Below are 110,467 nucleotides of genomic sequence, written 5' to 3' on the forward strand. Positions count from 1 at the left end.
ATGTCCCAATGAATCGCAAACCCCCAGCACAGGCCAGGGGTTTGTCAGCAGTCTGAAGTCGGCGCAAGCCGGCTTTTTTCTTGTCCAGCCTGTTCTCGGGCTGACTCAGCTACCTGATATTTGCGGTTAACTTCTGTGAACCGTAGATGAACCCCCGTCTCATCGGCAGTTCAGGGCCGAAGAGCTACACGTGCACCCACAAGGTCCGGGGAGATGCACATGTCAGTTCTGGTTCGCCGTTTGCTCATCATCAGTCTCGTTGGCGCCAACTTCGCCATCCTCTTTTCGGCGCTTGTTCTGCAGGCTGCATCGCGAGCCTCAGCATCACGATTGGCCGCATTCGCACACTGTGCGCCTGCCTCATGCGGGGGCGCGTCATGAGCCGAAGTCAAACATCCCGACGCCGCCGTCCTGCCCTTGTGGCTCTCCTTCGTGTTGCGCTGGCGACACTTACACTGGTTGGACCGCTTGCGCTTGTGACCGTCAGCAGCGCCGATCACGGCCTCCTGCCCAAGCAAGGCGCAGGCTTCGTGCTGTTCGTGAGCCTGCAGCGGCAGTCCATGAGCTGAGACCGCCAGCGGTCCGGGTGTCTTCCGCTTGCCAGCGACTTCATCTTATAATGCCGCATGAGCACACGAATCTTTTCCCTTTCACCCCTCTCCTACGCCAGCCCCAGTCGCTACGAGCCGCGCGTATTCGATGATGCGACGGCCGCCGTTGACGCGTTGACTGCGCTTTACGAGCGCAATACGAGCTTCCTCATGGACGCCTTTGGCGGGCTGGCAAAGGGGGCGCCTGTCACCGGCCGCTACCGCGCCTGCTATCCGCAGGTCAGCATCGAGACGACGTCGTTTGGGCATGCGGATTCGCGCCTGTCCTACGGACACGTCACCTCCCCCGGCCTCTACACGACGACGGTTACCCGCCCGACGCTCTTCCGACACTATCTGAAAGAGCAGCTGGAACTGCTGATGCGCAATCACAATGTTCCGGTGACCGTTTCGGAATCGACGACGCCGATCCCGCTGCACTTCGCTTTCGGCGAAGGCGCCCATGTGGAAGCTAGCGCGACTGCGAGCCTTGCCGATCTCAGCCTTCGCGATCTCTTCGACACGCCGGATCTCACCAACACCGACGACCTGATCGCCAACGGCGAGTATGAGGAAGTGCCAGGTGAGCCGTCGCCTCTGGCACCTTTTACGGCGCAGCGGATCGATTACTCGCTTGCACGCCTCAGCCACTATACGGCCACCAGTGCTGAGCATTTCCAGAACTTCGTCCTGTTCACCAACTACCAGTTCTACATAGACGAGTTCGCTCAATGGGCGCGGGGAATGATGGCTCGTGGTGGCGAGGGCTACGACGCCTTCGTCGAACCCGGCAACGTCATCACGCCCTCAGGCTCTGCGAAGGACGATGCAGGCGCGGTGGGGCGCATGCCGCAGATGCCGGCGTATCACCTGAAGAAGAAGGGCCATGCGGGTATCACTCTCGTCAACATTGGGGTCGGCCCCTCGAACGCGAAGACGATCACCGACCACATCGCCGTGCTTCGCCCGCATGCTTGGCTGATGGTGGGCCACTGTGCGGGCCTGCGCAACAGCCAGCGGCTTGGCGACTACGTGCTGGCGCATGCCTATGTGCGCGAGGATCACGTTCTTGACGACGACCTGCCGGTCTGGGTGCCCATCCCCGCTCTTGCCGAAGTGCAGCAGGCGCTCGAGGATGCTGTCGAGGAGATCACAGGTTACGAAGGCTTCGAGCTGAAGCGCATCATGCGCACCGGCACCGTCGCGACGATCGATAACCGCAACTGGGAACTGCGCGACCAGCGTGGCCCGGTGAAGCGGCTGTCGCAGTCCCGGGCGATCGCGCTCGACATGGAATCGGCGACTATCGCCGCCAACGGCTTCCGCTTCCGCGTGCCCTATGGCACTCTGCTCTGCGTCTCTGACAAGCCGCTGCATGGCGAGTTGAAGCTGCCCGGCATGGCAACCGCCTTCTACCGAACTCAGGTCAGCCAGCACCTGCAGATCGGCATCCGCGCAGTGCAGAAGCTGGCAGCCATGCCGGTCGAGCGGCTGCATTCGCGCAAGCTCAGAAGCTTCTACGAGACGGCCTTTCAGTAGAAAGAGGAAGAGCGGGGGTCCAAGCCGCCGGCTTTCCTTCAGGCGCCATCCTTCGAGGGTGCAATGAGAATTGCCATCCCGGTTCCGAGCAAGGCCGAGATCAGGATCAGCAGGTGCGCGTTCACAGCCGCCTTGCTGATCACCTCAAGCGCGCCGGGGCTCGCCGCAGCGCCAAAGGACAGAGTTCCCGCGACAATACCGGCAGCATAGGTCCCCACTCCACCCGGCGCGTGGACAGGCAGGACAGAAGAGAGCTCCCCGCCCAGTGCACCGCCAAAGCTTGCGGAAAGTGGAGCGACATCCATCAATCGCAGCACCCAGGCCAGGACGGCGACCTTGACCCCCCAATTCATTAAGGTCGCGCCCCAGGCCCGGAGGAACGCCATCGCGTTCACCGGCATCCCTCGTCCCATCTCGTCCACCAGAACCCGCGGCCGCTCCGGAAGGCGCCCCGCCATTTTCAGGATGGCGTCCTTCAGCGCAAACAGCGGCACAGGCGCGAGCAGGAAGGCAAGCCATGCGACAACGGTCCACCACTCGCCCCCCTTCCCGATCACGAGGCCGATGCCAGCGGCCGCCAGCAAGGCGTGGAGATCGAGGAGACGCATGAACAGCAATGCAGCCGTGGCACGAGCGAGCGGCATGCCGAATTCCGAGCGCATCAGGAGGGGAAAGCTCGCCTCGCCCGAGCGTAGAGGCAGCATGATGTTAAGGAGATTGTGGACGAGCGTCAGACGAAGAAGCCGGCGAAACCGTCCTCGCGTCTCCCGGGGGAAATAGTCTGCTACGCGCCAGCAGCGTACGACATACGTCATGACGAGAAGCGCCAAAGCAGCCGCCAGTGGCAAGATGCCTGTAGCCGCCAGTTCCCTAACGAGCGTGGGAATACCGAAGGCAACCTGGAGGAACAGGACGTAGGCGACCAGCGTGCCGGCTGTGGCAAGCCACATGCGATTGCGCCGGGGCCACCGCTCTTGGCTGGCATCCTGATTGGATTTCATATAGTCGTGCACCCACAGATGGTTCGGCCGCCCTTAGCACGAAAGTGGGCTCGCAGACCATCGGATCTATATGGAGCCTGCGCGTGAGTGCGATGATCGAAACGAGCCTGGAGAGCCCGCAGCCGGCGGGTGCTCCCGAGCTGTCTTTGGTGGTGCCTATCTTCAACGAGGAAGAGAGCGTCCGCCCCCTTGTCGAGCGGATCATCGAGGCAATGGCGGCCTTCCCTGGTGCCTGGGAACTGGTGCTGGTTGATGACGGCAGCGCCGATCGAACGCTCCCCACCGCGCGCAACTTTCTCTCGCGTCCTGGGCTCGACCTGACGATCGTCGAACTCCAACGCAATTTCGGGCAGACGGCCGCGATGCAGGCTGGTATCGACACGGCCCGCGGACGTCTGATTGCCACGCTCGACGGCGACCTGCAGAACGACCCGAACGACATTCCCTTGATGGTTCGAGCGCTCGAAGAGCGGGAGCTCGACCTGCTTGTAGGCTGGCGCAAGAACCGCAAGGACGGGCTCGTTGTTCGCAAGATACCGTCGTGGTGCGCCAATTACTTGATCGGCCGCATTACCGGCGTCAAGCTGCACGACTATGGGTGCAGCCTGAAGATCTACCGCGCCACGGTGATCAAGCAGGTCAAGCTGATGGGCGAGATGCACCGTTTTATTCCTGCGTGGGTCGCGAGCGTCGTGCCGAGCTCACGCATCGGCGAAATCGAGGTGACGCATCATGCGCGCCAGCATGGCACCTCGAAATACGGCATCTCCCGTACCTTCCGCGTGATCCTGGACCTCCTCTCGGTAATGTTCTTCATGCGCTACAAGGCGCGTCCCGGACATTTCTTCGGTTCGCTCGGGCTCGGCACCGGCTTCCTCAGCGTCCTCATCCTGTTCTGGCTGTTCATCCAGAAGGTCGTCTTTGGAGAGGATATCGGCGGCCGGCCGCTGCTGATTCTGGGCTTTATGCTCTTCCTATCCTCGGTCCAGCTGATCACGACCGGTATCCTGGCCGAGATGATCGCTCGGGTTCATCACCGCGATGATACGTCGCCAAGCTACATCGTGCGGACAGTGTTTCAGAAGGGCGACTGATGCTGTCCGGTTGGAACGAGCGGATATGGCGCCTGGCACCCTCGGTCCTCTGGATCTTTGCAATCTATTACGCCTGTCAGGTGTTCGTCCGGCTCGCGCTACCGGACGGGCTGCGCATTGATGAGGCACAGCAGGTTTTCCTCTCGCAATGGTTGGCTGCCGGTTATGACGCGCAGCCGCCACTCTACAACTGGCTCCAGCAGCTGACCTTCCAGATCGTCGGCGATTACCTGGTCGGACTTGCGGTTCTGAAATCGATGGTCCTGTTTGCGATCATCTGCTCCTATTATGTGCTGGCGCGGATGCTCGTTAACAACGCATCCTATGCGGTTATGGCGGCGCTCGGACTGTTTCTCATTCCGCAAATGTTCTGGCAGGCGCAGCGCGATCTTACGCATACGACGGCAACCATGCTGCTGCTCAACCTGCTGATGATTTCGGCCGTCGTGGTGCTCAGATGGCCGAGCCTGCGAAACTACCTGCTGCTGGGTGCAGCCGTCGGCTTGGGCATGCTGACAAAGTACAACTTCGCGCTCTTCCTGCCCGCCCTCGCTGTCGCCGTCTACCTCCACCCAAACGGTCGGGCCCGTATTCTCGACTGGCGGATCGTCGCTGCAGCAGCGATCGCCGTCCTCATCGTGTTGCCGCATGCCTTCTGGTTCATCGAAAACCTGAAGGTCGCATCTTCCGTGACAGTCGCCCGCATGGGTGAAGACGCGGGCGACACAGGAAGGTTCGGCGAGATTGCGTCGGGCCTCGGCAGTCTTCTGGCGATCACCCTGGTAATTTCCGCGCCGGCCCTAGCTGCCGTGGGCCTGCCCTTCGGCAACTCTGCCCCCACGGCGCGCACTGCCAGCTCGGTTGGCAGCCGGTTCATTGGCACGTTTCTGGTGTGCATTCTGCTGATCCTCGTACTGCTCATCTTTGCCGTCACCCTCACAACGATCCGGGATCGATGGATGTTGCCCCTCCTCCAGATGTTGCCGCTTTATGGCGTTCTGAAGCTCGAGGCACAGGGGCTAGATCCCGATGTGCCGCTGCGACGGTTGATGCCGGCTGCACTTGGGATCATCGTGCTGCTGCCGATAGCTACCTTCATCGCCGGTTCGCGTTCAACCTCGCATTATCAGCAGCCCTACGATGCCTTCCGAACCGCCTTTACGGATCAGGTACAGGTTAGCCCGGCAGTTATCGCAACGACCGACTGGACGGTGGCGGGGAACCTCAAGATGCGCTGGCCCCAGGCCTCCGTCATTTCGACACAGTTCCCCAACCTGCAGCTGGCGTACGATCGGTCAACCGGAGGACCAGTTGCGCTGATGTGGCGGGGTACGTCCGCGGTGCCGCCGGAGGCATTGGTCAACTGGGCGAGGTCAAGGCTCGGCGATGGCCTGTCGCTGCCGCAGCCTCAGGAGATCGTCCTGCCCTTCACAGGGCACCCGGACAAGCCGGCACCGCCCTTTCACTATATCCTGATCAGGCCTTGAACGGCTTCCTAAAGCCCCCATGAATGCGGATCGCATGTAGCCGCAAAAAGGCAGGCTTTCGCACGTTTGCCCTCCCGCGCAACTTTGGCCGGCCCGGCGACGACTACGCTTCGGCTATGCCTGGGTATGTGCCGGTGGCGAACGAAGGCGCCGCCGCTACTCCCCGACGGCATCACGCAGGTGGTCGAGGCCCTTGCGCAGCGTCTCAACCATTTCGTCCAGTTGCGAATGCGTGATGGTGAATGCCGGGGAGGCTAGCATCCGATCGCCGGTCGCGCGCATGATGAGCCCGTTCTCGAGGCAGTGGTTGCGGACGAGCGTGCCGACGTCGTCGGGCTTGGCGTAGCGGCGGCGGGTTGCCTTGTCGACTGCCATCTGCAGGCCGCCCATCAGGCCGACGCTCACTGCCTCGCCCACCACCTCGTGGTCCTCCAGACTCTTCCAGGCCTCGGCGAAATAGGGGCCGATGTCGTCACGAACCCTTTCCACCAGCCCCTCCTCCTCGATGATGCGCAGGTTTTTCAGCGCTGCGGCGGCACAGACCGGATGGCCGGAATAGGTGAAGCCGTGGTAGAAATCCCCAAGTTCCTCGACCATCACATCCGCCACCCGATCGCTCACCAGGACGCCGCCGATCGGCAGGTAGCCGGAGGACAGACCCTTGGCGATCGGAGCCAAATCCGGTTCGACGCCGTAATGCTGATGGCCGAACCACGTGCCGAGACGGCCGAAGCCGCAGATCACTTCATCGCAGACGAGCAGGATGTTGCGCTCGCGGCAGATGCGGGCGATCTCGGGCCAGTAGGTATCCGGCGGAACGATGACGCCGCCGGCACCCTGGATCGGCTCGGCGACAAAGGCCGCGACATTGTCTTGGCCGAGCTCCTCGATCTTCTCATCCAGCTCGCGTGCCACCTTTAGGCCAAACTCCGCTGGCGTCAGGTCGCCACCCTCGGCATACCAGTAGGGTTGGTTGATGTGCGAGATCCCGGGGATCGGCAGGTTGCCCTGTTCGTGCATCCACCTCATGCCGCCTAGTGAGGCGCCAGCGATGGTCGAGCCGTGATAGGCGTTCTTGCGCGCAATCACCTGGGTCTTGTTCGGTTTGCCGAGCGCCTTCCAGTAGACGCGGGCCATGCGGAACCAGGTGTCGTTGGCTTCCGAGCCAGAGTTGGTGAAGAACACGCGGTTCAGTGTATCGCCCGTATGGGAGGCGATTTTCTGGGCAAGAAGGGTCGCCGGCGGCGTCGTCGTGCCAAAGAAGGTGTTGTAGTAGGGCAATTCCTGCATCTGCTGATGCGTCGCGTCCGCAATTTCGGTGCGGCCGTAGCCTACGTTGACGCACCAGAGACCGGCAAAGGCGTCGAGATACCTCTTTCCCGTATTGTCGAAGATGTGGACGCCCTCGGCCCTTTCGATGATCCGCGTACCCGCTGCATTCAGCTTCTTCATGTCGGAGAAGGGGTGCAGGTGGTGGGCAGCGTCTATGGCATCGAGGTTGGACAGGAGCGGCATGTCGGTCATGAAACGGTCTCGGCCTCCAGATTGTATGGGCGATTCTTATCGGCTACGAACGGGGCCATGCAACCTCCTCCGGAAGACAATCCATGGCCAACGAAACTGCACTGCCCCGCATCGAGATCCTGCTCGTCGGCATGAACGGCGACCTGCGCGGCAAGCAGATCCCGCTGGAGGCGGAAAAGAAGGTCTGGGAGGGTTCGGTGCGACTGCCCTCTTCCACCCAGTCACTCGACATCTGGGGCGACGACAATGACGACATCACGGGCCTGTCGCTTTCGATCGGCGATCCGGATGGCGTGTGCATTCCCGATCGACGTAGTCTAGCGCCCATGCCCTGGGCGCCGGCGGGATCGCAGCAGGTGCTGGCGACGATGCACGAGCTCGATGGCAGCCCGAGCTTCATGGATCCGCGTGCCATTCTTGCCGCGATGCTCAAGCGGTACGAGGAGCGTGGCCTGACCCCGGTGGTTGCCACCGAGCTTGAGTTCTATGTGGTGGAGGATGACTGGCGGGAGACTGGCGTTCCGCGGCCGCCGGAGCGGCTGACCTATCGCGGCAATCCGAACGGCTTCCAGCTCTACGACATGAGCGCCGTCGATGCGCTCGACGACTATCTGCAGACGTTGCGAGCTTGGGCAAAGGCTCAAGGTCTGCCGGCCGACGCGACCACGGCGGAGTTCGGGCCCGGGCAGTACGAGATCAACCTGCTCCATCGCGCCGATGCGCTCGCTGCCGCGGACGATTGCATCTACCTGAAGCGGCTGGCCGAACAGGCGGCGCGCAAGCACGGCCTGAAATCCACCTGCATGGCCAAGCCTTATGCCGAACATGCCGGGTCCGGGCTGCACGTGCATGCCAGCGTGGTCGACCGTGACGGCAACAACATCTTCGACGCGAAGGGTGGCGAGCCGGTGCTGCTCAGGTCCGTCTGCGCCGGCATGCTAGACACGATGCTCGATGCGCAGCTGATCTTCGCGCCTTTCGCCAATTCCTACCGCCGCTTCCAGCCGGGCTCTTTTGCGCCGGTCGACATCGACTGGGGCCCCGGCCATCGCGGTACCGCGATCCGTATTCCGGACACGGACGGACCGGCGGCGCGTATTGAGCACCGTGTCGCCGGTGCCGACGCCAATCCGTATTTGCTGCTGTCGGCGATCCTGGGGGGCATGCTGCTCGGCCTGGAAAAGACGCTGGATCCGGGACCTGCAACAGAACCCGGTAAGGCTCCGAGCAGCAGTCGGCGCCTCACCCATGATTTCCTCACAGCCGTCGAGGATTTCGCTGCCTCACCCTTCATCCGTGACGTATTCGGCGAACGCTACCAGAGGCTCTACGGCGATACGAAGCGGAAAGAAGCGGTCACCCATCTCAGGACCGTCTCCGACTTCGATCACCGGACCTATCTGCCGCGCATCTGACCCGTCAGATGCCGCTGCCGGCTTCCTCCTGTGACTCGTCCTGCGGCACCAGAACCTTCAGCTCGCCAGCATGGATGCGGATTGTCACGTCGCGCCCCAGCGGCAGCAACTCGCCGTCGATGACGCAACGGGTGTCCTTGCGTTCGCGGGGGAAGTGAAGCTCCACTTCGGTCGCCGTCATTCCCTTGACCGCCTCGTTCTCCTTGAAACGCCCGCGCAGGATGTCGAAGGCGAGATGGGCGACGCCGCCGGGGGTCAACGGATCTGCGGTATAGAAGCCAAGATGGCCGCGCGTCACGTCGTCTGCGTAAAGCAGCGGATCAGAACCGAACTCGTTGTTTGAAACTGAAATTGCGGACACCTTGCGCAGGCCCTTCTGCCCCTCGGCATTGAACTCTACCTCAAAGACCGGCGGATTGAACATCACACCGAACACCGCACGCGTGCTGGCGCGGATCTTGCCAAGGCGGGAGCCGAAGGTCATCGAGTTGCGATAGCGGACCATGCGGGCGTGAAGCCCCGCCGAGAACTGGTGGACGAAGCTCCGACCATTGGCGCTAGCGATGTCCACATGCTGCACCCGGCCCTCCGCAAGGATGTCGAGGACTTCCCAGATATCGAGCGGCAGCTTCAGGGAGCGCGCAAAGAGGTTCATGGTTCCAGCCGGAACGATGCCGAGCGTCAGGCCGTTGCGCCAGGCGATGTCGGCAGCTGCGGAGATGGTGCCGTCGCCGCCACCGGCAATCAGGCCCTCGACCTCCGGCGTTGCGGCCACTCGCTGCATCGTCTCGACCACATCCGCGCCGGCAACGACGTGGCATTGGATCTTGTGGCCGGCCTCGGTGAAGGTCCGGGCGGAATGGGCGCAATAGGCATCCATATCCGTAGTCCTGAAGGTCCCGCCATCGCGGTTGAAGACGCCAACGAGATTCATGATGTGCGGTCACTGTTCCCCGAAACTTGACGGCTGACAACGATTGATGCCGCCAAAGGTTGCCGGCCTGGAACAAATGACGAGCCGATCTCAGCTCCAGCTGCAGGCACCTGCCTTGCAAGATCGGCTCTACCGCGGCGCATCATCGCATGCTACCTCCCCATCGCTATTTGCAGCCGCCGTTCGGCGATCGCACTCCTCCTTTTCATGTACTGCGGCTTTTTCCATGACAGAAACGATTGCTTCAGCTTCCTCCGCAGAACGCACTGCCGGCTTGGTATCCGCACAACCGCCCGCTCTTACACCGATGGCAATCCTCCTGATCGAGATCGCGCTGGCGATCGGCGGCTTCGGCATCGGCACCGGCGAGTTCGTAATCATGGGACTGCTGCCGGACGTCGCCTCGACCTATGGCGTCAGCATCCCGACGGCCGGCTATGTCATCAGCGCCTATGCGCTCGGCGTAGTGGTTGGTGCGCCAATCATTGCGATCCTGTCGGCGCGGATGTCGCGACGCAAACTCCTGCTCTGCCTGATGAGCCTGTTTGCGCTCAGCAACATCCTGAGCGCCGCCGCGCCCGATTTCTGGAGCTTTACCACGCTTCGGTTTATCACCGGACTTCCGCACGGCGCCTATTTCGGTGTCGCCTCGCTCGTCGCCGCCTCCATGGTGCCGCCGACCAAGAGGGCCCGGGCGGTGGGACGCGTCATGCTGGGACTGACGATCGCCACACTTGCCGGAACACCGCTTGCCACCTTCCTCGGCCAGGCGCTCAGCTGGCGCGCCGCCTTCCTGCTTGTGGGCGCGATTGCCGCGTTGACGGCGCTGCTGCTGTGGATCTTCCAACCGCAAGACAAGGTGCGGGATGGGGCGAGCATTCGCAGCGAGCTCACTGCCTTTGGCAAGGCGCAAGTCTGGCTGACGCTTGGTATCGCGGCCATTGGCTTCGGCGGCATGTTCTCCGTGTTCAGCTACATTGCTTCCACGACAACGGAAACGGCCGGGCTTCCGGTTGCCATGGTCTCGGTGGTGCTGGCGCTCTTCGGCCTCGGCATGAATGTCGGCAATATCGTCGGATCGCGGCTCGCAGACCTTTCGCTGCGCGGCACGATCGGCGGCTCGATGGTCTTCTATGTCGTGGTGATGATCGGCTTCGCCCTCTTCGCCCACCATCCCATCGCGCTCTACATCACCGTTTTCCTCGTCGGATGCGGGTTTGCTCCGGGACCTGCGCTGCAGACGCGCCTGATGGATGTCGCAGCCGATGCGCAAACGCTTGCCGCCGCCTCCAACCATTCCGCCTTCAACATTGCCAACGCCCTCGGTGCCTGGCTCGGCGGGCTCGTCATCTCCTGGGGCTGGGGATTTTCCGCCACCGGTTATGTCGGTGCCCTGCTGTCGCTGCTCGGCCTCGGCGTCTTCCTGGTCTCGGTGGCGCTCGAGAGGAAAGGCGTTCGCTGAGGCTCACGCCGTGGCAGAGACACCCCTGCCGCGGTTGATTTTCATTCTCAGCACAACCTTAACAGCGAAAATGAATTGGTTTAAAATGCTCCCGTTGAGCCATAGGGGGACAACATGGCGACTTCGCAGACGCATGCCTTCGGCAATCCGGTTGCCGCACTGACCGGCACCACCTGGTTTGGCTATCTTGCCAGAACCGTGCTCACCTTCATGTTCTGGGGGAGCGGGCTTTCGAAGCTGATGGATTTCGATGCTGGCGTGGCGGAAATGGCCCATTTCGGGCTCGAACCGGCCACGCTCTTCAACATCGCCGTGATCATCACGCAGCTTGGTGGCTCCGCGCTCATCATCCTCAACCGGTGGACCTGGCTAGGCGCCGGGGCGCTCGCCGTCTTCACCGCGCTGACAATCCCGATCGCCCATAATTTCTGGACGATGGAAGAACCCTTCAAGACGATCGAGTTCTACGTCGTGATGGAGCACATCACGGTCATTGGCGCCTTGATGGTGGTTGCCTGGAAGGCCCGTTAATCTTTCCAGCTAAACATCAGGCCTGCAGGACCACGACGCGGTCCCCGACGTTGACGCGTTCGTAGAGGTCGATCACGTCGTGGTTCATCATGCGCACGCAGCCGCTCGACATCGCGTAGCCGATCGTCTGCGGCTGATTGGTGCCGTGGATCCGGAAATGCGTGTCGTTGCCGTTGCGGTAGAGATACATTGCACGGGCGCCAAGTGGATTGTTCGGGCCGCCGGGAACGCCGGCTGCGTACTTCAAGTTCTTTTCCGGCTCGCGCCGGATCATGTTTGCCGTTGGCGTCCAGCTAGGCCATTCCGCCTTGCGACCGACGTAGGCGTTACCGCGGAAGGCGAGCCCTTCCTTGCCGACACCGACGCCGTAGCGCATCGCCTTGCCGCCTTCCATGATGTGGTACAGGCGACGGGCTGGCGTATCCACCACGATCGTGCCCGGCTTGTGCGTCGTCTCATAAGCCACCACCTGACGGCGGAGCTCCGGTTTGATCTTTTCCAGCGGCACGCGCTTCAGCGGAAAAGGCTCGTCCGGCAGGGCAGCATAGTTGGCGCGGTCGTCCATGCCGCTCGAGGCACATCCGGTAACGAGAAGCGGCAGCCCGATCAGGAATCCGCGGCGGGAAAGCGACATGAATTGTGTCCTCAAGGTGTCGGTTTAGAGGCGGCAACTTAAGGACACTATGGTTAATGCAAAGATAACGACAGAACCAGCCTTATCACGAAAACGTGGGATTGCCGCTCCTCAGGTGCGGAGCTTGATCGTCCCGTAGATGATGTTGCGGTTGGCTCCGAACTTCACCTCGGTTTCCACATCCCGACCCGCAACACTCTCGTTGATGATGTTCCACATCTCCGACTGCGAGCGTAGCAGCAAGGTCCAGTTCATGATCGTCTCCATGTAGCCGTCGTCCGGCACTTCTGTGGAGAAGTTGGCGAACAGGAACATGCCACCCGGCTTCAGCCGGTCGAGGCAGGTCTGCGTGAGCTTGATTGCCACCTTATCAGCCAGATAGTCATAGAGCCCGGCGGCGTAGATGAAGTCAAACGTGCCAAGGTCCTGTGATCTCGTCAGCATGCTGCGGACCGAGCCGTCGATCGCCTCCACGCAGGTGCCCTGGAAGTCGCGTGCGGTTGCGCCGACGCTCATCGGATCCTGGTCCAGAGCCACCCAGCGCTTGATGGCGCCCTGCTTCAGGGCTACCGAGCGATCTGCTTCGCGCAAGTGACCGGCGGCGATCGTCAGGATCTCGGCCTCCGGCCCTTTCTCGGCGGCGACCTGGTCCACGTAGCGCGTCAGCAGATCGCGCCGTTCGCGAACGGCAACCGCCGAAGGTGCGTTATACGTGTATCTGTGCAATGTCTGTCCCAGCAGTGAGGATGACCGGATCTCGTCTGCGACGGAAGGATGCCCGTAGATGAAATCGATAAGGTGGGCATCGCCGGAATAGCCACGGGGCTTCTCGAACGACCACCGGGTGAAGGGATCTTCGTGGAAGTAGGCGCTGACTGGGTGGTTCTGCACGATCGGCACGAGTTCCGGCCAGACAGCGTAGTAGCGGGCGCGGGTCTCGTGGAGCGATTTTATGAGGCGATCGATGATGACGGCGGGTTCCTGGCCCGCGGCAACCTGCTGAACTGCCACCGAAAGGGTCAGCGCCACCTGCGCCTTGGCTTCAACCAGATCATGTTCACCAGAGGATTCTTGAGGAGAGAAGATTTCCCGATGGACGGCTTCGGGCGTAATTAGGCTCTGCCCGTCGAAAGCAAATTCGCGTCTGTTCACACCAATCTCGCTCGTTAATGGAAGGTTAACACCGTCCCAAGATGACCCAGGATCAAAAAAAAATCTTGCAGGTTTCGGTAACATGGTTAACGCGGGCCCACGGCCAGGGCCCACTCCTGCTTTTATTTAGAGATACTTAAGCTACTTCCAGTATTCCATTTCTGCGGGACGGCATATTCTGGTAGGAGCCAGGCTGGTCCGAAGAGACCGGTCAGGAGGACGGCGCATGCGAGCATGGGTCCGGGCCCCGACCGAGACGGACGACGCTCGACACCACAGCAATCAACGCAGTGGAAGGTGCATGACGCACAGATTGGCCGATGTGTTAGAGATTGACGTTCCGCGCGATCCGCTGCAGCAGCCGGATGCTGTTCTACACGCTCTATATAGGGAACACGGCGAGAAAATCCGGCAGCAGGCTACACGACAGGGGCTATGGATCGCCGTCCTCGTCTACCTGCTCTTTTCGCTCAGCGACTTTTTGCTCATTCCGGATGCGGCGCCACTGACGGTCGCGACGCGTTTCGTCATCTCGGCCTTGATGCTGGCCGCGCTGGAACTGCAGATCTGGCGGAAAGCAAGCGCCGACGGAATCGACCGGCTTTCGGCAACCGCCCTGGTGGTTGCCTATGCCGGCTGGCTGGGCACTGCGCTGCAGACATCCCACGTCGAAGTGATGTCCTACTACATGGTCTTCGGCGCCATCTTCATGATGAGCGTCAACCTGTTCTTCAGCTTCGCCTTCAAGCTTTCGATTATCGCTTCAGCCGTCATCGTTCTCATATTCCTGTCCGGCCTCTACCAGATCCCCGCAGCTGACATAGGCTACAAGCTAACGTTCGGCAGTTTCTGCGTCTCCTGCTTCATCTTCACCTCTTACGTGAACTGGAAGCTGAACCAGGAGCGCTACAACGTCTTCCTCAATGCCTTGGAAGCAAAGGCTCAACAGAAGGAAGCAATGGAGCGCGGCCAGCAGTTGCTGCGGCTTTCGAGGACCGATCCCCTCACCGGGGTGGACAATCGCAGGGCGATTGACCAGAGACTGCGCGACCTCTGGAATAGGTGGCAGACATCCCAGGAGGCGTTCGCGGCGATACTGGTCGATGTCGACTTCTTCAAGAGATACAATGATTGCTATGGCCATCAGCAAGGCGACCGCTGCCTCATCATCGTAGCAGATGCGCTTCGCGCCTTCGCCGATGATCACAATGCGACGATCGGGCGATATGGCGGCGAGGAGTTCATCATACTTGCCAATGTGCGTAGTGCCCCGGAAGTCGCTGCCTTGGCCGAAGGCATTCGAGAAACCATCGAAAATCTGCGTCTTCAGCACGATCAGCGACGTGACGGCATGTCAACCGTCACGGTCAGCGTCGGTGCGGCGTACGCAAGTCTCCACTCGGCAAAACTGGAAAAAGTCATCTACGATGCTGATCGGGCGCTTTATTGCGCCAAGGCCGCGGGCCGCAACTGCGTCCGGCTCTTCGATCCATTCGATCCGCAGACCAGCGACGACCGCGAGCATGTGGCAGCGCTTCTCAAGATCGCCGTAGCGGAACAACTGGTCTCGATGGTCTATCAGCCTCTGCAGGACGTGGCTTCCGGCGAAGTATCGGCAGTAGAGTCACTTATGCGCCTGCGAATGCCGGACGGTGGCAGCGTCTCGCCCAACCTCTTCATCCCGATCGCGGAACGCACGGGGACGATCTTCGAGCTCGGCCAGTGGGCCATCCGGACGGTGTGTCACGAGGTTTTGGCACCGAACCTGATGAAGGTTGCAAGTGTGAACGTCTCTCCGCTTCAACTCCGCAGTCCAGGTTTTGCAGCGTTCGTGGCACTGACACTGGATGAGGCGGGAATCACGGGTGACAGGTTGGCTCTGGAGATAACCGAAGGCCAGGACATGGAGATGCATTCCAACGCCATCCGCTGCATCAGCGATCTCAAAAGCCTCGGCATAAAGATCTGGCTCGACGACTTTGGAACCGGCTTCGCTGGCCTCTCTTGGCTTCGGATCATCGATTTCGACTGCGTAAAGATCGACAAGTCCTTCGTTCAGGACTCCCAAACGCCGCGAGGTAGGGCCATGTTGGAAGACATCATTCGGCTGGTGCGGAACCGACAGGCGACGATCCTTGCGGAAGGTGTCGAGACGCTGGAGCAGGCCAAGCTGATGAAGTCCTTGGGGATTGATCTGGTGCAGGGCTACCATCTGGGCCGGCCTTCGTCAGTAAGCACTCTCTTGGCGGCCAAGGACGCCCCTTCGCGAGCATCGTTGGCACGCTAAAAAAGGGCTCAGCCTCCATCACCGCCTTGGTACGCGAGGTTCGCCTTAGCTTACATGCTCGGATAGACCGGCCCCTCGCCGCCCTGCGGCGGAACCCAGTTGATGTTCTGGTTGGGGTCCTTGATGTCGCAGGTCTTGCAGTGGACGCAGTTCTGCGCGTTGATCACATAGACCTCCTCGCCGTCCTTCTCGACCCATTCGTAGACGCCAGCGGGACAGTAGCGGGTCGAAGGACCGGCATAAACGCCAAGTTCGGAGCGCTTCTGCAGCTCCATGTCATTTACCTGTAGGTGAACCGGCTGGTCTTCCTCGTGGTTGGTGTTGGAGAGGAAGACGGACGACAGGCGATCGAAGGTCAGCACCCCGTCCGGTCGCGGATAGGCGATCGGCTTGTGCTTGGCCGCCGGCTCCAGCGCCTCGGCATCCGTCTTGCCGTGTTTGAGCGTGCCGAGGAAGGAGAAGCCGAAGAGCTGGTTCGTCCACATGTCGATGCCGCCCAGCGCGATGCCGAGGCCGGTGCCGAGCTTGGACCACAGCGGCTTGACGTTGCGCACGCGCTTCAGGTCCTTGCCGATGTCGCTGTCGCGCCAGTCGTTCTCGATCTCGACCACCTCGTCGCTGGCACGACCAGCGGCAAGCGCTTCGGCGATCCGTTCGGCCGCCATCATTCCGGAAAGGACGGCGTTGTGGCTGCCCTTGATGCGCGGCACGTTGACGAAGCCCGCCGAGCAGCCGATCAGCGCACCGCCGGGGAAGGAGAGCTTAGGCACGGACTGGTAGCCGCCCTCGGTGATGGCGCGGGCGCCATACGAGATGCGCTTGGCACCTTCGAAGGTGCCGCGGATCGCCTCGTGCGTCTTGAAGCGCTGGAATTCCTCGAAGGGGTAGAGATAGGGGTTCTTGTAGTTCAGGTGGACGACGAAGCCGACCGCCACTAGGTTGTCGTGCAGATGGTAGAGGAAGGAGCCGCCGCCGGTGCTCATACCGAGCGGCCAGCCGAAGGAATGCTGCACGAGACCCGGCTTGTGGTTCTCCGGCCTCACCTCCCAGAGCTCCTTCAGGCCGATCCCATATTTCTGTGGCTCGCGGTCCTTCTGCAGATTGAACTTCGCGATCAACTGTTTGGCGAGCGAACCACGTACGCCCTCCCCGATCAGCACATACTTGCCGTGCAGCTCCATGCCGCGGGTGAAGTTCGGGCCCGGCTCGCCGTTGCGCCCCACGCCCATGTCGCCGGTCGCGACGCCACGCACCGCGCCGTCTTCGTCATAAAGCAGTTCCGTTGCCGCGAAACCCGGATAGATCTCGACGCCCAACCGTTCTGCCTTTTCCGCGAGCCAGCGACAGACGAGGCCGAGCGAGACGATGTAGTTGCCGTGGTTGTTCATCAGCGGCGGCATCAACGCGTTCGGCAGGCGCACCGAGCCGGCGGGGCCTAAAAACAGGAACTGGTCGTCCGTCACCGGCGTGGTGAAGGGATGTCCCTCCTCCTTGCGCCAGTCCGGAAGCAAGCGGTCGATGCCGATCGGGTCGACGACGGCGCCGGACAACACATGGGCACCCACTTCCGCGCCCTTTTCGAGCACGACGACGGAAAGCTCCGGATTGACCTGCTTCAGGCGGATTGCGGCCGACAATCCGGCCGGCCCGGCACCGACGATCACAACGTCGAATTCCATGCTTTCGCGTTCGGGAAATTCCATCTCTTCGCTCATAACCTGCTCCGCTTGCCGGCTCCACTCCGGCGCATAACTTGTCTGACAACCTCATTGGCAAATGCCGCCTTGCTTGTCGACCTCGAAAACGACAGCATCTTCCGCCTCCGCGGCGGGCGCCGGCCGTATTACCTTTACGTGAACGTAAGATACCGGCTAAAACATGAAGATCAAGTTATGCCATGGAGAGGACAGCGGGTCGTTGGAAAATGGTGGCCGGCATCTTGCAAAGATACCGCCCTTCCTGCATCCCCGGCCGATCTGATCGGGGCAGAATCCATGACGACCTCCTCCACCAACCCTTTTCTTTCTCCAGAGCAACTCGTGGAGCGACTGCGTAGGCTCCATGCCGGCCTCGCCATCCTGGGGCCATCCGATCTGGCCGGCCGGCATACGGGCGAGCATCCCAGCAACTTCGACGCCGGCGTAATGGCACAGCCGAACTCGGTCGATGCGGTATCAGCCCTCGTCCGCTGGTGCCACAAGAACGAGGTCCGGATCGTGCCTCAGGGCGGGCTTACCGGTCTCGTCGGCGGAAACATCAGCAGGCAGGGCCAGGTGACCCTGTCCACGTCGCGCCTCAACCGCATCCTGTCGATCGAGCCGGAGGAGATGACGGCGACGGTGGAGGCTGGCGTCACGCTGGAGGCCCTGCAACATGCAGCGGCCGAACACGGTCTCACCACCGGCATCGATCTCGGCTCGCGCGGCACGGCAACGATCGGCGGCATGGTCTCCACGAATGCGGGCGGCATCCTCGCTTTCCGCAATGGCGTTATGCGCCACCAGGTGCTGGGTCTGGAGGCGGTGCTGCCGTCCGGCGACGTCTTTTCCGATCTGACGCGGGTGGTGAAGGTATCAGCCGGACCCGACATGAAGCAGATGTTCATCGGCGGCGAAGGCGCCTTCGGCTTTGTCACCAAGGTCGTGCTCAAGCTCGAGCCGCAGCGCCCGCACAGGGCGACAGCGTTGGTGGGCGTATCGGATGCACGGGCCGCCCTTGCCCTCGTCCGTCAGCTGCGCAGCCTGCCGGCGGTTACCCTTGAGGCTGCCGAGATGATGTGGCCTCGCTACATCCGCGACCATGCGCGGTTGAAGGGGCTCGACCTTTCCTGGCTCGAAGATGATGCCGCGGCCCTGCTGGTCGAGATATCGGCGGAGAGCGTCGATGCTGCGATGGGCATGCTGGAGGAACAGCTTGCGGCGCTTTGGGAGCCGCTTACCCTCAGGGGTGGAGTGGTCGCCCACTCGCTCGACCAGGCGAGGCGGTTGTGGGACATCCGCGAAGATTCCGGCTTCTACTATGCCGAAATTCCGGAGGCCGCCTCGTTCGACGTGTCAGTGCCGCCCCTCTTCCTCGACACCTATGTCGCGGAACTGGAGCGGCGCCTTAAAGCGATTGACTTGACCTACTCGGCCTATGTCTATGGTCACATCGCCGATGGCAACCTGCACCTGACGCTGATCAAGCGTGGGCCGCTGCCGGAAGAGGAACTGCGTGCGGTGGAAGACGCCGTCTACACCGGGATCCGCAACGCGGGCGGCAGCTTTTCCGCTGAGCACGGTGTCGGTCTGGAAAAGCGCTATGGCTACCAGACCTATACGTCATCGCAAAAGCAGGCCCTAGCGAAGGCCTTGAAGCAAGCGCTCGATCCGAAGGGCATGTTTAATCCCGGCAAGGTGCCGTTCTGAGGGCGGCTGCGGCGATTTATCTGGCGCGTTCGCCGCCCTTGCCGAACTTCTTAGGCCCGCCAGCTGCCCTGCCCTTGGCGCTGTAGGGCTTGCTGCCGCTATCCTTGCCTGCAGCCTTGCCCTTGAACGGCTTGTCGCCGAACGACTTGCCGGCGCCCTTCTTGGATGGCGTGTCGTAACCACCATCGGCCCGGCCAGGCTTGGCCTTCGCAGTACCGCCCTTCGGCTTTGGATCGCCCCAGACCTCGTCGTCGAGGCTGCGGACATCGCGGTCCGCGTTGGCGGACTTGGTCTTCGGCTTCCAGTCCTTGCGTGGCGAATCACCAGCGACCTTCTCGCGAGACGGCATATCGAGGCTGGCGCGCTCGGCGCCGTCGCCATCGTTGAACTTCTTGCCCTTCCACGGCTTGTCCATGCGCGGCCCGTCGCGACGCGGGGCTTCCTCGTCCAAACTGCGGGTGAACTTGCTGAAGTCCGGCGCCCTGTCCAGACGCGTCACACGGATGCCGCGATCCATCATCCGGTCCTTGCCGAGCTTGGCCATGAAACGGTCGGCATGGTCGGCGGCGATTTCCACATAGGTCTCGTCTGCCTGCATCTTGATCGCGCCGATTTCGTTCTTTGAAAGATCACCGTTGCGGCAAAGGGTCGGGATCAGCCAGCGCGGCTCCGCGCGCTGCTTGCGGCCGACGGAAAGCGAGAACCACACCGCGGGGCCGAAATCGCCGCGCGGGGTGAGCGGCCGCGATGCAGGATCGCCCTGCTTGCCGTCGCGGGGCTTGCGAGTACCCGGATCGAGGGAAACAGGGATCAGGTCTTCCGGCGCTGCATTCTTCGCCCGGTGCAGGTTGACGAAAGCGGCAGCGAGCTTCTCCGCGCCATATGTCCCGACCAAGCGTGCGATCAGTTCCTGCTCTTCCTCGCGCGGCGCCTCCTCGAACACCGGATCGGCGAGCAGGCGCTCCTGGTCGCGCGCAATCACTTCGTCGGCGGTCGGCGGATGCGCCCAGGTCGGCGTCACATCGGCGCCGGCGAGCAGGCGCTCTGCCTTGCGGCGCTGGTTGACCGGCACGATCAGCGCGCTCACGCCCTTGTTGCCGGCGCGGCCCGTTCTGCCCGAGCGGTGCAGCAGAGTTTCGGAATTGGTCGGCAGATCCGCGTGAACGACGAGGTCGAGACCCGGGAGGTCGATCCCGCGCGCGGCGACATCGGTTGCGATGCAGACGCGGGCGCGACCGTCGCGCATGGCCTGCAGCGCATGCGTGCGCTCGTTCTGCGTCAGTTCGCCCGACAGCGCCACGACGTCGAAATTGCGGTTGTTGAAGCGGGCCGTCAGATGGTTCACGGCCGCACGCGTCGAGCAGAAGACTATGGCGTTCTTCGCATCATAAAAGCGCAGCGCATTGATGATGGCGTTCTCGCGATCGGAGGGAGCGACGACCAGCGCCCGGTACTCGATGTCGGCATGCTGCTTTTCTTCCGTTGTGGTCGAGATGCGTACCGCATCACGCTGGTAGCGCTTGGCAAGCTTGGCAATGCCGGCCGGCACTGTTGCCGAAAACATCAGCGTGCGCCGATCGTCGGGGGCCGAATCCAGAATGAATTCCAGATCCTCGCGGAAGCCGAGGTCAAGCATCTCGTCCGCTTCGTCCAGGACGGCAACCCGCAGTTCGGACATGTCAAGCGCGTTGCGGCGGATGTGGTCGCAGATGCGGCCCGGCGTTCCGACAATGATGTGGGCGCCCCGTTCAAGCGCTCGCCGCTCGTTGCGGATGTCCATGCCGCCCACGCAGCTTGCGATCACCGCACCGGTCAACTCATAGAGCCATGTCAGTTCGCGGTTCACCTGCATGGCAAGTTCGCGGGTCGGGGCAATCACCAGCGCCAGCGGTGCGCCGGCGCGCTCGAAGCGTTCGCCGTCATCCAGAAGCGTCGGCGCCATGGCGATACCGAAGGCGACCGTCTTGCCCGAGCCCGTCTGCGCGGAGACCAACGCATCGGAGGCGGCAAGCGCTGGATCGAGCATGGCCTGCTGGACGGGTGTCAGCGTCTCATAGCCGCGCTTCGCCAATGCGTTGGCGATCGCCGGAACGGCGCCTTGGTAGTCGGTCATCTATCTGTCTTTCGGAATTTCTGCGCGTACTCGCGCATGGCTGCAACGCTCGCAGCTCTACATGGCGCGGTTCCTACTGCCGAAAAGCCGAAAAGTCAAAGAGATCGCGCTGAATTCGCCAAAGCAAGCCTTGCAATCACCCGCCGCCTTGCTAGCGTCCCCCACCACTTCATTTGCAGGATTGAAAGGACCTAACCCATGGATCTCGGAATTGCCCGCAAGCGCGCCCTCGTGCTCGCCTCATCGCGCGGCCTCGGCCTCGGCATTGCAACCGCTCTGACACGTGAAGGCGCGAACGTGCTTTTGGTCGGCCGCTCCGGAGACCGGCTGGCGGAGAACTGCAAGGCGATCAATGCCGAAGGCAAGGGCAAGGCCGACTGGATCTGGGGCGACCTGTCGGAGGAAGTTTTCGTTCAGTCGATGGTGACGGGCGTGAAGGAAAAGCTCGGCGGCATCGACATCCTCGTCAACAACACCGGGGGCCCGACACCCGGAACGGCGGAGGAAATGACGGCGGAAAAGCTGGAAACCTATTTCCAGTCCATGGTGCTGCGCGTCATCACGCTGACCAACGCACTGTTGCCGCAGATGAAGGAGCAGGGTTTTGGCCGCATCCTGACCGTCGCCTCCTCCGGCGTTTTCGAGCCGATCCCGAATCTGGCGCTCTCCAACACGCTGCGCGGCGCGCTCGTCGGCTGGAACAAGACGCTATCCGCAGAAGTCGCGGGGCATGGGATCACGGCGAACATGATCCTGCCCGGCCGCATCCACACCGACCGCATCGACGAGCTCGACGGCGCCAATGCCAAGCGGCAGGGCAAGTCGCTTGACGAGATCCGCACCGCGTCGGTGAAGTCGATTCCCGCCGGCCGGCTCGGCAAGGTCGAGGAATTTGCCGCCGCCGCTGCCTTCCTCTGCTCCGCCCCGGCGAGCTACGTGACCGGCACGATGCTGCGCGTCGACGGCGGCGCGTCGAAGTCGATCTGATTTCGACCTCGCCCGCCTCGCACTTCCATCGGTGCGGGCGGGCAGTTTCGGCGCCTCCGCAAATTTGCTGGCGTGCAAACCTCCTCGTTGTAATGTGGATCCGGCAGAATGTTCCACGGGAGGGAAATATGGATCGCCTGCGCATCTGGATGGCCGCCGCCGGTGGACTCATCATCGACACGGGCCTCGCCTGGATCGCGCACGGCACTAGCGTGATCGTCTGCCGGCGACCGACTTCATGAGCGAACTCAACGTTTGGGCCGTCAACGGCTGTCTCGTGGTCGCCCTCCGCCTTATCGTACTTGCCGGTGCCCTTACGCTTCTGCATTGCAGGCCACAGGCGGATGCCGACTGGAACGATGCCGAGGACGGCCATGTTTCCGGTTGAGCCACCTCAATCTCCGACAAAGGGAAGCATGGATGAAACGCTTGCTGATCGTCATCGGCGTCATCGCCACACTGATGGGCCTGCTCTGGATGGCGCAAGGCTCGGGCCTCTTCCCCTACCCCGTCTCCAGTTTCATGATCGACCAGTCCCCATGGATCGCCTATGGTGCCGTGCTTGCACTGGCGGGGCTGGCGCTGATCTGGACGGCAGGGCGACGATAGGCGCAGCTCCGGTTGAGCACCTCAATTCCCGGCTACGATTCCTGGTAGATCCCTGATCAGCGAGTCTCGCACCTCCGGGCTGAGCGGCTTGTCCGACGCCTGGTTAGCCACGTAGAGGCGCGCGAAGACCACCCGCCTGCCCTCCTTTTCCGCCCAGCCGACGAACCAGCCGAGTGGCCGATCCTTGGCGGGCTTTCCTGCAACATCGCGCAACCGCCCCGCACCGGTTTTGCCGTGCGCCACCCAGCCGTCCGCCGCCTCGAAGCGCGGCGTGATCGCCTTGGTCATCATCATCGCCCGATCGGAGACCGGCAGCTCGCCGTTCAGGAAGCGGCGCAGGAAGTCCACCTGTTCGTCCGGCGAGATTTTCAGCGACGACATCAGCCAGGCTTCCGTCAGGCCGTCGGTGCCGCCGGGACCGCCGGAGACGTCTGCATTGCCGTAAGCGAAGGCTGCGACGTAGTCGCCGAAGCGGGTTTTGCCGAGGCGTCGCGTCAGTTCCTGCGAATACCAGACAACGGATTCCGCTTCCCAGCTCATCGGGTCCGTCGCCTTCTGTACCCGCTTCGGCGCATTGAACCTCTGCTGATACTCCCAGCGTGGGTTCGTCTCATCCGTCAGGACGCCAGCGTCATAGCCCATTATGGCCAAAGGCAGCTTGAAGGTCGACATCGGATAGACGCGCTCGCTGCAGCTCCCCTCACGGTGGATGACCTCGCCGCTTGCCGCATCGAGAACGACCGTGCAGCGGGTCGGCTCGGCGGCAGAGGCCGACACGGCTGTGCCGACAATGGCAAGAAACCCGACAGTGGCGGCAAAGAGGCCGCTTCCTACAAAGCTCATTGGATGTTGCTCCCTCGCTTTCCACGTGCCTATCTTAGGCAGCATTGCCGGAGCGGCGCAAACCATGATAACTGGCGAGAGCCATAAGAAAATCTAGGGCAATCGATGGTTCGGCCGCATCTTCCGCTGAACGCACTGCGCGCCTTCGAGGCCGCCGCACGCCACCTCTCCTTTACCCGTGCTGCGATCGAGCTCTGCGTCACCCAGGCCGCCGTCAGCCAACAGGTGAAGCTTCTGGAACAGCGGCTCGGCGTGACGCTCTTCCGACGGCTGCCACGCGGACTGATGATCACAGAGGAAGGGCTCGCACTCCTGCCGACGCTCAAGGACAGCTTCGACCGCATGGCCGACATGCTGGAGCGTTTCGAGGCTGGCCACATGCGCGAGGTGCTGGCGCTTGGCGCCGTCGGCACCTTCGCCGTCGGCTGGCTCCTGCCCCGCCTTGGCGACTTCCGAACCCGCCACCCCTTCATCGACGTCCGGCTGTCCACCAACAACAACCGCGTTGATATCGCCGCCGAGGGCCTGGACTTCGCAATCCGTTTCGGCAATGGCGCCTGGCACGACACCGAAGCGGAGGCCCTGTTTGAGGCACCGCTTTCTGCTCTCTGTGTGCCGGCAATCGCCGCGCGGCTGAAAAGTCTAGAGGACGTCGGGCGCGAGACGTTGCTGCGCTCCTATCGTGTCGACGAATGGCCCGGCTGGTTCGAAGCGGCCGGCACCGCCGCGCCGCCCATCACGGGGCCGGTTTTCGATTCCTCTGTGCTGATGGTCGAGACGGCACTGCAAGGCGCCGGCGTGGCACTCGCCCCGCCGCTGATGTTTTCCCGCCATCTCGCCTCCGGCGCGCTGGAGCAGCCTTTCCCAATTTACGTCTCCAAGGGCAGCTACTGGCTGACGCGCCTGAAGTCCCACACGCCGACGCCGGCGATGACGGCGTTCGGGGAATGGATGACGGAGATGGCGGCGGAGACGCGGCACGCTCCGAACTAAGCTCCCTTGCCATCCCGCCCGCCTTGTGCCATCAGGCGCGCTCTCAAGCTTCACTGGCGCGGCAGGCGCCCTCTTGCATTCCGGGCTCGGCTCCCGGTTCAACAATCACGACGGGACGAGGAGCACCGCCATGGCACGGGCGCTGGGGCTGGATTTCGGCACGACCAATACCGTCATCGCACTTGCGGAGGGCGGTGGCGCCACGCAGTCCATGCCGTTCACCAACAGTACAGGCACGACAGATTCGATGCGCACAGCGCTGTCCTTCATGAAGGACAGGCAGCTCGGTGCGCAGGCGCTGAAGGTCGAGGCGGGCCAGGCGGCGATCCGCCAGTTCATCAACAATCCTGGTGATTGCCGTTTCCTGCAGTCGATCAAGACCTTTGCGGCGAGCGCGCTTTTTCAGGGCACGCTGATCTTTGCCCGGCGCCACCAGTTCGAGGATCTGATGGAGATCTTCCTGCGTAGGCTTTCCACCTATGCCGGCGATGCATGGCCGGCGGAGACTTCCCGCATTGTCGTGGGTCGTCCGGTGCATTTTGCCGGAGCGAGCGCCGACGAAAAGCTGGCGATGGAGCGCTACAATGCGGCGCTGACCCGACTCGGTTTTCCCGAGATCCACTACGTCTACGAGCCGGTCGCGGCGGCGCATTACTTCGCGCAGAACCTGAAGCGCGACGCGTACGTGCTGGTGGCCGACTTCGGCGGCGGCACCACCGACTATTCGCTGATCCGCTTCGAGCGCGAGGCAGGCCGACTGGGCGCAACGCCGGTTGGCCATTCCGGCGTCGGCATTGCCGGCGACCAGTTCGATGCGCGCATGATCGAGCATCTGGTGGCTCCGGAAATCGGCAAGGGAAGCAAGTTCAAGAGCTTCGACAAGGTGCTCGACGTGCCGACCAATTATTACACCAGCTTCTCGCGCTGGAACCAGCTGTCGATTTTCAAGGGCTCGAAGGAGTTCGCGGACCTGCAGTCGCTGGTGCGTTCGGCGCTGGAGCCGGAGAAGCTGGAGCTCTTCATCGACCTGGTCGAGCACGACGAGGGCTACCCGCTCTATCAGGCGGTATCGGCGACGAAGATGGCGCTCTCGACTGCCGAAGAGGCAGAGTTTCGGTTCTCCCCGCTCGGCGCCGCCGGTCGTAAGCTGGTGCGCCGGAATGACTTCGAGGCATGGATCACCGAAGACCTATTGCGCATGGAGGGGGCACTCGATGAGCTGCTGACGAAGACGCAAACGAGCGCCTCCGCCATCGACAAGGTCTTCCTCACCGGCGGCACCTCTTTCGTGCCCGCCGTGCGCGACATCTTCATCCGGCGCTTCGGAGCGGGGAAGATCGAGAGCGGCGGCGAGCTTCTGTCGATCGCGCACGGCCTCGCCCTGATCGGGGAAAGCGAGGAAATCGGGCAATGGGCGGCTTGATGCTTTTCCCGCACCCGGCGCTCCGCTAGAGTAGGGTGATGATCCAGGCGAAAGATCTCGAGGCGGGCGAGCTTGCAGCACTTCTGCATTTCTATGCAGATGCGGGCGTCGACTGGCTGCTCGAGGACCAGCCGATCGACCGGTTCGAGGAGTTTGCCGTTCAGCAGGCGGCGCGAGAGCAGGTCCGCCGGGTGCAGGCGCCCTCGCCTGCCGGACAGGAAGAGCGCAAGAGGCGAACTGTCCCCGTACCCTCCGCGCAACTCAACCCGCCGCCCGTCGCCATGCCGAACGACCAGGCGGTTGCGGCCGCGCAACTGGCTGCGGAGGGCGCCCGTTCGCTTGCTGAACTCAAGACTGCGCTTGAAGCCTTCGGCGGCTGCAATCTGAAGAACAGCGCCCGCTCCACCGTCTTCCTCAGCGGCAATCCGGCCTCCCGGATCATGGTGATCGGTCCGATGCCGAATGCCGATGACGACCGCGACGGCATCCCCTTTTCCGGCCGGCAAGGACAACTTCTGGACCGGATGCTGGCCGCGATCGGGCTATCGCGCGAGGCGGTTGTGCTGACGAACATCATTCCATGGCGCCCGCCGGGTAACCGCATGCCCTCGCCGGCGGAAACGGCCATCTGCCGCCCCTTCATCGAAAGACAGATCGCACTTGCCGAACCCGGACACCTGCTGCTGCTCGGCAACTTCCCGGCGCGCTTCTTCTTCGGCGAAAGCGGCACGATCCACAGCCTGCGCGGAGAATGGCGCGAACTGACCGTCAGCGGTCGGGCAGTTCGGGCAATCGCAACGCTGCACCCGCAGGAGTTGCTGACTGCGCCGGCCAACAAGGCGCTTGCCTGGCAGGACCTTCTGCGCTTCGCGGAAGCTGCACAAGCTTTTGGCCGCCACGCCTGAATTTTGATCGATGTGAAGGAAATATGAAGCGAGCCATGCGGTGTGCGCATGGCAGCGCCGCTTGAGGCTGCATTGCCGAATCAATGCTGCGCCGCAATATATCAGCTGTGTCTTGGGAGGAATTCTCGGTCAAGGAACCAAGGCTATGACGACCCGCTCACGCCCCATTCATTCCGGCTTCGAAAGCCTTCGCGTCACAGGTCTGTCGCCCCGCTCCACGCAGGGCTATCACCGCTTTGCTTCGGCAACGAACGAGCAGTTGTCCGCCCGCGCGATCGCAGGTCTCGGCCGGATCACGCGCCCGGCAGCAGTGTTCGCCGACTTTCGCGAACGCTGAGATCAATTCCCCTCAGGAGACGAAGCCATCACCCGTTTTCATCCGTTGCTTGCGCTGCGCCGCACATGGGCCGATGTCGAACTTGCCGTCAGCGCCGCGCGTGAATATCGCCAGGCAGGCGCGATCCGCAATGATGTGACGCTGCGCGCAAACACGGCGACGTCCGCCATCCCTCTGTAAAACGTCAGTTCGGCGGCGCGGAGGCCTTTCGCGCAGCCTTGCGCTCGATCCCGAGCCGGTGCTCGCGATAGACGATGAAGATGCCAGCAGCCATGGTGATCGCCGTACCAATGATCATCGGCAGTGTCGGCACGTCGTTGAACAGCACGAAGGCGATCACGATCCCCAGGAGGAACGAGGTATATTCGAACGGCGCCACCGTCGATACATCGGCGTGCCGGTAGCTTTCCGTCAGAAAGATCTGCGCGACGCCACCGAAAATGCCAGCCGAAATCAGCAGGAGCGCCTGTTCCCCCGTCAGCGTCGCCCAGCCGAAGGGCAAGCTCACCAGCGAGAAGAGTGCCCCGGTCAACGAAAAGTAGAAGACGATCGTCGGCGTCTTTTCCGTCCGCACCAACTGGCGCACCTGAACCATGGCAAGGCCGCTCAGGATCGCCGCCATGAGCACTGCCGCCGCGCCCAACGCCTGGGACGATTCCATGCCGCCGTCGCGAAACAGCGTCAGCTTCGGCCATGAAACGATCAGCACACCGACCATGCCGGCAACTACGGCGCTCCAGCGATAGACCCGCACCTGTTCTCCGAGGATGAGCGCTGCGAACACCACGGCCATCAGCGGCGAGGCGTAGCCGATGGCGATCGCCTCCGGCAGCGGCAGATGCACCAGCCCGTAGAAGCCGAAGGCCATCGAGAGAATGCCGAAGAAGCCGCGCTTGAGGTGGCCGAAGGGGCGGTCGGTCTGCGCGGCGGTGCGCAGGTCACGGCGCCAGGCGAGATAGGCGATGATGGGGATAAGGGCAAAGGCCGAGCGGTAGAAGGTAATCTGGCCCGCCGGCACATCCGCGCCCGCCGCCTTTATGCAGGTCTGCATCATGACGAAGATGACGACGGAGGAGATCTTGAACATGATCCCCCGCAGGGGATTGCCCGCTTCACTTGTCATTCGAAACTCTTGGATATCTGACCCGGCGGAGGGTCATCGGCGGAAGGTTTAAGGCTGGCGGGAGACGGACAGGATGAAGTGCAAAGACTAAAGCAATTCTTGCCGCCCCAGCATCAAAACTGATGATAGGTCGATCAATAACGGTGACTGGAGTCTGCTTTCTATTACCGGCGAACCCAACTTTGAATGCAATCTCTGTTAGCATCGTGTTAGCATCCCTTTGGTAGCGTTGTGTTTATCCCCGCCAAGGAAAGGATTGCCGCCGTGACTTCTTCTGCTGGACGCCCGATTTGCAAACCGGTGCGCTCACCCAGACAGAATCCGGCCACACAGGCAGCCTCCGGACCGAACCTCCGCAGCTGACGCCGCCAGACCGCCCTTTCAAAGCACCTTTTCATTTACGAACAGGAAGTCGTGTACTTATGAGTACATCCGAAAACAAAGTCGTCGAACTGGCCAATTACCATCCTACGGATTTCGTTCTCGAACGGGTGGATCTCACCTTTGAACTCGACCCCACCAATTCCAAGGTCGACGCACGGCTCATCTTCCATCGCCGCGAGGGCGCCGACGCGACTGCTCCGCTGGTGCTAGACGGTGACGAGCTGACGCTGTCGGGCCTGTTGCTCGACCAGAACGAGCTACCCGCCGAGCAATATGACGCGACGCCGCAATCGCTGACGATTCGCGATCTGCCAGGGGCGTCGCCCTTCGAAATTACCGTCACGACCTTCATCAATCCCGAAGCCAACAGCCAGTTGATGGGTCTCTACCGGACCAATGGCGTCTACTGCACGCAGTGCGAGGCGGAAGGCTTTCGCCGCATCACCTATTTCCCTGACCGGCCGGACGTTCTTGCGCCCTACACGATCACCATCATCGCAGACAAGGCAGCCAATCCGCTGCTGCTGTCGAACGGCAACTATCTCGGCGGTGGCAATTACGATGAAGGCCGGCACTTCGCCGCCTGGTTCGACCCGCATCCGAAGCCGAGCTATCTCTTTGCGCTGGTCGCCGGCGATCTTGGCGTCGTGGAAGATACGTTCACCACCATGTCCGGCCGCGAGGTGGCGCTGAAGATCTATGTCGAGCGCGGCAAGGAGCCGCGCGCGACCTATGCCATGGATGCGTTGAAGCGCTCGATGAAGTGGGACGAGGACCGCTTCGGCCGCGAATACGACCTCGACATCTTCATGGTCGTTGCGGTTTCCGACTTCAACATGGGGGCGATGGAGAACAAGGGCCTCAACGTCTTCAACGACAAGTATGTGCTCGCCGATCCCGAGACCGCGACGGACCAGGACTACGCAAACATCGAGGCGATCATCGCGCATGAATATTTCCACAACTGGACCGGCAACCGCATCACCTGCCGAGACTGGTTCCAGCTGAGCCTCAAGGAAGGCCTTACCGTCTTCCGCGATCACGAATTCTCCGCCGACATGCGGTCTCGGCCCGTCAAGCGCATTGCCGAAGTACGCCACCTGAAATCCGAGCAGTTCCCGGAGGACGCCGGCCCGCTTGCCCACCCGGTACGCCCGACGAAATACCGCGAGATCAACAACTTCTACACGACCACGGTCTACGAGAAGGGGTCGGAGGTGATCCGCATGATCGCCACGCTACTCGGCCCGGAAGGCTTTAAGAAGGGCATGGACCTTTACTTTGACCGGCATGATGGCGACGCGGCAACGGTTGAGGACTTCGTGAAATGCTTTGAAGATGCGACCGGCCGAGACCTCAACCAGTTCTCGCTCTGGTACCATCAGGCGGGCACGCCACTCGTGACCGCGTCCGGCGCTTATGATGCCGCCGCATCGACCTTTACCCTATCCCTGGAGCAGCGCGTGCCGGCGACGCCCGGTCAGCCGACCAAGGAGCCGATGCACATCCCCCTCTCCTTCGCGCTGATCCTCGACAACGGCTCCGTCGCAACGCCCACGGCCGTCTCGGGCGGCGAGGTCACAGGTGACGTGCTGCATCTGACGGAGCAGAAGCAGACTTTCACCTTCTCCGGCGTCTCATCGCGGCCGGTGCTGTCGCTCAACCGAAGCTTCTCGGCGCCGATCAACCTGCATCTCGACCAGAGCGCCGACGACCTCGGCCACATCGCCCGCCATGACAGCGACCTCTTCGCCCGCTGGCAAGCTTTGACAGACCTTGCTCTGCCCAACCTCATGCAGGCCTCCCGCGATGCCCGCGAAGGCAAGGAGGTCGAGGCCTCGCCGGCCTTGATCTCCGCTCTCCTGGAGACGGCAGGCAACCATGCTCTTGAACCTGCCTTCCGAGCCCAGGTGCTCGCGCTTCCGGGCGAAAGCGATATCGCCCGCGAACTCGGCAGCAACAACGATCCCGACGCGATCCATGCCGGCCGAACGGCGGTTCTCAAGGCAATTGCGGGGGCAGGCCGCGACCTCTTCCAGCACCTCCTTTCCGAAACGCGCACTGACGGCGAATTCAGCCCCGATGCGGAAAGTGCCGGCAGACGTGCGCTTCGCAACAGTGCGCTGAGCTACCTCACCTATGCCGAGCAGTCGCCGTCGATCGCCGCCAAGGCCTTCGATGACGCCAACAACATGACCGATATGTTGCAGGCGATGACCCTCCTTGCCCACCGCTTCCCTGACGCCGAGGAGACCAGCGCGGCCCTTCAGGCATTTCTGAAGCGGTTCGACAACAACCCGCTCGTCATCGACAAGTGGTTCGCCGTTCAGGCGACAATTCCGGGCGCGGCCACGCTCGGGCGCGTTAGGGCGCTCATGGAGAACCCGCATTTCGTCCGCGGCAACCCGAACCGCGTTCGTTCCCTCGTCGGCAGCTTCACCTTCTCCAATCCGACCGGCTTCAACCGTGCGGATGGCGAAGGGTATCGATTCCTCGCCGAGCAGATCCTGGAGATCGATCCGAAGAACCCACAGCTTGCGGCGCGAATCCTGACGTCGATGCGGTCATGGCGGTCTCTGGAGCCGCAGCGTGCGGATCAGGCGCGCTCCGCTCTCTTGTCCATCGACCGGAGCAGCAGCCTGTCCAACGACGTCCGCGACATCGTGGAGCGGATGCTGAAGGGCTGATGCTTACTGAGCACAACCTGTGATTCCATTTGGATCGCAACGGATTCAATAGCTTTAAAAAGTATTAGCGCTCCTCTGGACACGGCGAATCGCTCGTGATTCATTAGGTTAGATTCGGGCGAGCGGCGCGCCGGATTTCCATGAGGGGTCAGATGAAAACGATGGCGGACGCGCGACGGGCACCCGTCGGCGAGGGGTTCTTGCGTCTCAAATTTCCGGTGATGAAGCGGGCATCCGGTCTTTTCGGCACCAAGGCCGATCTCACCGTAACACCGATCTCACGGCAGATGCCGCGTGTCGAGCTCGTGCTGAAGCGGTCAATCCCGCTCCTCATCCTCGCCTTCCTCGCAGTCGTCGCCACCTCCCGCAGCGTCGGCATGCTGTCGGAACACGACAGGATGCAGGAAGGTGCGCGCCAGGCGACCGCCCTTGTCGCCGCCACAGCAGTCGCGGCCTTCTCCGGCCAGGACGCCGTGATCGGCAGCGCTGACCGCAAGGCCGCCGAAGCGCGGCTTGCGACCTTTCTTCCCGCCGACCGCCTGGGACCGGACTCTTTCCTGCTTCTTGTCTCCCCCTCCGGCAAGATCTTCGGCGGGGTCGGTGCTTCTGGCTATGTCGGCCTGCAACTGACGGCGCTTCTGCCCGAAACCGCGGCGCTGCGCCGCTTCGGCGGCTCTGGCCTGATAGAGACCTCGATCGGCGGCGAGTCCCATTATGCCGCCATCCAGCCGGTTGGCAATGACGGCGGACTGATCGTCGCTGCCCGCTCGCTCGCCACCATCCATTATTTCTGGCGCCACGAGGTCTCGCTGAACGTCACGCTGTTTGCCTGCATCTCCGCCATCCTGCTGGTGATCCTCTATGCCTATTACATGCAGGTGAAGCGGGCGCGAGAAGCCGACGAGACATTTCTGGAAAGCAACCTGCGCATCGAGACGGCACTGGCGCGCGGTCGCTGTGGCCTCTGGGACTTCGACGTCGCCAACCGCCGCCTCTTCTGGTCAGGCTCAATGTACGAGATGCTCGGCCTGCCGCCGGCGGGCAGTGTGCTGTCCTTTGCCGATGCCGCCCGGATGATGCACCCGACCGACGGCAACCTCTATGCCTTGGCGCGGGCCATCAGCCGCGGCAATGCCAAGCAAGTCGACCAGGTCTTCCGCATGCGCCACGCCGCCGGCCATTATGTCTGGATGCGTGCTCGCGCCCAGGTGGTTCGCAACGCCAGCGGCCGCACCCATGTCATCGGCATCGCGATGGACGTTACCGAGCAGCACCGGCTGGCACAGCGCTATGCGGAAGCCGACCAGCGTCTGGCCGACGCGATCGAATGTACGTCCGAGGCCTTCGTGCTGTGGGACAAGAACGACCGCCTCGTGATGTGCAACGCGCATTTCCAGCAGGCTTACGGCCTTCCGGACAACGTCCTCGTCCCCGGCACCGAAAAGGCCGTCGTCAAGGCCGCCGCAGCCCGTCCCGTCATCGAACGCCGCATCGCCGATCCGGATCAGAACTGCCTGTCGCGCACGAGCGAAGTGCAGCTCGCCGACGAGCGCTGGCTGCAGATCAACGAGCGCCGGACGCGCGATGGCGGCATGGTATCGGTCGGCACCGATATCACCGCGATGAAGCGCCATCAGGACCGGCTGCGCGAATCCGAACGCCGCCTGATGGCAACCATCAGCGACCTATCGGCCTCGCAAAAGAAGCTGGAGCGGCAGAAAGAAGAGCTTTCGGTCGCCAACGCCAATTATCAGGCGGAAAAGGAACGCGCCCAGGCAGCCAACAAGGCGAAGTCTGAATTCCTTGCCAATATGAGCCACGAGCTGCGCACGCCGCTCAACGCCATCCTCGGCTTCTCGGAAATCCTCGTCAACGAGATGTTCGGACCTGTCGGTTCGCCGAAATATGGGGAATATGCCCGCGACATCCACGATAGCGGCAAGCACCTGCTCAACGTCATCAATGACATCCTCGACATGTCGAAGATCGAGGCCGGGCACATGAAGATCCAGTGCGAGACGATCGACCTTGCACCGCTCATTGAAGAAAGCCTGCGCCTCACCTCCATCGCCGCCGAGGAGAAGAGCATCTCGATCGAACAGTACGTCTCGGCCGACCTCGGCCTCGTCGGCGATCGCCGCGCCATGAAGCAGGTCATGCTGAACCTCCTGTCGAATGCGGTGAAGTTCACCAACGAAGGCGGCCGCATCATCGTGCGCGCCCGGCGCACCGAGACCGGCGTCCTGCTCACCATTGCCGATACCGGGATCGGCATCCCGAAGGCTGCCATGGGCAAGATCGGTCAGCCCTTCGAGCAGGTTCAGAGCCAGTATGCAAAGAGCAAGGGCGGCTCCGGGCTTGGCCTCGCCATCTCCCGCTCGCTGGTCGCACTCCACGGCGGCACGATGCGCATCCGCTCCTGCATGGGCAAAGGCACGGTCGTATCGCTCAGCGTTCCCACGAATCCAAGCTTCGCCCTCCCTCGCCCGGCTACGAGCTGACCACCTTCCGGAAAATCGCCCGCACCGCCTTCGACAGGCGCTTCACCTCTCCCTCAAGGCCGCGGATATCGGGGCAGTCTCCAGCGCGGCTCAGCCGCTCGACGAGGCCCGCCGGCGCTTCCTTGCGCGAGAACGGCCCGTCGATGCATAGCCGGATGATCTGCGAAAGCTCCGTGAACAGCGCCAGCGCCTCGCGCAACGTCGCAAGATCGTCCTGCGGCATCATCTCCTGGCCATGTGCGGTCAGCGCATCGCCGGTGCTCATGCCGTTGGTGTCGATCGAAAGCCCCCTCGCCGGCGCCACCAGCCGCATATACTGGGCGATGAACTCGATGTCGATCAGGCCGCCCGGGATCAGCTTCAGATCCCAGATGTCGCGCGGCGGCTTCTCCTTCTCGATCAGCTCTCGCATCTCGCGCACGTCCGAAGCGATCTTCTCCTCATCACGCGGCTGGGAGAGCGCATCGGCAACGACGGCGCAGGCCTCTTCCGCTAGGCTTTCATCACCACAGACCATGCGGGCACGGGTCAGCGCCATGTGCTCCCAGGTCCAGGCCTCCTCCTGCTGATACTTGCGGAAGGCCTTGATCCGGGTCGCAACCGGACCCTTGTTCCCCGAAGGCCGAAGCCGCATATCGACCTCAAACAACACCCCTTCGGCGGTCGGCGCCGAAAGCGCCGCGATCAGCCGTTGTGTGAGGCGCGTATAGTAGCGCGTGGTGTCGAGCGGCTTCTCGCCGTCGGACTCGTAGGCGTCGTCTTGGTGGTCGTAGAGCAGGATGAGGTCGACGTCGGAGGCCGCCGTCAGCTCGAAGCTGCCGAGCTTACCCATCCCCATGATGGCGACGCGGCCACCGGCGAAGCGGCCATGCGCCGCCTCGATTTCCCGTTGGACGGCGGCCAGCGACTGCTCGATCAGTAGGTCCGCCAGATCGGTAAAGGCGCGGCCGGCAACGGCGCCGTCGATTGCGCCGGTCAGCAGCCGGATGCCGATCAGGAAGCGCTGCTCGGCGGCAAAGATGCGCAGCCGGTCGAGCACGTCCTCATAGTGGCGCGCTGGCGCCAGAAACGTCTTCAGCCGCTCAGCGAGATAGTCGCGCGTCGGCAGTTCCGCCATCAGCGCCGGGTCCAGCATGCCGTCGAAGACATGCGGACGCGACGCGATGATGTCGGCCAGGCGCGGTGCCGACGACATGATCCGCACGATCAGGGACAGGAGGTTGGGGTTGTTGCCGATCAGCGAGAAGAGCTGGATGCCGGCCGGGAGGCCTGACAGGAAGCTGTCGAAGCGGAGCATGGCCTCGTCCGCGCGGCTGCTCTGGCCGAAAGCCTTCAGGAGCTCCGGCATCAGCTCGGTCAGCCGCTCGCGCGCCTCGACCGATTGGGTGGCGCGGTAGCGTCCGTAGTGCCAGGTGCGGATCACCCGCGCGATATCGGAGGGCCGTTCGAAGCCGAGCGAGGTAAGCGTCTTCAGCGTCCCCGGGTCGTCCTGCTCACCGGTGAAGACGAGATTGCCCTCCACGCCAGAAAGCTTCGCCTCCTGTTCGAACAGGCGGGCGTAGCGCCTTTCAACGATGCGGAAGGTCCGCTCCAGCATCTCGGAGAAGGATGCGGTCTCGGCGAAGCCCAGCATGAAGGCGACGCGCTTTAGCTCCGCTTCGGTCTCCGGAAGGATGTGCGTCTGCTCGTCGCGCACCATCTGGATGCGGTGCTCTACATCGCGCAGGAACCAGTAGGCGTCGGTCAGCTCGTCGGCGATCTCCGGCGTGATCCAGTTTGCCTCCGCCAGCGCCTTCAGCGCCTCTTCCGTCCGGCGGGTGCGCAGCGGCGGCATCCGTCCACCGGCAATCAGCTGCTGCGTCTGCGCGAAGAACTCGATCTCCCGAATGCCGCCGCGGCCGAGCTTGACGTCGTGGCCCTTGACGGCAATTGCCCCGTGGCCCTTGTGGACGTGGATCTGCCGCTTGATCGAGTGGATGTCGGCGATCGATGCATAATCGAGGTACTTGCGGAAGACGAAGGGCACCAGCTGGCGCAGGAACTCCTCGCCGGCCGCCAGGTCCCCGGCGATCGCGCGGCCCTTGATGAAGGCTGCCCGTTCCCAGTTCTGGCCGCGGCTCTCGTAATAGAGAAGGCCGGCTTCCATCGGTACGGCCAGCGGGGTCGAGCCTGGATCCGGACGAAGCCTCAAGTCGGTGCGAAAGACGTAGCCGTCTGCCGTGCGCTCCTGCAGGATGCGCACGAGGCGCCGCATCATGCGGCCGTAGATCTCCGTGCCGTCGATCGGGTCGGGCACGATGCCGCTGTCGGGATCGAAAAAGACGACGATGTCGATGTCGGAAGAGTAGTTGAGCTCCTGCCCGCCGAGCTTGCCCATGCCGATCACGACGAGGCCCGAACCTTCGCTCGGCTGCGCTGGATCCTTCAGGCGCAGCTTGCCGCTTTCATGGGCCGCCAGCAGCAGATGATCGATGGCTGCCGAGACAGCCGCATCCGCAAAAGCGCTCAGGTAGCGCGCCGTTTCCCGTGCAGAAAATATCCGGCCGAGATCGGCGAGCGCCAGGAGAAAGGCCAGGCTGCGCTTGGCTGTTCGAAGGGAGGTCATAACCTCCGTCTCGGAAGGAATTCGGTTGTCGATCGGTCGCCAGCAGTCCCGTGCGCTGGCAGTCCACCCCTCCAGTGCCACCTCCAACGGCTCGGTGATCGCACTTTCAACGAGATGCGGCGCAATTGTCGCGGTTTCCCGCAGGTATGGCGAAAGCGTCAGCGCCGCGACAAGAAAGCGCTTCAGAGGCGCATCTGCGGCCATCAACTCGGCCACCATTGGTTCGCTCTTGCCGATGTCCTTCAGCACCGCCGTCGCCGCCTTGATCTCGGTCTGGCTGAGCGGCCGGATCACATCGGCGGCAACGTCTTTCAGGTATCTTGCAGTCTCTGCCACGGCATCCTCCCCATGCCGTCCCTTCTTAGGACGTCAGCGGCGGAAACACCATGGTCGCGGTGAGGCCCGGCGCCTGCGCATTCTCCTGATTGGTCGCAGACAGGCGCAGCGCGCCCCCATGCAGCTCCATCACGGCTTCCACCAGCGACAGGCCAAGACCCGTTCCGGGCTTGGAACGGCTTGCATCGAGGCGGACGAAGCGCTTCACGACTTCCTCGCGCTTCTCCTCCGGCACGCCGGGACCGTTGTCGCAGACGGAAAGTCGTATGCCCGTGGCGTCGGCAATCAGCACGACATGCACCAAAGGCTCGCCCGCGCTCCCGGCGGAATACTTGATCGCATTGTCGAGCAGGTTGAACATCGCCTGCCCGATCAGTTCGCGATTGCCCTTGACCCTCAGCCCCGGCGCGATCGAGGTTTCCAGCCGCAGCCCCGCCTCCTCGGCCACCGGTTCGTAGAGTTCGCAGCTGTCGGCGGTGATGGCGGAAAGGTCCACCTCGCTAATCTCGGCGGCAATCGAGCCGGCTTCGACACGGGAAATCATCAGCAGTGCGTTGAAGGTACGGATCAGCTGGTCGGATTCGGCGATGATGCCTTCGAGTGCTGCACGGCGCTGGCCGGCATCCTCCTCGTCCAGCGCATCGGCCGCCTTGTTGCGCAGGCGCGTCAGCGGCGTCTTCAGGTCATGCGCGATGTTGTCCGAGACCTGCCGCAGGCCCTCGTTCAGGCGCTCGATGCGGCCCAGCATGGCGTTCAGCGATTCCGACAGGCGGTCGAATTCGTCGCCCGAGCGGCCGACCGGCAGGCGCTGTGAAAGGTCGCCTGCCATGATCTTCTGGCTAGCGCCTGACATGCGGTCGATCCGTTTCAACGCATTTCGGCCGATGCCGAACCAGATGAACAGAGCGCCGATACCCATGATCGTCAACGCCACCATCAGCGCCCGTCTGACGATGCCGCGGAAGCGCCCGGGCTCACCCAGGTCTCGCCCGATCATCACGCGCAGGCCGTTCTCCATGAAGACCACATTGGCAATCGCCATGTGCTCCCGCTCCGGCCCCGACTCCGAGAACGGACGGTAGGAGAAGGGAAAGCGCGTCCAGCCCTGCTCGTCGAGCACACCCGGCTGCAGCGATGCCACGTTACCGGCGAGGATCTCTCCGGTCGGTCCGGCCACCACGTAGAGGTTGGCGCCCGGCTGGCGGGCCCGCCGCTCCATGATCCGCAGCATGCCGTTCAGCCCGCCGCGATCATAGGCGCGCTGGATATCACCGATTTCTTGAACGAGGTTCTCCCGCGTCTGCTGTGCGAGGATCCGCTCCGACATCGCCGTGACGTAGACGACGAGGAAGGCCGCGCAGATAGCGAACAGCAGAATGTAAAGCGCCGACAGGCGGACGGCGGTCGAGCGGAACATCAGGCGAAGGCGCGACGTCACCTCAACCCTCGTCCTTGATCATGTAGCCGGCACCGCGAATGGTCTTCAAAAGCGGCTTGTCGAAATCCTTCTCGATCTTGGAGCGCAGCCGCGACACATGCACGTCGATGACATTGGTCTGCGGATCGAAGTGATAGTCCCAGACATGCTCCAGCAGCATTGTGCGGGTCACCACCTGGCCGGCATTCTTCATGAGATATTCGAGCAGACGGAACTCGCGCGGCTGCAGCAGGATTTCCCTCCCCGCCCGCCGCACTTCGTGCGAAAGCCGGTCGAGCTCCAGGTCGCCTACGCGGTAGACCATGTCCTGCTCGGGCGCCCCCTTGCGCCGGCCAAGCACCTCGACGCGGGCCAGGAGTTCACTGAAGGCGTAAGGCTTGGGCAGATAGTCATCGCCCCCTGCCCTCAGGCCCGCCACGCGGTCGTCTACCTGACCCAGAGCGGACAGGATCAGCACAGGCGTGTTAATGCCGCGCTTGCGCAGCTCGCTGATCACTGCAATCCCATCGCGTCGCGGCAGCATGCGGTCCACGACCATGACGTCGTAGCTGTTTTCGCTCCCCATGAAGAGGCCGCTTTCACCATCGCTTGCATGGTCGGCCACGATACCAGCCTCGCGAAAGGCCTTGGTCATGTAGGCGGCCGCTTCGAGATCGTCTTCAATCACGAGAATCTTCATATGCGGAACAATAGCGTCCGCTGGCCCTTTTGCACCCCCGGATTCGTCGGCAGGGGCATGGCGGGTGGAGGTTTCCATCTTGTCGCTCCTTCAACTCAGACGCGCGGAAGAAAAGAAAAAGGGCACCGACGTGACCGGCGGTGCCCCTTGATGATGCTGCTTGGGAGGATCAGCCTTCGTTGATCGGCAGGGCGATGAAGCGGCTGCCGCGGTCGGACTCGACCTGGAAGAGCGCCCGGGTGCGGCCGTCCTTGCGGGCCTGTTCGATGACCTTCTCGATGTCGCCGGCTTCGGACACCGACTGGTTGTTCACCGAGACGATCTTTTCGCCGGCCCGCAGGCCGCGAGATGCAGCTTCGGATTCAGGATCGACGTCGGTGACGGCCAGGCCGGTACCATTGTCAGCTGGGGCAACGGTGATGCCGAGGCTGGACAGCGCCTTTTCCGACGACGGAACCGGGGCATCCGGCTCGACCGGTTCGGCCGCAGCGGCGTCTTCGCTGGCAAGGTTGCCGAGCGTCACGTCGATGTTCTGCGACTTGCCGTCACGCCAGACCGCAACTTCCACCTTCGTGTCGGGACCGAAAGCTGCAACCTTGCGGGCGAGATCGCGGGCATCCTTGATCGGCTCGCCGTTGATCGCGGTGATGACGTCGCCTTGCTGGATGCCGGCCTTCTGCCCGGGCGAGCCTTCCTGCGGAGCAACGACCAGTGCCCCCTGTGTTTCGGACAGGCCGAGCGATTCGGCGATGTCCTTGGTCACCGGCTGGATCTGCACACCAAGCCAACCGCGCTCGACCTTGCCGTCGTCGATCAGGTCCTGGACGACGTCCTTGGCGACCGATGCCGGGATGGCGAAGGCGATGCCGACATTGCCGCCCGAGGGCGAGAAGATCGCGGTGTTGATGCCGATCACTTCACCTTCGAGGTTGAAGGCCGGGCCACCGGAGTTACCGCGGTTCACGGCCGCATCGATCTGGATGTAGTCGTCATATGGACCGGAGCCGATATCGCGGCCGCGAGCCGACACGATACCTGCGGTCACCGAACCGCCGAGGCCGAAGGGGTTACCGACGGCGACAACCCAGTCGCCCACACGAACCTTCGTGTCGTCGGCGAGGTTGACATAGGTGAACTTGCGGTTCGCATCGACCTTAAGAACGGCCAGATCGGTACGGCTATCCTTGCCGATCAGCTTGGCATCGAGTTCGGTGCCATCATCCATAACGACGGTGAAGGCTGCGCCATCATCTACAACGTGGTTGTTGGTGACAAGGTAGCCGTCTTCAGAGATGAAGAAGCCGGAACCCTGGGAGGTCGGGCGCAGGCGGTGCGGCGCGTTATCATCGCCACGTGGTGCGCGCTGGGCGCGGTCGCCATCACGGCTGCCCGGCATCTGGCCGCCGAACTCGCGGAAGAAGCGCTTCAGCGGGTGGTCGTCCGGCAGGTCATCAAAGCCCTGGCCGTTGAAGTTGAAGCTGAAATTGCTGTTGTCGGAAACCGGCTGCGCTTCGGACTGAACGCGCACGGAGACGACTGCCGGTGAAACGGCGGAAACGACGTCCGCAAAGCTCGGGGCCTGCGGTGCCTGAACCTTGACCGGGTCGGCGAAGGAGTCCACGACCTGTGCCGGAATGCCGGTGGACAGCATGACTGCGGCAAGACCGGCAACCGTGGAGGTCTGCAGGACCGTCTTCAGGCTGGGACGGCGGCGTTTGCTGTTTTGCATGTTTGACTACCCTTCTCTCTTCACTCTTGCTTGCACCGGGTGTTCCGGCGGGCGGTGGATGACGAGAGATATAGGGAGCCGGACCTTACCTGCAGGTGTCAGGGGGATGAATTGTTTGTAATGTTCTTGTGGCCGGAGTTCGGCTCCCGCCCGACCAGTTCATCCAGTCTGGCCTGCTCCTCCGGCGTCAGCACCTGCGGATCCCGCGCCTGCAGGCGCCCCCGCGCCATCAGCACGAGAACAACACCCCCGATCAGGAGCAGCACCACCGGCGCCGTCCACAGTACAATGGTGCGCGCGGAAAGCCGCGGTTTCAACAAAACGAATTCGCCGTAACGGGAGACGACGTAGTCGATCACTTCCTCGTCGCTGTCGCCATCCACCAGCCGCTCGCGCACCAGCACGCGCAGGTCGCGCGCCAGTTCCGCATTGGAATCGTCGATCGACTGGTTCTGGCAGACCATGCAGCGCAACTGGCTGGAAAGATTGCGCGCACGCGCCTCCAGCACCGGATCCGCCAGGATCTCGTCCGGATTGACCGCCAGAGCCGGTGCGGCTGCACTGAATGCCAGAATCAGCGCGAGAAGCAGCGTCCGCATCATTCCGCCGGCTCCATCGCGACTTTGGCCGCCCTTGCCTTGCGGCTTGGGGCGCCCACCCGCAGGCGGCGGTCGGAAAGCGAAACGAAGCCGCCCAGCATCATGATCAGACCGCCGCCCCAGATGCACAAGATGAAGGGCTTCCACCAGATGCGCACGACGATGCCGCCGTCGGCCATTGGATCACCGAGGGAAACGTAGAGCTGGCTGAAGCCGAACGTCAAAATTCCGGCCTCCGTTGTCGGCATGCGTCGCGCCGTATAGATCCGCTTGGAGGACCAGACGTCGGCAACTGTCGCGCCGGCGCGGCTGACGGTGAAGTGGCCGCGCTCTTCGGTGAAGTTCGGTCCCACCGCCTCGCGCATGCCGTCGAAGACGAGGCTGTAGCCGCCGGCCTCGGCCGTCTGGCCCTGCTTCATCTCGACCACCGTTTCGGTCTGATAGGTAGTCACCATGACGATGCCGAGCACGGCCACGCCGAGGCCGAAATGGGCGAGCGCTGTCCCGAAGGCAGAGCGCGGCAGGCCCACCAGGCGGCGCCAGGCGACATTGAAGGGAAGCTTGCCGAAGTTGGCCCGGTACCAGATATCGGCCAACGCACCGAACATGCCCCAGAAGGCGAGCGCGATTCCGAACACGGCCATCACCGGCCCGCCATTCTCCACGTAGTAGAGGATCAGACCGACCACCAGCGCAAGGCCCGCCGCCACGTAGAGGCGCTGCATCGCACCGAGAAGGTCGCCGCGCTTCCAGGCGAGCATCGGCCCGAACGGTACGGCCGCGAGCAGCGGCAGCATCAACAAGCCGAAGGTCATGTTGAAGAAGGGCGCGCCGACGGAGATCTTCTCGTCCGTCAGCGTTTCCAGAACCAGCGGATAGAGCGTGCCGATCAAGATGGTCGCGGTCGATACCGTCAGGATCAGGTTGTTGAGCACCAGCGAACCTTCGCGCGAGACCGGAGCAAACAGCCCGCCCGACTTCAGCATCGGCGCCCGCCAGGCAAAGAGTGCAAAGGCGCCGCCGATGAAGAGCATCAGGATCGCGAGGATGAAGATCCCGCGCGTCGGATCGGTTGCAAACGCGTGCACGGAGGTCAAGACGCCGGAGCGCACGAGGAAGGTGCCGAGCAGCGACAGCGAGAAGGTCATGATGGCGAGCAACACTGTCCAGATCTTCAGCGCCTCGCGCTTTTCCATCACCAGCGCCGAATGCAAGAGTGCTGTACCCGCAAGCCAGGGCATGAAGGAAGCGTTCTCGACCGGGTCCCAGAACCACCAGCCGCCCCAGCCCAGCTCATAATATGCCCAGTACGACCCCATCGCAATGCCGGCGGTGAGGAAGGTCCAGGCGGCCAGCGTCCAGGGCCGCACCCACCGCGCCCAAGCGGCATCGATGCGCCCCTCGATCAGGGCGGCAACCGCGAATGAAAAGCAGACGGAAAAGCCGACATAGCCGAGATAAAGCAGCGGTGGATGAATTGCGAGCCCAGGGTCCTGCAGCACGGGGTTCAGGTCCTGCCCCTCGGCCGGCGCCGGATTCAGGCGCAGGAACGGGTTGGAGGTCAGCAGGATGAACAGCATGAAGGCGGTGGAGATCCAACCCTGTACGGCCAGCACATCGGCGCGCAGCGTTTCCGGCAGGTTCCGGCCAAAGATTGCCACCAGGCCGCTGAAGAACACCAGGATCAGCAACCACAGCATCATGGAGCCTTCGTGATTGCCCCAGACGCCGGAGACCTTGTAGACCACCGGCATCAGCGAGTGGGAATTTTCCCAGACGTTCCTGAGCGAGAAGTCGGAGACCACATAGGCCCAGGTCAGGGCCGCAAACGCGATCAGCACGAGGACGAACATCGTCAGCGACGCCACCGGCGCCAGCGCCATCATCGTGGCGTCGCGGCGGCGTGCGCCAATCAGCGGCACAGTCGAAACGATCAGGGCCGTCGCCAGCGCCAAGACGAGCGCGTAATGGCCGATCTCGATGATCATTGCTCGAGCACTCCCGGGATAGCTGCGTCCGTGTCACCCTGTGCTATGCCGCTGGCGTTCTTTTCGACCGCAGGTTTCCCCATGCCGCTGCCGGTACCGTCTTCCCAGACGCCTTCCTTCTTCAGCCGGTCGGCGACTTCCTTCGGCATGTAGTTCTCGTCATGCTTGGCAAGCACACTATCGGCGACGAATGAATGTGACGCGGCGTCAAAGGCGCCTTCGGTCACCACGCCCTGCCCTTCGCGGAAGAGATCCGGCAGGATCCCGGTGTAGCTGACCGGCACCGTCTCCGATCCGTCGGTCACCGCAAATGTGACCGTCGAGCCCTCGCCTCGCTTCACAGATCCCTCGGCCACCAGCCCGCCGAGGCGGATTCGCGTGCCGGGCGCGACTTCCGTCGTCGCCAGATCGGACGGCATGAAGAAATAGGCGACGGACTGGCTAAAGGCGAACATCACCAAAAGCACGGCGGCGATGATGAAGCTCATGCCACCGGCGATGATCGTCAGCCGCTTCTGTTTGCGTGTCATTGCGTCACTCCATCGACGGGAAGGCCCACCTCGCGCGCCAGCGCAATCAGCTGCCGTCCTTCGTCGCTCTCTGCCGGGAAGCTTTTCAGACCCGTGTTGAGCGCTTCTGTGGCCTTTTCTGTCTCGCCCAGCACGGAATAGGAGCGGATCAGCCGCAGCCAACCGTCCAGATTGTTGGGATCTTCTTCGAGGCGTGCGGCCAGGCTTTCCACCATCCCGCGGATCATCTCCTGCCGATCGGCGCCCGACATCGCTCCCGCAGCGGCAACGCCTTCCGTCGTCGGACCGCGAGGCACTGCTGCAACCGACGGCGGCGTCGCCTCGCCGCCGGTTGCGGCGATGTGCTGCTGCACAAGCTCCATCCACGGTGCATCCGCCGGAGAATCCTTCGCCAGCGCCTCGAAAGCCTGACGCGCTTCGTCCTTCCGCCCGGCCTGTTCCAGCGCCAGCGCCAGATAGAACCGCGCCCGCGGATCCTCCGGCCGAAGCCGCAGGCTCCCCTCGAAGGCCAAACGGGCGTCCTCCGTCACGATGCCGTCGTTGGCGGCAATCAGCGTCTCACCAAGCCCCGCCAACCGTTCGGGGCTAGTGCCGAGGAGCCGGATGGCATTGCGATAGGCGATTTCCGCATCTTCCAGCCTCATGGCCTTGAAGTATATCGGCGCCAGCAGATCCCAGCCGGCGCCATCGTCCGGGTTCTGCGCCAGATGACGCTCCGCCTTGGCGATCAGGATATCCATGTTGTTGCCGGGATTTTCCAGCCGTGCGGCAAGCGGCTGATCCGGCAGGTTCGGGCTCCCAAGCGCCAGATAGACCGAAAGCCCGACGACCGGCACGAGCAGCGTCACGGCGACCGCCGTGACGCTGCTCGTGCCCGAGCGTTGGCGGGTGGCGGCATACGTGTCGGCGTTGCCAGCTGCGGCAAGCAGCCGCCGGCCGATCTCGGCCTTTGCGTATTCGGCTTCCTGCGCGCCGATCAGTCTCTGGTCACGGTCGCGCTCCAGTTCGGCCAGTTGGTCGCGATAGACCGCCACCTCGCCGGCACGGTTGGGTGCCGACGGCTTCTGGCCGCGTGCAAGCGCAACAAGCATGACCGCCGCCACGGCAGCCGTCAGACAGGCGAGGATGATCCACAGAAACATAGGGGTCCAATTACTTGAACCATCCGGCCATTCCAACTGCCGAACGGGTCATGAAGCGGATTTGAGGCGTTTCGCCGCAAGCGTTTCCAGTTCTCTCTGGCCCCTCGCCCGCGACAGAACCATGATGCATGTCAAATCGGTCAGCTGAGCGGCGTCCAGGTGCCGTTGTCGTTCCGGCATGCCGCGCCGCGGGCCTTCACCTCTCGGCCGTTGCTCGAGACGGTATGAGTGTACTGCCGGCAATTTTGCGAACCCACCTGATAGGGCGCCGCCGCGACCACCTCGCCGCTGACGTCACGCCCCTTCCAGACCACCGGCTGCCCCCCGGGTGCGGCTTCGAGCGCCCGATACTCTGCCTCCAGCGCACGCGAACGGTCGCTCTCGCTCACCGCCACGCCGCTGCGGCCGACGATCCCGCCCTGCAGCGCGGCGATATACTGCGAGGATGACGAGCCACGGGGCGACAGAAGGCTTCCGTCGCCGCTGCCCGAGGTTGAGCATCCGGCGAGCAAGCAGGCCATCAGGATCGGCGGGACGGCAAGATGAAGACGTGTAGAGCGCATCTGTTGAAACACCGGTTGGCAGAAAATTGTCCTGTTGTGCGATGCCCGGCACTTACGATGTTCCAGCGTGGCATCATTATGGCGATATGGCGCGTTTGCCGCCGTCAGGCAACATCCCTGCTGACCGAAGGCAGAACAAGCACAGCGCGAAGCCCGCCCCGGATGCCGCGCACCAGCCGGAAGCCGCCCTGATATTCTCCTGCAATCTCCCGGACGATGGAAAGGCCAAGACCTGCGCCCGGCCTACTTTCGTCGAGCCTCCGGCCGCGTTTCATCGCTTCGTCCGCCTGTCCGGGATCGAGGCCCGGACCGTCATCCTCCACGGCAATCTCAAGCCAGGTCCGACGGGCGCCGTCGCCCGTTTCTCCCGTTGGGGCTTCCGCCGTCGCAACGGCACTGAGCCAGACGCCGGTGCGGCAGAAGCGGGCGGCATTTTCCAGAAGGTTTCCAACAGTCTCCTCGACGTCCTGCTGTTCCATGGCAAGTACCGCTCCGGGCTCCACCTGAAGGTTAAAATCCTTGTCTGGATTGAGCCTGCGCATCACCCGGATCAGACGTTCCAGAACCGGCTCCACGTCACTGCGAACGAGCACCGACTCCCGTTGGGCTGCAATGCGGGCACGGTTGAGATAGGACTGCACCTGAGCCTGCATCGCTTCGGCCTGGGAGCGCACCAGATCCTGATGCGCAGGCTCCAGCGTGCGCGCCTCGTTGATCAGCACGGCAAGTGGCGTCTTCAGGGAATGGGCGAGATTGCCGACCTGCATGCGCGCGCGGTCGACGATGCGGCGATTGCTCTCGATCAGCGCATTGACCTCGTTGACCAGCGGCATGATCTCGCGCGGGAAGTCACCCTCCAGCCTTTCCGCCTCGCCCTGCCGGATCTTGCCGAGCGCCCTGCGCGCCCGGTCGAGCGGCCGAAGCCCGAACAGGATGGCCCCGCCGTTGACGATCAGACTGCCGACGCCAAAGATGACGAGGGCAACATAGAGGCTGCGGTCGAAGGCGCGGATATCCTCCTCCATCGCATCGAGATTGCCGGCAACGCGAAAACGGGCAGCGCGACCTTCTGAATCGAGAACCACCTCCGTCTCCGCCACCAGCACGTTGTTCCCGAACGCATCCGTCAGCGGATAAAAGCGCTCGTAGCGGTTGTTGAAGGGGACGTTGAGAATGGATGGCACGGCGATCTTGGAAACGCCGAGCGAGGAGGAGGAAAGCGGGGCTGCGGCAAAGGTGCCGAGCGGCTCAATGATCCAGTACCAACCGGTTTCTGGTTGCGAATAACGCAGGTCGCCCAGCTGCGGATTGCCGACGAGACTGTTGTTCTCGCCGATCGAGACCGAATTGATGACGTTGTAGAGCTGCGCCCGCAAAAGATCGGTGAAGGCTCGCTCGGCGGACTGCCGGTAAAGCGCCGAGATCACCAGCGCGATCACCACCAGCGCCAGTCCCGACCAGAGCGTGGCTAGCAACAGCACTCGCGCGGTGAGCGACCTGGGGCCAACCATCGGCGTCAGGCGGCGTCGGCGGGGGCTTGCATCCTGTAGCCCAGGCCACGGACGGTCTCGATCAGGTCGACACCGAGCTTCTTGCGCAGCCGTCCGACAAAGACCTCGATCGTATTGGAATCCCGGTCGAAGTCCTGGTCATACATGTGCTCCACCAGTTCCGTACGCGACACCACCTCGCCCATGTGGTGCATCAGGTAGGACAGCAGCCGGAATTCGTGCGAGGTGAGCTTCAGCGGCGTGCCATCAACGGTCGCCTTGGATGCCTTGGTGTCGAGCCGGACCGGCCCGCAGACGATCTCGGATGAGGAATGCCCCGCCGCGCGGCGGATCAGGGCCCGCACCCGCGCCAGAACCTCCTCCACATGGAAGGGCTTGGCGACATAGTCGTCGGCGCCGGCATCGATGCCGGCCACCTTGTCGCTCCAGCGGTCGCGCGCCGTCAGCATCAAGACCGGCATGCCCTTGCCTTCCGCCCGCCACTTCTCCACGACGGTGATGCCATCGATCACCGGCAGACCGATATCGAGGATCACCGCGTCATAGGGTTCGGTCTCGCCGAGGTAATGCCCCTCTTCGCCGTCGAACGCCTGATCGACGACGTAGCCAGCCTCTTTCAGGGCATCGGCAAGCTGGCGATTGAGATTGGCGTCGTCTTCGACCACGAGAATGCGCATGATCCGTCCCACCCTTGCGGCGGTCGCAAGACCGCCGTCCTTCCTACATCGGCACCCGCACCGTTACCTTGCGCGGCCGCTCATTGCCACTGCCTTGTACGAGGACGGTGACGACGCAGGTCTGGCCATCGGCGGACGGTTGTGCGGAAAGCAGCTGCCCGCCCGTCTCGCTGACGACGCGGGACGCAGCGGAGCCGCAATCGGCCGCGGCCAGGATGAGGTAGTTCTCCGCTACCGCCGGTTCGGCGGCAGCCAGACCGGCAAAACCGGCGATGATCATCGCTGTGAGCGGCAGTCTCGCCATGTGCAACTTCGTCCATCTTCCGAGCGGATCGAACAGATCCAAATCATGTGATGGAGTATGTAATCAGCAACGCCTGAATGGCAAATGAATGGGGGCGGTGCTTTTCGACCCCCGCTTCTTGCAGGTTCAACGTGCAATTGGGCTGCTCGCCGAGATGCGTCCATAGATCGACACGGCACCGCCCACGACGCCGGCGATGGGCAATGGCAAGGTCCGCAATGTCGTTCCGACGTCCGGCGCGAGTTCCAAGCCTGTGGCCTTCGCCAGCGAGGCGCCACCGCCACCAGAGCACCCACACCGTCTTTGACTGGTACCACTGTTTCGTCGCATCCATTGTCATGCTCCTTTGCTTAAAGTGAAATCACGGCGGTCGCCGCCAGGCCAGCGGCACGGCCCGACCGATCTGCCGGACACGGATTGCCAATGTCGTCTGGGGCGGTGTCCGCCACTCAGTTCAGGCTGCGCCCGCGCTCGTCGGTGGTGAGCCCCAAGGGGAACCACCGCCTCGTCGAGCAGCACCACCGGGGAACCGGCCGCGGAGCCCGCCACCATCGCGTCCTCGTTTCCGGCCAATCCGAGCAGCAGTCGATGTCAACCGGCAGCGATCATGCGCCACCTCCTCCGCTTCAGCAAAGCTGATGATCTCCCACGTGCCGCTGCTCGAATGCACGGCTAGAAGCTCACGCCAGCGCTCGGCGCTTTCTGCGTCCGTCACGTCCACCGTTTCGGCATTGAAGGCCAGCCGCCGCGAGCGCAGGCCCGCCACCGTCACGTAGCTTGGGCCATTGCCGATCTTCAGCAGCAGAGCCTTGCCCTTCTGCGCCACCATGATCATCCCTTCTTCCAAGACCAGCTGCCGCCGGTTGGCGGCCATCGTCAGAAATCGCGCTTTCGCCGCAGCCCGCTTGCTGCTACCGGTTGAGACGCCTTCCGCATCCTTCATCAGGCAATCATGGTCTTCCTCACCAGACGCTCCGCACAGACCATCGCCGTGCTTGCCGTCACCCAACTCACCGGCTGGGGCACGTCATTCGAGGTGCTGGGCGTCATGGGCCGCATCATCGCGCCCGAGCTTCGCCTGCCGAACGAGGTGATCTTCGGCGGCCTCACCGTGATGATGATCGTCAGCGCCCTTGCCGGCCCGAAGGTCGGCCGCCTGCTGGAGCGTCATGGCGCTGCCCGAGTCCTAGCACTTGGCGCCACCGCCTTCGCCGTCGGCCTCGCCTTTCTCGCCGTCAGCACCAATGGCGCCGTCTACATGCTCGCCTGGATCGTCATCGGCCTCGGCGGCGCGTTCGGCCTCTCGGCGCCCGCCTATACCGCCGTGGTAGAACGCGAGGGCCCGGATGCCCGGCGCATCATCGCAATCCTGATGCTGTTTACCGGTCTCTTGGTCACCATCTTATGGCCGCTTCTGGCGCTGGTGAACGATCTTGTCGGCTGGCGCCTCACCTTTGCCGCCTGTGCCGCCCTGCAGCTCTTCGTCTGCGTGCCGCTCTATCTCTTTGCGCTGCCGAAACCTGTGGCTGCCACCGCGGAAGGGCAGCAGCAGGCGCAGCTGCCACCCGTTGCGCTGACGGATGGAGAACGGAGACGAGCTTTCCTCCTCGTCGCCTGCGCCATCACCATCAGCTCTTTCGTCACCTTCGGCCTGGCACCGGCGCTCCTCGCCCTCCTGCAGCAGGCGGGGGCGACGCCGGAATTGGCACTGCAGCTTGCCGCCGCGCGCGGCGTCTTCGGCATTTCCGCCCGTTTCGTTGATATGGTTTTCGGTCAGCGCGGCAGCCCCCTCGTCACCGCCTCGGCCGGCTCGCTGCTGATCATCACCGGCCTGACGCTGCTGCTCTTGATGCCGGGCTCGACCGCCGGGCTCTGGCTCTTTATGATCCTCTACGGCTTCGGCTCCGGTGTCTTTGCGGTTGCCCGCGCCGTCTTGCCGCTGGCGCTGTTTTCGCCGCGCGAATTCGGCCTGCATTCGGCGCGTCTCTCCCTGCCGCAGAACCTTGCGAATGCCGCCGCGCCAGTCATCTTCACGGCCTTCCTCGACCGCCTCGGCTATCAGTCCGCCGTTGTTTTCGCCAGCGGCCTTGCCTGCGTCACGCTCCTCGCGATCGTCCTGCTGGTCCGGCTCGTCCGCCGGGCGCAGGTTCGCGTGCCGCTCACTCCGTCACCTCCCTGAACCGCAGTCCAGTCGTGAAATAGCCCATCCTCGCCTGTCGCCGCGTCCTTGTACGCTCATGCGCAAGACTCACCAGAACCTGGCCGTCCAGCACCAGTGCTGCATCCTGCAGCAAAGCCCGAACCCATCCCGAAATCTCCTCCGCCTCCCGCCGCCCGGGGCTACGACCACACCTCAGCGTCAGCGGGTGCTCTTCCCCGGCCTCCGTCGCCGTCGAATAGTCCCGCGTCTCCATTCCGCCCACCACGATGCAGGGCAGCACCGGGCGTGGCAGCAGCCGGTCGAGAATGCCACCCGCGCCGATCAGTGCCGCAAGTGTCGCATCTCCCGACAGCCGTGCATGGATCGCCGCCAGCAGCGCATTGGCCGCGCTCATCGTGCCGCCTCCTCGCAGTGGCAGACTAGGTAGCGTCCGGTCTCGTCCGGGTCGCGCACCGGCTTCACCGCAAACAGCCGTGCGCCCTTTCGGAAACGCTGTCCGACGGCCATGCGGTCACGAAGCGCGATCCAGATGCGGTGCGAGATGACACCCGTCTCGGCAGACGCTTCCTCGCCGATTGTCGTCGAAACCGGCTCGATCCGCGCCCAGAGAGACGCCGTGGGGAGCCGGCGACGGTTTCACCGCCCTGTACGTCAGGAGAAAGGTCGCCACCATCAGAGCCTCCGCATCCGGTAGGGCGCGATCCGACGCTCATAGCCGCCGGAAATGCCGGCCGGCTGAGGATCTAGCCCGACCGCTTGCCCCGTCGCTCCGCCACGGCACCATCTCGGCAAGCACCCACAAGGCCATCAGGCTTGCTGCCGCAGATCCCGACAGCGAAAGCTCCAGCCCCGTCAGGTCGCCGACTATCTCCAGCCGCCCGGCAACCATAGCACGGCCTGCTTGCCGAAGATCAAGCCGCAGCAGAGCCCGGTGAAGAAGCAGCTCGCCGCTTCGCGTCGGCTCTTCGGCAGCAGGTAGATGAGCGACACGCCCGCGCCAGCCGCCGCCCCGGCCGCCTTCGCCGCCAGCACGCCAACCTCGTTGCCAAGGTCGGCCATTGTTAATCTGTCTTGATTAGAATGGAATCATAGATGGGGCGTGTGGGATAATGCCCTCGGACCAATTATCGAGGCCTGCGAGTCGCTTAGCCGCGCCGGCTCACATCAAGATTGCGCTCTTTCAAGTAGAAGATGAACACGGCCGGCCGCCCCCCCTGCATCCTCGATCCCTGCTCTTCATCCACAGCGACTGTCATACAGCTTAAATCGCCATTGGTTTATCTGTGTCGAAAGCAGTTGGAGGGCATGAATGACATACGTCTTGATATCCGAGCAGGCGCGGCGCGGAACGTTCGTGGAGAAACCTCTCCTCTTGGCCGCTCTCTTCACCTCAACGGTTTCCCTCGTTTTCCTCACCTTCCCGCAGATCGATATCGCGTTCAGCGATCTCTTCTATGTCGAAGGCCTTGGCTTTACTGCCGACAAAGTCGAGGCGCTGCAGACCTTCCGCGCCATCGGCCAGTATTTCCCGCTGACGCTCTCGATCGTCATGCTCGTCGGGCTGATCCTGAAACTGAGCTACCCCTCGCGGCCCTGCCTGTTTCCGCCCCGCTTCGCCGTCTATTTCGCCAGCCTCTTTCTCCTGGGGCCCGGGCTCCTGGTAAACGGCATCCTGAAGCCCCTGATCGACCGCCCGCGTCCGCGCCACGTGCTCGAGTTCGGCGGCGCGAAAGACTTCCTGCCGGTCTGGACCATGGGTGGAGAGTTCTACGACGATCGCTCCTTTGTTTCCGGCGAAGCCGCCGTCGTCGTGTGCCTCATTCCGCTTGCCCTGTTCGTGCCCGCGGTGTGGCGGCGCTGCGTCTTCGTGCTGCTCTCCATCTTCGCCGCCGGCATTTCGCTCAACCGCATCGCATTTGGGGCGCATTTCCTGTCGGACGTGCTGATCGCCGCCGGCCTCATGGGCATGCTTTCGATCGGCCTCTGGTATCTGATCTATGCCCGCCCGGGCGGGCAGTCCTGCGAGATTAAGCTTGATGCCGAACTCAGCCGGATCGGCTTTGCCCTCCAGCGCCAGCGGGGAACCGCGGTTAGGGGCGTCCGAGGCGGCTTCGCGCAGGCGCTCTCCACGCTCCCGCCGATAAGCGCCTCCTTAAAGCCGAAGGTCCGGAGATCCGCCAGCCGCCCGTCCGAGGCTTGAGCCCTTGATAGCCAACCGCCTGGCGCTTTTCCTCATCGGTCAGGAAATCTGCCGCGCCGAAACGGGCCCAGAGCGCGTCCCGCTCCGCCGAAAGGCCGGCGAGCTGATCGAGATCCGACGCCAGCCGCAGCGCCTCGCCATAGGCGTCCGGCAGCCAGGCGGAAAGGCTCGCCGCCGTCCGGGTCAGAAGCGGCACCACCGTCAGCCGGTAGAAGGCGCGGTTGGCCTCTTGGTAGTTCGAATAGGTATTGTCGCCTGGAATGCCGATCAGCATCGGCGGCACGCCGAGCGACAGCGCAATATCGCGAGCGGCGGCGTTCTTTGCTTCGATGAAGTCCATGTCCTTCGGCGAAAAACCCATCGCCTTCCAGTCGAGCCCTTCTTCGAGCAGCAGCGGCCGCTCGTCATCCACCGCCCCGGCGTACCCGCTTCCGAGCTCCGCCTTCAGCCGCTCGTACTGGTCGGCGGCAATCTGTCGGCCTTCCTTCGGCTGCTAGACCAGCGCAGCGGAAGGGCGCGCCGAATTGTCGAGCAGCGCCTTGTTCCACTCGCCTGCGGCATTGTGCAGGTCGAGCGCCGCACCAGCGGCGGAAAGTCCAGATGATCGTCCAGTGGATGGAGAACAGCTTCAGGTGCAGCAGCGGGAGCCCTCTCCCTGCCCGCCTCCGCCGGCAGCCGCCGCGTGACATTGCCTGCACGGTAGTCGTAGCCGGTGACCCAGCCGTCGCGGCTCTCCACGACGCTCATCCGGTCGGGACGCAGCAGATGCAGCTCGCGCAAGGCTTCGCCCAGCATCAGCGGCTCGATATAGGCAATGTCGGCAAGCATCAGGTGCCCGTAGAGCGCCTCGAAGAAGTCCGGCCCACTCTGGCACGCGTTCGGTTGGGCGAGCAGCGTCAGCGCCGGATGCTGGCTCACCTCCGCCTCGCCGTCATAGGCCAACCAGGGCACCGAGGCCGCCGCCTCCGCCACCAGCCGCAGGGCGCGGTGCGCCACCGGGTTCTTCATGAGCCCAGCCCGCGCCAGCCCGCCATAGGAGCGTCCGGATCAGTGGGCGATCCCGTCGCCGGCCACGATCGCAAAGCCACCGCCCATCCCCTTTGCCTCGCCCGCGTTCGTGCCGCCCGTCTCGGGCTGCGGCAGCCGATATCCTGCGCGGGTCTGCACCCACGGCAAAAAAATGGAGATTTCATTCCTTTGCGTTTCTTAAAGGCGCGAAGGGCGCGCCGTCACTCGATCCGGACCGATTTGCGCGTGCCATCGGTGGCCGTATTGCCGGCCTGCTCCTCCAGGATCCGCGTGATGCGCTTTTTCTCGCGCCGCGAGCGGATCTGGCGTGCCGTCACCAGTTCGGCATCGAGCAGCTTCTGCTTGCCCTTAGCGCGCACGGCGAAGGAGCGTTCCGCCGCCGCCAGTTGGTCGTGCCAGGTATAGATCCCGACCGCCGTCACCGAGAGGTGCTGCAGCCCGTCGATCAGCGCCTTCGGGCCATCGTGGTGCATCGCCGCGGTCACCAGTTCCTCGAAAGTGCCGAGATCAAGATATTCTCCGCTCGACAGCGGTCCCTGGAAAAGCTCGCTTCGCGGATCCCGGTCCTGCCGGCTCACCCGGTCGATGTCGCTCAGCGAGCACACCACCACCCGGTCCGGAAATGTCAGCCTGAGGACGACCGCCTGGATGAAGACGATCTCCGGGCTCATATTGGTCAGGATGCAGCGCGAGGTGATTGCATGCCCGCCACCGCGAGTGATCAGGATCTTCGGCCGCAGCCGGTGCCGGTAGCTGCTGTAGAACAGCTGCAGGTACAGCACCCACACGCCCAACATGGCAAAGCTTGAAAGCGCGGAGACTACCCCGCTGTTTTCGATGATCCACGCCCACATGAAGCCACCTCGCCGGTCTGATGCAGGCCCGGAACCACGGCAAGGCGCCTCAGGTTCCTGCCGGCATCGCCGGCGATCTGTCGCAGGCGCGCGTTGGAGGGGCTACGACGCCTACGCTGCCTGCGTATGTCCATTTCAGCGATGATACGGTCCCAGCAGACGAAGATCTGCCCCGTATCGGTTCGATCGATCAGTCCCGTATCGAGAGGTGCCGCGACATCGGCATGAACGCCGCGGTAGTCGCGATGCAAGATCTACGACAGATTGCGGATGGAGGTCGGCCCTTGCACCTTCAGTGCCCGCAGCAACCGCCACCGGTTCGGCGTCAGCACCTTGAGGAGAAGGTCCATGCTCTCAAAGGCAATCTCGGCCTCCGTGCCTTCGCTGTCACCGCGATCGATCCTCTGCGCTGCCTCGGCCGGCATTGGAAGAAGTTGGCCGTATCCGACACACGAAGCCGAAACTTCCTTCATCTTCTCCTCTCCCGCTCCACATCCCGTTCAACGGCCTGTCGATGGCACCGGATGTCATGGCGAATGATCCCTCTGCAGAAAAGATGCGGTTTCAATCGGTTTAGAAAAACTAAATCGTTTTAAGCTTTTAGAGGCTGATTTACATTTCCTTCACACTGTGGAACCAAGGCACCGACAGGACGTTTTGCCCGGCCTTTTGTGACAGGAGTGATCATGACGATGTACCCGCAAGTCCCGGCCCCGCAGCCGAACCAGCCCATTCCGCAGCACGTCCTGGAGCGCCTCGAATCCGAATGGCGCCAGATGCGCGACAGTGCTCCGCGGCCTGCCCGACCGCTTCCTGCCGCCGAATAGGCTTCTGCCTCAGATCCCCCTGATCCTGGTTTCCCCCTGCTCGTCGATCAGGAGCGCCGTCAGCGCCCAGACCAGTGCATCCAGCCGGTCGGGCGATCGGCCCGGCGACAGGCCGTCAGGGCAGAAATCACACATCTGATACTCCAGCGCGACAAACCTCTCCGCATGCGCCACCCGGCGCTGTTCGTACACAATCAGCGACATGGCGTCCGTCGCCGCCGTGATGTCGGCGGCGGGCAACCTTGCCCACCGCCTCGTCGCCCGCTGCAAGCAACCCTTCGGCCGCAATCCCCATCTCGCGGAAGCTCTCGAACTGCCGGCGCATCTCGACTGTCATCTCGTTTAAGAACCGGCGCAGTTCTTCCGCGGTCGAAGGCTCTTCGCCGTCGGCCGACTTCGTCCCCAGCACGACCGCACACGTCCTCCACCAGCGGATCATCCTCGGTTCAGGCCGCGTGATAAGCGGGCCAGCTTGCCAGCAGCCGAACAAGGCGAAGTCCACCGCCATCGGATCGATGGTAGCACGGATTGATCGGCAGTAGCCATCCAGATCCTCGCACGCACCGCTCCCGGAGAAGCCGGAGCTGCGGCGGTATTATGCTGCGTCTGAACGAAAAAAGGCCCGGCGCAGGGGGCCGGACCAACTTTGACTGGAAAGTCTATAAACCGGCTCGCCGCCGGCTACAGATCTTCGATTGTGCCTGTACACTATCAGAGCACCGTCACCCAGTCAAGGATTATTTTCCTATCACAGCGAAGTTACCGGCTACAGCACTCCGCGGTGCCCTAATGGCCAGTCGAGCAGCCGGCATTTCAGCTTGAGTTTTAAACATTTGAGCATTTTACGATCCTGGGCGATAACTCGCACTCGGGCACTTCCGCCCTTTTCTCCACGCCAAGGATCACCCGCGCATCTTCAAAATATTTGCATCCAATTCGATCAGATTCTCGGCACACTCGACCTTTCGATGGCAATCATCGATTTTGAACCCGATGGCGCGATCGTCAAGGGAAACAAGACCTTCTGCTACCTGATGGGCTATCCGGCAAAAAAGATTATCGGCAAGAAGCACCGCATGTTCCTCGTCCGCGATTAAGCGGATTCGGCCGAATATGTCGCCTTCTGGGGGAGGCTGCAGAAGGGCTAATTCATCTGCAACAATTTCACGCGCATCGCCAAGAACGGCACCGAGATCTATATCCGCGGCAACTACAACCCGATCAAGAACAGCTCCGGCAAAGTCCTGAGGACCGTAAAATTTGCCAACGACTTTACGAGATCCGCTCGGCGGCCGATGATCTGTCGCGCCGCACCGAGCAGCAGGCGGCCTCCATCGAGGAACCCGCTGCAGCGCTCGGGGAAATCACCATCACCGTCAAGGACTCCAGCCGCCGGGCGGAAGATTCCGGTCGCCTCGTCAGTCGCGCCAAGGATCACGCCGATCATTCCGGCCAGATCATTCGCGAAGCAATCACGGCCATGGACAAGATCGACCAGTCATCGAAGAAAATTTCTTCGATCCTCGGCGTCATCGACGAAATTACCTTCCAGACGAACCTTCTGGCGCTCAACGCAGGCGTGGAAGCTGCCCGAGCAGGCGAAGCCGGCAAGGGCTTTGCAGTCGTCGCTCGGGAAGTGCGCGAGCTTGCAAGCGTTCTGCTGCCGCTGCCAAGGACATCAAGACCCTGATTCGCAGCTTCGGGTACCATGTCGCGAGCGGCGTATCGCTGGTCAGCAAAGCCGGTGAAGTCCTGCAGGAAATCGCGGGCCAGGTCCAGGACATCAACAAGGATATCCTCGCCATTATCGAAGCTGCCCGCGAGCAGTCGACTGCACTTGGCGAGATCCACCAGGTGATCAACTCGCTCGACCAGGGTACGCAGAAGAACGCTGCCATGGTCGAGGAACAGACGGCGGCAGCCATGGCCTTGCGGAGGAAGCCAAAGCTCTCTTCCAGCTGCTCGAACAGTTCCGCTTCGACGACGCCGCACCCGCGCGCAGCACCGCCCGCCGAGCCGCCTGATAAGCACCCACCGAACTAGAAACGGCCGCTCCGCCAGCCGGGGCGGCCATTTCGTGTCTGCTGATCCTATTGCTGCGTCTCTCGGTTTTGCCGCCTGCGGACACAGGTACTTGAGGCCTAGCGGCGCTCCCGTTCCCGCTCGCGCTCGCGCTTTCGGCGCTCTTCCTGCGGCTGCGAGACCATCATCTTCTTGGCGTCCACGCCGGCCATCTCGTCCATGACCAGCAGGGCCAGCAGGAAAATTGAAACGGCCGCCATCCAGAACCCGGTCCATCCGCCGACCCTCAAGCCGGTCGCGATCGCGAGCTGAAAACCGATAAAGGTCAAGGCGCAGAAAAGAATCTGACTCAATCGAAGCATGTCGGTCACCTGGATCGTGAGGGTGATGACCAAAAACACTATACTAAAGTCTAAGTTCCCTTGTAAATCCCCAGTCGCGATTTCCGCGCGCCCCGGCACCGGCGCCCCCGCCTGCCGAGGCACATCGGTACGTGAGGCCCACGGCAACAGGCGGATCACGATCACCTTCCGGAACAATCCCCCCCTGCCTCCGTTAGTCGGCCACACTCTTTCAAAGGGCTCTTCCATGGACATCACGACGGCAGACCGGCAGCCGAAGAACCGCGTCGCGCTGACGATCAACGGTGATCGCCACGATCTCGAAATCCACCCTTGGGTCACGCTGCTCGACCTGTTGCGCGGACCGATGCAGCTGTCCGGCACCAAGAAGGGCTGCGACCACGGCCAGTGCGGCGCCTGCACCGTCCTGATCGATGGGGAGCGGATGAACTCCTGCCTGAAGTTTGCGGTCACGCTGGACGGGGCAGAGATCACCACGATCGAAGGGCTCGGCAGGCCGGAGAACATGCACCCGATGCAGAAGGCCTTCGTCGAGCATGACGCCTACCAGTGCGGCTACTGCACGCCTGGGCAGATCTGTTCCGCCGTCGGTCTCCTGAAGGAAGGGAAGGCTGGCACCCGCGAAGAAATCCGCGAAATGATGAGCGGCAATCTCTGTCGCTGCGGCGCTTACGTGAACATCGCTGACGCGATCGAGGACGTCATGGGACAGGAAGCCCGATGCGGCATCCGGGAGGCCGCCGAGTGAGGCACTTCTCCTATACCCGCGCCGAAACGCTTGGCCATGCCGTCGCGGCCCTTGCCGCCAATCCGCAAGCCCGCGTGCTTGCCGGCGGCACCAACCTCATCGACCTGATGAAGTACGATGTCGAGCATCCCGGCGCCATCGTCGACATCAACCGCCTGCCGTTGCGCGATATCGAGGAGCTGCCGAACGGCGGGCTGCGCATCGGCGCTCTCGTGTCCAACTCGGCCGTCGCCTATGACCCGCGGGTGGCAGAACGCTATCCTCTGCTTGCTAGCGCCATCCTCGCGGGCGCCTCGCCGCAGTTGCGCAATGCCGCCACCACCGGCGGCAACCTTCTGCAGCGCACCCGCTGCTATTACTTCTATGATCCCGCTACCCCATGCAACAAGCGCGAGCCGGGCTCCGGCTGCGGCGCGATCGGCGGCGTCAACCGCATTCACGCCATCCTCGGCGCCAGCGAGCACTGCATCGCGGTTCATCCGTCGGACATGTGCGTGGCACTTGCTGCCCTTTCCGCCACCGTAGAAGTCGAAGGTCCCGACGGGCGCCGCGACATCCCCTTTACCGACTTCCACCGGCTGCCGGGCGACCATCCGGAGCGGGACAATACAATGCATCAGGGCGAGATCGTCACCGCCATTCGCTTGGAGGGCAACCATTTCGCCCATCACCACAGCTATCTGAAGCTGCGCGACCGGCTGTCCTATGCCTTCGCGCTCATATCGGTCGCCGCCGCGCTGGACGTGAAGGATGGTCAGATCGTCGATATGCGCGTGGCGCTTGGCGGCGTCGCCCACAAGCCGTGGCGCGACACGCTGGCGGAAGCGGAATTTGCCGGGCAACCGGCCACTCGGGAAACATTCGCCACCGTCGCCGACCGCTTGCTGGCCGGGGCGCAAGGCCAGGGCGACAACGACTTCAAGGTCCCGATGGCCCACAAGGCGATCGTGCGAGCGCTGTCGCAGGCCGCCGCCGGCACGCCACAGATCCAGGCCGAGAAGCACGTGCGCTGAAGGAGACCCCCATGCTGAATGAAAAGAACATCTTCGGGTTTCCGCTGCCGCGCATCGACGGCCCGCTGAAGACAACCGGCACGGCTCCTTATGCCGCCGAATACCACGATCCAGGCATGCTCTTCGGCCATGCCTTCTACGCGACAATCGCGAGTGGCCGCATCGTGTCGATCGACACTGCGAAGGCGGAAGCCTATCCTGGCGTGGTCAAGGTCTATACCCACAAGAACCGGCCGGACACCGCGTCCTCCGACGACGCCTGGAAGGACGAGGTGGCCGTTCCCGGGCACCCGCTCCGGCCGCTCGAAAACGACCGCATCCTTTATGACGGCCAACCGATCGCGCTGGTGATTGCCGAAAGCTTCGAGGCCGCCCGCGATGCGGCCGACCTGATCCAGGTCGCATACGAGGCGGACGAGCCGCATACGAACATCGAGGTGGAGAAGGCGAAGAGCTATGTGCCGCCGGAAGCGCGCAAGGAGGCTTTCCTACCCACGGACCCCCGCGGCGACGCCGAAGGCGCCTACGAGGCCGCACCCTTCAAGATCGATGCCGAATATGTGCAGGAGGGCGAGCACCACAATCCGATGGAGCTCTTCGGCACCACCGTCATCCGCGGCGAAGATGGCTATCTCACCGTACACGACAAGACGCAAGGCTCGCAGAACAGCCACGACTATGTCTGCGGCATCTTCAAGCTGAAGCCGGAAACGGTGCGGGTCGTCAACGCCTACGTGGGCGGCGCCTTCGGTTCCGGCCTTCGTCCCAAGCACCAGCTCTTCTTCGCCGTGATGGCAAGCCTCGACCTCAAGCGTTCCGTCCGGGTCGAGATGAGCCGGCGCGAGATGTTCTACCTCACCTGGCGCCCGGCCACGGTCCAGCGCATGCAGGTTGCCGCCGATGCCGAAGGCCGGCTGATGTCGGTCCGCCACCATGCGGTGCAGGCGACCTCGCTCTACGAGGACTACCAGGAAAACGTCGTCAACTGGTCCGGCCTCGCCTACAAGTGCGATAACGTCAAGCTGTCCTACGAGCTCGCCAAGACGACCCTGTCGACGCCGGGCGACATGCGTGCACCGGGTGCCGCCACGGGCTTCCTGGCGCTGGAGTCGGCGATCGACGAGCTCGCCTACAAGGTCGGCATGGACCCCCTGGAATTCAGGGTGAAGAACTTCGTCACCTATGACCAGAACGACGACCTGAAGCTTACCTCCAAGGCACTTGATGCCTGCTATCGCGAAGGCGCGAAACGCTTCGGCTGGTCCAAGCGCTCGCAGGAACCCGGCTCCATGCGCGACGGCCACGACCTCGTCGGCTGGGGAACGGCAACCGGCGTCTGGGAGGCGACGCTTTCGCCGGCCGAAGCCAAGGTGCGGCTCTTCCCGGACGGCAAGATCACGGTCATGGCGGCGGCGTCGGATATCGGCACCGGTACCTATACGATCCTCGCGCAGATCGCCGCGCAGAACCTCGGCCAGACGGCCGATCGCGTCAGCGTGCTGATCGGCGATTCCACCATGCCCAAGACCGCTGTGGAGGGCGGATCCTGGACCGCGGCCTCCTCCGGCTCTGCCGTTCAGGCCGGCTGCCTCGAGGTGAAGAAGACCCTGCTGTCGCTTGCCCAGAAGATGGAGAACTCGCCGCTTGCCGGCGCCGAGGTCGAGGATCTCGCCATCCGTGACAACCGCCTCGTGCTCGACAAGAACGACCAGATGGGCTTGGCGATCGCCGATATCCTCGGCAGCAACGGCATGTCCTCCGTCGAAGGCCACGGCAAGATCGCGCCGGACGAGGAACAGGCGAAGGAATGGGTCAGCTACACTCACTCCGCCATCTTCGTCGAGGTGAAGATCGATGCCGAACTCGGCGTGCCGCGGGTGACGAAGATCGTAAGCGCCATTGCCGCCGGCAAGATCATCAACCCGAAGACGGCCCGCAGCCAGATCCTCGGCGGCGTCGTCATGGGGCTCGGCATGGCCATGCAGGAAGAAGGCATGATCGACCACCGCACCGGCCGGATCATGAACCACAATCTTGCGGAATATCACATTCCCGCCCATGCCGATGTGCAGGATATCGAGGTGATCTTCGTCGAGGAAGAGGACGACAAGGCAAGCCCGATCGGCGTCAAGGGCCTGGGCGAGATCGGCATTGTCGGTGTCGGCGCGGCCGTTGCCAACGCCATCTTCCATGCCACCGGCACCCGCCACCGGCATTTCCCCATCACCATCGACAAGATCATGGAAGGGCTTCCCGCACGATGATCAGCCGCCTTGCCTTCACCCCCGCCCCCTATTCGCCGGATGTCGAGGAACTCCAGCCCGACGAGGCGGAGACGAGCCGCAAGCTCGCCGAAACCATGGTCTCGATCTGCGAGAAGACTTACGAGGATTCCGGCCACGCCATCCGCGCCGTGCATGCCAAGAGCCACGGTCTGCTCGCCGCGACCTTCGAGGTGCTGGACGACCTGCCGCCGGAACTGGCGCAGGGTCTCTTTGCCAAGCCCGGCCGCTACGAGGCGGTGGTCCGGCTCTCGACGACGCCGGGCGACCTCCTGCATGACAGCGTCTCGACCCCGCGCGGCATGGCGCTGAAGGTGCTGAACGTGGAGGGTCCGCGCCTGCCCGGTTCGGCGCAATCGACCAGCCAGGACTTCATCATGGTCAACGGCAAGGAATTCAACTCGCCGTCCGGCAAGGCGTTTCTCAAGAACCTCAAGCTGCTTGCCGCCACCACCGACAAGGCGGAAGGCGCCAAGGAGGTCTTCTCCAAGGTGCTGAAGGGCATCGAAGGCGCACTTGAAAGCATCGGCAAGGAAAGTACGGCGATGAAGGCGATGGGCGGCAATCCGGAAACACACATCCTTGGCGAGAGCTTCTTTGCCCAGCTGCCACTGCGCTACGGCGACCATATCGCCAAGGTCGCCGTCGTGCCGGCGTCGCAGAACCTCAAGTCGCTGGCCGGGACGAAGGTCGACACCGGCGAAGACGCCGATGTCATTCGCCATGAGACGGAAGACTTCTTCGACCACGAGACCGCCGTCTGGCACCTGCAGGTCCAGCTCTGCCACGATCTGGAGACGATGCCGGTGGAGAGCACGGAAGCCTGGGACGAGACGAAGAGCCCCTTCATCACGGTGGCGACCATCACCGCCGGACCGCAGGAGGCGTGGAGCGAGGAGCTGTCGCGCGAAGTGGACGACGGCATGCATTTCAGCCCCTGGAACGGGCTTGCCGCCCACCAGCCGCTCGGCGCCATCATGCGCATGCGCAAGCTTTCCTACGAACGCTCCGCCGGCTTCCGCTCCGAGCGCAACGAGACGTCGGTGCAAGAGCCGGTGAGGTGTCCGTTTGGACGCACCGCAATCGGGCAAGCGGATCGCCTGTCAGGGCAACACGGATGAACCGATGGTGGCATCTCCGTGTGTCCGTCCACCACGGCGTTTGCGAACCGCGGTAGCGGCTGCCGCTGGCGCCGCGCCCGCAAGACAAAACGAAGGGCAGAGCCGGGGAATTGCCCGGTTTCAGTCCGAGCCCCGCATTCATCTCAAAGCGTATTGTGACTGACGCTTACACCTAGAAGGCGTCGCCCATCCGCAGACCATGACGCATTGATGATGGTGCTGTAGGGAATCGAATGGAATAGTCGTCGAAGAATTCCCGTCGTTGGGTACCTCGGGCCGTTTTCCCTGATCGAGTAGCTGCCCGCTACCCGTTTGGTGCCGTCTATATCAACGTGCGGATTGGCGCTGCTGAAGTTTGAACTCACCTCGAAGCCCTGCGCTTCCAGCCACTCTGCCGCAGACGAGAGATCCGGATACGAGCCGAGAAGGCGGAAGACGCAGACTTCCGCTTCCTCGTCGCTGTCGATCCGATCCAGTCCATCATCTTCAGCCGCTCCGAAGGGATGGCATCCGATGCTGACTCTTCCAAACATGACTGAGCGTCCGGAAAATCCAGCATCGCCACCTTCTTCGCAGCCGTCATCTCCCTTTCGTGGAGCACCTGGAAAGGAGGCGTACCGGGCCCCGGCGCTGCAACGAAGCTGACCCATAACAGCTTGCCGCCGTAATAGGCATAACCGAGCATCTGGAAGGCGAGGTAGCCGAGGACGGCGTAGGCGGCATACCGAAGCGGCAGGCGCTTGCGTGAGCCGTTCTCTGCATCGCCACCGTGGAAAGCATGTCCCGCCTGTCGCCCTGCCAGCCGCCAATAAAGCCAACCAGCGAGACCTCCGGCGAGGAACGCAGGTGCCGCGTGGAGCATCCAGTATCCCGGAAAGAACGTTGCGAAGACGCCTGCCGCGGCCCAGACGCGCACATAGGCCCAGCGAGCCTGTATGTGCCGCCATTCAAGAGCGAGAAAGAGCAACAGCAACGGCAGGGTGCCCAGATAGATATAGCCAGGCGCCCTGAAGATGAGCGCCCACCAGACGGCGTTTGGCAAAAGCATCAGGTCAGGCGAGGCGAACCGCCCCTGCATTAGGTTCATAGCCAGCCCGTTGAGCAGTTCGAACGCTGCCGCGAAGATTGCGATGCACAACAGGATCGCTCCCGTTACCACCGCCAGCCGATAAAGCAGCCTCACTGCCACTCTCCCCGATGTGCTGCCTTCGTGGTTTAGGTTCTCAACCGTCAGTGGAGGCCTAAGCAGATCGGTAAGAGACGAGGTTTGGTGGCGAATGTGGTCCTGCAAGCCTTCGTTGACACCGAAAGCCGAAAAGACCCGGCGCCTACGATGGCCGGAGCTTCTAAGAGGACGGCCAGCGTGATCTCGCGGCAGCAACGTGACGTCAATCGGTCGCCCGACCCCGTTCTAAAGCTAACGGCAGTCGCGTCCTGCGGGTGCTTCTGGCAGAGACGAGGCGCCAAGTCCAACCAAAACGGAGACATGCGGGGCCTTTGCTGACGGCTGATGCGTCGCGCCGCGGCCTTGGCTAAACTAAGGCTTCTACCGGTCCTCCGCCAGCGTCTGGGCGACGATGGCGTTCGCGTGCCCGTGGCCCATCCCGTGCTCATTCTTCAGCACGGCAACCAGCTCCATGTGCTTTGCCGGATAGTGCTTTCGCACCAGCTCCTGCCATTCGCCGATCGGTCTGCCATATTTCTTCTCGATCGAAGGGAAATAGGAGGCGGGTCCCGTCACTGCGCCAGTCATGCCGCCTCCCCTCGCCTTGCGGCCTCGATTGCGGCGACGTCGATCTTCTTCATCGTCATCATTGCTTCGAAGGCACGCCTTGCCTCGTCGCCGCCTGCGGCCAGTGCCTCGGTCAGCACGCGGGGCGTGATCTGCCAAGAGATCCCCCACTTGTCCTTGCACCAGCCGCATTCGCTTTCCTGCCCGCCATTGCCGACGATGGCGTTCCAGTAGCGGTCGGTTTCCTCCTGATCGTCCGTGGCGATCTGGAAGGAGAAGGCTTCGCTGTGCCGGAAGGTGGCGCCGCCGTTCAGGCCGATGCAGGCAACGCCCGCCACCGTGAACTCCACCACGAGAACGTCACCCTTGACGCCCGAGGGGTAGTCGGAAGGGGCGCGGGTCACCGCGCCGACATGGCTGTCGGGGAAGGTTCTGGCATAGAATTGCGCAGCCTCTTCCGCTTCCGTGTCGTACCACAGGCAAATCGTATTCTTGGCCATGGGACAGTCCTTTCCTTGGTCATACCGGTTGCACTATCAACCACGCAAGGACGATCCTGTCTTGGCCACTCCGACACCGCGGCGCAAAAATTCACGTCTCCCCTCCGTTGCGGATGCCGGAGATTGCTACACTGTGCAATTGGCCCTTGTCCGGACGCAATTAAAGCCTATGTTGTTGTCATCGAACTTTGCTAGCGACCTTTGTCGGCCTTCGTGCCTCTTCAGATTTCCTCTCATCGTCGATCCAAAGCCGGTCGGGTCGATCGGCTCCACTAGCGATTGAAAGGAAATCGTCATGAATACAGGTACCGTAAAGTGGTTCAACAGCACCAAGGGTTTCGGCTTCATCGAGCCCGATAACGGCAGCCAGGACGTGTTCGTCCACATCTCCGCCGTCGAGCGCGCTGGCATGAACGGCCTCAACGAAGGCCAGAAGATCAGCTATGAGATTGTCCAGGACAAGCGTTCCGGCAAGAGCTCTGCAGACAACCTACGGGCTGTCTAAAACCAGTTTTCATTGCCCCCGTGACCACGGATGTACTGGCACGGGCGCGGCAATGATGTGGAAGGTCGGGAGTAGTCCCGGCCTTTTTTTGTTTCCAGCGGACTTTGGAGATTCGCATGTCCAGTCCCCGTTATCGTCCTGGTGATGTCGTCGTCCTGAAGAGCGGCACCCTTCGCAACACCCCCGGCGAGCAGTCGTGCCGCATCATGGCCGTCTTGCCCGAAGCTGCCGGCGTCCACCAGTATCGGGTACAGTTCGACGGCGAAGGCTTTGAGCGTCACGTGTCGGAGGGCGACATCGATGCTGCCGCCTCGAAGGCCTCGACGCCGGCACAAGCCGCCGACCTCGAAAGCGGAACATCATGGATCAAGCCGGGTGCGCTCAAGATCAGGAAATGATCGGCCCGTTAGACGTCCTGGCCTCCTGCAGGGAACGTCTCGCACTACCGCCGCACGGCTGACTTATATGAATGCAACATATTTACCACATTGCTTAAGCCGAACGGAAGGGCGCGGTCGTAAGGCTGGGTTTTGACCGAAGACCCAAGCGATGTCCGCGACATGAGAAGAAAAGCGCCTTCATGCGCTGACCAGTCTCAACCTTCTCGATCCCCTGCCAGCGAAAGCTTCGACCGCATCACGCGGAAGGCGTGCCAGATCTTCCAGCTACCGATCGCCGCCGTGTCGCTGACCGAGAGAGACCATCAGTGGTTCAAGTCGAAGGTGGGCGTGGATCACCCTTCCCTGCCGCGGAAAAAGGCGCCGTGCGCCGAGGTGACGGAGACGTCCCGAGTGGTCGTCATCGAAGATCTTGCGGTCCATGCGCAAGACTGTAGCCTTCCCGCGTGGTGAGGGGACGCTTGCGGAGCATTCCGTTCCCGACATCGGCTGGAGATCGAGCTAACCGAGAGCTCGCTGACGCAACCCAGCCCGCAGGTGCTCGCCAAGCTCGACCGGCTGGTCGAAAGCGGCATCGGGCTTGGGATCGACGATTTCGGGAAGGGCTACAGCAGCCTCTCCTATCTGCAGCGGCTGCCGGTGAGCGTCGTGAAGATCGACCGGTCCTTCATCCGGGCGCTCGGCGATGGCTATCGCGAGCAGAAGCTCGTGCATTCGATGATCAAGCTGTCGCGCGAGATGGATTACCGGGTCGTCGCCGAGGGCATCGAAATGCCGGAAGCCGCCGATCTCTGCGCGTCATGGGCTGCAACGAGGGACAGGGCTATCTTTATGCGCGCCCCCTGGAGCTGGCGGATTTCAACGCGCTGCTGGGAAACAGCCTGAACTCGAACCCAGTAGGATCTGCCGCCTAGAGGCAGTCGCCAAGCTCCGCCCTACGGCACAGTTTCTCTGATCCTCTTCTTGCGGTATTCTTGGCCGTCAAAGGAGGATCAGCCATGCCCTTCATTTCGACGCCCGGGCCCGACACCGGCGATGCCACCGCCGCCATGTATGCGGCAGCCGAGGAAAGCCACGGCTACCTGCCCAACATGTACAAGATCTTCGGCCATCGGCCGGAGGTGATGGAGAAGTGGGGAACGCTTCTTGCAAGCATCCGCGGCCATATGAGCCTTCGCCGGTATGAACTGGTGACGCTTGCGGCGGCCAAGGAACTGAGGTCGTCCTATTGTATGCTGGCCCATGGTTCGGTGCTGCTGCGGGAAGGCTTCAGCGAAACCCAGCTCGCCGACACCGTGACCGGCGGCTCTCACGCGCCGCTCGACGAGGCGGAGCGAGAGATCATGCAGTTCGCCGCCAAGGTGGTGCGGGACGCCACCTCCATCACCAAGGAAGACGTCGCCCGGCTGAAGGCCCATGGCCTGTCGGACGCGGAGATCTTCGACATCACAGCCGCCGCCGCCGTCCGCTGCTTCTTCAGCAAGATACTCGACGCCATGGGCGCCCAACCGGATCCCGCCTATCGCGAGCGCCTGTCACCGGCGCTTGCCAGGACACTCACGATAGGCCGGCCAATCCAGGGCGGCTTCGGCGCTGCCGCGGCGCAGACTGCGGCGGCCCCGGCCGCCGCAGCGCCATCCGAATCCTGAGCACGGGCCGCCCTTGGCGCGCTGGCGGAAGGCTGACGCCGTTCATGTGCCGCAGAAGGTCTGCAGCACGCGCTCTTCCGGTTTCGGCGGGACTGCGAAATCGGCGAAGTCCGGGCGATCCTCGTAGGGCCTTTCCAGCGCCTGCAAAAGGCGTTCGAAGAAGCTGAGGTCGCCGTAATTGGCGGCGGCCAGCGCTTCTTCCACCTTGTGGTTGCGCGGGATGATGGCCGGGTTCGTCGCCCGCATCAGCTTCGCGCGATCTTCGGGCGCACCCCGTTCCCGTTCCAGCCTTGCCTGCCAAGCAACAAGCCATTCCTTCGCCTTCTCCACTTGTTTGAACGAAGACAGGAAGGTGTCGCCCGCGTGGCCGTTTTGCGCGGCCGCCCCTTCGACCGCCTTTTGGCTGGGGCTCGCCTCCGCCGCTGGCAGATCGCAGAGACGCCGGAAGGTCAGCGTGAAGTCCGCCTCGCCTTCCTGCATGGCGGCCAGCAGGCCCTGCACCAGATCGCCGTCGCCCTCCTCCTCCAGGCCGAGGCCGAGCTTCCTGCGGAAGACCGCGAGCCATTGCTTCTGGAATCGCTCGCCAAATGCGCTCAGCACGTGGTTCGCCGTCAGCACCGCCTTGTCCTGATCCTCGTCGATCAGCGGCAGCAGGCATTCCGCCAGCCTTGCGATGTTCCACTGGCCGATGCCAGGCTGGTTGCGGTAAGCGTAGCGGCCGCCTTGATCGATGGAGGAGAACACCTTCATCTGGTCGTATTCGTCCAGGAAGGCGCAGGGACCGAAATCAATCGTCTCGCCGGACAGCGTCATGTTGTCGGTGTTCATCACGCCGTGGATGAAACCGACGCCCATCCATTGCGCGATGAGATCGGCCTGGGCGAAGGCGACGGCGCGCAGCAGTTCGACATAAGGCTTCTCCGTCTCGCGAAGCTGCCGGTAATGGCGCTCGATCACATAGTCGGCGAGCGTGCGCAGCCCGTCGACATCCTGCCTGGCGGCAAAGTACTGAAAGGTGCCGATCCGCACATGGCTTGCCGCGACGCGGACGAAGACGGCGCCCGGCTGTGGCGTTTCACGGAAGACCTGCTCGCCTGTGGCGACCGCTGCGAGCGCCCGGGTGGCGCGGATGCCGAGCGCATGCATGGCTTCCGACAGGATGTATTCGCGCAGCACCGGGCCTAGTGCCGCCCGGCCGTCGCCCCGTCGGGAGAACGGCGTGGGCCCTGCGCCTTTCAGCTGGATATCACGGCGCGTGCCGTTCTTGTCGACAACCTCGCCGATCAGGATGGCGCGGCCATCGCCGAGCTGCGGAACAAAGGAGCCAAACTGATGACCTGCATAAGCCATGGCTAGCGGCGTTGCACCCTGCGGCACGACGTTGCCGGCAAGGATCGCGGCCAGCCGGCCCGGATCGGAGAGTTCCGCCTCGATCCCAAGTTCCCTGGCAAGCGCTTCGTTGAACTTCAGCAGCACCGGCCCTTCGACGGGTTCCGGATAAACCGAGGCGTAGAAGCGGTCCGGCAGGCGGGCATACGAATTGTCGAACTGGAACAAGAGGCACTCCTTCACCATCGTTCTTGCCTGATATGGGAGGCGAGACCCTCCAAACAATCGAAAGCTGCCATGGTTGCGCCGCAATTTAACCGCCAACGCAGGCATAATCCGGCGCGTTCGCAGGCCCAAAGGTGCATGATGCAGTTTTGCAACAGCGGTTTTTCTTTGGAACCGGCGATGGAAACCGGCGGAACTGCAGGGCTTTTCCTTCGTTCTGTCGCCATCATCAACTACGGACGGTGGGGCTAAATCCTACAACTTTTCATTCACAATATACTGTTGTAATCAAGCTACAGCTTTATGAGTGGAAATTGGCGATCCTCGTCTAAGCATTAGAGCAAGGAGACACATCATGAAGAGAATCCTCGTACTGGCTGCCGGCGTTGCAATGTTTGCATCGTCTTCCGCCCTGGCTGCAGACGCAGTCGAATACGTTCCGGAAGCACCGGTTGCCGTCGAGATGCCGGCTGCCTTCTCCTGGAGCGGTCCTTACATCGGTGTCCACGGCGGCTATGGCTGGGGCGACGGTGACGTCGCCGGTCTCGGCGACGGCAGCTTCGACGGCGGTCGTTTCGGTGGCTTCGTCGGCTACAACTGGCAGATGTCGAATGGCTTCGTTGCCGGTCTTGAAGGCGACGTGAACTACGACTGGAACGACGACGAGATCGCTGCGGGCATCGACGGAGAAACTGGCTTCTCCGGCGGCATTCGTGGCCGCGTCGGTTACGCCATGGACCGTACGCTGATCTACGCAGCAGGTGGCTGGACGGCAACCAACTTCGAAGTTAACGGTGGCGGCGCTGCCGTCGACGGCGACGACACCCTGCATGGCTGGACGCTCGGCGCCGGCGTTGACCACGCCTTCACCGATAACATGTTCGGTCGTCTGGAATATCGTTACAACGACTACGGCAGCGGCGACATCGGCGGCGCAGACGTCGACTTCGACCAGCACGTCGTTCAGGTCGGTATCGGTGTGAAGTTCTGATCCAAGCTTCGGATCATGCGAGAATGGGCCCTGCGGGGCCCATTTTTGTGTCTGCCACTGTCGAAGGAAGCTGCCGCAGGTTTTTTGGGTATGCCTCAGCGCTCGATGCGGAAACCATCCGAGAGGTCCGGTTCGGAAACGTCCATCGTCTCGACGCCTGCGACGGATGCGGCGGGCGGGCCTTCCCAGAAGAGCTCGACCATCTGCGATACCGCCGCTTCCGGGCCGGCGATCAGGGCATCAACGGAGCCATCCGGGCTGTTGCTCACCTTCCCACGCAGTCCGAGCCGCAATGCCTCATCCCGTGTCCAGGCGCGAAAGTTCACGCCCTGTACCTTTCCGGTGATCCTTGCCCTGAGGGCCTTTTCCCCGATTGCCATGACTGCTCCAATGCCCTCCATCGTCAAAGGTGGGGGTCGGTTCCGGCAACAGCAAGGCCGAACCGCCTCGCGCGATGACAAAGTTGGGGGGGATATCCCGGCTTAGTTGATCAGGCTGTGGCGTCCTCCGGGACGCGGTGGAAGTTCGATGGGCGCAGAAGCTTCGACGATGCAAGGAGAGATGCCACCGGTGCAAGCTTGCCCGGATCCACCAGGCCCATCCTGTAAAGCCGGATGATCACCTGCGCGAGGACTTCGCCATCCTCTCGCTCGTCCAGCGACTTTCCATCGTCGATAGCCAGCAGAAACGCATCGCGCATGGTTTCAATGTCAGCCGGGCCGAAGATCCCGCAGCCGATTTCGTCGAGCCTTTGTTGCATGTCGCACTTCCTTCCTGTCATCATCTGGAAGGACGCCGCCCGGACAGCCATGTCCCAAGCTCAGCCCCACAAAGACTTTAGCAGCAAGCGGGACCCTTGTACGGCTGTGTACGCTGGAGGACGCTACGCCGAGGTCAAACGGAAAGGAATATTGTCCGCCACCGTACCTAAAACCCGCAGCAAAAACACGATGCTATAGGATTTAGGACCGCCGGGGGTTCTCCATGACGGCGGCTCGGCATTTCCGCCCGACATCAGCGAGAATCATGAAATCAGCATCTCATCCGGCTCTGCAGAACCGACTTTTAGCTCTCCTGCCCGAAAATGAAACTCACGTTATCTTGCCCGCGCTGGAGCCGGTCGATCTGCCGCGCGGCTTCGTGATCGTTGGCGCCGATGCGCCGATTGAGCATGTCTACTTTATCTGCAGCGGCATCGGCTCGGTGGTAACGGTGGCCGCCGAGACCCAGCGGGCGGAAGCGGGCATGTTCGGTCGCGAAGGCTTTGCTCCCACCTCGGCCGGGGTCGGCGGTACGATCAGCGTACAGGAAGTGCTGATACAGGTTGAAGGTCACGGGTTCCGGATGCCGCTTAAGGTCGTCACCGAAGCGCTATCCACCCATCCCACCTTTGCAAACCTCCTGGCGCGCTTCATCCAGGCGTTCTCCGCACAGATCTCCTATACGGCGCTTTCCAACATCACCTGTCAGGTCGACGAGCGGCTGGCGCGCTGGCTGCTGATGTGCCACGACCGGGTGGATGGCGACGAGATCGCGCTGACCCACGACTTCATCTCGCTGATGCTCGGCGTGCGGCGGCCAAGCGTGACCACGGCACTCCACGTGCTAGAGGGGCGCAAGCTGATACAGGCGGAGCGCGGCCGCATCACCATCCGCGACCGCAAGGGCATGCAGGATTTTGCCGCGCGGACCTATGGCAAGCCGGAGGAAGAGTATCGCCGGTTGATCGGCGAATTCTGATCACGACTTCAGGTGCTGCGCCACCACCTCCTTGACGACAGGCTGAGCAGCAGGTCGCCTGCCTCGTCGCAGAGATCCATATGAGCGTCGCCGATCTTGTCGCCGCTTTTGATTCTTGCCGCAGCCAGTTCGCGGATGGCGGTCACGGCCCTCACACGCGCTTGCTCGAAGTCGGCGAAATCGTCGCCCTCCTCGTCCTTGATGGTGTTTGCGTCGTCTCGGATATGGAAGAAATAATGAGTCATTGCTGTCGGTCCGCCTCACCGTCAAAGCCATGGCATAAGCTGTCAGAAGAGCCCCTTCATCAGGCGATGTGTTCCGCTTCCGGCTTGCCATAGGCATCATGAGCCAAAGCTTCCAGCCCCGCTCTGTTCCGGATGACGATGTTGCCGCGCCCTCCCCTAATGAAGCCATTCCCTTCCAGTTCGTGCAGCGAGGTGGTGACGCTCGGCCGGCGGACAGCCAGCGTTAGCGACAGGAATTCGTGGGTGAGCGCGATCTCGTTTGCCTGCACCCGATCGTGGCACATCAGCAGCCAGCGCGCCAGACGGACCGGCACCGAGTGGATGGCGTTGGATGCCACGGTATAGGCCAACTGAACGGCGAAGGCCTCGATGGAGCGGATGACGACCCGCCGGAAACTCCCATTGTTTTCCATCGCGAGACGGAAGTCTAATATGCCATCCGGCATGCCTCCGCCTCGAGCTGGACATTGATGTCATGGGGGCTGAGCTCTACCTCGGCCACGGCGGATGCCGGGACATAGCCTTCAAAGCCAAAGATGCCGGCTTCCGCGCGGAGTCGGCGTTTCCGCGACGATAAAGCCGACCCCGAAGCCCACAAAGTAGATGTAGTCGATCGGCTGGCCTGCCTTACTCAGGCAGGTTCCCTGCGCCAACGAAACATGCTCCATATCCTTCGCGACGACGGCAAATTTCTGCGGCGGAAGGATCGCGAGAAGCTTGTTTCGGACATTCGGCTGACGCAAGCTATTCATGCTCCTTCCTTTGCTTCAAGCAGGATCAAGACGACGAGCCGCTAGTGCCCAGTCGTAACTTGTGCGAGACGCGGGAAACAGCCTTCGTGCCCTAACACGAAACGTCATCGCCGGATCCAGCCCAACCACGAAAACCAGCGTTCAAGGACGCATGATGTCGGTGATGACAGATGCCACCACCATCGGGGTGTAGGGCTTGGGGATGAAAACGCCGGTAAACGGGATGTCCGCGCAGGTCAGCTGATGCTTGCCGGAGGTGACGATGATCTTGATGGGCGGCCACCGGTCCCGTACCAGCGCGGCGAGCCTCAACCCGTCGATGTCTCCCGGCATGTCGATATCGGTAAACAGCACGCTGATGTTGGCGTGTTGCGTGAGCTGGTCGATGGCTTCCTGGGCATCTGCTGCCTCGTAGACCTCGTAGCCGAGATCGGCCAAGTCGACCGTGATGCTGAGGCGGATGAGCGGATCGTCCTCAACAACGAGGATGGCTGACGTGGGTCGAAGATTTGTCATCCGGTCCAGTGCTGTTTTCGCTGCTCGCTTTGTACGCTAGCAGACAGAACCGTGATCACCCATAGAGGTTCCGGCTCTTTCTGAAAAACAGCAGCAGGACCGTGCGCGCCTGCCCTCGCCCCTTGACGGACTCGGGCAGACATCTTGTGACCGCCCCCTTAGGCGGCCTTTTGCGGCGTATATCCGGCCTCTCGGATCGCCTCCTCGGCCTTCGCCTCATCGCCTTCGACAGTAACCTTCTTCTGAGCGAGGTCGACATCGACGGCAGCGCCCGGAAGCGCATCGCCGAGCGCAGAGCGGACGGTCTTTTCGCAATGGCCGCAGGTCATGTCGGGCACGGTGAAGGTGGTGGTCATGCTAATCTCCTTGTTCATTGGGTGATGTTTCGTGCGCTCCATTCACGAACGATGGATCGCAGCTGGGGGTTTCAGACGGGCTGCGGCGCTGGTGCCGGCGCGCCGGCGAGGTCGTCGAGGATAGGGCAGTTCGGCCGCTCATCGCCGCCGCAGCAATGGGCGAGATGTTTCAGCGTCCTCACCATGCCCTGCATCTCGGCAATACGCCGCTCGAGATCGCCGATATGGGCTGTCGCCACCTCTTTCACGGCGGCACTGGTGCGCTCCTTGTCCTGCCAGAGCTTCAGAAGCATCTCCGTCTCCTCCAGTGAGAAGCCGAGGTTGCGGGCGCGCTTGATGAAGCGGAGGATATGCACCTCCTCCTCGCCATAGACGCGGTAGTTGTTGCCCGTCCGCCCCATCGGCCGCACGAGGCCGATTTCCTCGTAGTAGCGGATCATCTTGGCGGAAACGCCGGAGGCGTCGGAGGCTTGTCCGATATTCATCTCGATCTCTCCTTAGTTCACCTTGACCGCGCGCAACCTCAGCGCATTGAGGACGACAAAGACGCTGGAAAAAGCCATCGCGCCGGCACCGATCATCGGCGAAAGCTGGATGCCGAAGGCTGGATACAGCACGCCCGCGGCAACCGGGATGAGCGTCACATTGTAGCCGAAGGCCCAGAACAGGTTCTCCTTGATATTGCGGATCGTCGCCCGGCTGACGGCAATCGCATCCGCCACGCCCGAAAGTGCGCCACCTGAAAGCACCACGTCGGCGCTTTCGATCGCAACATCCGTGCCGGTGCCGACGGCGATGCCGATATCGGCTTCGGCGAGTGCCGGCGCATCGTTGATCCCGTCACCGACGAAGCCGAGCTTGCCGCCGGCGCCCTTGAGCTCGCGGATTGCCTCCACCTTGCCGTCGGGCAGCACTTCCGCCACGACCCGGTCGATGCCCGCTTGGCGGGCAACGGCTTCGGCCGTGCGGCGGTTGTCGCCGGTGACCATGGCAAGGGCCAGCCCCATCTCCTTGATCGCAGCGATCGCAGCAGCGCTGCCTGGCTTGATCGGGTCGGCAACGGCGATGGCAGCAGCCACCTTCCCGTCGATGGCGGCATAAAGCGGCGTCTTGCCTTCGTCGCCCAGCCTTGCTGCGGCCTCAGCGAAGGAGGCGACGGAGAGGCCAAGCTTGTCCATGAAGCGGTCGGCACCGACAGCGACGCGGCGTCCGGCGATATTCCCCTCGATGCCGTAGCCCGCGGTTGCCTGGAAGCCCGTGGCAAATTCTACGGCCAGACCCTTCTCCTCGGCCGACTTGACGATGGCCTCGGCGATCGGGTGTTCAGAGCGTGCCTCGACGGCTGCGACGAGTGCCAGCACCTCATCCTCCCCGAAACCTTCCGCAGTGACGAGGTCGGTCAACTCCGGCTGGCCCTTGGTGATCGTGCCGGTCTTGTCGAAGACGACCATGTCGACAGAGCGCAGTTCCTGCAGCGCATCGCCTTTGCGGAAAAGGACCCCGAGTTCTGCGGCGCGGCCGGAACCGACCATGATCGAGGTCGGCACGGCAAGGCCCATGGCGCAGGGGCAGGCGATGATCAGCACGGCGACGGCCGCAACCACGGCATGGCTGAGCGAAGGGCCGAGCACGAGCCAGGCGATGAAAGTCAGGAGGGCAAGGCCGATGACGGCCGGCACGAACCAGGCGGTCACCTTGTCGACCATGGTCTGGATTGGGAGCTTTGCGCCTTGCGCCTGTTCCACCATGCGGATGATCTGCGCCAGCATGGTATCCCGGCCGACCTTCTCGGCCCGGAAGCGGAAGGAACCGGTCTTGTTGATTGTGCCGCCGGTGACGGTGGCGCCCTCCCCCTTGTCCACCGGGACAGGCTCGCCGGAGATCATCGATTCGTCCACATGTGAGGCGCCGTCGATGACGGTGCCGTCCACCGGGACGCGTTCGCCCGGGCGGATGATGACAATGTCGCCGACCACGACCTCCTCCGTCGGGAGGTCGACCACCTTGCCGTCGCGCTCGATGCGGGCGGTCTTGGCCTGCAGGCCGGCGAGCTTGGAGATCGCCTGGCTGGCGCGACCGCTGGCGCGCGCTTCCAGCATGCGGCCGAAGAGGATCAGTGTGACGATGACGGTCGCCGCCTCGTAATAGACGTAGCGGGCGTTTTCCGGCAGCAGGCCGGGCAAGAAGGTCGCGACCAGCGAATAGCCGTAGGCCGCCAGCACGCCGACGGCGACCAGCGAGTTCATCTCGGGCGCACCATGGAAGAGTGCCGGCAGCCCGGTTTTGAGGAAGCGCAGGCCTGGCCAGAAGATGACGACCGTCGCCAGCGCGAAGTACAGGTAATAAAGGTTCTCCGTTGAGATCATGCCCATCAGCCAGTGGTGCATGGGCTCGTAGACGTGACCGCCCATTTCCAGCACGAAGAGCGGCAGGGTGAGCAGCAAGGCGATGACGAAGTCGCGCTTCAGCGTCTTGTCGCCATGCATATGCATATGATCGTGGCCGCCATGCTCAGCGGCTGCGGCGTGATCGGCATGGTCGGGCTGGGCGTGGTCATGGGCGCCGTGGCCGTCATGGGGACCGGTCGCGGACGTCGCATACCCTGCATCCCGCAGCGCCCGCTGCATGGCGCCGGCCGAAATCTCGTAGCCGACCTTCTCGATCGCCGCCCTCAGCGCTTGCGGTGAGAAATCGTCCGTCGGCTCGACGGTCAACTTCTTCGTCGCGAAATTGACGGAGCTTGCCGCCACTCCCGGCACCTTGGCGGCGGCGGTTTCGACGCGGCGCACGCAGGAGGCGCAAGTCATGCCTTCAACGGAGATGCTGATGGGTTCGAAAGCGGGCGTTCTGATGGCTTCATTCATGGCGGAAATCCTATGTTCCGCATATATGTGGACCTTCCCATGATGGGAAGGTCAAGGGCCGCATCTTGAGAAAAACGCCTGTCACCGTGATGCCGTCGATCGTCCCGTGCGACAGTGGCGAGCGACGATGCCTGGTCTAGCTCACCATCCGCTGCACGGGGGCGAACTTGCTGAGCCCCAGCCATTCCGGCAGGTTGCGGACGAGTGCGGGATCCCCCTCGACTTCGAGCCGGCCAGCGTTAAGTTCTTCGCGAATGGTGGTCAGACCCATCCAGACTGCCGTCATCGTGCGAAGCGAGCTTCGGATGACAAGGTCAAGCTCGTGGCCTGGATCGAAGTTGCACAGATCCGCCTTGCCGTGTTCGATCACCACCCACCAACGTTTCTGCCCGCCCGAAAGCTCCGGATACAAAAACTGTACCGTGCAGCGGCGCGACGGGAGATGATCCACCGCAATGTTGCGCTGCATGTCCCACATGAGCAGCGACGGATCGAGGTTCTTCAGCGAAAGGCGCGACTCCATCCAGCGCTGAGCCCAGATGCCGAGGTTCATGATGATCTGCCGCAGATCTTCGCCAGATTGCGACAGTCGGTACTCCACGGCGCCGCCGGACGAGCGCTCCACGACGATGACGCCGGCCTTTTCCAGCTCCTTCAGCCGCTTGGACAGGAGCGCCGGCGACATCTTCGGGACGCCGCGGCGCAACTCGTTGAAGCGGGTGGAGCCGCAGAGAAGCTCCCGCACGACGAGCGTTGTCCAGCGCGAGCAGAGGATTTCCGATGCCATCGAGACCGGGCAGAACTGCCCGTAACCACCGCGCTCTCCCATGGTGCACCTATCGAGGACACACTTTTTGAAGCCAAGCCTGTGCCCCCATGATAGTCCAGGTCCCGCCGCCCCACAATCAGGCGCCGCCGCCATCGATGCCGGTACAGTTCCTGAACTGGAGGGATCTTCCAGACACGCGCAAACTGCAGACCTTGCCAATCGTCAAGGAGGATTGCGACATGCAAGGACTGGCAGACACCATGGCTCGGCCCGAGGCGGTTGAGCCGACATCAAGCGTGATCGAGCGAGCGCGCGCCCTGGTCGGCGTCATTGCCGACCGGTCGGCAACGGCCGACGAGACGGACGGTTTCGTCCGGGACAATTATGAACTGCTGAAGGAGGCCGGCCTGGTCGAGGCGGGCGTGCCCGTCGAGCTTGGCGGCGCCGGCGCGGAGCTACCCGAACTGGCGGAGATGTTGCGGATCATTGGGCATGCCTGCGGCTCGACGGCACTCGCTTTTGCCATGCACACTCACCAGGTCGCCGTTCCCGCATGGCGGTGGCGCCATCAGGGCGTGACGGCCGTGGAACCGCTTTTGCGGCGCGTCGCAGGCGAGCGGCTGATCCTGCTTTCAAGCGGCGGGTCCGACTGGATCGGCGGCTCGGGCACGGCGGAAAAGGTGGACGGCGGCTATCGTGTCTCCGCCCGCAAGGTGTTCACCTCCGGGGCGGAGGCCGGCCACATCCTGATGACCGGCGCGATCTTCGACGCCGGGGACGGAACCCGCTCGGTCATCCATTTCGGCGCACCGATGAAGGCGCCGGAAGTGCGCATTGAGAATACTTGGCACACGCTCGGCATGCGCGGCACGGGATCCAACGACGTCGTCATCGACAACCTGTTCATTCCCGACCAGAACGTTGCCTTCTCGCGCAAGAGCGGCGAATGGCATCCGGTGTTCCAGATCATCGCGACGCTCGCCTTCCCGCTCATCTATGCCGCCTATTTAGGCGTGGCGGAAAGCGCGCGGGACCTGGCGATCGAGGCTGCACGTAAGCGCCCCGCCTCCGACGATACGACACGGCTTGCCGGTCGGATGGAAACCGAGCTGCGGGTGGCACAGCTTGCGCACCGGTGGATACTGGACATCGCCATGCGCAACAGCCCGTCGGCCGAGAGCGTCAACGAGGTGATGATCGGGCGAACGCTTACGGCGCGGCATGCCATCGACGCCACGGAGCTTGCGATGGAGGTGGCGGGCGGCGCCTCCTTCTTCCGGGCAAACGGGCTGGAGCGGCGCTTCCGGGACATCCAGGGGGCTCGCTTCCACCCGCTGCAGGCGGGGCCGCAGGAGCGCTATACCGGGGCGGTGGCACTTGGCCAGCCGGTCGCAAACATCTTCTAGCCCGTGACGGTGCGGGCCGGCTTGCGCAGATCGGTGCCGGATCCCTGCGGTGCGGCATCCTCCGCGGCGGGCTCCTCGGCTGCCTCGCCCACCTTCCACGGCCAATCCACCACATAGGCCTCGAAATCCTCCACCGGCACGTCCGTTTCACTGACGGTTTCGTGGCCGCGGGCGGAGATGCCGGCCTGGTGGACGGTGTTCGGATCGCCGGATAGGAGGTGATGCCACCAATAAAGGTCGCGTCCCTCGCGCACGAGGCGATAGCCGCAGGTGGGTGGCAGCCAGGCGATCTCGTCCACGGCCGCCGGCGTCAGCTGGATGCATTCCGGCACGGTTGTCTGGCGGTTGTCGTAGTCGGTGCAGCGGCAGCTGTCGCCGTCCATCAGCCGACAGCGGACCGAGGTGAAGACGACATCGCCGCTTTCCCAGTCCTCCAGCTTGTTGAGGCAACAGAGGCCGCAGCCGTCGCAGAGGCTTTCCCACTCGACCTGGTTCATCTCCTCCAGTGTCTTAATCTTCCAGAAGGGAAGCTCGCTCATTCACGTATCCGTACAAGGAACCAACAGGGTGCCGGGCGACTTAGCCTGTTGCGTTTATGTTATCGCAAATCCGCATTACATCAGCTATTGCTGAAGACGACTGCCTGCAGCTCTGGCCGCTCATGATGGCGGCGTCAAGCGACCGGCATGATGATTGGGGGCACCAGTGCAGGACGATCCAAACATGGGGCCGGAGAACCGGCCACAGATGCGAGACGAGCAGCCGCGCAAGAAGCGCCACCTACTGCTGCGCATCGATTCATGGATCGACTCCACCGTCTGGAACCTCGGCTTCCGGCTCGGCGAGATCTGGGAAGAGATCACCATCTTTTCGCGCAGGTTCCGCGTCCGTGGCTGGAAGAAGGCGGCGTTCGAGCTTGCCGGAGAGGCCATGACGCTGGGCACGGCCGGCGCCGTCGTGCTTCTGGCACTCGCCCTGCCCGCCTTCGAAGAAACCAAAGAAGATTGGCGCAATCGTGGCGACTTCGCCGTCACCTTCCTCGACCGCTACGGCAACACCATCGGCCACCGCGGCATCATCCACGAGGATTCCGTACCAATCGACCAATTGCCGGACCACCTGATCAAGGCGGTGCTGGCAACGGAAGACCGGCGCTTCTTCGACCATTTCGGCATCGACTTCCTTGGCCTCGTGCGCGCAATGAACGAGAACGCCAAGGCGGGCGGCGTCGTGCAGGGTGGATCGACACTGACGCAGCAGCTCGCCAAGAACCTGTTCCTCACCAATGAGCGCTCCTTCGAGCGCAAGATCAAGGAAGCCTTCCTGGCGCTGTGGCTGGAGGCCAACCTTTCGAAGAAAGAGATCCTCTCCTATTACCTCGACCGCGCCTATATGGGCGGCGGCACCTTCGGGGCGGCGGCTGCGTCGCAGTTCTACTTCGGCAAGAACATCACCGAGGTGAACCTTGCCGAAAGCGCGATGCTGGCGGGCCTCTTCAAGGCACCGGCAAAATATGCCCCGCACGTCAACCTGCCCGCCGCCCGCGGCCGCGCGAACGAGGTTCTGACCAACCTCGTGCAGAGCGGCCTGATGACCGAGGGGCAGGTGATCGGCGCGCGGCGCAGTCCCGCGACCGTGATCGACCGGGCGGAGGTCAAGGCGCCGGATTATTTCCTCGACTGGGCCTTCGATGAGGTGCAGCGGCTTGCCAAGCAGGGCAAGATCACCGAGCGCTCCGTCGTCGTGCGCACCACGATGGACATGGGCCTTCAGGAGGCGGCGGAAACGGCGCTGGAATCCAGCCTGCGCGAATATGGCGAGGGCTACCGCGCCAAGCAGGGCGCCATGGTGATGATCGAGAACGGCGGCGCCGTACGCGCCATGGTGGGCGGTCGCGACTACGGCGAAAGCCAGTTCAACCGCGCCACGCGGGCCCTGCGCCAGCCGGGCTCCTCCTTCAAGCTCTATACCTATGCCGCCGCGATGGAGAAGGGCTTCACGCCGGAATCGGTGATCTCCGATGCGCCGATCACCTGGCGCGGCTGGTCGCCGCAGAACTACGGCCGCTCCTACAAGGGCCGCGTGACGCTGATGACGGCCATGTCGCAGTCGCTCAACACCGTTCCCGTGCGGCTTGCCAAGGAGGAACTCGGGACCGAGCGGATTGCGGAGCTTGCCAAGGCGATGGGCGTCGAGACGCCGCTTCGCACCGACAAGACAATCCCGCTCGGCACCTCCGAAGTGACCGTGCTCGACCAGGCGACCGCCTATGCTGTGATGCCGGCGGGCGGCGTGCAGTCGCGCCGTCATGGGATCGCGCAGGTCGTGGGCTATGGCGGCGAGGTGCTCTACGACTTCCAGCGCGACGAACCGCCGGCGCAGCGGGTGCTGTCGGAGCAGGCGATGTCCTCGATGAACCGTATCCTGACCAACATTCCCTATAACGGCACCGCGCGCCGCGCCGCTGTCGACGGCGTGCTGACCGCCGGCAAGACGGGGACGTCGCAGAGCTATCGCGATGCCTGGTTCGTCGGCTTTACAGGCAACTACACGGCCGCCGTCTGGTTCGGCAACGACGACTACACGCCGATGAACAACATGACGGGCGGTTCGCTGCCGGCCATGACCTTCAAGAAGCTGATGGACTACGCCCACCAGGGCATCGAGCTGAAGCCGATCCCGGGCATCGAAAACCCGTTCCCGGAAGGCGAAAAGAAGGAAGAGGTCTTGGCAAAGGCGGACGAAAGCGAGGAAGCGCTTCCGCCGCTGGTGCGGCCACGCTCCATGTCGGCAGAATCCACCCGCGTCCTGCGCCGGATCGCGGAGAAGCTGAAGACGGCCGCCCCGCTACTGCCGGCGACCGCCAAGCTTGCCGATGCCACGGTGACCGGATCGGTGGAAACGCCGGTAAGCGACGCGCCAGCGATCGCGCAGTAGCCCGCTCCTCACGGGCGCTGCCGTGTTTGTCGTTCCTTTCGGGCAGAATCAATGCTAACCCTCGCCTGTCGTTGTTGAGGGCATGCCTTTCCCGTGTTTCGTGTTCCGTTTCTTGTCGCCATTGCGCTTGCGATCGCCTTCGGCGGCGGAATCTGGTCGACCCTGTGGGCGCTCGAGGCGACCACCGGCTTCGGCGCCATTCGGCTCGGCGCCTGGGAAGCCTTTCCGGAGGCACAGACGGCAAAGGCGGACCCTTACGCCAAGTCCCATCGTGCGGCCGCCGGCGCGCTCCTTTACGGCAGCGCCGAGGGACTGACCTTTACCGCCGTGACGGACGAGACGGGTGCCCCGCTTCGCACCGGTTGCTCCTACAAGATCGCCGGTCACACGCCGCCGGCACGGCTCTGGACCCTCTATACGCTGCAGAGCGGCAAGACGAACCGGCCGCAGGACAGCAAGCTGCCGGTGGCGCTGAATTCCCGCTCCATCCTGCGCCATGCCGACGGATCGTTCGAGATCCAGGTTTCAACCGATGCCAAGCCGCGCAACTGGCTGGCCGTGCCGGAGCGGGGACGGTTTCGCATGCGGCTGACTTTGCTAGACACGCCGGCGGCGGGAAGCTCCGGCCTGATCGACCTTTCGATGCCGGTGATCGAGAACATTGGATGCGGCCATGCTTAAGGTGCTGTTTGCCGTCATCACGGGTGTTGTCGGCGCCGCGCTGCTTCACCTGGTGATCATCCTGTCGCTACCCTATTTCAGCGAAAAGGACGCCTATACGCGCGTACTTGCCGAAGGCGACCGTCACGTCTTCCACCGGCTGCCGGACGCGCTCGACCGCGCGGGGCTGGTCCAGAACGATCCCTTCATGGAAACCTCCGTCTGCGCCTATGACATTTCGCAGGGCCCCATCCGCGTCTATGCCGGCGGGGACGTGCCGTTCTGGTCGATGGCAATCTATGATGCAGCATCCAACGAGGTATTCAGCATCAACGACCGGACAGCCGCAGCGGGTATCCTGGACGTCGTTCTGGCGACGCCTGTGCAGTTGACGGTATTGCGCAAGTCGCTACCGGAGCCGATCACGCAGTCGATCCTGGTGGAAATGCAGCAGGCCGACGGCTATGTGATCCTGCGGACCATGGTGCCGCAGCCGAGCTTTTCGACGAACGCGAGCACCTTCCTGTCAGAGGCTGTCTGCGCGCCATTCGACTGGCGCCAGAGGCAGCAGTTCTGACCTCTTTCCTTTAGTTCGGTTCCAACATCATCGGCTTCTGGGCCGGCTGCGAGGACATGCTTTCCAGCCGCTCGTAACGGACGCCAGTGAACATCAACAACTGGGCGCTTTCGGCGCCCTGGCTTCTGCCGATCATGATTTCCGGTCTGCGGCGCTGCTGTTCGCGCCATCGGTTCAGCACTACAATCTCTGCCATGCTCGTCTCCATAATAGTCCGAGACGGATGAATGAGGTTCAATTTCACCCTGCCCCCTTCGGGCCGACGCATCCCTTCTACGGGCATCTGCGCCTTACTCGCCGCGTATGCCGGAGGCACGTTGCGACACTGCGACCAGTCCCGCCGAACCGGCTCCTCCAAACAGGCGCGGCTGTGGCACCTCTTCCGGCGTTTTCCGGCATTTGTCCGGAACTGAGCTTCATTCAGCCAGCAAGGAGTAAACTATTTGTTAACGCTAATAAAAGGTGCCCCCTGAATAACAGGTGGGCATCTTCAAGAACGCCGGACGTGGCTTTTTGTTCACACTCCGGTCATCACGTTCACTTCATCGCAAGATCGCGAGCACCCACGGGAGTCCCGTTCCGACGCATCTTCACCGGCTATTAACCGTGGCATGTTACCGTCTGGTTTACCATGACGGAAGGGCTGTGCGGGCGGACGTATTCCGGACTGTGCGCCCGCTGCCGGACGGGATCGGCCGGGCCGTCGGCGGTGACTGTTCATCCCGACGGCGTGCTGCCACGAGTTTGTATTGCGTAACGTGTGAGTTTGGCCGTGACGGACCAGTTTCGAGATCTTGAAAGGCCCCTGGCCATCCGCAGGAAGGACGTGGTGTTGAGTGCCACCGTGACGAGTTTCGACAGTCTCCCGCATCCCTCCCGCTCCGAACTCCGCCAATTCGCAGAACTTTTCGGTCCGCTGTTTACCGCCTCGAGCGATGGGGCACGCCGCCAGGCGGTCGCTGCGCTATCGCAGTCGAAGACGGTGCCGCCGGCCGTCGCCTTCTTCATCGCCTCGCAGCCGATCCCCATTGCCGCACCCTTCCTGGCCGCCTCCCCCTGCCTCAGCGACGAGACGCTGATCACCATTGCCAGGACCCAAGGAGCGGCTCATGCCAAAGCGATCGTGCTGCGCGAAAACCTGTCGCCGAAGGTGATCGACGCGCTGGTGAGCCTGCGCCACGACCGGCCCGCAGCACCGCCGAAGGAAAGCCCGCAAGCAGAAGTCCCGGAAGCAGCTGCTCCTCAGCCTTCCGCCGCCGAGACCGAGCGTCTGTGGCGCGAGGAGGAACTGCGCCAGCGGATCAAGGCGCTCGCCCATCACGTGCACCGTGCCCAGGACGACCGGCTGGGGCTGCGCACATTGACGCCCGTTCAGGAGGCGCTGCTGGTGCGCTTTGCGCGCAATCGCGAAGGCGGGATGTTTGCGACCGCACTTGCCGACGGCCTGACCGCAAGCCGCTGGCTGGCGGAACGCATCCTGCTCGACATCTCCGGCCAGCAGCTCGCGACGACGCTGAAGGCGCTCGGCATGGATGAGGAGGATGCGCTGTTCGTGCTGGAGCGCTTTTACCCGCATCTTAGCAACCGGACGAACGGCATCAGCCGCGGGCAGTTCCTCTGGAACGCGCTCGATGCCGGCGACTGCGGCAGGCGCGTGGAAGCCTGGCGTCGGGCCGACAGTTACACGGTCAACGACGATGGTGGTGCCGTGGGTGGAGCCGATGCGGCAGAACCGCAGTCGCCGCGAATCTTGCGCTCGGGCCGCGGCCTGCGCCGTGTCGGCTAGGCTCTACGGCCTGGCATCGACCACCGCGAAAAGCCCGTCTACATCATCGACATCGAGCTCGATCAGCCACAGGTCGCGGTCGAAGCTGCGCTCCCGTTCGATGAGAGCGTCGATCTCCGCTGGCCCAACGTTGTCGAGCCGCTTCTCGAACCGGCGCTCCGTCACCTCTTCATCGAACACGTTCTGCGGTGCGGGGCCATAGAGGGTTTCGGTGCCGTCGCGGTGGCGGTGGCGGACGAAGACCGCACCCGCCTCTTCCGCGCCCTTGTGCTCCACCGCCGCAAACCCACCGGCGGAAAAGACACGGCGGGTCAGTACGGTGACGAAGATATCGGAACGGATGCGCATGAAGGCGTCTTAGCCGAGTTGCGTATCAGCGAAAAGACGGTGCGTCCGTTGCGGGGATCGAGGACCGTTGCCGTCATTAGGAAGTGGTCCCCTAGACGCCGATGCGGCTGGCTTGGCTTCCGGTGCCCACTAGGAGGTGGTAGTAGGTGTCGCCGATCATGCCAAAACAGGCGCTGCTCCCGGTGAGCCGGTCCTTGTGGCTGGAATCGGCATGGCGCTGGTAGACGCCGTTACCGTCACGGGCGAGGTGATCCTGCAGGAAGGTGCTCCAGTCCGCCTGCGGAGCAGACGTCTTGTCCGTCACAGTTGCATCCTTTTTGGTCGGATCCCAGGCAGTGACGGTCTCGCCCGCCGCAGCATCCGTCACGACGAGCGTGCCGGCAGCGAGGGCGGCAAGCATGGCATCGGCCATTGCACCAGTACCGCTACCGGCCTTCAGCCCGTCCAGCTTGGCGTAGAGCGCCTTCAGGAAGGCGGGACTTCAGATATCCTCGACTGCGCCAGCGCCAGCCACTTCCGCAGGTTGTTCGTTGGCGGCGGCCTGCGCCTTCAGGCTGGCGATCAGGCGCGACAAGCTGGTTTCCTCCACCTGATCCTCGTCGCGGTTGCTGGAAAACAGGATAGCCGCGAGGGATCCTTGCGAGCCGGTGTCCGAGGCGCTAGCAGCACCCTGCCCTTCGGACGCATCCTTGAAGCGTTGAGCGCCGTCTGCTGCGACCACAGGCGAACAGTGGTGATTTCCAATACCATATTGCCTCTCCAACGATGCGTCAGGGCAGGATGCCCGTCACGTCTATGGTAAGAGGCTAGTTCGGCTGATTTGCGCGAGGCTGGATGGCCGAAGGCCGTTGAAACCGGGCGTCAGAGGGCCCCGATCGACTTCAGCTTCTTCAGCACCAGTTCGTTTGGCTCCCCGGTTTCGGGGAGGCGATAGTGCTTCTCGAAGCGGCGAATGGCGGCCTTCGTCTGCGAACCGGCCACACCGTCGACAGCGATGTCGGTATAGGCGATGTTGGAAAGGCCGCGCTGGATCTGGATCACCAGGTCGGCGGAGGCGGCGATCTCCGGGCCGAGATCGCGGGGCGGTCTGGCGGTTTGAGTCGTCTTGGCCAATTGCGCCGCCGGCTTCTCGTCGCCTTCCGAGGCGCGGATGGCCGCGGCGACCGGGTCCTCGACGGCGGCGTTGACATCTTCGGCGGGGCGGGCGGCCGGGACGGCAACGGTTTCGATCGGCAAGGAAACGGAATTGGCGGACGCCGTCTCCACCGCGGCGGCCGGTGCCTTGCTGAGAGCCGCCAGCAGATCCAGCGTCGCCTCTCCCGTCTGCGGCAGGCCTTCGGCTTCCTCAAAGAACAGGATGGCGGCCGCCGTCTGCGGCCCAATCAGGCCGTCGGCGGGGCCGTTGTAAAGCCCGCGTCGGGCCAGCTGACGCTGGAGCTCGGCCACCAAATCGCGTGCGGCGTCGGCCGTCCGGACCGACTGCGCGTCGGCGGCTGGAGCGGGATCTGCTTCCGGGGCAGCGGTGTCCTCGCGTTCGATCCGGAAGGTCGTAACTTCTTCGGGGGGCGTGCGGTGCGCGGGCCGATAGCCTGCGATGCCGTTCGGATCCTCCGGATCGCGGGTGGCGAGGAAGGGGGCGGGATGATTGCCCGGCTGGTACCACAGCGCATTTGCGGCGACGAAGCCAAAGACGACGGCGAAGGTCGATACGCCGAAGACGCTGCGAGGGTGACGTGCCGCCGCGCGTCCTGCCGCCTGGACGAGGCGGGACAGGATGCCGGGTTCCTGAACCTGCTTCTTTCCCTTAGGCGATTTTCGCTTTCGCGGCGTCATTCTCTGTGTCCTGTTCGTCCTTCTTGGCCACGTCTGCAGTCGCTCTCAGCCGCGGCGGAAATTCGACCATGGGGTCGGCGGGCTCGTCCTCGGCCCCGGCGATACCGTTGCCATCGGCCGGAAGCATGACAGTGACGACGGTCCCCTCGCCGAGCCGGCTCTCGATATGGAACCGTCCGCCGTGCAATGCAACAAGTCCCTTGACCAATGCAAGACCAAGGCCGGTCCCTTCATATTGGCGGGTATAATCGTCCTGCACCTGAGTGAACGGCTGGCCGATGGTGGTGAGCTTGTCGTCGGCAATGCCGATGCCGGTATCGCTGACGGTGAGCACCAGGTCCTTGCCGCCGAGGGTCGCGTCGAGCGATACCACGCCGCCGGCATCGGTGAACTTGATGGCGTTGCCGGCAAGGTTGATGAGGATCTGCTTGACCGCGCGGCGGTCGGCTACGACTTCGCCGAGACCCTTTGCCGTGCGGGCGGTGAGCGTCACGCCCTTGCCCTTGGCCTGCAGGTCGAGCATCGCGCGGCAACCTTCCACCACGTCGCCGATGGGGAAGGGTTCCGCCAGAAGCTCGTAGCGGCCCGCCTCGATCTTGCTCATGTCGAGCATGGTGTTGACGACGGAAAGAAGATGGGCGCCCGACTGGCGGATCAGCCCAACATATTCCTTCTGCCGATCCGTTTCCAGGCGGCCGAAATATTCGCCGGCGAGTACATCGGAAAACCCGAGGATGGCGTTGAGCGGGGTGCGCAGTTCATGGCTGACGGCGGCGAGGAAGCGCGACTTGGCCTCATGGGCGGATCGTGCCTCCGAGACCCGCAAGCTGGCTTCGTCGCGCAGCGCCTCTTCGGCGGAGACATCGTTGAGCTGGGCGAAGACGGCGACAAGCTCGCCATCGTCCCGCCGCAGCGCCGCCATCTCGATACGCCCATGCAGGAACTGCCTTCCTTCGGCACTGTAGATGCGCTGGATGCGGACCATGACGGAGGCCCGCTCGTCGCCCTGGCGAAGCGTATCGAGCGCGTGCATAAGCGCGATGCGGTCGGAGACATGGATGAGCTCGGCGAGTCGCTGGCCGACGGGCTCCTGCAGCGCCGCTGGAAATGCGCCGCGGTCGCGACCGCCGGCTTTCTGGACAAGGCCGTGCGGATCGAGCATCAGCGCCAGCCCCGGGCAGGCATTGAAGACGGCATCATCGCCAGGAGTCGAGGCGGGCTCGACCGTCTCGCCGCGGCCGAGCTGCAGGGTTGCGGCAGCGGCCATTAGGAAGGCAGAGACAGCGATCGTGGCGCCGACCGGCAGCGCAATGGAGACAGGAAAGACGGCGCTGAGCGCGGCGGGCAGGACAAGCGCGGCGACACCTGCATTGAGCGTGACGCGGCGCAGCGCGACGACCGCCCGCCCCCGCGTTTGCGCCGGCTGACCAAGGCCTTGCAGCCAACGGTCGGCAACCTGGTCGACATGACCGATCGCCCTTCCGGCAATGTTACTCAATACGCGCACGCAGTACCCTAACGCCAACTCCAAAACTCAGGCTCAGACATTAGGCGCCGGCGGCTTAAGGAAAGGATAAAACAGGGTCCGCCGGACGTGTCAAATTGGCCCGAATCCCATTTTGAAACGGCCGCATCGGCGCATTTTCATTCATGGTTAACGGCGCGTAAGCAGCGGAATAGCTTGCATTTTTCTCGTCGTGTTAACGACTGTGGCGAAGACAGCGGACGGGAAGCGGCGGAACCGGGGGATTGCTGTCATGATTATGCTTAACGCCTGTGGCCAAGATTTCGCAGGCCGCGTTCAGAAGCGGGGTCAGAATGAGGATCGTTCAATTTTTACTCAAATCTGCCGAGAACTCGACCGATGTTTTCAAACAGCGATTCGCTTCCCTGAACTAGGGTAGCCCCAAGACCGGGAGAGACCCGGCGGCCGACCGGGCTTTGACGGGTGGGTGGACAGGACAATGTGGTTTCTGATCAAGAGCAGTATTACATTTTCGCTGGTGCTGGTGGCGCTTTCCTATTTCAGCAGCCGTCCCGCCGTTGAAGCGGAACGTGCCTCTCAGGTGCAGGTGCAGGATGCGGTCAGTGCTGCCGCCCAAGCCTATCAGTATCTGAGCGCCATCTGCATCGAAAAGCCGGATGTCTGCGTCAAGGGCGCAGAAACCTTCTCCGCGCTCGGCCAGCGGGCGAAGGAAGGCGCACGCGTCGCCTTCGAGCTTCTCGACCAGCAGTTTGCCAACGACCAGCCCGCAATCGCACAGGTTGCCGACCCGCAGCCGATGCCTGAAAAGCCGGTCGCGACCTCTTCCGCCGCCGACACCATCTCCACCGGCACGATTGCTACCGCCGGCGTGCCGCTTCCGCAAAAGCGCCCGGCCCATCCCTGAACGTCGGCTTGCGCCGCTTCGCAGAGGCGAACGCCGCCTCCCTTCCCTCTTGCGCCGGGTTCTGCCTCTGGTCCCGGCGCCTGCCTGCCCCTGAACTTCAGCCCTGTTAAGCCGTGAGGTGACTTCTCACGGCCTTTTCCGGTTCACGAGACGGACATTCCTTCCTATATGCAGGCCAGTGACAGAAGGATGCATGCGATGGCCAAGCTCGACCAGATCATCGACGATTTTGCCTATCTCGACGAGTGGGAAGACCGCTACCGCTATGTCATCGAGCTCGGCAAGGCGCTGCCGGAATTGCCGGAAGAAAAGCGCAGCGCAGAGAACAAGGTGCAGGGCTGCGCCAGCCAGGTCTGGCTCGTCAGCCATGTCGCCGAGGACGGGGCCGATCCGGTACTGACCTTCGAGGGCGATTCCGATGCCCATATCGTGCGCGGTCTGGTGGCAATCGTGCTCGCCACCTATTCCGGCAAGCATGCCTCGGAAATCGCTCGCACCGACGCGATCGAAATCTTCAACCGCATCGGTCTTGTTGAACATCTGTCGGCACAGCGGGCGAACGGCCTGCGGTCGATGGTCAAGCGCATCCGCGACGAGGCGCAGCTGCAGACAGCCGCCTGACGAAAGATCACCGCGGCATCGGCGGCCGGTAGCCCTCTCCACCCCAGCGATGGCTCCTGCGCTCGGCTCGCGGCGGTGGCCATAATGCCGGGCGAGTACCAGGAGTGCGGTGCGCAGCATTAGCTTTGCCGACCGGACTGGCCATTGCCGCTCCCGCTCCACCACTTCCAGCCCCTTGGAAAACAGCAGACATCGACTGCCAACCCGGGAAGCTCCGGCCCCATGGCGTCGACGGCGCGGGAGAAGCGTTCTCGCGGCGATCTTCCACCACATGGCCGGCATGGCCGACGGTGGTCCTGTCGCGACCGAAGGCGATGGCATCTCGTGCTGTGACATGCGCAGGGCGACATGGCAGACATACATCGCCATCAGGCGCACCTGGCAGGCCATGCGGCGACGGTCGCGTCGCGTCAGGATGCGCTCGCCGAACAGCATGATGAGCTCCGCCACCATCTGCCGCACTGCACGCAGATCGTCCGATCGGAGAGGCGGCGGGCAAGTGGTGGCTGCCAGAGGAGCTCCGACATCAACGGGTCAAGCTTTGAGCGGCGCGGCGGGGCTGGAACTTGGGCAGGCATGACAACTCCTTCCTTATAGGCTTTTTTTCCTTCTTTTTAGAGGAGGCAGGACGATGAGGAAAGCGGCCAAAATTCGTATGCCCATTGTTTTCGTTGCTGCATTTCGGACGTCTGCCCTTGCGAATAGGATTCCTGTCCTCATTGTTGGCGAATGGCCGCAACAAAAAAAGGGCCGGAAGCGACTGCTTCCGGCCCATTTTTTGTGGGTCCCGAGGGCTCGGATTACTTGCTGCGCTTGCGGCGCTGGCCGAGGCCCATTTCCTTGGCAAGGCGCGAGCGCGCCTCGGCATAGGCCGGAGCCACCATCGGGTAATCGGCCGGAAGGCCCCACTTCTCTCGGTATTCTTCCGGCGTCATGTTGTAATGGGTCATCAGGTGCCGCTTGAGCGACTTGAACTTCTGTCCGTCTTCCAGACAGATCAGGTAATCGTCCTCGATCGACTTCTTGATCGGAACCGGCGGCTTCGGCTTCTCCGCCACGGCGGCCGCGGGGGCAGGCGCCGAGGTATTGCTGAGGGCGGAATGCACGTCGGAGATCAGGGTCGCCAGATCACCGACCGGAACTACGTGATTGCTCACATAGGCCGAGACGATATCCGCGGTCAGTTCGACCAGCAGGTCGTTACCCTTCTCCGATGCCACTTCTGTCATTGTGTGTCTCCTGTCTTTTTATCTTTGTTGGCAGCGCCGATCATTCGGCGATGCACCAGAGCCTGTCCCGTTGGCCGATCACCTCTGCGCCCATCAAGTCAACAGTCGCCACCATCTAGGTAAAGCAGCCTGCAACCTTTCTCTGGACGTACGCATCACGAGACGAGGCGACACCCTCCTTACGAGCTCCGACAAAGGTCCAGTCGAAATCTACGGGAGGAAAGTAGCGCCGCAGTTCTTGACCGGCATCGTACTCAACTATTGTTGGATTAACACCATCGGCACCAGCAATTAAAGTGTCAAATGTAGCCAAAGACATCTTTTCAGGCTTTTTGGCATCCGGCTACCTCACTATTGCGAGTGTTTCTCACACCATGATCGCAATTGTTTGCACGAAGGAAGGTATTATAAACTATATTTCCGCCTGCGACCGCTTCATTTCGTCCTGAACGGAGATATCCGAGAGCGGGTAGCCTGATTCGTGCGAGGCCTTGGCGAGAAGATGAGCCGAGACTGGCGCTGTCAGCACGAAGAAGAAGAAGCCGGCCAGCGAACGTGCCAGGATCGCAAGGTCCGCCGCGTGGATGCCGACCGCGATCAGCATGAGTGCCGAGCCGACTGTTCCCGCCTTGGATGCTGCATGCATACGCGCATAGAGATCGGGAAAGCGGTTGAGGCCGACGGCGGCCGCAAAGGCGAAAATCGATCCCGACAAGACAAGCAGGGCCGTGACGAGCGCGAGCAGGATGTCCATTACGGCGACTCCTTCTTGGCGGCCGGCTTGCGCGGCACCATGGGCTTGGGGGGCTTGGATAGAGTCTTTGCTGCGGTCTTGGGCACCTGCTTGGCCGCGGCCGGCTCGGCGGGTGAAGCCGCTTTCTTGGCAGCCTTGGCCTTGGCGATCTTTACCTTGGCCGCACTTGCCTTGGTCGCTTCCGACTTGCTGATCGGCGCGCGCGGAGCGGCCTCCTTCGGCGCGGCGGCCAGATTGGCCTGCCCCGCCTCGGCGAGTGCCACGGCGCCGGCCGGCCCGGCGGCGACGGGAACGGCGGCCGGGGTTGCGGCCTTGCGGGGTTCCTTCGCTGCCGGCCGCTTGGGTTCGGGTTCGGGCGGCGACCCGTCCTCCCCTCCCCGGCGCTTGCGCGACAGGATGAAGCGGGCAAAGGCGACGGTGGCGAGGAAGCCTACCAGCCCCAGAGAGATGGCGATATCGATGTAGAGCGTGAAGCCGGTGCGGATCGCAATGAGCGCGATGAAGCCCATCACGATGCCGACCAGCATGTCGAGCGCAATGACCCGATCCGGCAGGGTGGGTCCCTTGATGACCCGCCATACGGTGAGAAGGAAGGTTATACTAACGACGACAAGGCCGACATTGACGGAGAACTGGGTGATGGATTGGGCCGTCATCAGCGGAAGGCCTCCATGATCTTGCGTTCAAAGCCCTCGGCAATGTCGCGGCGCGCCGCATCCGGATCGGAACAGTCGAGCGCGTGGACGTAGAGCGTCTTACAATCCTCCGAAACGTCGACCGACAGCGTGCCCGGCGTCAGCGTGATGAGGTTGGCAAGCAGCGTGATCTCGAAATCGCGGTCGACGGTCAGCGGAAAGGCGAAGATGCCCGGCTTGATCTTGAGGTTCGGGCTCAGTGCCATCACCGCAACGCGGAAGGCCGACATCGCCAGTTCCTTGAAGAACAGCCGGACAAGCGAAAGGATCCGGCCGACGCGCCGCCAATACCCTGGCGCACTGATTTCACCGCGGACGATCCATAGCGCGGCGGCCGAGACCAGGAAGCCGAAGACGAGGTTGAGCAGCGTGGCGCTGCCGGTGATCGCCACCCAGACGACGGCAAAGATGACGTTGAAGATATAGGTCGTCATTCGGCACCCCCTGCCGGGAAGACAGACTGGATGTAAGCTGCGGGATCGGCAAGGCTAGAGGCAGCCGCCTGCGCAAGGCGAACCGGCGCATCGGGAAAGAGTCCGAAGACGACGATGACGGCGACCAGACCGGCGATGGGTGTGGAGCGCTGCCAACTGTTGGGCGCAATCGGGGCGCCGACGGCAGCGCCGGCCAACTGCGGACGCCAGAAGGCGAGTAGGAAGACGCGGCCGAGCGCCAGCGTCAGGATCAGGGCGGACACGAGCAGCGCGGCAGAGAGCCACCAGGCTCCGACATCGAGCGCGGCCTTCAGGAGCATGATCTTTGGCCAAAGGCCCGAGAACGGCGGAAGGCCGGCGGTGGCGAAGAAGATGACGAAGGCGCCTGCGGCAATCCAGGGCGCCTCGCGATAGAGACCACCAAGTGTCTGCAGAGACCAGGAGCCGCCGATGCGGGCCGCCTCGCCGATCAAAAGATAGAGCGCCGTCATCACGACGATCGAATGCATGGCATAGAGGATCGCGCCACCGACGCCGGTTGCGCCGCCGATTGCAACGCCGGCGATGACATTGCCGATGCCGGCGATGACGGCAAAGCCCGCCATGCGGCGAAGATCGCTCTGCGCCAGGGCACCGAGCGCGCCGAGCAGCATGGTGAGTGCCGCGATCACGGCAAGCACGAGGCTCAGTTCTTCGCGCTCCAGCGGAAAAAGCATGACCATGACGCGCATCAGCGCATAGACGCCGACCTTGGTGAGGAGGCCGCCGAAGAGAGCGGCGACCACGATGCGTGGCGTGTGGTAGGAGGCGGGGAGCCAGAAGTTCACCGGAAAGGCTGCCGCCTTCATGGCGAAGGCGAGGATGAACAGCGCGCTCAGCGTTATCAGCGGCGCGCCCTCCCGCTGCTCGCCGGCAAGGCTTGCGACCTGCGCCATGTTGAGCGTGCCGAAGATCGCATAGAGATAGCCGACCGCAATCAGGAAGAGCGTCGTGCCGAGCAGGTTGAGCACGGCGTATTTCAGCGCTCCGTCGATCTGCTCACGCTCCGAGCCCAGGATCAGCAGACCGAAGGAGGAGATCAGCAGCACCTCGAACCAGACATAGAGGTTGAAGATGTCGCCGGTCAGGAAAGCGCCGGTGACGCCGGCCATCATCAGCAGCAGGAAGGGATAGAAGCCGTAGCGACGGCCCGTATCGTTGATGTCGCGCAGTCCGTAGATGCCGGCGGCGAGCGCGACGAGGCCCGAGGCAAAGGCAAGCAGCGCGCCGAGAAGGTCTGCGGTAAACGAGATGCCGAAGGGCGGCAGCCAGCGGCCGGCCGTCATCGTGAAAGGCCCGTGGACGGCAACCCTGTAGAGCAGCAGAGCGTCCAAGAGGACAAGCGCCACGAGGCCGGGAATGGCGATCCAGCCATGCAGCCAGAGCTTGTGGCGAACCATCATCAGCGCCGCGCCGAGGGCGATCATCAGGCCCATGGGAGCGATCACCAGCCAGTCTGCGAGCGCCGTCGGCGCCGTCACCATCGCGGCGGAGAGATCGATCGGGGCGGTTGTCGGTGCAGCCATCGCGTCCGTTTTTCCTGTCAGTAGCCGAGCGGCGGGAGCGGCTCATCCTTCGGCTCCGCGAGCCGCATCTCGTCGGTATTGTCCGTGCCAAGCTCCTGGTAGCCGCGATAGGTCAGCACCAGGAGGAAGGCGAAGAAGGAGAACGAGATGACGATGGCGGTGAGGATGAGCGCCTGCGGCAGCGGGTTTGCCGTCGTATCCGGCAGCACGTCCACGCCCACCGGGATGATCGGCGGAACTTCGCGCGTCAGGCGGCCGGCGGTAAAGAGCAGGAGGTTCACCGCATTGCCCAGTACCGCGATGCCGAGAAGGATGCGCACGCTGTATTTCGACAGCATGAGGTAGACGGCCGAGGCGAAGAAGACGCCGATCAAGATCGAGAACAGCGCTTCCATCAATCCGTCTCCCTTTCCTCGAGCGCCAGCGCAATGGAGGCGATGGAGCCGACGACGACGAAATAGACGCCGATATCGAAGGAGATGACGGTGGCAAGCGGCACCTCGACCCCAAAGAAGCTCGGGTAGATCCAGAGCCCGGTCATGAAGGGCACGCCGGCAAAGAGCGAGACGAAGCCCGACAGCGTCGAAAGAAGTAGGCCAAAGCCGGCGATCGACATCGGGTGGAAGCGGATGGCGCGGCGCACGGCCGAGACGCCATAGGCGATGCCGTAGATGGCAAGGGCGGAAGCGGCGATCAGCCCGCCGATGAAGCCGCCGCCCGGCTCGTTATGGCCGCGCAGGAGCACGAAGACGGAAAAGACCAGCATCAGCGCCGTGATCGGCGGGGCCACCGTGCGCAGGATCAGCGTGTTCATAGGCGGTCTCCCTCAACGGGTGCATCGGCACGCGGGCCTGGCAGCGGATTGCGCAACCGCACGCGGATCAGGGCAAGGACGGCAAGGCCGGTGATCATGACCACGCCGATTTCGCCGAGCGTATCCGTGCCGCGGAAATCGACGATGATGACGTTCACGACATTGGCGCCGTGCGCGATGACCTTGGAATAGGCGTTGAAGAACTCGGTCAGCTGCATGTTGAACGGCAGTTGCGTCGCCTTCATCAGCAGCAGCGTGAAGCCGAGGCCGCAGGCTACGGAAATGACCGCATCGAACCCGAACTGCCGCGGCGGGCGATGGTCGCGCGGCGACAGGCGCAGCCGGGTCATGACGAGCGCGAGGATGACCACCGACAGCGTTTCGACCATGAACTGCGTGAACGAAAGGTCGGCCGCGCCGAATAGCAGGAAGATCACCGCGACGGCAAAGCCCTGGATGCCGAGCGAGACGATCGCCGTCAGGCGGTCATTGGCTCGCAGGAGCGCGCCGAGCCCGATCAGCGCCAGCAGGAAGATTGCCCATTCGTGGAAGAGCACCTCGTCGGGCCAGGTGGGCATCGCCGGCCACTCACCGTAGACGAAGGGCGGCACGAGCAGCGTCAGCGCCAGCAGGATGAAGGTAACGGTGATGTAGATTTCCAGCCGGCCTGGCTGGACGATGCGCGTGGCGGCGACCGAGAAGCGCACGAGGCCGGAAACGACATGGTCGAAGCCGCGATCCGGCCCGCTGCCGATAGCCGCCAGTACACGGATCATCATGTCGCGCGCGCGCTCCAGCTGCAGATAGACGATCACGCCGAAGGCAACGGTGACGACCGACAGCAGCAGCGGCATGCCCAGATGGGGGATGGTGCTGATCTCGACCAGCGTCGGCTCGCCGGCAACCGCGCTTGCCATGGGGGTCGAGATGAAATGGTGGGTGACGGCGGACAGGATGCCGCCGAGGAGGCCGAGCCCCGCCAGCACCGCCGGCCCGAGCCACATCAGGACCGGCCCCTCGTGGGCATGCTTCGGTGTTTCCACATGGGGGCCGAGAAAGGGCTTCAGCGCCACCGCAAAGCCTGCGACGAACATCAGGCCGTTGCCGACTATCGCGACCAGCGTGAAGACTATGGAGCGCAGGTCACCATGGGCGAGCGCATAATAGATCTCTTCCTTGGCGAGGAAGCCGATGAAGAGGGGCAGGCCACCCATGGACAGAGCAGCGAGAAGGGCGGCGGCGAAGGTGATCGGCATGAGGCGGCGCAGGCCGCCAAGCTTCGTCAGGTCGCGTGTGCCGGCCTCGTGATCGACCAGGCCTGCCACCATGAAGAGCGCGCCCTTGAAGAGCGAGTGGGCGACGAGATAAAGCACCGCCGCCTCCACCGCATGCGGCGCGCCGAAGCCGGTCAGCATGACCAGCAAGCCGAGCGAGGCCATGGTGGTATAGGCGAGCATCAGCTTCAGGTCCGTCTGGCGGATGGCAAGCAGCGTGCCGGCGATCAGCGTGACGCCGCCGAAGAAGGGAAGGAGGATCTCCCAGGCGGCCGTGCCTCCCATGACCGGGCTCAGCCGCATGAGGAGATAGACGCCAGCCTTCACCATGGTGGCCGAATGGAGATAGGCGGAAACCGGCGTTGGCGCTTCCATGGCGTTGGGCAGCCAGAAGTGGAAGGGGAACTGGGCCGACTTGGTGAAGGCTCCGCCGAGGAGGAGCAGGAGTGCCGCCAGATAGAACGGGCTCTGGCGCAGCGTGTCGTCGACATGGACGAGGAGCGAGAGCTGCGTGACACCCGTCATGTTCCACAGGAAGATCAGGCCGGCCAGCAGCGAGAGGCCGCCGAGCCCCGTCACCACCAGCGCCTGCAGAGCCGAACGGCGCGCGGCTTCCCGCTCGTGATCGAAACCGATCAGCAGGAAGGAGGTGATCGAGGTCAACTCCCAGTAGACGAAGAGCATCAGGAAGCTGTCGGACACCACGAGACCGAGCATGGCGCCCATGAAGAGCAGGATGAAGCAGATGAAGCGGCCCTGCTGCGGATGGCCCTTCATGTAGCCGCCGGAATAGAGCACGATCAGCGTGCCGATGCCGGTGATCAAAAGCGCGAAGGTGAGCGACAGGCCGTCGAGGAACCAGGAGAAGGAAAGGTTGAGGCTCGGCACCCATGCATAGCCACCGGTCACCACCTCGCCGGCGGAGATCTGCGGCAGAAACGTCAGGAAATGCAGGAAGGACAAGAACGGCGCGGCGGCCAGCGCCCAGCTTCCGCCATGACCGAAACGGCGAACCGCCGCCGGGGCAAGCAGAGCCGCCAGGAACGGCAAGAACAGACACAACAACGTCAACGGCGCCTGATCGGCCATACCTTCTCCCGCTTGATTCTGTTCGGATCGCCCCCTCGGACGGATTGAATACAGGTGCATATGGGAAACAAAACGCCGCCTCAAGACCTTTGCCGCCAAACGTTGGCGTGATCGGTCTTTTCCAACAGGTCTCTGATGCTTATTTCTCGGGCAACGAAAGGACTTTCCATGTCAGACGCGACGAAACCACGCATCGAAAAGACGGACGCCGAGTGGCGCGAGCAGCTGACGCCGGAGCAGTACCGCATCCTGCGCGAACACGGCACAGAGCGCGCCTTTACCGGCCCCTACTGGAACAGCACGGAAAAGGGTCTCTACCGCTGCGCGGCCTGTGACGAGCCGCTGTTCATCTCCGACACCAAATTCGACGCCGGCTGCGGCTGGCCGAGCTATTTCGAGCCGGTGAAGCCGGATGCCGTGACCGAACATCGCGACACCGCCTACGGCATGGTGCGCACCGAGGTGCGCTGCGCCAATTGCGGCGGCCATCTCGGCCACGTCTTCCCCGACGGTCCGCCACCGACCGGGCTGCGGTATTGCATTAACGGACATTCGATGGTGTTCGAGCCATTGGACTAAGGGTGGCGCCGGCGGGCGATAGCGGCTGGCTTTTTCAGCCGACAGGAGGCCATCAAGCACTCCTGTCGGTCGGATGGGTCACTTCAATAGAAGGCCTGCCAATCCTCATCGGATCGTGGCGTCCGCCCCAGAGTTCGCTTGAAAGCGTGCGTGAATGCGCTTTGCGATTTGTAGCCGACCGCGGCGGCAACTGCCGCGACGGTCTGGCCCGCCCTCAGCTTTCGCTGCGCCAGAACCATGCGCCAGCGGGTGAGGTAGTCGAGAGGTGGGTGGCCGACGCGCTCGGTGAAGCGTTGCGTGAAAGCCGAGCGCGACATGCCGACCTCAGATGCCAGCATCGGCACCGTCCAGCGGCATGCAACATTCGCGTGAAGCAATTTGAGCGCCTTGCCGATCCGCGGGTCAGCCAATGCGGAGATCCACCCGACACTCGTCGTCAGACTGCTGGCCACGAAGGCGCGGACAGCCGCGATCACCAGGATTTCCGCAAGCCGCTCAGCGACGAGCGAACCTCCGAGTTCCGCATTGGCAACCTCCGTCCTCAGAGCGTTCAGCGTCCTTGCGACCGCCTCGGCGGTGGAGGATGTCCGGTCGACGCGCAGAAACGTCGGGAGCGCATCCAGAACGAATGCGGCGCTGCCATCCGCGAAGCCGCTGCCGCCGCCCATTAAAGCCGTCTCGTCTCCGCTGCCCAGGCGCACCATGTCGTGTCCTGGCGACGCGTAGAGCGGCATGCCGTCGAACGGTTCGACCGCGGGGTGACTGGCAACCGTGTAGCGCGTGTTGCTGATCAACACGACATCGCCTTCCACCAGTTCTTCCGGTCGATGCTCCGGAAGCAGAAGCCAGCACCGGCCGCGTGTGACGGCGATGAACTTCAATCGCATTCGCCCATCGAAGGAGAGCGCCCAGTCGCCCGCCGCTTCAAGCCCGGTTCCGCGAACGCTGCGCGCGCCGAGGGCCGCAACAACCTCGGAAAACGGATCGGCAATAGTTTTTTCGGCGGATTGCGATAAAGACATGGCCTTTCAAGCATAGATCATCCGATCCATGCCGCATAGATCTGGCTCGTCAAGACAGAAGACGGAGCCATACCTGTGACCATAAGGAACAAAATCGTCGCCATCACCGGAGCCGGACGCGGCATTGGACGGGCCACTGCTATCCACCTTGCGGCGCGCGGCGCGCGTCTTGTGCTTGGCGCGCGAAGCGAAGCGGAGATCGCCGCTGTGGCAGGAGAGATCGAAGCGGCGGGCGGCGAAGCCGTATATGATGCCATCGACGTTACCAGACGTGCGGATATGGAGAGGCTGGTCAACCTTGCCTGCGAGCGTTTCGGGCGGCTCGACGTCATCGTCAACAATGCCGGCATCGGGCCGCTCTCGCGCTTCGACGCCCTGAGGGTCGATGACTGGGACGCGATGATCGACGTGAACCTGAAAGGCGCGCTCTACGGCGTCGCTGCGGCCCTGCCCGTGTTCACCCGCCAGAACAGTGGGCATGTCATCAACGTGGTATCGACCGCTGGGCTCAAGATCGTGCCGACGATGGGCGTCTACGCTGCAACCAAGAATGCATTGCGGACAGCCACCGAAGCGCTTCGGCAGGAATCGCGCAAAAACTTGCGCGTGACGGAGATCTCGCCGGGTTTCATCGACACGAGCTTCGCGGATGCCACTATCGCCGATCCGCAGATCAGAGCGGCCATCCTGAAGCGCAAGGAAGAGCTTGCCATCTCACCGATTGCGATCGCACGGGCAATAGCCTTCGCAATCGAACAACCAAGCGACGTCGAGATCGGCAGCATCGTGGTGCGCCCGACGGCACAGGATTGAGGCGACGCGGCGTCACGGCCCGGCATTCGAGCATGAGACGCCGCCGAAAGTTCATGACGCGGCCACTCGGCTTTGCGGATTGTTGCCAAGTGCGATTTGAGCCGGAGAGGCTCCCCTCGCCTGCATCCGGCGCATGCCTTCAGCCGGTGAGATGACCCGGAGCGTAGCGAGTTGATTGCGCGCACGGCTGATGTCGATCGTAAAAGGTTGGCCGATTAGCCGCAGCATCTGCCGGGTGATTGGCGGCTCGCCTTCGCGGCGGAAGATCCGCCAGACCGCGCCCATCACATCGGCCATCGCCCAGGCGACACCGAACGGCACGGAGCGATCCTCCGGTTCACGCCGCGACTGCCAAGCAGGCGTGTCAGGAGGACTTCAGTGTCGTGTCTTCGCCGTCGCTCACAAAGAAGGCTTCTCCGCCTGTCCCTTGGTCGGCGGCCAGAATGAGCGCGTGGCAGAGGTTGTCGACATGGCAGGTGGAAAGCGCCTGTCCGCCGCCCGCCACCCATTGAAACTGCCCGGAGCGGACGGTCTCGACCATATGATCGAGAGCCGGCATGTCAGGACCACAGATGAATGGCGGCCGGATGGCTACCGTGGAAAGGCCTGTGCGGCGGTCATTGGCGGCCAGCAGCACCTTCTCCGCTTCGGCCTTGGATACAGCATAGGGGGCAAACGACATCTTGTGCAGGGGAATGTTTTCGGCCACGCCATGCATCGGTTCGGGGCGACCCTGACGACGGCGGCGGCGCTGATGATAAGATCCATTGTTCAGCTAACTCGCCTTGGAAAGAGCCACACGAAACAACTTGCTCTCAACCGCCGTCATGGCGGCCTGAGTGCCGCAATCAGCGCTTGAAGCGCCGGCGGCGATTGGCGGCGGCTGGAGTGATAGAGGCGGAAGCCCGGATACGCGGGGCACCAGTCCGCCAGCACCTGAACGAGGGCGCCTGAGGCGATGTCCTCGGCGACGTCATGCTCCATGATGTAGCCCAGGCCGGCGCCAGCGCGCACGGCGGCGAGCGGCAGGTCGCTGTCGTTGGCAACCAAGGGCCCGCTGGTGTAGATCTTGATCTCCTTGCCGGCCTTCTCGAACTCCCAGGGCAGAAGGCCGCCTGAGGTTGTCAGCCGGTAACCGATGCAGGCATGACGGTCGAGATCATAAGATGTCAGAGGCGGCGGGCACCGCTCGAAGTAGCCCGGCGTTGCGACGACGACCGTGCGCAGGTCCGGCCCGAGCTTGACGGCAACCATGTCCCTCGCCACGGCCTCGCCTAACCGGATGCCCGCGTCGAAGCCGCCAGAAACGATGTCGGTCAATCCATCGTCGATGTTCACTTCGACCCGGATGTCGGGGTGGGCGAGAAGGAACGCGGGAAGTTTCGGGAGTAGGACCATCCTGGCCGCATACGCGAAGGTGGTAATGCGCACCGTTCCCGTAACGTCGTTCCGCCATTCCGACAAGGCTTCCAGACCCTGTTCGATCTCCGAGAGCGCAGGGTTGAGAGACTGCAACAGCCGCTCCCCGGCTTCAGTGGGCGCAACGCTGCGCGTCGTGCGGGCTAGCAGCCGCACACCAAGCCGCTCCTCCAGGCCGCGCATCGCATGGCTCACGGCCGAGGGCGACATGCCGAGAATCGCGGCGGCACGGGTGAAGCTCCGCTGCCGGGCCACGATCGTAAACGCCAGGAGATCGTTGAGTTCGCCTCGCTCCATTACTGCATTCTGCTCACAAGTTCATGTAGCCGGCAACCGCTAATCGGCGGCGCGTGACGCGGCTACATTGCAGGACAGCAACCAAGGAGACCGACATGAACCTCACCAGCTACCGTACAATCGGTAAGTCCGGCCTCATCGTCAGCCCCCTGGCGCTCGGCACCATGACGTTCGGCGCAGGCCGTTGGGGAGCGAGCGAAGCGACGTCCCGCGCGCTCTACGACCATTATGTGGACGCCGGCGGCAACTTCATCGACACGGCCGACATCTATTCCGGCGGCGAAAGCGAAACCATGCTGGGGCGCTTCCTCACAGAAAGCAGCCGCCGAGACCGCCTGGTCGTCGCGACGAAGTCCGGTTTCTCACGCGCGCAAGGCACCCCGCTATGGGGCGGTAACGGCGCCAAGAACATCCGCCTTGCAATCGAGGCATCGTTGAAGCGTCTGCAGACGGATTATATCGACATGTACTGGGCTCATGTCTGGGACCGCACGACGCCTGCGGAGGAGGTGTTGCAGACGCTTGCCGATGCGGTTCGCGCGGGAAAGATCCTGCACTACGGCTTCTCCAACACGCCGGCCTGGTACGTCGCCAAGATCGCGACCCTGGCGCAGGCCCACGGACTGCCCCGGCCGGTCGGCCTGCAATACGCCTATTCGCTGCTCGATCGCGGCGTCGAGCTCGATCTTCTGCCGGCCGGTCAGGAACTGGGGATGGGGCTTGTCCCTTGGAGCCCGCTTGGCGGCGGCCTTCTTACCGGCAAATACGGCCGCGAGAAGATTGCCGAAGCCTCACGCGGCAGCGCAATGCCCGACAGTGGCGCGCAGGTCGGCGAGCAGGGCAGCGACGGTCGGTTGAACGGCGACAATCCGTTCGGCGGCATGCTGTTTACGGAGCGCAATTTCGATGTGGTCGATGTTCTCAAGGCTGTTGCCGCCGAGATCGGCCGCACACCGGCGGAAGTCGCCTTGAGATGGGTGGTGGAACGGCCGGGCGTCAGCTCCGTTCTGATCGGCGCCAGCCGCGACGAGCAACTGAGCCAGAACATCGCGTCGCTGGATGTGGAACTGACCGCGGAGCAAAAGCAACGCCTGGAAGAAGCAACGTCACTGCCGCTGCCGAACCCCTACTTCATTTTCCAGCTGCCGATCGAAATGCTGTTTGGTGGACAGAGGGTGGAGCGGTGGTGAGGGGGCTCCGGTACCGGGCGTCTCATCTCCGTCATAAGCAGCGTAGCCGCGCAGTTTCGCGGCTGCTCCGCTTATGACACCGCCCTACCCTCAGCTGTTCAGCGACATCGGCTTCTCCCCGCCCGGCGGCAGGCCAAAGGCTCTTCGCACCCGGTTGAGAAATGCGCCGTAGGGGCGGCCGAGGAGGAGCATCATGGCGGCGGCACCGAGCGTGCCGCGGACGAGGCCGGCGCCGGAAGCGCCGCTGACGGCGATGATGGCGACATAGATCGGCACCTGGAAGCTGATCAGCGCCACGCTGTCCCAGAAGAGCTGCGAGGCGCGCGTGTCTCCAGCACGGCGCATGATCCAGTCGCGCCAGAGCCCGTACGGTCGGCCGACGGGCACCATCAGCGCCGCACCGAGAAGGCGGGCTTGGAAGACCTCTTGCCAGGTCATGCCTGCGATGAAGCGCTCGTTGAGGATGCCGGTTGCGGTGAAGAAGACGATCAGCGCCAGCGTATCGGCAAAGAAGCTCCGCCAGCGAAGGTCCGGATCTGCCGTGGCGTCAGACATGGGCGGTCTTTGCCGGGCTGAGACTGCGAAGGAGGCGCCCGAGAGCGACGAAGGATGAAGCGGTCAATCCCTCGCCTCCTGCCAATGCGGATAGGTGACGTAGGCGGTAACCGCGCCTTCCTCGTGGGAACGGATGGTGACGGTCTCGCCCTTCGGCATGTAGATCACCTCGCCCGGCCCCGCCGTGACGTTGACGGTTTCGGTTGAGACCGTCAGGCGTCCCTCCAGCACCACCATCGTGTCGTGGACCAGCATGGTTTCCTCCAGGCTCTGAAAGGGGCCATAGCGGCCGAAGCCGATCGTGACCGGTCCGCCGTGGCGCTGGTCGATCACGTTGCCGGCGAAGATGTCGCCTTCCTGCCCAGGGGACCGTTCGAATTCGGCGTCAGAGACTGCAAACTTGCTCACCTGCATCGGCTCTCTCCATCTTCGAGACGCGCTCCCCTGATCAACGCACGAAACGAGGCTCGGGTTCAGCGGCCCTATCAACTTGCCAGCACGAGGCCGCCATGGCGGCTGATGCCGGTCTTGATCTCGGCCACCAACGTATCGAGCGCCGGATTGCGAACCTTGCGGCCGCGGCGCAGCACATAGGCCAGTTCTGGCGGCTGCGGCAGGCCGTGATCAAGGATCTCCATCTCCGGCCGCAGGTGGCGTTCGTTCAAGAGCGCGACGCCAAGGCCCGCCATCACGGCGGAGACGATGCCGGCCGAACTTGCGCATTCGAACACCGTTTCCAGCATCACGTCCCCGTCCTGGCCGATATCGAAGGCCCAGCGGCGATAGAAGCAGTCGTCGTCGAAGGAGAGGAAGGGGATGCCCTTTTCCGGCTGCAGCTCCAGTTCCGGATGCTTCACCCAATGCAGCTGTTCGCGAAACAGGACGACATCCGTTGGGCGAACCTCATGGGCGAAGACCTGCACGATGGCGGCATCGATCTCGCTCTCATCCAGCATGGCGCGCAGCACCAGGCTCATGCGCACCCGCGTGCGCACCGTGACCTGCGGATGCAGCCGACGGAAGCGGCCGAGGATGCGGGCAAGGTCGCTGCAGGTGGTGTCCTCCGTCAACCCCAGCGTGAGGCGCCCGGCAAGCGTCGTCTTCGACAGGCTGAGCAGCGCCTCGTCATGCAGGCTGAGGATGCGCACCGCATAATCGAGCAGGTCCTCCCCCGTCGTCGTGAAGGTGGGCGCGCCGGGCTTTCGGACCATCAGCTGGCAGCCGAGGCTTGTCTCGAGCCGCCGGATCTTGTGGCTGACGGCCGACTGCGATAGGCCGAGGGCCTCGGCCGCACGTGTGACGCCGCCGTGGTGGCGGACAGCCGACAGCACCCGCAGCGCATCGATCTCCAGCCGCCGGTTGTTCAGGTCGCTCACTGCGTTCATCGGCGATCTCCCTTTAGCGGAAGCATGACGGGGAAACGCTGCGGCGGCAAGCCGAAATGACAGATCTGACGGCCCTGTCATGATTTTATCAAAATTTGTCATGTGATAGCCGGCAGGTGTTGGGATAGAGCATGGCGTCCTTCCTGTCGCACGAGGCCCCATGAACGAACAGGCCCTTTTATCGACGCCGCCACGGTACAGCCGGCTGCTCTGGCCGCTGATGGCGGCGCTCCTGATCATCGGCTGGAGTTCCGGCTTCGTCGGCATCCGCTATGCGAGCGAAGAGGCAAGTGTCGCGCTGCTTCTGTTCTGGCGCACGCTGCTTTCCGGGCTGATCCTGCTGCCGTTTGCGCTGGCCTTCGGCCCGAGACTGCGCTGGCGCGGCATCCTTGAACAGATACTCTTCGGCGTGATGTCGGTCTTTCTTTATCTTGGGGGGTTTGCGCTGGCGATCGAGCAGCGGGTGCCGACAGGGCTGGTGGCGCTCATCTCCGACCTCGTGCCGCTGGCCATTGCCGCGCTGTCGCAGCCGGTGCTCGGAGAACCCTTGAGTCGCCGGCAATGGCTCGGCACAGCGATCGCGGTCTCGGGCGTACTGATCGTTTCCTTCGACAGCCTGAGCTTCGGAAAAGCGCCACTCTGGGCCTATGGGGTGACCGTTGGCTCGATGCTCGTCTTCGCGCTGGCTTCCGTCCTTTACCGGCGCAGACGGACCGAACCGATGCCCGTCCATCAGAGCCTCTGCATCCATACCCTGACCGGCGCGTTACTCTTCGGGTTCTGCGCGATGCTGCAGGGCGGCCTCGCGCCGCCGATGACGCAGGACTTCGCCATTGGGATCGCCTGGCTTGTGCTGATCGCCACCTTCATGGCCTATGGCATCTATTATACGAGTCTCAGGATGTTTCCCGTCGCCAAGGTGAGTGCCGCCATCTACCTCAGCCCGCCGGTGACCATGCTCTGGGCCTGGGCGCTGTTTTCCGAGCCGCTGACGATGGCGATGTTCGTCGGGCTCGCGGTGACGCTGGCGGGGGTATGGATGACGTCGCGGGACTGAGGACGGCTCACTCGCCGTCCGCGCGATGCAGGCCGCTCACGAGCTGGCGCAACGCTCCGACCGCCTTGTCATGCGTGGCACGGGGGTCCCCGGAGGCGGCGATCCAGAGGGCTGCATTTAGGGCAGCACCATTGACTAGCCGGGCGGCGGCTTCGGCGTCGACCGGCTTTGCCGTACCGTCGATGATCAGCGCTTCGATCGTTTGCGCCGTCGTCTGAAGGCAGGCATTCTGGTTTGGCCATCGCGACGGATCGCCGAGCACCGCCGGACCATCGAACAGCATGATGCGCTGGATCTCCGGCTCCAGTGCCATCTCGATGTAGGCGATGCCTTCGGCAAGGAAGCCGAGCCAGAGCGTGTTGGCCTCGTCGCGGGCCGCACGCATCCGCACGAGCATCTCCCCATCGATCTGGTCGATCACCGCCTGCAGCAGGCCCTTCTTGTCGCCGAAGTTATGGTAGAGCGCACCGCGCGTAAGGCCGGCTTCGGCGGTCAGGTCATCCATGGAGGCAGCCGTATAACCTTTTTCGGCGAACGCCTTACGGGCGGCCCGGATCAGCTTGCTTCTGGTTTCTTCCACCATGTCGGCACGTCGTCTTACGGCCCCACCCGGCCTCCTCTCACTGACATACGCATCGTATGCTTATTGACATACGACGCGTATGCACTTCGATCTGACGGCGGATCTGCTGCCGCACCGAATAGGCCGTAGCCGGCATTGCTGGCGACGACGCGGCCGACTCAGCAAATGCATGTTCGACGGTATCGGGAATTGCGGTCGTGTCGGTCAGGTCGAGGGTTGCAACCCACAGGCGCTCGTCATGAATGCCCTTCAGATCATCGAGCGCGCCCTGGCGGCGGAGCGTCGCGCCTACGCGGTCGCCGCGTGCCAGAAGCTTCTCCGACAGGATCCTGCCAAAGCCGGAGGAGGTGCCGGTGATAAAGCATGTCTGTGTCATTGCTTTTCTCCTTCGCTGGGCCCTGTCGCCCTTGGTTCGAGGAGGAGTGTACAGCGGGTCGTTTCTCCTAATATCCATCCAGTCCTGCATCGACTGATGGTATATATTCATAAATAAGAAGGCGTCCCTCAGCGACCTCACGGCATTCACTGCCGTGGTGGCGCACCGCAGTTTCCGCAAGGCGGCCGATGACTTGGGGCTTGCTCCATTGCACTCAGCCACACGCTGCGCAGCCTCGAGGAACGCATGGCTGTGAGGCTCCTCAACCGGACGACGCGGAGTGTCGCACCGACCGAGGGGGCAACGGCTTTTCGATCGGCTGAGCCCGATGCTGCAGGATCTCGACGCAGCAACTTTCGGAGGTGGATGATTTTCGAAGCGCGCCGCTTTATCGGTGGGAGTTCGAGCGTCGCGGCGAAGAGAGTGTGGTCGATGTCCCGGGACCGCTGAGGCTCGACAGCGTCGAGATGATGGTCGTGGCCGCCGAAAAAGGCCTCGGCCTTGCCTATATTCCTCTGATCGCAGCACAGGACGGCCTTTCAGCCGGACGCCTGAAGATGGCGCTGGAGGATTGGTGTCCGCCGATCGACGGACTCTGCCTCTAATATCCCGGCCATCGGCATGTTCCGCTCGCCCTTCGGGCCTTCATCGAGGTGCTGAAGGAGGTTGGGTGAGACCAAGGCGGGTGGCCGGCGCGCGGAACTTCCACATCCCAATCCTGTTAGTGCGAAAGCTAGGAAGTGAAGGAGGATTGAGGTGTCAGCGACCTCTCAGACCGCATCCGGTGAGGCTGCCGCCTCGCCGCCGCTCCGCTGGGCAGGCTATTCGCTGGGTTTCGCGCTCGGCGGCTTCTTCGACGGCATCCTTCTGCACCAGGTGCTGCAATGGCACCATCTTTTGAGCGGCATCGAGGGCGCGCGCACCGATATCCGCTTCCTGATCCTGACCGACGGGCTCTTCCACGTGCTGATGTATATGGTCGCGGCGCTTGGGCTGTGGCTCCTCTGGCGAGGCCGGCGGCAGTTACCGATGACCGGCGCGGATCGCCTACTCGTTGGCAATGCGCTAATCGGCTTCGGCGCCTGGCACATCATTGACAGCTTTCTGTCGCACTGGATCCTCGGCATCCACCGGATCCGTATGGATGCTGAGAACCCGCTGTTCTGGGATCTGCTCTGGTTCGTCGTCTTCGGCCTTCTCCCGGCGGCGCTCGGCCTGGTACTACGCAGGCGTGGACCGGGCGGAGGCGGCGCAATGCTTCGCTCGCATGCCGGCCTGGTGGCCGCCATCCTGATCGCCGGTCCGTTCGCCGCTCTGCCCGCCCCTGATGACGTAACGGCCATGGTGGTGTTTCGGCCCGGCACCTCGCCCGCGCAGGCCATGGCCGGCATTGCGGCTGCGAATGCAAGGCTGCTGTGGTCGGATGCCGGCGACACCGTCTGGGCCGTGGATATCTCCGGCGGCGGCAATGCCGACGTCTTCTACCGGTACGGCGCCCTGCTCGTCGGCAATTCGATCCTGCCGGCCGGCTGTCTCAACTGGACGCGGGTGTGAGGAGGCTCGTCACTTCCCCATGAGTCTTGAGTTCGTAGGTTGGGAGATCCGGCAGGCCGAACGGTTCAACCGCCTGCTGCGGTTTCTGCCGCGCTATCGCACCGACCGCCGCTGGAATGCCCGGCTGATCCAGACGCTGCTGCGCGCCTGGGACGCAGTGCCGCGACCGTTCCCCCCCGATGACGAGCTGACGGTTGAGGATCGGCTGATCAAGGGCGGCGATCGGCCTCTCAAGCTGCGGCTGATCCGCCCGAAGGGGGCACCGCGCGGTGTCTACCTCACCTTCCATGGGGGCGCCTGGGTGATGGGGACGCCGCGCTTCGACGACCGACTCAATCGCGCGATCGCCGGCAACTGCCGGGTGGCGGTTGCCAGCGTCGACCATCACCTCGCCATCGACGACCGGCTGGACCTTGCCATCGCCGATGCGCACCGGGCGGCCGAATGGGCGGTCACCGCCGGTGCGGAATTCGGGAGCCGGAACATCATCGTCGGCGGCCAGTCTTCCGGCGCGCATCTCGCCGCCTGCGCCCTTCTCCACCTGCGCGACCTGCAGACGGATGCAAGGCTTTCCGGTGCGGCGCTCTTTTACGGCGCCTACGACATGGCCGGATCGCCGGGCCTGCGGAACTCCTCGAACAGGACGCTGCTGATCGATGGCCAGGCTGCGTTTCGCAATCTGCAGCGCCTGACATCTGGCCTGACGGACGAGGAGCGCCGCAACCCTCGGCTTTCGCCGCTCTACGCGGATTTCTCCGGCCTGCCGCCCGCCCTCTTCATTGCCGGCGAGCTCGATCCCGTCTTCGACGACAGCATCCGGATGGCAGATCGGTGGAACAAGGCCAACAGCAACGCGGAGCTTGTGGCGGTTCCTCAGGGCGTACACGGCTTCGACCGCTTTCCGCTGGCAATCGCGCGCAAGACCCACCGCCATCTGCACCGGACGATCAACGAATGGCTGCGGACCGACGAGCATGAGGCAAGGCGACACGAAAGGCAGCCGTGCTCGCAAGTCTAGCGCAGCGGACGCAGCCGCGACCGCTCCGGTGACTGCGCCAGATCTATCATAGCCAGCCGGTTTTTTTGAACCTGTAGTAAAGGAGCGCGCACAGGCCGAAGATCACAAGCAGCACCACATAATAGCCGTAGCGAGTGGTCAGTTCGGGCATGTTCTCGAAGTTCATTCCATATATGCCAGCGATCGCGGTTGGCACAGCGAGAATGGCCGCCCAGGAGGCAAGCTGGCGGGTGATAGCTCCCTGCCGCTGCTGCTCCAGGAGATTGGATGCTTCAAATACCAAGGTGATCACTTCGCGCAAGCCGCCCACCATGCCCTCGACCCGCCTGACATGGTCGTTGACGTCGCGAAAGAACGGCTTGGCGTTCTGGTCGATGCAGGGCAGATCGAGATGGACCAGCTTGCCTGTGACGTCCGACATCGGGCCGAGAATGCGACCAAAGAGGATCAGCTGGCGCCGCAGGCGAAACAAGCGGCGGATCTGCTCACGCTCGAGAAAGGAGGCGAGCATGTGCTTTTCCATCTTCAGTACCTTGTCCTCGATCTCCTGGACAACCGGAAGATATCCGTCGACGATAAAATCAAGAATGGCATGCAGAACGTAATCGGGACCTTGCGAGAGATACTGGGGCGATGCTTCCAGCTGCGATCGCAAATCCGCATGGCCCCGTGCCGAGCCGTGGCGAACCGAAATGATGTGCTGCCTGCCAACAAAGATCGCGGTCTCGCCATAGCGGATCTTGTCGCCTTCCAAATGTGCGGTCTTAGCGACAACAAACAGCTGCTCTCCGTAGATCTCCACCTTCGGCACCTGATGGGCCGACAAGGCATCTTCCACGGCAAGTTGGTGAAGCCCAAAGGTTTTCGCCAGCCCCTCGATCTCGCTTGCGACTGGGTCGTGTAGGCCGATCCAGAGGAAGTCCTCGGGCCCAAGCGCAGGAGGCGCTCCGTCCA

At 63.2% G+C, this 110,467-nt stretch carries 111 protein-coding genes and 7 pseudogenes (1 of these 118 cut by a window edge); 47 read left to right on the top strand and 71 right to left on the bottom strand.

Translation table 11 applies throughout. The features are described from left to right. The first annotated feature begins 377 nt into the window (after positions 1–377). Together MUU54_RS00005 and amn are read left to right on the top strand one after the other, a co-directional pair. Positions 378–569 (top strand): hypothetical protein, encoded by a 192-nt coding sequence (locus MUU54_RS00005; RefSeq protein WP_247241984.1) that lies wholly within the window; start codon positions 378–380, stop codon positions 567–569. Between the two features lie 57 nt (positions 570–626). After that, the gene (gene amn / locus MUU54_RS00010) at positions 627–2,129 is read left to right on the top strand and encodes an AMP nucleosidase (RefSeq protein ID WP_247241985.1); all 1,503 of its coding nucleotides are present in this window, start codon (positions 627–629) and stop codon (positions 2,127–2,129) included. A gap of 38 nt (positions 2,130–2,167) precedes the next feature. Here amn and MUU54_RS00015 read toward each other — a convergent pair whose 3' ends face one another. After that, positions 2,168–3,130, bottom strand: coding sequence for a lysylphosphatidylglycerol synthase domain-containing protein (locus MUU54_RS00015; RefSeq protein ID WP_247241986.1), 963 nt, complete (start codon positions 3,128–3,130; stop codon positions 2,168–2,170). Between the two features lie 92 nt (positions 3,131–3,222). On the opposite strand from MUU54_RS00015, the gene MUU54_RS00020 reads away from it, so the two are divergent. Next, on the top strand, positions 3,223–4,224 hold the full coding sequence (locus MUU54_RS00020; RefSeq protein ID WP_247242375.1) for a glycosyltransferase family 2 protein: 1,002 nt from the start codon (positions 3,223–3,225) through the stop codon (positions 4,222–4,224). Beyond that, positions 4,224–5,711, top strand: coding sequence for an ArnT family glycosyltransferase (locus tag MUU54_RS00025; RefSeq protein WP_247241987.1), 1,488 nt, complete (start codon positions 4,224–4,226; stop codon positions 5,709–5,711). The genes MUU54_RS00020 and MUU54_RS00025 overlap by 1 nt, the downstream gene beginning before the upstream one ends. A 156-nt stretch (positions 5,712–5,867) precedes the next feature. Here the strand turns inward: MUU54_RS00025 and MUU54_RS00030 are convergent, their stop codons facing one another. Continuing rightward, positions 5,868–7,235, bottom strand: a complete 1,368-nt coding sequence (locus MUU54_RS00030; RefSeq protein ID WP_247241988.1) for an aspartate aminotransferase family protein — start codon at positions 7,233–7,235, stop codon at positions 5,868–5,870. 83 nt (positions 7,236–7,318) lie between these two features. Between MUU54_RS00030 and MUU54_RS00035 the strand changes: the two genes are divergently transcribed. After that, positions 7,319–8,650 (top strand): glutamine synthetase family protein, encoded by a 1,332-nt coding sequence (locus MUU54_RS00035; protein WP_247241989.1) that lies wholly within the window; start codon positions 7,319–7,321, stop codon positions 8,648–8,650. A gap of 4 nt (positions 8,651–8,654) precedes the next feature. Here the strand turns inward: MUU54_RS00035 and MUU54_RS00040 are convergent, their stop codons facing one another. Further along, entirely contained in the window at positions 8,655–9,584 is a 930-nt protein-coding gene (locus MUU54_RS00040) for a diacylglycerol/lipid kinase family protein (protein ID WP_247241990.1), read from the bottom strand. Between the two features lie 307 nt (positions 9,585–9,891). Here MUU54_RS00040 and MUU54_RS00045 point away from each other — a divergent pair, with 307 nt between their 5' ends. Further along, the gene (locus MUU54_RS00045) at positions 9,892–11,046 is read left to right on the top strand and encodes an MFS transporter (protein ID WP_247242376.1); all 1,155 of its coding nucleotides are present in this window, start codon (positions 9,892–9,894) and stop codon (positions 11,044–11,046) included. A 114-nt stretch (positions 11,047–11,160) separates the two neighbouring features. Beyond that, a complete protein-coding gene (locus tag MUU54_RS00050) occupies positions 11,161–11,577 on the top strand; it encodes a DoxX family protein (protein WP_247241991.1) in 417 nt (138 codons plus the stop codon). A gap of 16 nt (positions 11,578–11,593) precedes the next feature. Here the strand turns inward: MUU54_RS00050 and MUU54_RS00055 are convergent, their stop codons facing one another. Together MUU54_RS00055 and MUU54_RS00060 are read right to left on the bottom strand one after the other, a co-directional pair. Further along, positions 11,594–12,211 (bottom strand): L,D-transpeptidase, encoded by a 618-nt coding sequence (locus tag MUU54_RS00055; RefSeq protein ID WP_247241992.1) that lies wholly within the window; start codon positions 12,209–12,211, stop codon positions 11,594–11,596. 111 nt (positions 12,212–12,322) lie between these two features. After that, positions 12,323–13,363 (bottom strand): class I SAM-dependent methyltransferase, encoded by a 1,041-nt coding sequence (locus MUU54_RS00060; protein WP_247241993.1) that lies wholly within the window; start codon positions 13,361–13,363, stop codon positions 12,323–12,325. Between the two features lie 301 nt (positions 13,364–13,664). On the opposite strand from MUU54_RS00060, the gene MUU54_RS00065 reads away from it, so the two are divergent. Next, positions 13,665–15,650: a putative bifunctional diguanylate cyclase/phosphodiesterase gene (locus tag MUU54_RS00065; protein ID WP_247241994.1), complete on the top strand. Its 1,986-nt coding sequence runs from the start codon at positions 13,665–13,667 to the stop codon at positions 15,648–15,650. 50 nt (positions 15,651–15,700) lie between these two features. On the opposite strand, the gene MUU54_RS00070 is transcribed toward MUU54_RS00065, so the two are convergent. Next, positions 15,701–17,365, bottom strand: coding sequence for an electron transfer flavoprotein-ubiquinone oxidoreductase (locus MUU54_RS00070; protein WP_247241995.1), 1,665 nt, complete (start codon positions 17,363–17,365; stop codon positions 15,701–15,703). A 279-nt stretch (positions 17,366–17,644) separates the two neighbouring features. Here MUU54_RS00070 and MUU54_RS00075 point away from each other — a divergent pair, with 279 nt between their 5' ends. Beyond that, positions 17,645–19,057, top strand: a complete 1,413-nt coding sequence (locus tag MUU54_RS00075; protein ID WP_247241996.1) for an FAD-binding oxidoreductase — start codon at positions 17,645–17,647, stop codon at positions 19,055–19,057. A 16-nt stretch (positions 19,058–19,073) separates the two neighbouring features. Here MUU54_RS00075 and MUU54_RS00080 read toward each other — a convergent pair whose 3' ends face one another. Then, positions 19,074–21,170 carry a DEAD/DEAH box helicase gene (locus MUU54_RS00080; RefSeq protein ID WP_247241997.1) on the bottom strand — a complete coding sequence of 699 codons (2,097 nt, stop codon included), beginning with the start codon at positions 21,168–21,170 and terminating at the stop codon, positions 19,074–19,076. 198 nt (positions 21,171–21,368) lie between these two features. Between MUU54_RS00080 and MUU54_RS00085 the strand changes: the two genes are divergently transcribed. The 3 genes from MUU54_RS00085 to MUU54_RS00095 all read left to right on the top strand — a co-directional run bounded on the left by MUU54_RS00085 (position 21,369) and on the right by MUU54_RS00095 (position 22,766). Next, positions 21,369–22,157: an SDR family oxidoreductase gene (locus MUU54_RS00085; RefSeq protein ID WP_247241998.1), complete on the top strand. Its 789-nt coding sequence runs from the start codon at positions 21,369–21,371 to the stop codon at positions 22,155–22,157. A 238-nt stretch (positions 22,158–22,395) separates the two neighbouring features. Further along, positions 22,396–22,545: a hypothetical protein gene (locus tag MUU54_RS00090; protein WP_247241999.1), complete on the top strand. Its 150-nt coding sequence runs from the start codon at positions 22,396–22,398 to the stop codon at positions 22,543–22,545. A 32-nt stretch (positions 22,546–22,577) separates the two neighbouring features. Further along, on the top strand, positions 22,578–22,766 hold the full coding sequence (locus tag MUU54_RS00095) for a hypothetical protein (RefSeq protein WP_247242000.1): 189 nt from the start codon (positions 22,578–22,580) through the stop codon (positions 22,764–22,766). Positions 22,767–22,787: 21 nt separating this feature from the next. On the opposite strand, the gene blaOXA is transcribed toward MUU54_RS00095, so the two are convergent. Continuing rightward, positions 22,788–23,609, bottom strand: coding sequence for a class D beta-lactamase (blaOXA, locus tag MUU54_RS00100; protein ID WP_247242001.1), 822 nt, complete (start codon positions 23,607–23,609; stop codon positions 22,788–22,790). Between the two features lie 105 nt (positions 23,610–23,714). Here blaOXA and MUU54_RS00105 point away from each other — a divergent pair, with 105 nt between their 5' ends. The 4 genes from MUU54_RS00105 to MUU54_RS00120 all read left to right on the top strand — a co-directional run bounded on the left by MUU54_RS00105 (position 23,715) and on the right by MUU54_RS00120 (position 27,267). Beyond that, positions 23,715–24,602: a LysR family transcriptional regulator gene (locus MUU54_RS00105; protein WP_247242002.1), complete on the top strand. Its 888-nt coding sequence runs from the start codon at positions 23,715–23,717 to the stop codon at positions 24,600–24,602. Between the two features lie 130 nt (positions 24,603–24,732). Next, on the top strand, positions 24,733–26,025 hold the full coding sequence (locus tag MUU54_RS00110) for an Hsp70 family protein (RefSeq protein ID WP_247242003.1): 1,293 nt from the start codon (positions 24,733–24,735) through the stop codon (positions 26,023–26,025). A 38-nt stretch (positions 26,026–26,063) separates the two neighbouring features. Next, positions 26,064–26,930 (top strand): uracil-DNA glycosylase, encoded by an 867-nt coding sequence (locus MUU54_RS00115; protein ID WP_247242004.1) that lies wholly within the window; start codon positions 26,064–26,066, stop codon positions 26,928–26,930. Positions 26,931–27,075: 145 nt separating this feature from the next. Beyond that, positions 27,076–27,267, top strand: a complete 192-nt coding sequence (locus tag MUU54_RS00120; RefSeq protein WP_247242005.1) for a hypothetical protein — start codon at positions 27,076–27,078, stop codon at positions 27,265–27,267. A 184-nt stretch (positions 27,268–27,451) separates the two neighbouring features. On the opposite strand, the gene MUU54_RS00125 is transcribed toward MUU54_RS00120, so the two are convergent. Continuing rightward, positions 27,452–28,390 (bottom strand): DMT family transporter, encoded by a 939-nt coding sequence (locus MUU54_RS00125; RefSeq protein ID WP_247242006.1) that lies wholly within the window; start codon positions 28,388–28,390, stop codon positions 27,452–27,454. A 422-nt stretch (positions 28,391–28,812) separates the two neighbouring features. On the opposite strand from MUU54_RS00125, the gene pepN reads away from it, so the two are divergent. After that, entirely contained in the window at positions 28,813–31,461 is a 2,649-nt protein-coding gene (gene pepN / locus MUU54_RS00130; RefSeq protein ID WP_247242007.1) for an aminopeptidase N, read from the top strand. Between the two features lie 161 nt (positions 31,462–31,622). After that, positions 31,623–33,962, top strand: coding sequence for a PAS domain-containing sensor histidine kinase (locus MUU54_RS00135; RefSeq protein ID WP_247242377.1), 2,340 nt, complete (start codon positions 31,623–31,625; stop codon positions 33,960–33,962). Here the strand turns inward: MUU54_RS00135 and MUU54_RS00140 are convergent. From MUU54_RS00140 to MUU54_RS00205, 14 genes are all read right to left on the bottom strand, one after another. Then, positions 33,952–36,903: a bifunctional [glutamine synthetase] adenylyltransferase/[glutamine synthetase]-adenylyl-L-tyrosine phosphorylase gene (locus MUU54_RS00140; RefSeq protein ID WP_247242008.1), complete on the bottom strand. Its 2,952-nt coding sequence runs from the start codon at positions 36,901–36,903 to the stop codon at positions 33,952–33,954. The two genes, MUU54_RS00135 and MUU54_RS00140, sit on opposite strands and share 11 nt — an antisense overlap. A 25-nt stretch (positions 36,904–36,928) precedes the next feature. Next, complete coding sequence (locus MUU54_RS00145) at positions 36,929–38,320, bottom strand: sensor histidine kinase (RefSeq protein WP_247242378.1); 1,392 nt, start codon at positions 38,318–38,320, stop codon at positions 36,929–36,931. 22 nt (positions 38,321–38,342) lie between these two features. Beyond that, a complete protein-coding gene (locus tag MUU54_RS00150) occupies positions 38,343–39,098 on the bottom strand; it encodes a response regulator transcription factor (RefSeq protein ID WP_376742025.1) in 756 nt (251 codons plus the stop codon). Between the two features lie 91 nt (positions 39,099–39,189). Beyond that, entirely contained in the window at positions 39,190–40,749 is a 1,560-nt protein-coding gene (locus MUU54_RS00155; RefSeq protein ID WP_247242009.1) for a Do family serine endopeptidase, read from the bottom strand. Positions 40,750–40,847: 98 nt separating this feature from the next. After that, on the bottom strand, positions 40,848–41,351 hold the full coding sequence (locus MUU54_RS00160) for a cytochrome c-type biogenesis protein (RefSeq protein ID WP_247242010.1): 504 nt from the start codon (positions 41,349–41,351) through the stop codon (positions 40,848–40,850). Next, complete coding sequence (locus tag MUU54_RS00165; protein WP_247242011.1) at positions 41,348–43,336, bottom strand: heme lyase CcmF/NrfE family subunit; 1,989 nt, start codon at positions 43,334–43,336, stop codon at positions 41,348–41,350. Before MUU54_RS00165 ends, MUU54_RS00160 begins: the two co-directional genes overlap by 4 nt. Continuing rightward, the gene (gene ccmE, locus MUU54_RS00170) at positions 43,333–43,866 is read right to left on the bottom strand and encodes a cytochrome c maturation protein CcmE (RefSeq protein ID WP_247242012.1); all 534 of its coding nucleotides are present in this window, start codon (positions 43,864–43,866) and stop codon (positions 43,333–43,335) included. The genes MUU54_RS00165 and ccmE overlap by 4 nt, the downstream gene beginning before the upstream one ends. Beyond that, positions 43,863–45,008 (bottom strand): c-type cytochrome biogenesis protein CcmI, encoded by a 1,146-nt coding sequence (gene ccmI / locus MUU54_RS00175; RefSeq protein ID WP_247242013.1) that lies wholly within the window; start codon positions 45,006–45,008, stop codon positions 43,863–43,865. The genes ccmE and ccmI overlap by 4 nt, the downstream gene beginning before the upstream one ends. Positions 45,009–45,148: 140 nt before the next feature. Further along, positions 45,149–45,571, bottom strand: a complete 423-nt coding sequence (locus MUU54_RS00180) for an RT0821/Lpp0805 family surface protein (protein WP_247242014.1) — start codon at positions 45,569–45,571, stop codon at positions 45,149–45,151. A gap of 104 nt (positions 45,572–45,675) precedes the next feature. After that, a complete protein-coding gene (locus tag MUU54_RS00185; protein ID WP_247242015.1) occupies positions 45,676–47,082 on the bottom strand; it encodes an ATP-binding protein in 1,407 nt (468 codons plus the stop codon). Positions 47,083–47,087: 5 nt separating this feature from the next. Further along, entirely contained in the window at positions 47,088–47,759 is a 672-nt protein-coding gene (locus MUU54_RS00190; RefSeq protein WP_247242016.1) for a response regulator transcription factor, read from the bottom strand. Positions 47,760–47,802: 43 nt separating this feature from the next. Further along, a complete protein-coding gene (locus MUU54_RS00195) occupies positions 47,803–48,063 on the bottom strand; it encodes a hypothetical protein (RefSeq protein ID WP_376742026.1) in 261 nt (86 codons plus the stop codon). Positions 48,064–48,106: 43 nt separating this feature from the next. Continuing rightward, on the bottom strand, positions 48,107–48,397 hold the full coding sequence (locus tag MUU54_RS00200) for a hypothetical protein (protein WP_247242017.1): 291 nt from the start codon (positions 48,395–48,397) through the stop codon (positions 48,107–48,109). Between the two features lie 120 nt (positions 48,398–48,517). Beyond that, the gene (locus MUU54_RS00205) at positions 48,518–48,892 is read right to left on the bottom strand and encodes a phage tail tube protein (RefSeq protein WP_247242381.1); all 375 of its coding nucleotides are present in this window, start codon (positions 48,890–48,892) and stop codon (positions 48,518–48,520) included. Positions 48,893–49,015: 123 nt separating this feature from the next. Between MUU54_RS00205 and MUU54_RS00210 the strand changes: the two genes are divergently transcribed. Continuing rightward, positions 49,016–50,242, top strand: a complete 1,227-nt coding sequence (locus tag MUU54_RS00210; protein ID WP_247242018.1) for an MFS transporter — start codon at positions 49,016–49,018, stop codon at positions 50,240–50,242. Here MUU54_RS00210 and MUU54_RS00215 read toward each other — a convergent pair. From MUU54_RS00215 to MUU54_RS00225, 3 genes are all read right to left on the bottom strand, one after another. Then, positions 50,223–50,618, bottom strand: a complete 396-nt coding sequence (locus MUU54_RS00215) for a DUF3168 domain-containing protein (RefSeq protein WP_247242019.1) — start codon at positions 50,616–50,618, stop codon at positions 50,223–50,225. The genes MUU54_RS00210 and MUU54_RS00215 overlap by 20 nt on opposite strands. Further along, a complete protein-coding gene (locus MUU54_RS00220; protein ID WP_376742036.1) occupies positions 50,615–50,821 on the bottom strand; it encodes a phage head closure protein in 207 nt (68 codons plus the stop codon). The genes MUU54_RS00215 and MUU54_RS00220 overlap by 4 nt, the downstream gene beginning before the upstream one ends. Before the next feature lie 267 nt (positions 50,822–51,088). Continuing rightward, positions 51,089–51,283, bottom strand: coding sequence for a DUF6107 family protein (locus MUU54_RS00225; RefSeq protein ID WP_247242020.1), 195 nt, complete (start codon positions 51,281–51,283; stop codon positions 51,089–51,091). A 490-nt stretch (positions 51,284–51,773) separates the two neighbouring features. Between MUU54_RS00225 and MUU54_RS00230 the strand changes: the two genes are divergently transcribed. Beyond that, positions 51,774–52,424, top strand: coding sequence for a phosphatase PAP2 family protein (locus MUU54_RS00230; protein WP_435532473.1), 651 nt, complete (start codon positions 51,774–51,776; stop codon positions 52,422–52,424). Here MUU54_RS00230 and MUU54_RS25175 read toward each other — a convergent pair. The 4 genes and pseudogenes from MUU54_RS25175 to MUU54_RS00245 form a co-directional block, all read right to left on the bottom strand. Further along, positions 52,408–53,465: pseudogene (locus MUU54_RS25175) on the bottom strand (phage portal protein); the annotation flags it as partial. The gene MUU54_RS00230 and the pseudogene MUU54_RS25175 sit on opposite strands and share 17 nt — an antisense overlap. Positions 53,466–53,653: 188 nt before the next feature. Continuing rightward, positions 53,654–54,307 carry a hypothetical protein gene (locus MUU54_RS00240; RefSeq protein ID WP_247242022.1) on the bottom strand — a complete coding sequence of 218 codons (654 nt, stop codon included), beginning with the start codon at positions 54,305–54,307 and terminating at the stop codon, positions 53,654–53,656. After that, entirely contained in the window at positions 54,274–54,558 is a 285-nt protein-coding gene (locus MUU54_RS25240) for an HVO_A0114 family putative DNA-binding protein (protein ID WP_494338231.1), read from the bottom strand. Before MUU54_RS25240 ends, MUU54_RS00240 begins: the two co-directional genes overlap by 34 nt. Before the next feature lie 3 nt (positions 54,559–54,561). Beyond that, on the bottom strand, positions 54,562–54,780 hold the full coding sequence (locus tag MUU54_RS00245; RefSeq protein WP_247242023.1) for an HVO_A0114 family putative DNA-binding protein: 219 nt from the start codon (positions 54,778–54,780) through the stop codon (positions 54,562–54,564). Between the two features lie 213 nt (positions 54,781–54,993). On the opposite strand from MUU54_RS00245, the gene MUU54_RS00250 reads away from it, so the two are divergent. Continuing rightward, positions 54,994–55,134, top strand: coding sequence for a hypothetical protein (locus MUU54_RS00250; RefSeq protein ID WP_247242024.1), 141 nt, complete (start codon positions 54,994–54,996; stop codon positions 55,132–55,134). A 9-nt stretch (positions 55,135–55,143) separates the two neighbouring features. Here MUU54_RS00250 and MUU54_RS00255 read toward each other — a convergent pair. Continuing rightward, a pseudogene (locus tag MUU54_RS00255) lies at positions 55,144–55,326 on the bottom strand (DNA-packaging protein); the annotation flags it as partial. Between the two features lie 10 nt (positions 55,327–55,336). Between MUU54_RS00255 and MUU54_RS00260 the strand changes: the two are divergent. Next, positions 55,337–55,480: a hypothetical protein gene (locus tag MUU54_RS00260; RefSeq protein WP_247242025.1), complete on the top strand. Its 144-nt coding sequence runs from the start codon at positions 55,337–55,339 to the stop codon at positions 55,478–55,480. Positions 55,481–56,081: 601 nt separating this feature from the next. Then, positions 56,082–57,158 (top strand): annotated as a pseudogene (locus tag MUU54_RS00265) (methyl-accepting chemotaxis protein); the annotation flags it as partial. Between the two features lie 117 nt (positions 57,159–57,275). Here MUU54_RS00265 and MUU54_RS00270 read toward each other — a convergent pair. Continuing rightward, on the bottom strand, positions 57,276–57,695 hold the full coding sequence (locus tag MUU54_RS00270; RefSeq protein ID WP_247242026.1) for a hypothetical protein: 420 nt from the start codon (positions 57,693–57,695) through the stop codon (positions 57,276–57,278). 49 nt (positions 57,696–57,744) lie between these two features. Here MUU54_RS00270 and MUU54_RS00275 point away from each other — a divergent pair, with 49 nt between their 5' ends. The 4 genes from MUU54_RS00275 to MUU54_RS00290 are packed head-to-tail and all read left to right on the top strand — an operon-like array spanning position 57,745 to position 62,682. Next, the gene (locus tag MUU54_RS00275; protein WP_247242027.1) at positions 57,745–58,266 is read left to right on the top strand and encodes a (2Fe-2S)-binding protein; all 522 of its coding nucleotides are present in this window, start codon (positions 57,745–57,747) and stop codon (positions 58,264–58,266) included. Then, complete coding sequence (locus MUU54_RS00280; RefSeq protein ID WP_247242028.1) at positions 58,263–59,279, top strand: FAD binding domain-containing protein; 1,017 nt, start codon at positions 58,263–58,265, stop codon at positions 59,277–59,279. Before MUU54_RS00275 ends, MUU54_RS00280 begins: the two co-directional genes overlap by 4 nt. Before the next feature lie 11 nt (positions 59,280–59,290). After that, positions 59,291–61,543 carry a xanthine dehydrogenase family protein molybdopterin-binding subunit gene (locus MUU54_RS00285; RefSeq protein ID WP_247242029.1) on the top strand — a complete coding sequence of 751 codons (2,253 nt, stop codon included), beginning with the start codon at positions 59,291–59,293 and terminating at the stop codon, positions 61,541–61,543. Beyond that, positions 61,540–62,682: a catalase family protein gene (locus MUU54_RS00290; protein ID WP_247242030.1), complete on the top strand. Its 1,143-nt coding sequence runs from the start codon at positions 61,540–61,542 to the stop codon at positions 62,680–62,682. Before MUU54_RS00285 ends, MUU54_RS00290 begins: the two co-directional genes overlap by 4 nt. Before the next feature lie 361 nt (positions 62,683–63,043). On the opposite strand, the gene MUU54_RS00295 is transcribed toward MUU54_RS00290, so the two are convergent. The 3 genes from MUU54_RS00295 to MUU54_RS00305 all read right to left on the bottom strand — a co-directional run bounded on the left by MUU54_RS00295 (position 63,044) and on the right by MUU54_RS00305 (position 64,914). After that, the gene (locus MUU54_RS00295) at positions 63,044–63,865 is read right to left on the bottom strand and encodes a hypothetical protein (RefSeq protein ID WP_247242031.1); all 822 of its coding nucleotides are present in this window, start codon (positions 63,863–63,865) and stop codon (positions 63,044–63,046) included. Between the two features lie 363 nt (positions 63,866–64,228). Then, a complete protein-coding gene (locus MUU54_RS00300; protein WP_247242032.1) occupies positions 64,229–64,435 on the bottom strand; it encodes a DUF4287 domain-containing protein in 207 nt (68 codons plus the stop codon). Beyond that, positions 64,432–64,914: a VOC family protein gene (locus MUU54_RS00305; protein ID WP_247242033.1), complete on the bottom strand. Its 483-nt coding sequence runs from the start codon at positions 64,912–64,914 to the stop codon at positions 64,432–64,434. Before MUU54_RS00305 ends, MUU54_RS00300 begins: the two co-directional genes overlap by 4 nt. A gap of 295 nt (positions 64,915–65,209) precedes the next feature. Between MUU54_RS00305 and MUU54_RS00310 the strand changes: the two genes are divergently transcribed. The 4 genes from MUU54_RS00310 to MUU54_RS00325 all read left to right on the top strand — a co-directional run bounded on the left by MUU54_RS00310 (position 65,210) and on the right by MUU54_RS00325 (position 67,466). After that, positions 65,210–65,419 carry a cold-shock protein gene (locus tag MUU54_RS00310; RefSeq protein WP_247242034.1) on the top strand — a complete coding sequence of 70 codons (210 nt, stop codon included), beginning with the start codon at positions 65,210–65,212 and terminating at the stop codon, positions 65,417–65,419. Between the two features lie 116 nt (positions 65,420–65,535). Beyond that, positions 65,536–65,817, top strand: a complete 282-nt coding sequence (locus tag MUU54_RS00315) for a cold-shock protein (protein ID WP_247242035.1) — start codon at positions 65,536–65,538, stop codon at positions 65,815–65,817. 537 nt (positions 65,818–66,354) lie between these two features. Then, the gene (locus MUU54_RS00320) at positions 66,355–66,702 is read left to right on the top strand and encodes an EAL domain-containing protein (RefSeq protein ID WP_247242036.1); all 348 of its coding nucleotides are present in this window, start codon (positions 66,355–66,357) and stop codon (positions 66,700–66,702) included. Between the two features lie 113 nt (positions 66,703–66,815). Next, complete coding sequence (locus MUU54_RS00325) at positions 66,816–67,466, top strand: carboxymuconolactone decarboxylase family protein (protein WP_247242037.1); 651 nt, start codon at positions 66,816–66,818, stop codon at positions 67,464–67,466. A gap of 42 nt (positions 67,467–67,508) precedes the next feature. Here MUU54_RS00325 and MUU54_RS00330 read toward each other — a convergent pair whose 3' ends face one another. After that, on the bottom strand, positions 67,509–69,041 hold the full coding sequence (locus MUU54_RS00330) for a protein adenylyltransferase SelO (protein ID WP_376742027.1): 1,533 nt from the start codon (positions 69,039–69,041) through the stop codon (positions 67,509–67,511). Between the two features lie 334 nt (positions 69,042–69,375). Here MUU54_RS00330 and MUU54_RS00335 point away from each other — a divergent pair, with 334 nt between their 5' ends. After that, a complete protein-coding gene (locus MUU54_RS00335; protein ID WP_247242039.1) occupies positions 69,376–70,011 on the top strand; it encodes an outer membrane protein in 636 nt (211 codons plus the stop codon). A 95-nt stretch (positions 70,012–70,106) separates the two neighbouring features. Here MUU54_RS00335 and MUU54_RS00340 read toward each other — a convergent pair whose 3' ends face one another. Together MUU54_RS00340 and MUU54_RS00345 are read right to left on the bottom strand one after the other, a co-directional pair. Next, positions 70,107–70,391 carry an acylphosphatase gene (locus MUU54_RS00340; protein ID WP_247242040.1) on the bottom strand — a complete coding sequence of 95 codons (285 nt, stop codon included), beginning with the start codon at positions 70,389–70,391 and terminating at the stop codon, positions 70,107–70,109. Positions 70,392–70,501: 110 nt separating this feature from the next. Beyond that, the gene (locus MUU54_RS00345; RefSeq protein WP_247242041.1) at positions 70,502–70,771 is read right to left on the bottom strand and encodes a hypothetical protein; all 270 of its coding nucleotides are present in this window, start codon (positions 70,769–70,771) and stop codon (positions 70,502–70,504) included. A gap of 266 nt (positions 70,772–71,037) precedes the next feature. On the opposite strand from MUU54_RS00345, the gene MUU54_RS00350 reads away from it, so the two are divergent. Beyond that, entirely contained in the window at positions 71,038–71,751 is a 714-nt protein-coding gene (locus MUU54_RS00350; RefSeq protein ID WP_247242042.1) for a Crp/Fnr family transcriptional regulator, read from the top strand. An 8-nt stretch (positions 71,752–71,759) separates the two neighbouring features. Here the strand turns inward: MUU54_RS00350 and MUU54_RS00355 are convergent, their stop codons facing one another. The 7 genes and pseudogenes from MUU54_RS00355 to MUU54_RS00385 form a co-directional block, all read right to left on the bottom strand. Further along, positions 71,760–71,996, bottom strand: a complete 237-nt coding sequence (locus tag MUU54_RS00355; RefSeq protein WP_247242043.1) for a DUF6894 family protein — start codon at positions 71,994–71,996, stop codon at positions 71,760–71,762. Positions 71,997–72,038: 42 nt separating this feature from the next. After that, a pseudogene (locus MUU54_RS00360) lies at positions 72,039–72,748 on the bottom strand (Crp/Fnr family transcriptional regulator). 141 nt (positions 72,749–72,889) lie between these two features. Further along, positions 72,890–73,264, bottom strand: coding sequence for a response regulator (locus tag MUU54_RS00365; protein WP_247242044.1), 375 nt, complete (start codon positions 73,262–73,264; stop codon positions 72,890–72,892). A gap of 158 nt (positions 73,265–73,422) precedes the next feature. Continuing rightward, positions 73,423–73,620 carry a heavy-metal-associated domain-containing protein gene (locus MUU54_RS00370; protein WP_247242045.1) on the bottom strand — a complete coding sequence of 66 codons (198 nt, stop codon included), beginning with the start codon at positions 73,618–73,620 and terminating at the stop codon, positions 73,423–73,425. A 71-nt stretch (positions 73,621–73,691) separates the two neighbouring features. After that, positions 73,692–74,105, bottom strand: coding sequence for a Cu(I)-responsive transcriptional regulator (cueR, locus tag MUU54_RS00375; protein ID WP_247242046.1), 414 nt, complete (start codon positions 74,103–74,105; stop codon positions 73,692–73,694). 12 nt (positions 74,106–74,117) lie between these two features. Next, the gene (locus tag MUU54_RS00380) at positions 74,118–76,484 is read right to left on the bottom strand and encodes a heavy metal translocating P-type ATPase (RefSeq protein ID WP_247242047.1); all 2,367 of its coding nucleotides are present in this window, start codon (positions 76,482–76,484) and stop codon (positions 74,118–74,120) included. Between the two features lie 136 nt (positions 76,485–76,620). Then, positions 76,621–77,313 (bottom strand): winged helix-turn-helix transcriptional regulator, encoded by a 693-nt coding sequence (locus MUU54_RS00385; RefSeq protein WP_247242048.1) that lies wholly within the window; start codon positions 77,311–77,313, stop codon positions 76,621–76,623. A 179-nt stretch (positions 77,314–77,492) separates the two neighbouring features. Between MUU54_RS00385 and MUU54_RS00390 the strand changes: the two genes are divergently transcribed. Beyond that, positions 77,493–78,659, top strand: coding sequence for an acyl-CoA dehydrogenase family protein (locus MUU54_RS00390; RefSeq protein WP_247242049.1), 1,167 nt, complete (start codon positions 77,493–77,495; stop codon positions 78,657–78,659). Here the strand turns inward: MUU54_RS00390 and MUU54_RS00395 are convergent. Then, entirely contained in the window at positions 78,656–79,198 is a 543-nt protein-coding gene (locus tag MUU54_RS00395) for a YcgN family cysteine cluster protein (protein WP_247242050.1), read from the bottom strand. The genes MUU54_RS00390 and MUU54_RS00395 overlap by 4 nt on opposite strands. A 208-nt stretch (positions 79,199–79,406) precedes the next feature. Between MUU54_RS00395 and MUU54_RS00400 the strand changes: the two genes are divergently transcribed. The 3 genes from MUU54_RS00400 to MUU54_RS00410 all read left to right on the top strand — a co-directional run bounded on the left by MUU54_RS00400 (position 79,407) and on the right by MUU54_RS00410 (position 82,833). Then, positions 79,407–81,596, top strand: coding sequence for a transglycosylase domain-containing protein (locus MUU54_RS00400; protein ID WP_376742038.1), 2,190 nt, complete (start codon positions 79,407–79,409; stop codon positions 81,594–81,596). Positions 81,597–81,689: 93 nt separating this feature from the next. Next, on the top strand, positions 81,690–82,277 hold the full coding sequence (locus MUU54_RS00405; protein WP_247242051.1) for a DUF1214 domain-containing protein: 588 nt from the start codon (positions 81,690–81,692) through the stop codon (positions 82,275–82,277). Continuing rightward, positions 82,270–82,833: a DUF1254 domain-containing protein gene (locus tag MUU54_RS00410; protein ID WP_247242052.1), complete on the top strand. Its 564-nt coding sequence runs from the start codon at positions 82,270–82,272 to the stop codon at positions 82,831–82,833. The genes MUU54_RS00405 and MUU54_RS00410 overlap by 8 nt, the downstream gene beginning before the upstream one ends. 10 nt (positions 82,834–82,843) lie before the next feature. On the opposite strand, the gene MUU54_RS00415 is transcribed toward MUU54_RS00410, so the two are convergent. Beyond that, complete coding sequence (locus tag MUU54_RS00415) at positions 82,844–83,029, bottom strand: hypothetical protein (protein ID WP_247242053.1); 186 nt, start codon at positions 83,027–83,029, stop codon at positions 82,844–82,846. A gap of 576 nt (positions 83,030–83,605) precedes the next feature. Between MUU54_RS00415 and MUU54_RS00420 the strand changes: the two genes are divergently transcribed. Then, positions 83,606–84,619 (top strand): DUF2336 domain-containing protein, encoded by a 1,014-nt coding sequence (locus tag MUU54_RS00420; RefSeq protein ID WP_247242054.1) that lies wholly within the window; start codon positions 83,606–83,608, stop codon positions 84,617–84,619. Between the two features lie 3 nt (positions 84,620–84,622). Here MUU54_RS00420 and MUU54_RS00425 read toward each other — a convergent pair whose 3' ends face one another. The 5 genes from MUU54_RS00425 to MUU54_RS00445 all read right to left on the bottom strand — a co-directional run bounded on the left by MUU54_RS00425 (position 84,623) and on the right by MUU54_RS00445 (position 88,307). Next, positions 84,623–84,967 (bottom strand): DUF1491 family protein, encoded by a 345-nt coding sequence (locus MUU54_RS00425; protein WP_247242055.1) that lies wholly within the window; start codon positions 84,965–84,967, stop codon positions 84,623–84,625. A 91-nt stretch (positions 84,968–85,058) separates the two neighbouring features. Continuing rightward, complete coding sequence (locus MUU54_RS00430; RefSeq protein WP_247242056.1) at positions 85,059–85,379, bottom strand: hypothetical protein; 321 nt, start codon at positions 85,377–85,379, stop codon at positions 85,059–85,061. Between the two features lie 69 nt (positions 85,380–85,448). Next, positions 85,449–85,688, bottom strand: coding sequence for a hypothetical protein (locus MUU54_RS00435; RefSeq protein ID WP_247242057.1), 240 nt, complete (start codon positions 85,686–85,688; stop codon positions 85,449–85,451). Positions 85,689–85,828: 140 nt separating this feature from the next. After that, entirely contained in the window at positions 85,829–86,800 is a 972-nt protein-coding gene (locus tag MUU54_RS00440) for a peptidoglycan-binding domain-containing protein (protein ID WP_247242058.1), read from the bottom strand. Continuing rightward, positions 86,772–88,307 carry a sensor histidine kinase gene (locus MUU54_RS00445; RefSeq protein WP_376742028.1) on the bottom strand — a complete coding sequence of 512 codons (1,536 nt, stop codon included), beginning with the start codon at positions 88,305–88,307 and terminating at the stop codon, positions 86,772–86,774. Before MUU54_RS00445 ends, MUU54_RS00440 begins: the two co-directional genes overlap by 29 nt. Positions 88,308–88,764: 457 nt before the next feature. On the opposite strand from MUU54_RS00445, the gene MUU54_RS00450 reads away from it, so the two are divergent. Both MUU54_RS00450 and MUU54_RS00455 read left to right on the top strand, forming a co-directional pair. Continuing rightward, on the top strand, positions 88,765–89,190 hold the full coding sequence (locus MUU54_RS00450) for a DUF5330 domain-containing protein (protein WP_247242059.1): 426 nt from the start codon (positions 88,765–88,767) through the stop codon (positions 89,188–89,190). 198 nt (positions 89,191–89,388) lie between these two features. Then, positions 89,389–89,811: a SufE family protein gene (locus tag MUU54_RS00455; protein ID WP_247242060.1), complete on the top strand. Its 423-nt coding sequence runs from the start codon at positions 89,389–89,391 to the stop codon at positions 89,809–89,811. A 7-nt stretch (positions 89,812–89,818) separates the two neighbouring features. Here MUU54_RS00455 and MUU54_RS00460 read toward each other — a convergent pair. The 9 genes and pseudogenes from MUU54_RS00460 to MUU54_RS00500 form a co-directional block, all read right to left on the bottom strand. Then, positions 89,819–90,065, bottom strand: a pseudogene (locus tag MUU54_RS00460) (DUF6456 domain-containing protein); the annotation flags it as partial. A gap of 546 nt (positions 90,066–90,611) precedes the next feature. Then, entirely contained in the window at positions 90,612–91,040 is a 429-nt protein-coding gene (locus tag MUU54_RS00465; protein ID WP_247242061.1) for a Ros/MucR family transcriptional regulator, read from the bottom strand. A 412-nt stretch (positions 91,041–91,452) separates the two neighbouring features. Continuing rightward, positions 91,453–91,794, bottom strand: a complete 342-nt coding sequence (gene mnhG / locus MUU54_RS00470) for a monovalent cation/H(+) antiporter subunit G (RefSeq protein ID WP_247242062.1) — start codon at positions 91,792–91,794, stop codon at positions 91,453–91,455. 386 nt (positions 91,795–92,180) lie between these two features. Next, positions 92,181–92,450 (bottom strand): annotated as a pseudogene (locus MUU54_RS00475) (cation:proton antiporter); the annotation flags it as partial. After that, positions 92,450–92,923, bottom strand: coding sequence for a Na+/H+ antiporter subunit E (locus tag MUU54_RS00480; RefSeq protein WP_247242063.1), 474 nt, complete (start codon positions 92,921–92,923; stop codon positions 92,450–92,452). The gene MUU54_RS00480 and the pseudogene MUU54_RS00475, both read right to left, overlap by 1 nt. Continuing rightward, a complete protein-coding gene (locus MUU54_RS00485; protein ID WP_247242064.1) occupies positions 92,920–94,488 on the bottom strand; it encodes a Na+/H+ antiporter subunit D in 1,569 nt (522 codons plus the stop codon). Before MUU54_RS00485 ends, MUU54_RS00480 begins: the two co-directional genes overlap by 4 nt. A gap of 17 nt (positions 94,489–94,505) precedes the next feature. Beyond that, positions 94,506–94,883 carry a Na+/H+ antiporter subunit C gene (locus MUU54_RS00490; RefSeq protein ID WP_247242065.1) on the bottom strand — a complete coding sequence of 126 codons (378 nt, stop codon included), beginning with the start codon at positions 94,881–94,883 and terminating at the stop codon, positions 94,506–94,508. Then, positions 94,883–95,302: a Na+/H+ antiporter subunit B gene (locus tag MUU54_RS00495; protein ID WP_247242066.1), complete on the bottom strand. Its 420-nt coding sequence runs from the start codon at positions 95,300–95,302 to the stop codon at positions 94,883–94,885. Before MUU54_RS00495 ends, MUU54_RS00490 begins: the two co-directional genes overlap by 1 nt. Next, the gene (locus tag MUU54_RS00500) at positions 95,299–97,665 is read right to left on the bottom strand and encodes a putative monovalent cation/H+ antiporter subunit A (RefSeq protein WP_247242067.1); all 2,367 of its coding nucleotides are present in this window, start codon (positions 97,663–97,665) and stop codon (positions 95,299–95,301) included. The genes MUU54_RS00495 and MUU54_RS00500 overlap by 4 nt, the downstream gene beginning before the upstream one ends. A gap of 168 nt (positions 97,666–97,833) precedes the next feature. On the opposite strand from MUU54_RS00500, the gene msrB reads away from it, so the two are divergent. After that, complete coding sequence (gene msrB / locus MUU54_RS00505; RefSeq protein WP_247242068.1) at positions 97,834–98,244, top strand: peptide-methionine (R)-S-oxide reductase MsrB; 411 nt, start codon at positions 97,834–97,836, stop codon at positions 98,242–98,244. 83 nt (positions 98,245–98,327) lie between these two features. On the opposite strand, the gene MUU54_RS00510 is transcribed toward msrB, so the two are convergent. Then, on the bottom strand, positions 98,328–99,266 hold the full coding sequence (locus MUU54_RS00510) for an AraC family transcriptional regulator (protein ID WP_247242069.1): 939 nt from the start codon (positions 99,264–99,266) through the stop codon (positions 98,328–98,330). 75 nt (positions 99,267–99,341) lie between these two features. Between MUU54_RS00510 and MUU54_RS00515 the strand changes: the two genes are divergently transcribed. After that, positions 99,342–100,079, top strand: a complete 738-nt coding sequence (locus MUU54_RS00515) for an SDR family oxidoreductase (RefSeq protein WP_247242070.1) — start codon at positions 99,342–99,344, stop codon at positions 100,077–100,079. A 51-nt stretch (positions 100,080–100,130) separates the two neighbouring features. Here the strand turns inward: MUU54_RS00515 and MUU54_RS00520 are convergent, their stop codons facing one another. The 3 genes from MUU54_RS00520 to MUU54_RS00530 all read right to left on the bottom strand — a co-directional run bounded on the left by MUU54_RS00520 (position 100,131) and on the right by MUU54_RS00530 (position 101,795). Then, positions 100,131–100,400: a hypothetical protein gene (locus MUU54_RS00520; RefSeq protein WP_247242071.1), complete on the bottom strand. Its 270-nt coding sequence runs from the start codon at positions 100,398–100,400 to the stop codon at positions 100,131–100,133. 43 nt (positions 100,401–100,443) lie between these two features. Beyond that, the gene (locus MUU54_RS00525; RefSeq protein ID WP_247242072.1) at positions 100,444–100,788 is read right to left on the bottom strand and encodes an NAD-dependent epimerase/dehydratase family protein; all 345 of its coding nucleotides are present in this window, start codon (positions 100,786–100,788) and stop codon (positions 100,444–100,446) included. Between the two features lie 116 nt (positions 100,789–100,904). Beyond that, a complete protein-coding gene (locus MUU54_RS00530; protein WP_247242073.1) occupies positions 100,905–101,795 on the bottom strand; it encodes a LysR family transcriptional regulator in 891 nt (296 codons plus the stop codon). A gap of 95 nt (positions 101,796–101,890) precedes the next feature. Between MUU54_RS00530 and MUU54_RS00535 the strand changes: the two genes are divergently transcribed. Further along, positions 101,891–102,985 carry an aldo/keto reductase gene (locus MUU54_RS00535; protein WP_247242074.1) on the top strand — a complete coding sequence of 365 codons (1,095 nt, stop codon included), beginning with the start codon at positions 101,891–101,893 and terminating at the stop codon, positions 102,983–102,985. 90 nt (positions 102,986–103,075) lie between these two features. On the opposite strand, the gene alaE is transcribed toward MUU54_RS00535, so the two are convergent. The 3 genes from alaE to MUU54_RS00550 form a co-directional block, all read right to left on the bottom strand. Then, the gene (gene alaE, locus MUU54_RS00540; protein WP_247242075.1) at positions 103,076–103,540 is read right to left on the bottom strand and encodes an L-alanine exporter AlaE; all 465 of its coding nucleotides are present in this window, start codon (positions 103,538–103,540) and stop codon (positions 103,076–103,078) included. A gap of 63 nt (positions 103,541–103,603) precedes the next feature. Then, the gene (locus tag MUU54_RS00545; protein WP_247242076.1) at positions 103,604–103,954 is read right to left on the bottom strand and encodes a EutQ-related cupin domain-containing protein; all 351 of its coding nucleotides are present in this window, start codon (positions 103,952–103,954) and stop codon (positions 103,604–103,606) included. 71 nt (positions 103,955–104,025) lie between these two features. Further along, positions 104,026–104,925, bottom strand: a complete 900-nt coding sequence (locus MUU54_RS00550) for a LysR family transcriptional regulator (RefSeq protein WP_281433159.1) — start codon at positions 104,923–104,925, stop codon at positions 104,026–104,028. A 160-nt stretch (positions 104,926–105,085) separates the two neighbouring features. On the opposite strand from MUU54_RS00550, the gene MUU54_RS00555 reads away from it, so the two are divergent. After that, entirely contained in the window at positions 105,086–105,982 is an 897-nt protein-coding gene (locus tag MUU54_RS00555) for a DMT family transporter (RefSeq protein ID WP_247242077.1), read from the top strand. 7 nt (positions 105,983–105,989) lie between these two features. On the opposite strand, the gene MUU54_RS00560 is transcribed toward MUU54_RS00555, so the two are convergent. Continuing rightward, the gene (locus tag MUU54_RS00560) at positions 105,990–106,565 is read right to left on the bottom strand and encodes a TetR/AcrR family transcriptional regulator (RefSeq protein ID WP_247242078.1); all 576 of its coding nucleotides are present in this window, start codon (positions 106,563–106,565) and stop codon (positions 105,990–105,992) included. Between the two features lie 37 nt (positions 106,566–106,602). Continuing rightward, positions 106,603–106,941, bottom strand: coding sequence for an SDR family NAD(P)-dependent oxidoreductase (locus tag MUU54_RS00565; protein ID WP_376742029.1), 339 nt, complete (start codon positions 106,939–106,941; stop codon positions 106,603–106,605). Positions 106,942–107,050: 109 nt separating this feature from the next. On the opposite strand from MUU54_RS00565, the pseudogene MUU54_RS00570 reads away from it, so the two are divergent. The 3 genes and pseudogenes from MUU54_RS00570 (at position 107,051) to MUU54_RS00580 (ending at position 109,513) form a co-directional block, all read left to right on the top strand. After that, positions 107,051–107,615, top strand: a pseudogene (locus MUU54_RS00570) (LysR family transcriptional regulator). Between the two features lie 82 nt (positions 107,616–107,697). After that, positions 107,698–108,495: a DUF2243 domain-containing protein gene (locus MUU54_RS00575; RefSeq protein WP_247242079.1), complete on the top strand. Its 798-nt coding sequence runs from the start codon at positions 107,698–107,700 to the stop codon at positions 108,493–108,495. A 19-nt stretch (positions 108,496–108,514) separates the two neighbouring features. Then, the gene (locus MUU54_RS00580) at positions 108,515–109,513 is read left to right on the top strand and encodes an alpha/beta hydrolase (RefSeq protein ID WP_247242080.1); all 999 of its coding nucleotides are present in this window, start codon (positions 108,515–108,517) and stop codon (positions 109,511–109,513) included. Positions 109,514–109,559: 46 nt separating this feature from the next. On the opposite strand, the gene MUU54_RS00585 is transcribed toward MUU54_RS00580, so the two are convergent. Continuing rightward, positions 109,560–110,467, bottom strand: partial view of a magnesium and cobalt transport protein CorA gene (locus MUU54_RS00585; protein ID WP_247242081.1) — the 3' portion only. Its footprint extends 58 nt past the window's final position; the window shows 908 of its 966 coding nt (coding positions 59–966); its start codon lies beyond the right edge, outside the window; the stop codon is at positions 109,560–109,562.

The sequence above is a fragment of the Pseudorhizobium tarimense genome (assembly GCF_022968135.1).
Classification (GTDB): Bacteria; Pseudomonadota; Alphaproteobacteria; order Rhizobiales; family Rhizobiaceae; genus Neorhizobium; species Neorhizobium tarimense.

Bases quoted from the DNA above. Each gene is read 5' to 3' on its own strand.
- MUU54_RS00115 (WP_247242004.1), top strand. From the start codon at position 26,064: ATGATCCAGGCGAAAGATCTCGAGGCGGGCGAGCTTGCAGCACTTCTG.
- cueR (WP_247242046.1), bottom strand. From the start codon at position 74,105: ATGAATATCGGACAAGCCTCCGACGCCTCCGGCGTTTCCGCCAAGATG.
- MUU54_RS00050 (WP_247241991.1), top strand. From the start codon at position 11,161: ATGGCGACTTCGCAGACGCATGCCTTCGGCAATCCGGTTGCCGCACTG.
- MUU54_RS00555 (WP_247242077.1), top strand. From the start codon at position 105,086: ATGAACGAACAGGCCCTTTTATCGACGCCGCCACGGTACAGCCGGCTG.
- mnhG (WP_247242062.1), bottom strand. From the start codon at position 91,794: ATGGACATCCTGCTCGCGCTCGTCACGGCCCTGCTTGTCTTGTCGGGA.
- MUU54_RS00495 (WP_247242066.1), bottom strand. From the start codon at position 95,302: ATGAACACGCTGATCCTGCGCACGGTGGCCCCGCCGATCACGGCGCTG.
- MUU54_RS00275 (WP_247242027.1), top strand. From the start codon at position 57,745: ATGGACATCACGACGGCAGACCGGCAGCCGAAGAACCGCGTCGCGCTG.
- MUU54_RS00345 (WP_247242041.1), bottom strand. From the start codon at position 70,771: ATGCAACAAAGGCTCGACGAAATCGGCTGCGGGATCTTCGGCCCGGCT.
- MUU54_RS00250 (WP_247242024.1), top strand. From the start codon at position 54,994: ATGACGATGTACCCGCAAGTCCCGGCCCCGCAGCCGAACCAGCCCATT.
- MUU54_RS00190 (WP_247242016.1), bottom strand. From the start codon at position 47,759: ATGCGCATTCTCGTGGTCGAAGACGACGCCAATCTCAATCGCCAGCTT.
- MUU54_RS00340 (WP_247242040.1), bottom strand. From the start codon at position 70,391: ATGGCAATCGGGGAAAAGGCCCTCAGGGCAAGGATCACCGGAAAGGTA.
- MUU54_RS00510 (WP_247242069.1), bottom strand. From the start codon at position 99,266: ATGTCTTTATCGCAATCCGCCGAAAAAACTATTGCCGATCCGTTTTCC.
- MUU54_RS00290 (WP_247242030.1), top strand. From the start codon at position 61,540: ATGATCAGCCGCCTTGCCTTCACCCCCGCCCCCTATTCGCCGGATGTC.
- MUU54_RS00015 (WP_247241986.1), bottom strand. From the start codon at position 3,130: ATGAAATCCAATCAGGATGCCAGCCAAGAGCGGTGGCCCCGGCGCAAT.
- pepN (WP_247242007.1), top strand. From the start codon at position 28,813: ATGAGTACATCCGAAAACAAAGTCGTCGAACTGGCCAATTACCATCCT.
- MUU54_RS00365 (WP_247242044.1), bottom strand. From the start codon at position 73,264: ATGACAAATCTTCGACCCACGTCAGCCATCCTCGTTGTTGAGGACGAT.
- MUU54_RS00565 (WP_376742029.1), bottom strand. From the start codon at position 106,941: ATGACACAGACATGCTTTATCACCGGCACCTCCTCCGGCTTTGGCAGG.
- blaOXA (WP_247242001.1), bottom strand. From the start codon at position 23,609: ATGAGCTTTGTAGGAAGCGGCCTCTTTGCCGCCACTGTCGGGTTTCTT.
- MUU54_RS00035 (WP_247241989.1), top strand. From the start codon at position 7,319: ATGGCCAACGAAACTGCACTGCCCCGCATCGAGATCCTGCTCGTCGGC.
- ccmI (WP_247242013.1), bottom strand. From the start codon at position 45,008: ATGTTTCTGTGGATCATCCTCGCCTGTCTGACGGCTGCCGTGGCGGCG.
- MUU54_RS00580 (WP_247242080.1), top strand. From the start codon at position 108,515: ATGAGTCTTGAGTTCGTAGGTTGGGAGATCCGGCAGGCCGAACGGTTC.
- MUU54_RS00400 (WP_376742038.1), top strand. From the start codon at position 79,407: ATGCGAGACGAGCAGCCGCGCAAGAAGCGCCACCTACTGCTGCGCATC.
- MUU54_RS00415 (WP_247242053.1), bottom strand. From the start codon at position 83,029: ATGGCAGAGATTGTAGTGCTGAACCGATGGCGCGAACAGCAGCGCCGC.
- MUU54_RS00390 (WP_247242049.1), top strand. From the start codon at position 77,493: ATGCAAGGACTGGCAGACACCATGGCTCGGCCCGAGGCGGTTGAGCCG.
- MUU54_RS00350 (WP_247242042.1), top strand. From the start codon at position 71,038: ATGAAATCAGCATCTCATCCGGCTCTGCAGAACCGACTTTTAGCTCTC.
- MUU54_RS00155 (WP_247242009.1), bottom strand. From the start codon at position 40,749: ATGCAAAACAGCAAACGCCGCCGTCCCAGCCTGAAGACGGTCCTGCAG.
- MUU54_RS00065 (WP_247241994.1), top strand. From the start codon at position 13,665: ATGACGCACAGATTGGCCGATGTGTTAGAGATTGACGTTCCGCGCGAT.
- MUU54_RS00005 (WP_247241984.1), top strand. From the start codon at position 378: ATGAGCCGAAGTCAAACATCCCGACGCCGCCGTCCTGCCCTTGTGGCT.
- MUU54_RS00185 (WP_247242015.1), bottom strand. From the start codon at position 47,082: ATGGTTGGCCCCAGGTCGCTCACCGCGCGAGTGCTGTTGCTAGCCACG.
- MUU54_RS00090 (WP_247241999.1), top strand. From the start codon at position 22,396: ATGAGCGAACTCAACGTTTGGGCCGTCAACGGCTGTCTCGTGGTCGCC.
- MUU54_RS00160 (WP_247242010.1), bottom strand. From the start codon at position 41,351: ATGATGCGGACGCTGCTTCTCGCGCTGATTCTGGCATTCAGTGCAGCC.
- MUU54_RS00195 (WP_376742026.1), bottom strand. From the start codon at position 48,063: ATGGCGAGACTGCCGCTCACAGCGATGATCATCGCCGGTTTTGCCGGT.
- MUU54_RS00455 (WP_247242060.1), top strand. From the start codon at position 89,389: ATGGCCAAGCTCGACCAGATCATCGACGATTTTGCCTATCTCGACGAG.
- MUU54_RS00070 (WP_247241995.1), bottom strand. From the start codon at position 17,365: ATGAGCGAAGAGATGGAATTTCCCGAACGCGAAAGCATGGAATTCGAC.
- MUU54_RS00040 (WP_247241990.1), bottom strand. From the start codon at position 9,584: ATGAATCTCGTTGGCGTCTTCAACCGCGATGGCGGGACCTTCAGGACT.
- MUU54_RS00325 (WP_247242037.1), top strand. From the start codon at position 66,816: ATGCCCTTCATTTCGACGCCCGGGCCCGACACCGGCGATGCCACCGCC.
- MUU54_RS00465 (WP_247242061.1), bottom strand. From the start codon at position 91,040: ATGACAGAAGTGGCATCGGAGAAGGGTAACGACCTGCTGGTCGAACTG.
- MUU54_RS00110 (WP_247242003.1), top strand. From the start codon at position 24,733: ATGGCACGGGCGCTGGGGCTGGATTTCGGCACGACCAATACCGTCATC.
- MUU54_RS00135 (WP_247242377.1), top strand. From the start codon at position 31,623: ATGGCGGACGCGCGACGGGCACCCGTCGGCGAGGGGTTCTTGCGTCTC.
- MUU54_RS00055 (WP_247241992.1), bottom strand. From the start codon at position 12,211: ATGTCGCTTTCCCGCCGCGGATTCCTGATCGGGCTGCCGCTTCTCGTT.
- MUU54_RS00305 (WP_247242033.1), bottom strand. From the start codon at position 64,914: ATGGCCAAGAATACGATTTGCCTGTGGTACGACACGGAAGCGGAAGAG.
- ccmE (WP_247242012.1), bottom strand. From the start codon at position 43,866: ATGACACGCAAACAGAAGCGGCTGACGATCATCGCCGGTGGCATGAGC.
- MUU54_RS00215 (WP_247242019.1), bottom strand. From the start codon at position 50,618: ATGAGCGCGGCCAATGCGCTGCTGGCGGCGATCCATGCACGGCTGTCG.
- MUU54_RS00490 (WP_247242065.1), bottom strand. From the start codon at position 94,883: ATGGAAGCGCTGTTCTCGATCTTGATCGGCGTCTTCTTCGCCTCGGCC.
- MUU54_RS00530 (WP_247242073.1), bottom strand. From the start codon at position 101,795: ATGGAGCGAGGCGAACTCAACGATCTCCTGGCGTTTACGATCGTGGCC.
- MUU54_RS00500 (WP_247242067.1), bottom strand. From the start codon at position 97,665: ATGGCCGATCAGGCGCCGTTGACGTTGTTGTGTCTGTTCTTGCCGTTC.
- MUU54_RS00410 (WP_247242052.1), top strand. From the start codon at position 82,270: ATGCTTAAGGTGCTGTTTGCCGTCATCACGGGTGTTGTCGGCGCCGCG.
- MUU54_RS00335 (WP_247242039.1), top strand. From the start codon at position 69,376: ATGAAGAGAATCCTCGTACTGGCTGCCGGCGTTGCAATGTTTGCATCG.
- MUU54_RS00030 (WP_247241988.1), bottom strand. From the start codon at position 7,235: ATGACCGACATGCCGCTCCTGTCCAACCTCGATGCCATAGACGCTGCC.
- MUU54_RS00560 (WP_247242078.1), bottom strand. From the start codon at position 106,565: ATGGTGGAAGAAACCAGAAGCAAGCTGATCCGGGCCGCCCGTAAGGCG.
- MUU54_RS00450 (WP_247242059.1), top strand. From the start codon at position 88,765: ATGTGGTTTCTGATCAAGAGCAGTATTACATTTTCGCTGGTGCTGGTG.
- MUU54_RS00315 (WP_247242035.1), top strand. From the start codon at position 65,536: ATGTCCAGTCCCCGTTATCGTCCTGGTGATGTCGTCGTCCTGAAGAGC.
- MUU54_RS00205 (WP_247242381.1), bottom strand. From the start codon at position 48,892: ATGGTGGCGCAGAAGGGCAAGGCTCTGCTGCTGAAGATCGGCAATGGC.
- MUU54_RS00260 (WP_247242025.1), top strand. From the start codon at position 55,337: ATGGCGTCCGTCGCCGCCGTGATGTCGGCGGCGGGCAACCTTGCCCAC.
- MUU54_RS00550 (WP_281433159.1), bottom strand. From the start codon at position 104,925: ATGAACGCAGTGAGCGACCTGAACAACCGGCGGCTGGAGATCGATGCG.
- MUU54_RS00430 (WP_247242056.1), bottom strand. From the start codon at position 85,379: ATGGCCGATGCCATGCTTGCCGCCCTCGCTGCCGGCACGCTCGTCGTG.
- MUU54_RS00425 (WP_247242055.1), bottom strand. From the start codon at position 84,967: ATGCGCATCCGTTCCGATATCTTCGTCACCGTACTGACCCGCCGTGTC.
- amn (WP_247241985.1), top strand. From the start codon at position 627: ATGAGCACACGAATCTTTTCCCTTTCACCCCTCTCCTACGCCAGCCCC.
- MUU54_RS00355 (WP_247242043.1), bottom strand. From the start codon at position 71,996: ATGACTCATTATTTCTTCCATATCCGAGACGACGCAAACACCATCAAG.
- MUU54_RS00200 (WP_247242017.1), bottom strand. From the start codon at position 48,397: ATGGATGCGACGAAACAGTGGTACCAGTCAAAGACGGTGTGGGTGCTC.
- MUU54_RS00240 (WP_247242022.1), bottom strand. From the start codon at position 54,307: ATGTGGGCGTGGATCATCGAAAACAGCGGGGTAGTCTCCGCGCTTTCA.
- MUU54_RS00105 (WP_247242002.1), top strand. From the start codon at position 23,715: ATGGTTCGGCCGCATCTTCCGCTGAACGCACTGCGCGCCTTCGAGGCC.
- MUU54_RS00210 (WP_247242018.1), top strand. From the start codon at position 49,016: ATGGTCTTCCTCACCAGACGCTCCGCACAGACCATCGCCGTGCTTGCC.
- MUU54_RS00125 (WP_247242006.1), bottom strand. From the start codon at position 28,390: ATGACAAGTGAAGCGGGCAATCCCCTGCGGGGGATCATGTTCAAGATC.
- MUU54_RS00545 (WP_247242076.1), bottom strand. From the start codon at position 103,954: ATGCAGGTGAGCAAGTTTGCAGTCTCTGACGCCGAATTCGAACGGTCC.
- msrB (WP_247242068.1), top strand. From the start codon at position 97,834: ATGTCAGACGCGACGAAACCACGCATCGAAAAGACGGACGCCGAGTGG.
- MUU54_RS00075 (WP_247241996.1), top strand. From the start codon at position 17,645: ATGACGACCTCCTCCACCAACCCTTTTCTTTCTCCAGAGCAACTCGTG.
- MUU54_RS00020 (WP_247242375.1), top strand. From the start codon at position 3,223: ATGATCGAAACGAGCCTGGAGAGCCCGCAGCCGGCGGGTGCTCCCGAG.
- MUU54_RS00370 (WP_247242045.1), bottom strand. From the start codon at position 73,620: ATGACCACCACCTTCACCGTGCCCGACATGACCTGCGGCCATTGCGAA.
- MUU54_RS00300 (WP_247242032.1), bottom strand. From the start codon at position 64,435: ATGACTGGCGCAGTGACGGGACCCGCCTCCTATTTCCCTTCGATCGAG.
- MUU54_RS00025 (WP_247241987.1), top strand. From the start codon at position 4,224: ATGCTGTCCGGTTGGAACGAGCGGATATGGCGCCTGGCACCCTCGGTC.
- MUU54_RS00535 (WP_247242074.1), top strand. From the start codon at position 101,891: ATGAACCTCACCAGCTACCGTACAATCGGTAAGTCCGGCCTCATCGTC.
- MUU54_RS00395 (WP_247242050.1), bottom strand. From the start codon at position 79,198: ATGAGCGAGCTTCCCTTCTGGAAGATTAAGACACTGGAGGAGATGAAC.
- MUU54_RS00225 (WP_247242020.1), bottom strand. From the start codon at position 51,283: ATGGCCGACCTTGGCAACGAGGTTGGCGTGCTGGCGGCGAAGGCGGCC.
- MUU54_RS00485 (WP_247242064.1), bottom strand. From the start codon at position 94,488: ATGGCTGCACCGACAACCGCCCCGATCGATCTCTCCGCCGCGATGGTG.
- MUU54_RS00180 (WP_247242014.1), bottom strand. From the start codon at position 45,571: ATGCGCTCTACACGTCTTCATCTTGCCGTCCCGCCGATCCTGATGGCC.
- MUU54_RS00310 (WP_247242034.1), top strand. From the start codon at position 65,210: ATGAATACAGGTACCGTAAAGTGGTTCAACAGCACCAAGGGTTTCGGC.
- MUU54_RS00095 (WP_247242000.1), top strand. From the start codon at position 22,578: ATGAAACGCTTGCTGATCGTCATCGGCGTCATCGCCACACTGATGGGC.
- MUU54_RS00380 (WP_247242047.1), bottom strand. From the start codon at position 76,484: ATGAATGAAGCCATCAGAACGCCCGCTTTCGAACCCATCAGCATCTCC.
- MUU54_RS00120 (WP_247242005.1), top strand. From the start codon at position 27,076: ATGACGACCCGCTCACGCCCCATTCATTCCGGCTTCGAAAGCCTTCGC.
- MUU54_RS00145 (WP_247242378.1), bottom strand. From the start codon at position 38,320: ATGTTCCGCTCGACCGCCGTCCGCCTGTCGGCGCTTTACATTCTGCTG.
- MUU54_RS00150 (WP_376742025.1), bottom strand. From the start codon at position 39,098: ATGGAAACCTCCACCCGCCATGCCCCTGCCGACGAATCCGGGGGTGCA.
- MUU54_RS00440 (WP_247242058.1), bottom strand. From the start codon at position 86,800: ATGACGCCGCGAAAGCGAAAATCGCCTAAGGGAAAGAAGCAGGTTCAG.
- MUU54_RS00245 (WP_247242023.1), bottom strand. From the start codon at position 54,780: ATGAAGGAAGTTTCGGCTTCGTGTGTCGGATACGGCCAACTTCTTCCA.
- MUU54_RS00230 (WP_435532473.1), top strand. From the start codon at position 51,774: ATGCTCGTCGGGCTGATCCTGAAACTGAGCTACCCCTCGCGGCCCTGC.
- MUU54_RS00330 (WP_376742027.1), bottom strand. From the start codon at position 69,041: ATGGTGAAGGAGTGCCTCTTGTTCCAGTTCGACAATTCGTATGCCCGC.
- MUU54_RS00480 (WP_247242063.1), bottom strand. From the start codon at position 92,923: ATGACGACCTATATCTTCAACGTCATCTTTGCCGTCGTCTGGGTGGCG.
- MUU54_RS00165 (WP_247242011.1), bottom strand. From the start codon at position 43,336: ATGATCATCGAGATCGGCCATTACGCGCTCGTCTTGGCGCTGGCGACG.
- MUU54_RS00045 (WP_247242376.1), top strand. From the start codon at position 9,892: ATGGCAATCCTCCTGATCGAGATCGCGCTGGCGATCGGCGGCTTCGGC.
- MUU54_RS00085 (WP_247241998.1), top strand. From the start codon at position 21,369: ATGGATCTCGGAATTGCCCGCAAGCGCGCCCTCGTGCTCGCCTCATCG.
- MUU54_RS00385 (WP_247242048.1), bottom strand. From the start codon at position 77,313: ATGGGAGAGCGCGGTGGTTACGGGCAGTTCTGCCCGGTCTCGATGGCA.
- MUU54_RS00080 (WP_247241997.1), bottom strand. From the start codon at position 21,170: ATGACCGACTACCAAGGCGCCGTTCCGGCGATCGCCAACGCATTGGCG.
- alaE (WP_247242075.1), bottom strand. From the start codon at position 103,540: ATGTCTGACGCCACGGCAGATCCGGACCTTCGCTGGCGGAGCTTCTTT.
- MUU54_RS00285 (WP_247242029.1), top strand. From the start codon at position 59,291: ATGCTGAATGAAAAGAACATCTTCGGGTTTCCGCTGCCGCGCATCGAC.